The following is a 110,744-nucleotide window of genomic DNA, read 5'->3' as shown; positions in this document are numbered from 1 at the left end:
CGATCGTGCCCGCGGACGCCGTCCCCGCGACGACGCCTCCCGTCCCCGCGGCTCCGGGTCATCCCGCGACGTCCGTCGCAGCCCCGGTCCTCTCGTCGGTTCCCCCGGTCCTCTCGTCCGTGCCCCCGGTCCGCCGTCGCGGCGCCCGGGCGCTGCGCGGCGCGGTCAGCACCGTCGCCGTCGCCGCCATCGCGGGCATGGTCGCGGTCATGGCGCTCCCCGCCTACTCGTTCGATCCCGCCGACGACTCCCAGGCCGCCGTCGAGGCCGCCGCCCGCATCCGCGCACTCGGCACGCAGAAGCTCACCGTCTCGGCGTCCGCGACGCAGGAGCAGGTGATCCGCGACTCGTTCACGGCCCCCACGCAGCAGCAGCTCGACGAGGCCGCCGCCCAGGCGCGCGCCCTCGCCGAGGCGGCCGAGCGCGCCGCCCGCGAGGCGCAGCAGGCCCAGGAGGCAGAGGAGGCCGCTGCGAGCGGCACGAGCACGGCCCTTCCGGGCTCCAGCACCTCGGTCACCCCCCGCGAGGAGGGCGACGACTACCCGTGGCGCGATCAGCTCACGGACGACCAGGGCGGCGGACTCTCGCCGTTGCGCTACTACTACCGCGAGTGCGTCGACTTCGTCGCGTGGCGGCTCAACCGCGACCAGGGGTCCACGGGCGCTCCGTGGAAGTGGACCTGGGGCAACATGACCCCGGGCGGAGGCAGCGCCTACGCCTGGGCGGGCCAGTGGGCGTCGCACGGCTGGGTGACCAGCAGCACCCCGGTGCCCGGCAGCGTCGCCTGGTTCACGGGCAACCACGTCGCGTACGTGCAGTCGGTCAACTCCGACGGCACGGTCTCGCTCGAGGAGTACAACTGGGGCAACGACCACTCGTACCACACGCGCACGGTGCCGGCCTCGAGCGTCCCGCTCTTCCTCTACCCGCCGAGTTGAGCGTGAGCACCGGCCCCGCCGCGGGCGGCATCGGATTCGCCGTCGCGCAGTTCGCTCCGGTCGCCGACCGCGACGCGAACCTCGCCACCATCCGCCGTCTAGTCACGACGGCCGTGCAGCGCGGGGCGCGCGTCGTCGTGCTGCCCGAGTACAGCTCCTCCTTCTCGGACCCGCTCGGACCCGAGCTGCTCGCCGCGGGGGAGCCGCTCGACGGGCCGTTCGTGCTCGGGCTGGGCGCCCTGGCCCGGGAGCTCGACGTCTTCGTGGTCGCCGGCATGGTCGAGTCCGTCGCCGACGACCGCCGTGTCGCCAACACGCTCGTCGCCGTCGACCCCGAGGGACGGCTCGTCGCGCACTACCGCAAGCTCCACCTCTACGACGCCTTCGGGTCGACGGAGTCGGACTGGATCGCCGCCGGCGAGATCGGCGCTCCCGAGACCTTCGCGGTGGGCGACCTCGTCGTCGGGCTGCAGACCTGCTACGACCTCCGCTTCCCGGAGGTGACGCGGTGGCTCGTCGACGCCGGGGCGGATGTGGTCGCCGCGCCCGCCGAGTGGGTCAGGGGCCCGCTCAAGGAGGCGCACTGGCGCACGCTCGTCACCGCGCGCGCCCTCGAGAACACGATCTACCTCGTCGCGGCCGATCAGACCCCGCCGATCGGTGTCGGCAACAGCATGGTCGTCGACCCGATGGGCGTCGAGATCGCGACCCTCGGCGAGGCGGAGGACGTCGCGGTCGCCTGGCTCTCGCGCGAGCGGATCGACGCCGCCCGGGCGAAGAACCCGGCGCTCGCACTGCGCCGCTTCACCGTCCGTCCGCTCTGACCCCGCCCGCGCCGGCGCGAGCCGGACGGGTGCCGCGCCCGCCCGATGCCGCGCCCGTCGGCCGCCCCTCAGGCGCGCATGCCCGCGAGCCGGGAGGCCGCCTCCTCGAGCACCTCGAACCGCTTGCAGAAGGCGAAGCGCACGAGCGAGCGGTAGGGCGCCGCGTCCTCGGGCCTGCAGAACGCCGAGACCGGCACCGCGACGACGCCGGCGAGCTCCGGCAGCGACCGGCAGAACTGCACGCCGTCCGAGTACCCGAGAGGCGCGGCGTCGGCCACGACGAAGTACCCGCCCCGCGAGGGGGCGACCTCGAACCCGGCGGCGGCGAGCCCGGCCGACAGGATGTCGCGCTTGCGCTCGAGCGTCGACGCGATCCCCGTGAAGAACACGTCGTCCAAGCCCAGACCGCGGGCGACGGCGCCCTGGAACGGGGAGCCGCTGACGTAGGTGAGGAACTGCTTCACCGCGAGGACCGCGGTGATCAGCTCGCGCGGTCCCGTGATCCAGCCGATCTTCCAGCCCGTGGTGCTGAAGGTCTTGCCGGCGGAGGAGATCGTCAGCGTCCGCTCCCAGGCTCCTGGCAGCGTCGCGATCGGGACGTGCCGCCCGTCGAAGCGCAGGTGCTCGTAGACCTCGTCGGTGACGATCACCGCGTCGTGGCGCTCGGCCAGGCGGACGATCAGCTCGAGCGTCCCGTGCGGCAGGACCGCGCCGGTGGGGTTGTGCGGATCGTTGACGAGGATGATGCGCGTGCGGTCCGAGACCGCCGACGCGAGCTCGGCGGGATCGACCGAGAAGTCCGGACCGCGCAGCAGCACGGTCCGGTGCACGCCGCCGGCGAGCGCGATCAGCGCCCCGTAGGCGTCGTAGTGCGGAGTGAAGGTCACGACCTCGTCGCCCGGTTCGAGCAGGGCCAGGAGGGTCGCCGCCAGCGCCTCCGTCGCTCCGGTCGTCACGAGGACCTCGCCGTCGGGATCGGGCTCGAGCCCGTGGAACCGCTTCTGGTGCGCCGCGATCGCACCGCGGAGCACCGGGAAGCCCGGGCCCGGCGGGTACTGGTTCAGACCGCTCGCGATCGCCTCGCGCGCCGTCTCGAGCACCTCGCGGGGGCCGTCCTCGTCGGGGAAGCCCTGCCCGAGGTTGATCGCCCCCGTGCGCTGCGCGAGCGCGCTCATCTCGCTGAAGACGGTGGCGGCGACCTCGCCGCGGGGCCCGAGTAGTCCGGCGCCCGCGGCCGCGCGGGTCCAGGATCCGTGGATGCTCACGCCACCAGTCTGCACCGTGGCGCCATCGCCGTCTTCGAGTCCCGCTTCCAGCCCGGTCATAAGGAACCCCCAGGTTCGCTGGTCAAGCTATCCCCGCTTGGAAGGAGCACTACCCATGACCGAGAGTCACGAGGGTCCCCGTCAGCCCGAGGATCCCACCACGCCGACGGGCCCTCAGGCGTCCCCGGCCCCCGAGCAGGGCCGCGGGTCCGAGCACCCCACCGTCCCGCTGCCCGAGTCCTCGCCGCAGCGCGCTTCCTCGCCGCAGCCCCCGTACACGTCGAACTCCTCCGAGGAGAACCGGCCGCAGCCCGTGGCCCCCGGTCCCCGGTACGGCCAGTACGCGCCGCCCGCCGCGAACACGGTGCACAGCTCGGAGAACCCGCCGTCCTCGAGCGCCTTCGGCCCCGCGGGGGAGCAGCCCCCCGCCGCCCCCAAGCGCCGCGCCGGGGTCAGCGTCGTCGCCGCCCTCGCGATCGGCGCGGTCGTCGGCGGGGTCGCCGGAGCCGGCGTGTTCGGACTCTGGTCGGCCTCCAACGGCTCCGCGACGCGCGTGGTGTCGTCCGGCGGCTCGCAGACCATCACCGTCAACAACGCCGAGGACGCGACGACCGCGACGGCGGTGGCGGCGAAGGCCACTCCGAGCGTCGTCACGATCGCGGTGAGCGGCGGCTCGTCCGCCGGCACCGGCTCGGGCATCGTGCTGTCGGAGGACGGCTACGTCCTCACCAACACCCACGTCGTGACGCTCGACGGAGGCGTCGCGGACGCCGCCGTCACGGTCACCACGAGCGACGGCCGGATCTACGACGCCACCGTCGTCGGCACCGACCCCACGCTCGACCTGGCGGTGATCAAGCTGACCGACGCGACCGATCTCTCGCCGATCACCTTCGCCGACTCCTCCGAGATCAACGTCGGCGACACCGCCGTGGCCATCGGAGCGCCGCTGGGCCTCTCCGGAACCGTCACGGACGGCATCGTCAGCGCGCTCAACCGCAGCATCCAGGTCGCCTCCTCGGCGGCGCCCGACGACTCGGGCGACAGCTCCAGCGGCAGCACCGACAGCCCGTTCAACTTCGACATCCCCGGTCAGGCCCCGCAGACCCAGGCCACGAGCACGATCTCCCTCCCCGTCATCCAGACGGACGCGGCGATCAACCCCGGCAACTCGGGCGGTGCCCTGCTCGACAGCGACGGCGAGCTGATCGGCGTGAACGTGGCGATCGCCAGCGCGGGCTCCTCGAGCTCGGGTGATCAGAGCGGGAACATCGGAGTCGGCTTCGCCGTGCCGAGCGCGGTCGCGGAGCGCATCGCGAAGGAGATCATCGCGAACGGGTCGGCCACCCACGGCCTGCTCGGAGCGAGCGTCACCGACTCCACCGAGGACGTCCTCGGCGCCGCGATCCGCGAGGTGACCTCGGGCGGTGCCGCGCAGGCGGCCGGTCTGAAGGCGGGCGACATCGTCACCGCGATCGACGGCACCCCCATCACGAACGCCTCCGACCTGACCGCGCAGGTGCGCGCTCGGGCCGCGAACGCCGACGTGCAGATCACCTACGTCCGCAGCGGTCAGAGCTACGAGCTCGACGCGACGCTGGGGACGATGGCGACCAGCTGACGCTCCTCCCGCACTCCCCGAGCAGCCCCCCGAGGATCCGTCCTCGGGGGCTGCTAGTGTGGTGCGGACTTCCGCCCGGATCCTCGTGGACGACCGGCTCCTCCCGCACGAACTGGACACATGCAGCCCGAGAACCCGACGGACAAGGCGTCGACGGACGACCTCTCGGAGCTCCCCGGCGTCTCGTACGTGATGCCCGTCCTGAACGAGGTCACCCACGTGCGCGCCGCCGTCGACTCGCTGCTCGCGCAGGACTACCCGGGGCCGTTCGACGTGGTCCTCGCGGTCGCGCCGAGCATCGACGGGACCGAGGCGCTCGTCGAGCAGCTGAGCGCCGCCGACCCGCGGATCCGCGTGGTCGCGAACAGCGTCGGCTCCACTCCCGCGGGCCTGAACGCGGCGATCCGCGCGTCGACGCATCCCGTCGTCGTCCGGGTCGACGCCCACTCCGTTCTGCCGCGCGACTACGCGCGCATCGCGGTCGAGACCCTGCAGCGCTCGGGCGCCGACAACGTCGGAGGCGTGATGGCGGCCGAGGGGCTCACCCCGTTCCAGCGCGCCGTCGCGCGGGCCTACGGCTCCCGCATCGGCCTCGGCGGCACCCCGCACCACGTCGGCGGGCAGGAGGGACCGGCCGAGACGGTGTACCTCGGCGTCTTCCGGCGCGCGGCACTCGAGCGCGCGGGGCTCTTCGACGAGCGGTTCAAGCGCGGCCAGGACTGGGAGCTGAACCGGCGCCTGCGGGAGCTGGGCGGCACCGTCTGGTTCACGCCGCGCCTCACCGTGACCTACCGACCCCGCCCGTCGATGCGGGCGCTGCTGCGCCAGTTCCTCTCGACGGGGATGTGGCGCGGGGAGCTGACCCGGCTGTTCCCCGCCTCGCGGTCGCTGCGCTACTTCGCACCGCCCGTGCTCGTCGCCCTGCTCGCCCTGGGACTGCTGGCGGGGGCCGCCGGAGTCGTCCAGGCGCTGGTCGGCGCCGCGCCCTGGCTCCTGCTCGGCCTGGTCGTGCCGCTCGGCTACCTCGTGCTGGTCGCCGCCGCCACGGTCGCCGTCGCCCGGGTCGACGGTCCCCCCGCGATGCTGTGGTTCGCCGTCGTGATCCCGTCGATCCACGTGGCGTGGGGCACCGGATTCGTGCTCGGGTTCGCAGGTCTGACCAGCAACATCTCGGCCGCGCGCAACCAGCCGCGCACCGGCGGGGTCCCGACGGCCGGCGACGACGGCACCGACACTGCGAGGGGCGCATGACCGCGACCACGAGACCCCGATCCATCGCCGAGCTGAAGGCGGTCGCGCAGCCCCCCGAGGTGCGCGGGCGCCGCAACGCCGAGCACTGGACGGCGTCGCTCTACCTGCGGCGCTTCTCGCCGTACCTGACCTGGGTGCTGCTGCGCACCTCGATCTCGGCGAACGGCGTCACCGGGCTCATGATCCTGGTGGGCTGGAGCGCGGCCGCCGCGCTGCTGATCCCGGGCGTCGCGGGCGCGGCGCTCGCGCTCCTGCTCGGGCAGCTGCAGATGCTCGTCGACTGCTGCGACGGCGAGGTCGCCCGCTGGCGCCGCACGTCGTCCCCTGCGGGGTCTTCCTCGACAAGGTCGGCCACTACACGACGGAGTCGCTCATCCCGATCGCGCTCGGGCTCCGCGCCGCCGGGTTCCCGTTCGAGACGCCGGGCGACTTCCTCTGGACGACGATCGGCCTCGCCCTGGCGCTCGTGATCGTCCTCAACAAGGCGCTCAACGACATGGTGCACGTCGCCCGCGCGAACGCGGGACTGACCAAGCTCGCCGACACGAAGGGGGAGGCGGTGCCGTCCTCCTCCGGACTCGCGAGACTCCGCCGGGCGGCCCGGTTCGTGCCCTTCCACCGCCTCTACCACTCGGTCGAGCTGACCATGCTGGCGTTCGCCGCCTCCCTCGTCGGCCTCGTGGTCGGAGCGGGCACCGCCGACCGCGTGCTGGTCGCGGCGCTCCTGCCGCTGGCCGTGCTCGCCCTCGTCGGCCACTTCGTCGCGATCATGGCGTCCAAGCGTGTCCGCTCCTGATCGGACGGCGCCGCTGCCCACAGTCGGCGTCGTCGTCCTGACGCAGGGAACGCGCCCCGACGACCTGGCCGCCGGGCTCGCGAGCGTGCTCGCGCAGCAGGGCGTCGAGCTCGACGTGGTCTGCGTCGGCAACGGCTGGGAGCCCGCGGGCATGCCGGAGGGCGTCCGCCCGCTCGCACTGCCCGAGAACCTCGGGATCCCCGCGGGACGCAACGCCGGTGTTCCCGCGACTCGGGGCGAGCACCTCTTCTTCCTCGACGACGACGCGCGCGTTCCGTCGCCCACCTTCCTCCGGGACGCGATCGCCCTGCTCGACTCGCCCCGGCGCATCGGACTCGTGCAGCCGCGGGTCGACAGCACCGACGGCACCCCCGCGCCGCGCCGCTGGATCCCGCGGATCCTCAAGGGCGACCCCCGCCGCTCCGGCCCCGTCTTCTCGGTCTGGGAGGGCGCGGTCGTGCTGCGCCGCGACGTGTTCGAGCAGGCGGGCGGCTGGGCGGATCCGTTCTTCTACGCCCACGAGGGCATCGAGCTGGCCTGGCGGGTCTGGGACACGGGGCGCACCACATGGTACGCGGGCGAGCTCGTCGCGCAGCACCCGGTGATCCAGCAGACCCGGCACGCCGACTACTACCGGCTGAACGCGCGCAACCGCGTCTGGCTCGCGCGGCGCAATCTGCCGGCTCCGCTCGCGCTCGCCTACGTGGGCTCCTGGACCGCGATCCAGTGCCTGCGCTGGGCGCGCGACCTCCCGGCGCTCCGGGCCTGGTTCGCGGGATGGCGCGAGGGCTGGCTCGCGGACCCGGGCCCGCGCCGCGCGATGTCCTGGCGGACCGTGCTCCGCATGGGTTTCGCCGGGCGTCCGCCCATCGTCTAGCATCGGGGCAGCCGCTCCCGCCGGGGCGGCTGCCCCCGGAAGGACGACGGTGTTCGATTCGACGCAGCTGCTCGCCACGGTGCGCACGCACCTCGATGAGGGGGCCGTCGTCGGGGACGACGACGAGTTCCAGGCCCGCCTGGACGAGCACCTGCCCCGATTGGTGGAACTCCTCGCCGGGGTCTACGGCCACCGCGAGGACCTCGCCGAGCAGATCCTCGGCGTCGTCGCGCTCGCAGCGTCGTCGTGGGCGCAGCGACCCGAGGAGCTGCGGGCGCTCGACCGGTCGCGGGAGCAGCACCCGGACTGGTTCCTCTCGAACAGGGCCCTCGGCGGCGTCTGCTACGTCGACCGCTACGCCGGCGACCTCGAGGGGCTGCGCGCCGAGATCCCGTACTTCCGCGAGATCGGGCTCGACTACCTGCACCTGATGCCGATCTTCGACGCCCCGGAGGAGGAGTCCGACGGCGGCTACGCCGTCTCGAGCTACCGCCGCGTCCGGCCCGACCTGGGCGACATGGACCAGCTGCGCCTGCTCGCCGCCGAGCTCCGCGCCCAGGGGATCGCGCTCGTCGTCGACTTCGTCTTCAACCACACCTCGAACGAGCACGAGTGGGCGCGCCGCGCGCTCGCCGGTGAGGAGCGGTTCGAGGACTACTACTGGATCTTCCCCGACCGCGAGCAGCCCGACGCCTTCGAGCGGACGACCCGCGAGATCTTCCCCGAGGACCACCCGGGCTCCTTCGTGCCGCTCGAGGACGGCCGCTGGGTCTGGGCGACCTTCCACCGCTACCAGTGGGACCTCAACTACTCCAATCCCGAGGTCTTCCGCGCGATGGCCGGCGAGATGCTCTTCCTCGCCAACCAGGGGATCGACGCCCTGCGGATGGACGCGGTCGCGTTCATCTGGAAGGAGCTCGGCACGACCTCGGAGTCGCGGCCCGAGGCGCACCTGCTGCTGCGCGCCTTCAACGAGGTCTGCCGTCTCGCCGCTCCGTCGCTGCTGTTCAAGTCGGAGGCGATCGTGCACCCGGACGAGGTCGTCGAGTACATCGACGTCCAGGAGTGCCAGCTCTCGTACAACCCGCTGCAGATGGCACTGACGTGGGAGGCGCTCGCGACCCGCGACGTCCGTCTGCTTTCCCAGGCGCTCGAGCGCCGCCACGCCCTGCCCGACGGCACCGCCTGGGTGAACTACGTCCGCGGTCACGACGACATCGGCTGGACCTTCGCCGACGAGGACGCGGCCGAGCTCGGGATCGACGCCGCGGGCCACCGCCGCTTCCTCAACGACTTCTACACCGATCGCTTCGAGGGCACGTTCGCCCGCGGCGTCCCGTTCCAGGAGAACCCGCGCACCGGGGACCGCCGCGTGTCGGGCACCACCGCGTCCCTCGCCGGCATCGAGGCGGGCGACCCCTACGGGATCGAGCGGGTCCTGCTCGCGCACTCGATCGCGCTCAGCACAGGAGGGCTCCCGCTGCTCTACCTCGGCGACGAGGTCGGCCAGCTGAACGACTACTCCTACCGCGACGACCCCGCCACCGCGGGGGACTCCCGATGGGTCAACCGGCCCCGCCGCCCGGCGGAGCGCTACGCCGAGCGCGAGACGCCGGGCACCGTCGCCGGCGAGGTCTTCGGCGGCCTGCTGCACCTGATCGCCATCCGCAAGTCGGTCCCGCTGTTCGCGGGCACCGCGCTCACCGTCTTCGACGCGCAGAACAACCACGTGCTCGGCTACCAGCGGCCGGGCGACGGCGAGGCGCTGCTGGTGCTGGCGAACGTCTCGGACGAGGTGCAGGAGATCGCCCCGGAGCGGTTCGGCGGCGTGGATCCGTGGGCCCTGGATCTCGTGACCGAGGTCACCGTGGACCTCCGCGAGGGCTTCCGTCTCGCACCGCTGCAGTTCGTCTGGCTCCGGGTGACCCCCCTCTCCTGACGCCCCTCGCGGCGCCCCTGGACGGAGGGGCGGCTTGTAGCCTGGAGCGATGACGTCCCGCGATCTCCTCCTCCGACTCGTCAGGGACGCGCGGCTGGCGCGGAAGGTCGGAGCCGACCTCCTCGCCGCCCGCCGCGCCCGGCACACCGTCGCCCGGCTCCTCGCCGCGCGAGCCCCGCTGCCCGAGGGGCGCTTCGAGATCGGCGTGTACTTCGCCGACGGCGACATCAACCTCTACCAGGTGCGCCAGTGGTACCGCCCTCTGGTCGAGCTCGCGACGACGCGGCCCGTGGTGCTGCTGACGCGCAACGCGAGCGCCGCAGCGGTCCTGCTCCGCGAGAGCCCCGTCCCGGTGGCCTACGTCCGCTCGGTCGTGGACCTCGAGGAGACGATCGCGCGGCAGCCGCTGCGCATCGTGCTGTACGTCAACCAGAACTCCCGCAACTTCCAGATGATGCGCTACGGGCGCCGCTGGCACGTCTTCGTCAACCACGGCGAGAGCGACAAGATGTACATGACGACGAACCAGTTCAAGGCCTACGACTACAGCTTCATCGCCGGCGACGCCGCCCTCGCCCGGCTGCACCGCGTGCTCTGGGACTTCGACTTCGAGAAGCGGGCGATCCCGATCGGACGCCCCCAGGCCGACCACCTTGCCGGTCGCACGCCCTTCACGCCGGATGAGCGCCGCGTGGTGCTCTACGCGCCCACCTGGGAGGGCGATCGGGCGGCCGCCGGCTACGGCTCCGTCGCGAGCCACGGAGTGGCGCTCGTGCGCGCCCTGCTCGCCGACCCCCGCTACCGCCTCGTCTACCGCCCCCACCCCCGCAGCGGGGCGGTCGACCCCGCGTACGGAGCGGCGAACCGCGAGATCATCGCCCTCATCGCCGCGGCGAACGCCGCCGACGGCACCGCCGCCCACGTCCACGACACCGCGGCCGAGCTCGGCTGGCAGCTCACCGCCGACGTCGCGGTCCTCGACGTCTCGGCCATGGTCTACGACCGGCTCGCGACAGGCCTGCCCCTGATGGTGACGCGTCCCGTGAGCCCGGAGGCGGACGTGGACGAGTCCGGCTACCTCGGGGACGCCGAGTGGCTCCTCGCCGCCGACGCGTCCTCGATCACCACGCGCCTCGCAGGCGTCGAGCACGACGCGGCGGCCGTCGAGCGGCTGCAGCGCTGGGTGGCCCACTATTTCGGCGACACCCGCCCCGGAGCCGCGACCGCGCGGTTCCACGCCGCGATCGAGCACCTGCTCGAGGAGTGGGACCGCCACGCGGCGCTCCACCGCGACGATCCGGTCGTCGACGACCACGATCCGGAGGGCTGAGCGGGGGCCGGCGAGGTCCGCGTCAAGTCCCTCCGGGCGCGGAGGAGCGCCTCCTGGGCGCCGCTACGCTCGTCCCATGAGGACCAGACGCATGTTCGCCCGCGCCCGACGGCGCGCGGCCGCGCCGACACCGCCGCCGGTCGACTCCGACATCGTCGTGACGGCCGACCAGGAGCGCCCGGTCTTCACCATCCGCTCGTTCCGCATCGGGCTGTTCGGCGGGCTCGGCGTGCTCGTGGCCCTCGTGCTCGGCGGCCTGGTCGTCGAGCTGAGCACGGTGCTCACCTACGTCTTCGTGGCGCTGTTCTTCGCACTGGGCCTGGATCCCCTGGTGTCCTGGCTCGAGCGCAAGCGGATCCCGCGCGCCCTGGCGATCACGATCGTGTTCGCGGTCGTGGTGCTCGGCTTCGCCGGCTTGCTGCTCTACATCATCCCGATCCTGGTCGAGCAGCTCACCCTGTTCGTCACCGCCGCTCCGCGCATCGTCACCGACATCGCCTCGCAGCAGTGGGTGCTCGACCTCGAGGATCAGCTGCGCGGCGTGATCGAGGTCGATCAGCTGATCACGACGGTGCAGGGCTTCATCGGGAATCCGCAGAACCTGCTTTCGCTCGGCGGCGGGCTCCTGGCCGTCGGCACGGGCATCGCGAGCGGGGTGACCGGCGCGATCATCGTGCTGATCCTGACCCTGTACTTCCTCGCGTCGCTGCGCTCGATGAAGTCCGTCGCGTACCGCTTCGCCCCCGCCTCGCACCGCGCGAAGGCGCGCGAGGTCGGCGAGGAGATCACCGGAGCCGTCGGCCGCTACGTCGTCGGCCAGGTCACGCTGGCCGGCGTGAACGGCGTGCTGACCTTCATCCTCCTGGTCTCGATCGGGGGACCGGTGCCGGCGCTGCTGGCGTGCGTCGCGTTCCTCGGGTCCCTGATCCCACTCGTCGGCACCATCTCGGGCGCCGCGATCATCTCGCTCGCCTGCCTGCTCGCGTCCCCGCTGACCGCCCTCGTCGCGGCGATCTACTACCTCGTCTACATGCAGGTCGAGGCGTACCTGCTGAGCCCGCGCATCATGGCGCGCGCGGTCTCGGTGCCGGGTGCGGTCGTCGTGATCGCGGCGGTCGCGGGCGGCACGATCGCGGGAGTGCTCGGCGCACTCGTCGCGATCCCGGTCGCGGCGTCGATCATCATCGTCGTGCAGAAGGTCGTCTTCCCCCGCCAGGACGCGAAGTAGAGCGGTCGGTCCTCAGCGGTACGGCGGTGCCGCGGCGTCGAGGGCCGCGATGAAGCTCCGGACGGACGCGGGCGTCCCGGCCGTGGTGCCGGCGGCCGGTCGGAGCGCCAGGGTGCGGGTCGCCAGCGGCACCACTCCGGCCCAGACGCCGTCCTCGTGCTCGGCGTCGTCGGAGGACCCCGCCGCGCGGATCTTCACGCTCGCCTCGACCAGGGGCATCCGCAGCACGAGGGTCGCCGCGATCTCGCGAGCCGTCGTCGGCCGCACCTCCGCCGCGCGGCCGGGGAGGAGCCGGTCCACGAGCACGTCGAGCGCCCTGTTCTTCTCGTCCCCCTCCAGCGCCTCGGCCTCACCGAGGATCATCGCGGAGCGGTAGTTCATCGAGCTGTCGAAGGTCGAGCGCGCTACGACCAGTCCGTCGACCAGGGTCACGGACACCGTCAGCTGCGCGCCGCGCGCCGCCGCGCGCAGCAGCCCGCCGCCGCTGGACCCGTGCAGCAGGAGGGAGTCGCCGTCGCGGGCGAAGAGGATCGGCAGCACGATCGCCGCGCCGTCGCGCACCACGGCCACGTGGGCGATCAGCGCCTCGTCGAGCAGCGCATACAGCTCCGTGCGGTCGGTGCTCTGCCGCTCGCGGAGGCGGGTGACACGGGTGCGGTCGGTGACGGGGAGGGTGCTCATGCTCCGATCCTGGGCCGACCGCTGGATCTGTCAGAATGCCAGCGGGGCACGATCCGAGTGGTCCAGATCGGGGGAGTCCATGGCGTCCGGAGATCTCGAGATCCCGCTGCTGCTCGCTCCGTCCCCGCGCGGATCGGTCCGAGCGCACCTCGCGGAGGCGCTGCGCGCCGCGGTGCTCGACGGCCGCTACCGGGCGGGCGACCCCATCCCGTCGAGCCGCGTGCTCGCCGAGCGCCTCGGCGTCTCGCGCGGCTCGGTCGTGGCGGCCGTCGATCAACTCGTGGGCGAGGGCTATCTCGTGGCCGAGCCGCGGGCGTCCGTCACCGTGGCGGCCGACGGCGTCGTCGTGCCGCCGCGATCGCTGCGTCCCGCCGCCGACCCGCTCCCTCCGGAGCGCGCCGCGCAGGTCCTCGACCTCCGGCCGGGCCGACCCGACACCCGGGGGCTCGACACCCCGGAGTGGCGGGCGGCCTGGCGTCCCGCGCTCGCCGCGCCGCCCTCCGCGCTCCCCGCCGCCACCGGCGACCCGGGTCTGCGCGAGCAGATCGCCCTGCAGCTGCGGCGCTCCCGCGGAGTCGACATCGCCGCCGCCGACGTGGTCGTCACGAGCGGCACGGCCGACGCCGTCGCGCTGCTCGCCCGCGCCGCGGCCACCGCCCTCGGCCGACCGGTGCGCGTCGGGGTCGAGGATCCGGGCTACCCCGCCGTCCGCAGGCGCCTGCACGCGGAAGGGCACGAGATCGTCGGCATCCCCCTCGACTCCGACGGCATCGACCTGGTCGCGCTCGCGTCCGCCCGGCCCGACGTGGTGGTCGTCACTCCGTCGCACCAGTACCCGACCGGCGGGCGTCTGGCGCTCGCGGCGCGGCTCGAGCTCGTCCGCCTCGCAGCGACCGAAGGGCTCCTCGTCATCGAGGACGACTACGACAGCGAGTTCCGCTACGTCGGCGCGCCCCTGCCCGCCCTCGCGTCGCTGGATGCGAGCGGGGGAGTGGCGCACGTGGGCTCGTTCTCGAAGACCGTGTCGCCGTGGCTCCGCGTCGCCTTCCTCGCCCTGCCCGCCGTCTCGTGGCTGCGTCCGGCGCTCGCGGGCCTGGACTCGGAGCGCGACGCCTCGGTCTCGGGTCCGACGCAGGAGGCGCTCGCCGCCTTCATGGCGACGGGGGCGTTCCGCCGCCACCTCGCCCGCTCGAGGCGGCGCTACGCGCACCGCCGGGAGCTCGTGCGCGCCTTCTCCGCGCGGATCGACTGGGGCGAGGCGAGGGCCTGGACGGCGGCCTGCACGTGGTGCTCACCCTGCCGGTCCCGCTCGAGGCGGCCGACGTCGCCGCCGCGCTGGCCGCCGAGGGGCTCGAGGTGGCGACGCTCGACGCGTACGCGGTGTCGGGACGCGCGGGCGAGCCGGCGCTGGTGCTGGGCTACGGGCACCTGAGCGACCTCGAGCTCTCCTCCTCGCTCGAGACGATCGACCGCACCGTGCGGCGCCTCGCGCACGGCGCCGGTCGGCGTGGTATCCCTGAGGGATGACCTCCGACGCGCTCCACATCACCGACGACCCGGACGCCGATGCGCTCCTGACGCGCGACCCGCTCGCGCTGCTGATCGGCATGCTCCTGGATCAGCAGGTCGCGATGGAGACGGCGTTCGCCGGCCCCCTGAAGATCGAGCAGCGCCTCGAGGCGATCGGCTCGTCGTTCGACGCGGAGTCGATCGCGGCAATCGAGGAGGACGCGTTCTCGGAGCTCTGCCGCACTCCTCCCGCCGTGCACCGCTACCCCGCGAACATGGCCGGCCGCGTGCAGACCCTGTGCCGCGCGATCGTCGACGACTGGGGCGGCGACGCCTCCGCGATCTGGACCCGCGACGAGCCGGACGGCAGGACCGTGCTCGCGCGCCTGAAGGCGCTCCCCGGCTTCGGCGACCAGAAGGCGCGGATCTTCCTCGCCCTGCTGGGCAAGCAGCGCGGCTTCGAGGGAGCGGGTTGGCGCGAGGCCGCCGGCGCCTACGGCGAGGACGGCTCGTTCCGCTCCGTCGCCGACATCGTCTCCCCGGAGTCGCTGACGAAGGTCCGCGCGACGAAGCAGGCCGCGAAGGCCGCCGCGAAGACGGCGAAGGCGAGCGGCTAGAGCCGGTCCTCGATCGCCGCGATCAGCGCCGGGCGGTCCTCGCGCAGGATCGACGCGCCCGCGCCGGGCACGCTGCGCACCTCGACGCCGCGGTCGGCGAGCAGACCCGCGAGCGACGGGTGCCCGATCGGATCCTCCGGCAGCACGGCGAGGGTCGGCACGACGAACGCGTCCGGCGCGTCCGTCGCACCGCGCGCGGTGAGTCCGCCCGCCGACGCCGGGTCCCACATCCGGTGCGCCGAGACGTCGAGCTCGATCTGCTCGTCGGTCCAGATCGGATGGCGCCGCCGCAGGTCGTCGGCGTCACCCTTCTCGACCCGGCTCAGCGAGCGGGAGCCGCGCAGAGCGCCGACGAGCCCTCGGGAGTCCGAGAACGCGGGGTCCAGGATGATCAGCCGCTCCGGCCGGTACTCGTCCGCGAGGCGGGCCGCGACGACCGCTCCCAGTCCGTGGCCGAGGATCAGGTCGGGCGTCTGCAGGACCGAGGCGCGCACGTCCGCGGCCCAGCGCTCGGGCGAGTAGGCGAGGGACTTCGGCGAGCCGCCGTGACCGGCGAGATCCGGGGCGATCACCCGGTAGCCGTGCTCCTGCAGCGTCGGCACGAGGGCGTACCAGGTGCGGGAGTCGGAGGCGAGGCCGTGCAGGAGCAGGGCGACGCGCTCGCCCGCTCCGCCGTAGTCGCGCACGTGCAGCTCGAGGGGCTCCGGGGCCCCCGCGGTCAGGGCGCGCTTGCGCTCCGAGCGGGTCGGCTCGATCACGAGGGCGTTGCCGAACACCTGCGGTGCCGGACCGAAGGCGTCGCGGGCGTTCTGCACGACCTTGCGGCCGAGCATCGCGTTGCCGACGCCGCCGAGTGCCGCGCCGACGCCGAAGGGCATCGCGCGTCCCACCAGTCCGGCGCCCTGCTGGGCCAGGAAGTGCCGCGTGAAGGAGCGCTTCGCGCGATCGGCGAGCTCGCCGACGAGGAACGAGGGGAGGCCCTTGGTGACGACGGACCCCCAGTACTGGTTGAGTCCGGCGCCGCCGGTGACCTGCCCGGCGACCTGGCGCACGAGCTCGCTGCCGGAGGAGCCCATCATCAGCGTGAGCACGAGCGCGCGGGCGCGCTCCGGGTCCTCGAGGCGGATGCCGTGCACCTCGGTCACCGACTGCGCGAAGAGGGCGCTCGCCTCGAGGAACCCGACGGCGCCGGCGCCCGAGAGGGCGACGGACGCCGCGGTGCCGAGCCCGGGGACGACGGCGGTCGCTCCGATGGCCGCTCCGCCGGCGGCGACGCTCGAGAGGTACTGCCGCTCGAGCGAGGTGATGAGCTGCTCGGGGGACGCGTTCGGCCGACGTCGGCGCAGAGCGCGGATGTTGGCCAGCACGGCCGGCCGCTGCACGGCGAGCACCCGATCGAGGATCCTCGCGAGCTGGGCCGTGTCGACGGGCCCGGGGTCCGACTGCTCGATGTCCCGGCCCTGCGCCTTCGAGCCGCGGTCCTTCGGCGCCATGTGGTGCACTCCTGCGTCGTCCGGATGCCGCCCGCGCGGCACCGCCGTCAGTCGGCGGGCGTCGGCGGTTTCGGCGCGTAGTCCTCAGCGTAACGCGCGAGCACCTGATCGATCGGTGCATCCAGCACGAGCGAGCCCTTGTCCAGGTAGAGCCCCCTGGTGCAGAAGCGGCGCAGATCGCGCTCGTTGTGCGAGACGAAGAACAGCGTCCGACCGGCGGCCAGGAGCTCCTCGATGCGCGCGTAGCACTTCTCGCGGAACGCCTTGTCGCCGACGGCCAGCACCTCGTCGACGAGGATGATCGGCTCCTCCAGCCGCGATACGACGGAGAAGGCGATGCGCACCTTCATGCCGCTCGAGAGGTGCTTGTACGGGGTGTCGAGGAAGTCGCCGATTTCGGCGAAGGCGATGATCGCGTCGAAGCGCTCGTCGACCTCGCGCTTGGACATGCCGTGCAGGCCCGCGGTCAGGTAGACGTTCTCGCGGACGCTGAGGTCGGCGACGAATCCGCCGGTGATCTCGATCAGGGGGGCGACCCCGCCGCGGACCTCGACCGTGCCCTCGTCCGGCAGCACCACTCCGGCGACGAGCTTCAGGAGGGTCGACTTGCCCTGGCCGTTGCGGCCGACGACTCCGATGGCCTCGCCCCGGCGCACCTCGACGTCCAGCCCGCGCAGAGCCCAGAATTCTCCGGGACGCGAGCGGCGCGAGCGCCCGGCGAAGAGGTCCTTGAAGGAGCGGCGCCCGCGGCGGTTGCGGCGGAACCTGATGCCCAGACCGCGGCACGCGATGACGATCGGCTGCTCGGCGGGGGCGGAGGGGGACGCGCTCATCACAGCTCCTTCAGCACGGAGCGCTCGGAGCGCCGGAAGACGATCAGGCCCACGACCAGCAGGAGCACCGAGATCAGCGCCGAGGTGAGGATCAGCGGCAGGTCGAGCTCGCTCGCGAAGAAGGTGGAGCGGTAGAGCGCGAAGATGCCGCTCAGCGGGTTGAGCGCCGCCCACGGCTGCACCGCCTCCGGCAGGTTCGCGGTCGAGTAGATGATCGGCGACGCGTAGAAGAGGAAGCGCAGCACGAGCTTGATCACCCGCTCCAGATCGCGGAAGAAGACCACCAGCGGCGCGACGAGCAGTCCGACGCCGAGCGTCAGCACGCCCTGCAGCACGATCGCGACCGGGAAGAGCAGGACGGCGGGTGTGACCTCGGCGCCCGCGAGCACCGCGAACAGCACGAGGACCGGGATGCTGGCGACGAACTCGATGCCCTTGGACAGCACGATCCGCCCGACCCAGATGGTGCGGGGGATCGACGTCGAGCGCACGAGCTTCGCCTCCTTGAGGAAGGCGCGCGTGGCGTCGGAGGTCGCCTGGTTGAACCACATCCAGGGCAGCAGGCCCGCGAGGAGGAAGACGATGTACGGGTCCTCGCCGACGGAGCGGTCGAAGACCACCGTGAAGACGAAGTAGTAGATCCCGGACATCACGAGCGGGTCGAGGATCGACCAGAAGTAGCCGAGCGCGCTGGTGGCGTAGCGGACCGTCAGGTCGCGCCGCGTCAGCAGCCAGAGGGAGTGGCGGTACCGCCAGGCCTTCGAGCGGCGGTGGCGCTCGGCGACGGCCGCATCGCGGGAGAGGTCGTCCCCGGGCACGACGTCGATCCGGCTCACTGCGCGCGACTCCTCACCCGGCTCCGATCGAGCCGGACGAGGGTCGGGCGTCAGACGAAGAGGTTCGCGCGCTCGAGGTCCTCGGCGAAGTCCACCTCGACGGCGTAGAGGTCGGAGATGTCCATCGGCTCGACGAGCAGTCGGTCCTGCTCGATCGCCAACTCTATGCCACGCTCGAAGTAGTCCTGGGCGTCGACCCGGGCCAGCTGGCGGATGAGCGCCGGCTTGTCGGCGGCGGATACGTAGTTGATGCCCACCGCCTCGCCGAGTCCGCCGCGGACGGTTTTGGACAGCTCCCGGATGTAGCCCTCGGCGCTCGTCGTGTACTTGACCTCCTCGTCGGACACCTTGGCGGTGTTGACGGTGACGAAGGAGGCGTCCTTCGCGATGAGGGCCGCGGCGCGGTCGAGGATGCGGGGGTCGAAGACGACGTCGCCGTTCATCCAGAGGACCCCGCCCTGGCCCGAGGCCTGGAGGGCGCGGAGCAGGCTCTTGGAGGTGTTGGTCTGGTCGTACTGCTCGTTGTAGACGAACGACGCCGACGGGAACGCCTCGATGATGTGCTCGAGCTTGTAGCCGACCACGATGCTCACGGGCACGGAGGTGCCGAACGCGTGGTGGATGTTGTCGAACTGCTGCTGCATGATCGTGCGCCCGTCGCTGAGGGGCGTCAGGGGCTTCGGGAGCGAGCGGCCGAGTCGGCTGCCCATGCCGGCGGCGAGGATCACGACGGTGGCGGGCGTGCTGCTCGAGCCGCCCCGGGTCGTTCCGTTGTTCGTCATCGTCTGCTCGTCTCCTCGAATTAACCGCTGCGTATCGATCTGATTGCTCCTCGGGTCGAGAGATAGTGTACAGTCCCCGCTCTCGAGGGCCAGGGTGGTTGACCTCGGCCGTGTCGCGGGGTCCGGCGCGGGGCCCAGGGGGCGGGGCGGGCGGGTTGGTACCGTTGCCGGATGACGTCGACGAACGCCGAGGGGTCCGAGCGCACCCCGCTCCCCGCCGATCCGGAGGACGCCGTCGATCCCGCGGTCCCGGCCGGGCCCGCTGCGACCGGGGAGACTCCCGACGCGGCGGCCGACCCGCACCCCGTCGTCTACGAGCTGCACGCCGTCACCCGCACGTTCGGACGCACCGTCGCCGTCGACCGGCTCGACCTGGCGGTCCGCGCGGGCACCTTCTACGGCATCATCGGCCCCAACGGAGCGGGCAAGACCACGACACTCTCGATGATGACCGGCCTGCTCCGCCCGGACACCGGTCGCGTCCTCGTCCACGGCGTCGACGTCTGGAAGGACCCGGCCGCCGCCAAGAGGCTCATCGGCGTCCTGCCGGACCGCCTGCGCCTGTTCGACCGCCTGACCGGCGCGCAGTTCCTCTTCTACGCCGCGGCGCTGCGCGGGATCGACAGGGCGACCGCGAAGAAGCGGGCCCAGGAGCTCGCCGAGGCGCTCGGGCTCACCGACGCGCTCGAGCGCTTGATCTCGGACTACTCCGCCGGCATGGCGAAGAAGGTGGCGCTCGCCGGCGCGATGATCCACGCTCCGCGCGTCCTCGTGCTCGACGAGCCCTTCGAGTCGGTCGACCCCGTCTCCTCCGCGGCCGTGATCACCGTGCTCCGCCGCTTCGTCGCGGGGGGCGGCACGGTCGTGCTCTCGAGCCACGGCCTGGACTTCATCGAGCGCGTCTGCGACGACGTGGCCGTCATCGTGGGCGGCAGGGTCCTCGCCTCGGGAGCGGTCGAGGACGTCGCCGGCACCGCCACCCTCGAGGAGCGCTTCCTCGAGTTGGCGGGCGGCAAGCAGATCGCCGAGGGGCTGCAGTGGCTGCACGACTTCTCCGGCTGAGGCTCGACGTCCTCCTCGGGTCCTTCCGCTCCGGTCCCGCCCGCTCCGCGGGGGTCGTCCTCGGGGTCCTGGTCGCCGTCGCCGCGACGGCCGGGCTGCTCGCCGCGCTCGGCGCGCTGCGCGGCGCCCCCGGGCTCGCGGCCGACGCGACCGTGGGGGAGGCGCCCTGGTGACCGCCGGCTTCCTGGTGCTGCCCTTCCTCCTGGGGCCGCTGGATCCGATGGACCCGCGCGCCTTCCGGCTCTTCGGGATCCCCAGTGCGCGCCTCGCGGCGATGCTCGCTCTCGCGGGGCTGCTCTCGGTGCCGGTCCTCGCGCTTCTCGTGCTCGCCCTCGCGCTCGTCCCGCTCTTCGCCGACGCCGGCGTGCTCGCCGTCCTCGGACCGCTGCTCGGCGTCGCCACCGCGCTCCTGTGCGCGAGGATCGGCCTCGCCGCCTCCTCCGCCCTCGTCCCGTCGCGCACCGCCCGGGAGCTCCTCGCGATCCTCGGACTCGTGCTCCTGCTCACCGTGCCCGCGGTGATGATCGCCGTAACCGGCCTCGACTGGGGCGGAGCAGGCGCGCGCGCGCTCGGCTCCGTCGCCGCGACCCTCGGCGTCACGCCGTTCGGCGCGGCCTGGGCGATCGCTCCGGCGGCCGTGGCCGGCGATCCCGTCGGGCCGCTGCTGGTGGCGCTCGTGACGCTGGCCGCCCTCGCGGTCCTCTGGTGGCTGCTCGTGCGCCTGCTCGTCGACCGGCCCGAGCGCACGCACCGTCCGCCGCGCGGGCTCCGGCTCGGCTGGTTCGACGTGCTCGGCGGATCCCCGACCGGCGCGGTGGCCGCCCGCAGCATCACCTACTGGATCCGCGATCCGCGGTACCAGGCGTCGCTCGTGGCCGTCCCGCTGCTCCCCGTCGTCGTCCTCGTCCTGCTGGCTCTGGTCGAGGTGCCGTTCCCGCTCCTGTCGCTGCTGCCGGTGCCGCTCGTGGTGCTGTTCCTGGGCTGGTTCCTGCACAACGACACGGCCTACGACGGGTCCGCGTTCTGGCTCCACGTCGCCGCCGGAGTGAGCGGTCGGGCCGACCGCCTCGGCCGGGCGTTCCCGACGCTCCTGCTCGGACTGCCGATCGTGCTCCTGGGCTCGCTCGCCTCGAGCGCCACCTCGGGTCTCGATGGGGCCCTACCCGTCCTGCTCGCCGCTAACACCTGCCTCCTGCTGGTGCCCGCCGGGGTCGCCAGTGCGGTCTCGGCGCGGCTGGCGTACCCGGCTCCCCGGCCCGGCGACAGCCCGTTCGTGCAGCCGCAGGCGCCCGGTTCCAGTGGAGCCGGCCCGCAGGCGCTGGCCTTCGGGCTCGGGCTGCTGCTGGCGGCTCCCACCGTCGTGCTCGCGATCCGGGCGCTGTTCGTCGAGCCGGAGGCGGCGCAGGCCGCGATCCTGACGGGCTTCGGCAGCGCGGTGGTCGTCTTCGCGCTCGGGGTGCTGCTCGGAGGGTGGCTCTTCGATCGCCGTGCGGCCGAGCTCGTCTCGTTCACGAGCCGCTACTGACCTGCTCCGCTCCCGCTGACCTCTCGGTCGGCCGCGCGTAGGATCGGGGGCATGACGACCCGCCCCGAGAACAGCAGCACCGACCCTCTCGAGGGAGGCGGCGGAACCGCCACCCTCGACCGCGAGCTCGAGGAGCTCCTGAACCAGGAGACCATCGAACCGGGGGATCACGAGCGGTTCTCCCACTACGTGCAGAAGGACAAGATCCTCGAGAGCGCACTGACGGGCAAGCCCGTCAAAGCGCTCTGCGGCAAGAAGTGGCTCCCGGGGCGCGACCCGGAGAAGTTCCCCGTCTGCCCCTCCTGCAAGGAGATCTACGCCCGGATGAAGTGAGTGGGGCGGCCCGGCGACCGGGCCGCCCCCTCCCGCTCTCGCGTGTCATGCCGTCCTCGGAGGTCAGGCGTAGCGCGTCGGGATGACCGGGTCCCCCCGGCCCAGGCGCAGGGCGTCCTGCGGCAACTCCGCCACGGCCGACGCCCGGTGCTCGCGCGCCGCGGCCGTGCCCGCCGCGCCCAGGGCGTCGCCGAGGATCTCGCCGCCGTCCACGAGCGGGACGAGCAGTGCGCGCTCGCCCTCTCCGACGCCGCCCTCGGGGCCGGCGCCCACGTGCACGACCTCCTCCTGAGCCACTCCGTCGGCCGCGAGCAGCCGCCCGGCCGCCTTGCGACCGCCGATCGACGCCTTCGAGGCCGACTTCTTCGCGACGGCGACCCACTCGCCCGCGTCGTCCTCGTGCGCCACGAGCTTGTAGACCATGCCGGCGGTCGGGTGGCCGGAGCCGGTGGCGACCGAGGTGCCCACTCCGTAGGAGTCGACGGGGGAGGCGGCGAGGGCCGCGATGCCGTACTCGTCGAGGTCGTTGGTCACGGTGATCCTGGTGCCTGTCGCCCCGAGGGCGTCGAGCTGCGCCCGGACGGCGGCGACCTGCTGCGGGAGGTCGCCGGAGTCGATCCGCACGGCGCCCAGGCCCGTGCCGGCGACGCGCACGGCCAGGTCGACCGCGGCGGTGACGTCGTAGGTGTCCACGAGGAGCGTCGTGCCGGGGCCGAGCGCGGCGACCTGCGCGCGGAACGCGTCCTCCTCGGAGTCGTGAAGCAGCGTGAACGCGTGCGCCGACGTGCCCATCGTCGGCACGCCCCAGCTGCGTCCCGCCTCGAGGTTCGAGGTGGAGCCGAATCCCGCGATGTAGGCGGCCCGTGCCGCGGCGACGGCCGAGCGCTCGCCGGCCCGGCGGGAGCCCATCTCGGCGAGCGGGCGGTCGCCGGCGGCCGAGACCATGCGGGCCGCGGCGCTCGCGACGGCGCTGTCGTGGTTCAGCACCGACAGCACGAGGGTCTCGAGCAGCACGCCCTCGGCGAAGGGCGCCTCGACGATCAGCACGGGGGAGCCGGGCAGGTAGACCTCGCCCTCGCGGTAGCCCCACACGTCGCCGCTGAAGCGGTAGTCGGCGAGCCAGTCGAGGGTGCGCGAGTCGACCACGCGGTTCTCGCGGAGCCAGTCGAGCTCGGGCTCGCCGAAGCGGAAGCACGAGACGAGCTCGAGCAGGCGCCCGGTCCCGGCGAGGACGCCGTAGCGGCGTCCGGAGGGCAGGCTCCGGGCGAACACCTCGAACATGCAGCGCCGATCGGCGGTGCCGCTGCCCAGGGCGCCCTCCACCATCGTGAGCTCGTACCGGTCGGTGAGGAAGGCGGTCGCGTCCATCCCCGCAGTCTTCCACGCACGGCCCGGGGCTCGCGGAGGGCTCGCGGGTCGGCAGCCGGGGGCTCGCGTCCCGGGGGAGGGGCGCGGGTAGGCTGGTCGATCGTGACCGACGCACCCCTGGGAATCTTCGACTCGGGCGTCGGTGGACTCACGGTGGCCCGCTCGATCATCGACCAGCTGCAGAACGAGTCCATCGTCTACTTGGGCGACACCGCGCACTCGCCGTACGGGCCCAAGCCGCTCGCCGATGTCCGCGCGTACGCGCTCGACACGCTCGACACGCTCGTCGACCAGGGCGCGAAGCTGCTCGTCATCGCCTGCAACACGGCCTCGGCGGCGATGATGCGGGATGCGCGCGAGCGCTACACCATCGGCCGCGGCATCCCGGTCGTCGAGGTGATCCAGCCCGCTGTCCGCAGCGCCGTGCGCGACACGCGCAACCGCCGCGTCGGAGTGATCGGCACCGTCGGCACGATCCGCTCGCGGGCGTACGACGACGCCTTCGTCGCGGCTCCCGACCTCGAGCTCGTGACCGCCGCCTGCCCGCGCTTCGTCGAGTTCGTCGAGGCGGGAGTGACCTGGAGCGACGAGCTCCTCGCCGTCGCCGAGGAGTACCTGGCGCCGATGAAGGCCGCGGGCGTCGACACCCTCGTGCTCGGCTGCACCCACTATCCGCTGCTGCGCGGCGCGATCGCGTACGTGATGGGCCCGGACGTCCGCCTCGTCTCGAGCGCCGAGGAGACCGCGCTCGACGTGTACCGGACGCTCGTCGCCCACGGGCTGCAGCGCACGGAGGCCGCGCCGCCGACCTACCGCTGGGAGGAGACGGGCTCGAGCGACTTCGTCCGCCTCGCCCGCCGCTTCCTCGGCCCCGAGGTCTCCAGCGTCGACCTCGTCGAGACCGGCACCATCAATCTGCGCGAGCTGGATGCGGCCGCGCCCCATCGAGGAGACCCCAGTGACCGACACCGAGAAGACCGTCGTCCGCAAGGACGGCCGCGCGCCCGACGAGCTGCGCACCGTGACCATCGAGCGCGGCTGGAGCACGCAGGCCGAGGGGTCCGCGCTCGTCTCGTTCGGGAACACGAAGGTGCTCTGCACCGCGTCGTTCACCAACGGCGTCCCGCGCTGGCTCCAGGGCAAGGGCAAGGGCTGGGTGACGGCCGAGTACGCGATGCTGCCCCGCTCCACCAACTCCCGCATGGACCGCGAGTCGATCAAGGGCAAGGTCGGCGGGCGCACCCACGAGATCTCGCGCCTGATCGGCCGCAGCCTGCGCGCCGTCGTCGACATGAAGGCGCTGGGCGAGAACACGCTGGTCATCGACTGCGACGTGCTGCAGGCCGACGGAGGCACCCGCACCGCGGCGATCACCGGCGCCTACGTGGCCATGGTCGACGCGATCGAGTGGGCGCGCGGCAAGAAGTACATCGGGCAGAAGGCGGTGCCCCTCATCGACAGCCTCTCGGCCGTCTCGGTGGGCATCATCGACGGCGTGCCCATGCTCGACCTCGCCTACGTCGAGGACGTCCGCGCCGAGACCGACATGAACGTGGTCGTCACCGGCCGGGGCCTCTTCGTCGAGGTGCAGGGCACCGCCGAGGGCGCTCCGTTCGACCGCCGCGAGCTCGACGCCCTGCTGGACCTCGCCGTCTCCGGCGCGTCGGACCTCGCCCGGATCCAGGCGGAGGCGCTCGCCGCGGAGGCGGGCGCGTGAGCCTGGATCTCGTCCTCGCCACGCACAACGCGGGCAAGGTCGAGGAGTTCCGCGCCATGCTCGCCCAGGCGCTGCCGGGTGTCGGCGTGCGCTCCTACGACGGCCCCGAGCCGGTCGAGGACGGGGTCACCTTCGCCGAGAACGCGCTGATCAAGGCGCGCGCCGCAGCGGCGCACACCGGCCTCGTCTCGCTCGCGGACGACTCCGGGATCCGCGTCGACGTCCTGGGCGGATCGCCCGGGATCTTCTCGGCCCGGTGGTCCGGGAAGCCGCACGACGCGGTGGCGAACCTCGAGCTGCTGCTGGCCCAGATCGCCGACGTGCACGAGGAGCACCGCGGTGCGCACTTCGTCTGCACGATCGCGCTCGTGGTGCCCGAGTCGGTGCTGCCCGGCGGGCAGGAGATCGTCGTCGAGGGCCGCTGGCCCGGAGCGATCGCGACCGCACCCCGGGGCGCGAACGGCCACGGCTACGACCCGGTCTTCGTCCCGGAGGGCTCCGACCGCACCGCGGCCGAGCTCTCGCCCGAGGAGAAGAACGCGGCGAGCCACCGGGCCCGCGCCTTCACGGCCCTGCGCGCCGAGCTGACCGGGCTGGCGGCGCGCCTGCCCTGAGCCCGCCAGCGGTCAGTGCTCGCGGCGCTCGTCGTCGACGACGGACGGGTCGAGGACGAGCGCGCTCGCCTCGGCCGCGTCGGTCTCGGGGTCGGCCGCATGCTTCGCCCGGCGCTGCTGCTGGAAGAAGTGGAAGAGCGTCGGGATGATGGCGAGGGCGACCGCTCCGAGCAGGATCACGTCGATGTAGTGCGACACGAAGTCGGCCACCGGCGGGATGAAGGCGAGCAGCCAGCCCAGGAGGGTCACTCCGCTGCCCCAGACCAGCGCGCCGATGAGGTTGTAGAGGCTGTACTTCTTGTAGTTCATGTGGGCGACGCCCGCGGCGATCGGTGCGAAGGTGCGCACGATCGGGACGAAGCGCGCCAGGATCACGGCGAGGCCGCCGAAGCGCTCGAAGAAGGCGTTGGTGCGCCGCACGTTCTCGACGCTGAAGAACCCCGACTCCTTGCGCTCGAAGATGCGCGGACCCGCCTTGTGCCCGATCAGGTAGCCGACCTCGCCGCCGACGAAGGCCGAGAACCCGACCGCCAGGCAGATGAGCCAGATGGGGACGCCCAGTCCGCCGTTGGACGCGTTCTCGTGCGCGAGGAGCCCGGTGATGATGAGGAGCGTGTCGCCCGGGAAGAGGAAGCCGATCAGCAGGCCGGTCTCGGCGAAGACGATCAGGCAGACCACGACGACGCCCCAGGGTCCGAACGAGGTGAGGATCGTCTCCGGATCGAGCCAGGGGATGAGGGCGGCGTGGTTCAACGGGTCTCCAGTCGTCGGCGGTGCCGTTCGGCCGGTGGGCGGTGGGGCGAAGGCGTGACAGCGCTCAGCGTAGCGCTCGACCCCTCGCGCAGGCCGTGGATCCGCGACCCGCTCCCGGGGCTCCGCGACCGTGCGGCCGCCGCCGTGCGAGCCGTGCCGGGGAACGCGGTCAGCGGCCCGGTCGCGGCCGTCTGCGACAGGTGCGGAAGGAGGGACTCGAACCCTCACGCCTTGCGGCACAGGAACCTAAATCCTGCGTGTCTGCCATTCCACCACTCCCGCGGGTGCCGCTCCAGTGTAGGAGGGGAGCCTCAGCCGCTCGGCCGTCCGTGCGGGAGGTAGCGCGGGATCCACCGGGCGAGCGCGCCGGCGCCCACCAGGCCCAGCACTCCCACGGCTCCGGCGGCGAAGGGCAGGGACACCGCAGCGGTCAGCCCGGCGACGGCCAGTGGAGCGACGGCACCGCCGACGTCGCCCGTGAAGCGGAACGCGCCGAGGAAGGGCGCGGGATCGTCCTGCGGCGCGAGATCCGCTCCGATCGTCATGAGGATGCCCGAGCCGACTCCGTTCGCCACCGCGAGCAGGCACGCGACCGCCACGAACCACGGCACGGGATCGACCGCGAGCAGGGTGACGGCCAGCACCAGGTGGCCCGCGCCGAGTCCGATCATCGACGGGATCGCCGTGGCGCCCCGGCCGAAGCGGTCCATCAGCTGGCCGCCCAGGTAGAAGAGGGCGAAGTCGAGTCCGCCGGCGATGCCGATGACGATCGCGGTGTCCGTCCCGCCCATCCCGATGCTCACGGCCCAGAGCGGCAGGACCACGGTGCGGCTCGCCCGGAGCCCGCCGATGAGCGCGGCGCCGGTGCCCATCCGGGCGAGGACTCCGCGGTGCTCGCGGAGGGTCCGGGCGAGCCCCCGGCGCGGCTCGGGCGGCGCCGTCTCCTCGACGGCAGCCGCGGACCGGCGGAGGATCGTGGCCGGATCCGGCACCAGGAGCAGCACGGCGACCGCCAGCACGCAGCAGACGATGTGGATCCAGAAGACGGACTCGACGGTGCCGGTCAGGTGCACGACCCCCGCCGAGACGAACGGCCCGATGAGCCAGCCGGCGCGGAACGCTCCCGCGAGCGCCGACAGCGCGCGCGCCCGGTAGCCGACGGGGACGAACGACGTCATGAAGGCGTGCCGCGCCAGCGCGAACACCGCAGTCGCGACTCCGATCACGAAGACGCCCACCGTCAGCCCCACCCACGACGTCGACAGCAGGCAGATCACGAGCCCCAGGATCGACGCGGCCGACGCGGCGAGCATCGCGCCGCGCTCGCCGATGCGCGAGACCACCCATCCGCTGGGCACGTCGCCGGCGAGCTCGCCGATCATGATCATCCCCGAGACCAGGCCGGCGATCGCGAGCGTCGCGCCCAGATCGCCGGCGGCCACGGGCAGCAGCGGGATGATCGCGCCCTCGCCGATCGAGAAGAGGAGGGTGGGGAGGAACGTCGACAGCAGGAGCGGGCCCACGGGGAACGGGCGCTCGGCGGTGTCGGTCACCGTCCCCAGCCTACGCTCGCGCCCCGAGCGCTCAGGGCTCCGCGGGCGCGCCCCGGTAGTCTGGGTGCACCATGCTGGACAACGACTTCACCGAGCAGATCACTGCTCTCCGCTCCACCTTCGACGACATCCGCGCCGTGATCGACGTCGATCGCCTCCGCACCCGCATCGCGGAGCTGAACGAGCAGGCCGGCGCCCCCGACCTCTGGGACGACACCGTCAACGCGCAGAAGGTGACGAGCGCGCTCAGCCACCGCCAGTCGGAGCTCGCCCGCATCACCTCGATCGAGCGCCGCCTCGACGACCTCGAGGTGCTCGTCGAGATGGCGAACGAGGCCGAGGACGCCGACTCCGAGCAGGAGGCGATCGCCGAGCTCGCGTCGCTGCAGAAGGTGATGGGCGAGCTCGAGGTCCAGACCCTGCTCGACGGCGAGTACGACGACCGCCCCGCGGTCGTCACGATCCGCGCGGGTGCGGGCGGCGTCGACGCCTCCGACTTCGCCGAGATGCTCATGCGCATGTACCTGCGCTGGGCCGAGAAGCACAAGTACTCCGCGACCGTCATGGACGCGAGCTACGCCGAGGAGGCCGGCATCAAGTCGGCCACCTTCCAGATCGACGCCCCCTACGCGTTCGGCACGCTCTCGGTCGAGGCCGGCACGCACCGACTCGTCCGGATGAGCCCCTTCGGTGCGGCGGGCAAGCGCCAGACCTCCTTCGCGGCGGTCGAGGTCATCCCGCTGATGGAGGAGGCCGGGGCGATCGAGATCCCGGACAACGACATCCGCGTGGACGTCTTCCGCTCCTCCGGCCCCGGCGGCCAGTCGGTCAACACCACCGACTCCGCCGTCCGGCTGACCCACATCCCCACCGGCACGGTCGTCTCGATGCAGAACGAGAAGAGCCAGATCCAGAACCGCGCGGCCGCCATGCGCGTGCTGCAGTCCCGCCTGCTGCTGCTGCAGAAGGAGCAGGAGGCGGCGACCAAGAAGGAGCTCGCCGGGAACATCACGGCGAGCTGGGGCGACCAGATGCGCAGCTACGTGCTCGCTCCGTACCAGATGGTCAAGGACCTCCGGACGGACTACGAGGTCGGCACCCCGGCGCACGTCTTCGACGGCGATCTCGACGGCTTCATCGCCGCGGGGATCCGCTGGCGCAAGTCCGCCTGAGCCCCTCCGCAGCGCCCTCCCGGACTCCTCACCCGGCGCGCCGGGGGAGCACGGCAGCGGCGCCCGGGGCATCGTCGCTTACCCTCGTATCGACATGATTCGCTTCGACAACGTCTCCAAGCAGTATCGCGGCGGCACGAGACCCGCCCTGAACGCCATCGACCTCGAGATCCTGCGGGGCGAGTTCGTCTTCCTCGTCGGCGCCTCCGGGTCCGGCAAGTCGAGCTGCCTCCGGCTGATCCTGAAGGAGGAGCGGCCCTCGTCCGGGTCGATCCACGTCCTGGGCCAGAACCTCGGCAAGATCTCGAGCCGTAAGGTCCCGTACTTCCGCCGCAACATGGGCGTGGTGTTCCAGGACTTCCGGCTCCTGCCGAACAAGTCGGTCTTCGACAACGTCGCCTTCAGCCTGCAGGTCATCGGCAAGTCCAAGGGCTTCATCCAGGAGGCCGTCCCGGACACGCTCAAGATGGTCGGGCTCGCGGGCAAGGCCTCGCGACTGCCCCACGAGCTCTCCGGCGGCGAGCAGCAGCGCGTCGCGATCGCGCGCGCCGTCGTCAACAAGCCGGCTGTCCTCCTCGCCGACGAGCCCACGGGCAACCTCGACCCCACGACCAGTGCCGGCATCATGGCCCTCCTCGAGCGGATCAACGCCGGCGGCACGACCGTCATCATGGCGACCCACGAGGCCGGCATCGTCGACCAGATGAAGCGCCGCGTCATCGAGCTCTCGGCGGGCAGCATCGTGCGCGACGAGAGCAGCGGCGGCTACGGCCAGACCGAGAGCATCACGGTCGTGCACGACGGCGTCGTCGTGGTGGCCGCCGACGACCACCCGGTCTCGGAGCCGATCGTCGCCCCGGTGCTCATCGAGGGCGAGCTGGCTCCGGCCGAGGTGCCCGAGCAGGACCTGCGCCGCAGCGCACCGCCGCGCACGGAGCCCGTCACGGCCGCCACCCCGGCCGCGGCTCCCGAGACGGCCGCGGCCGAGACGGCCGCTCCGGAGCCCGCATCGCGGACCGGCGCGTTCCTGCGCCCGCGCTTCTCGCAGACCGCGTCCCAGCCCCGCATCCCGGACGGCCGCCGCTCCGCCGCAGCCGAGACGCACGTCACGGCAGCTCACCCCCGCACCGGTGAGACCCCGGTGCCCGCCCCCGCGCCCGTCGAGCCGGAGGCGCCCGCCGCCCCGCGCATCGTCGAGCTCCAGAGCCAGACCGGTCCGATCTACCTGCCCGCCGACACCGGCGCGCTGCCCGAGGAGTCCCTCGCGGCCCGCCTGGGCCTGCGCGCCCACGCGGGCGAGGGCGACGAGACCGGCGACGACCAGCAGAACGTAGGACCCGTCAAGTGAGATTCGCACTGATCTGGTCGGAGGTCTCGAGCGGCCTCCGACGCAACGTCTCCATGGTCGTCTCGGTGATCCTGGTCACCTTCATCTCCCTCACCTTCGTCGGCACGGCGATCCTGCTGCAGATGCAGATCGGCCAGATGAAGAACTTCTGGTACGACAAGGCCCAGGTCGCGGTGTACATGTGCACCGCCACGTCCGGCGGCTCGAACTGCAGCGGATCCGACGCGACGCAGGAGCAGATCGACTCGGTCGAGGCTCAGCTCACGGGCGCGACCCTCGACCCCTACATCGACCAGTTCTACTTCGAGGACCACGACCAGGCGTACGCGAACTTCCAGCAGCAGTTCGCGGGCAACCCGGTCGCCGAGTACGTCACTCCGGACCTGCTGAACCAGACCTTCTGGATCAACCTGCAGGACCCGACGCAGTCGGACGTGCTCGTCGAGAGCCTCTCGAGCGTCTCGGGCGTCGAGAGCGTCACCGACCAACGGCAGTACCTCGACCAGATCTTCTCGATCCTGAACGCGGCGAGCTACACGGCCATCGGCATCGCGGTGCTCATGCTGGTGGCGGCGGTGCTGCTGATCGCCACGACGATCCGGCTGTCGGCCTTCTCACGGCGGAGGGAGCTCGGGATCATGCGCCTGGTGGGCGCGTCCAACCGCTTCATCCAGACCCCGTTCATCCTCGAGGGGGTCTTCGCGGCCCTGCTCGGCTCGCTCCTCGCGGGCGTCGCGGTCGTGGCGATCGTGCAGTTCTTCGTGCAGGGGTTCCTCGCGTACCGGATCCCGCTGACGTCGTTCGTCGGCCTGGATGACGCGCTGATCGTCGTGCCGATCCTGGTCGTGGTCGGAGCGATCCTCGCGGCCATCGCCTCCAACGTCGCGATCGCGCGGTACCTGCGGGTCTGACCCGACGACGCGCGTATACTGATGGGCTGCTCCGAACGGGGCGGCCCATCATCGCTCTCGGACTCAAGGAGCCGCCGTGCCCAGGGAACAGGGACAGAAGGTCGTCGCGACCAATCGCAAGGCGCGCCACGACTACCTCATCGAGGACACCTACGAGGCCGGCCTCGTGCTCACGGGCACCGAGGTCAAGTCGCTGCGCGCCGGACGCGCCTCGCTCGTCGACGGCTACGCCTTCGTCGACGGCGGCGAGGCCTGGCTCGACGCCGTGCACATCAACGAGTGGGCGCAGGGCACCTGGACGAACCACCCGCCCCGCCGCAAGCGCAAGCTGCTGCTGCACAAGGCGCAGATCCTCAAGATCCACAACAAGGTGAAGGAGGGCGGGTACACGCTGATCCCGCTCTCGCTCTACTTCAGCGACGGCAAGGCGAAGGTCGAGCTCGCGGTCGCCAAGGGCAAGAAGGACTACGACAAGCGCCAGGTGCTCCGCGAGCGCCAGGACCGCCGCGAGGCGGACCGCGCCATGGCGACGCGCCGCCGCCTGGGCGACTAGGCCGCGCCTCCTCGGCGGAGGTCGGGGCGTTCAGCGCACGTGACGCAGCATCACGGACATCTGCCGCCACGGCAGGGCGAGGCGGTCGACCGCGCTGTACCGCAGGTCGAGTCCCAGCCGTGCGCCGACTCCGATGACCACCTCGGGGAGTCGGAGGGCGTCGGTCGCGAACGTCTCCTCCGCGGGTAGATCGCGCAGGGCCGTGTCCACGGAGGAGAAGGACCGCATCGCCCAGCCGTCCGGACCCTCGAGCCGCCGCCGCAGACGCCGCTGCACGGTCGATCGCCCGCCGAGGAGGGCGACGTGACGGAGGTCGACTCCGTCCTCGCGGAGCACACCGAAGATCTCCGCCCTGCGCTCCGGGTCGGCGAGGGTCATCGGGACGATCACGACGCCCGTGTGACGGCGCGTCAGATCGCGCAGGATCGCGGCTGTCGTCGGCGCCCACCACGGCGACTCCTGGAAGTCGCTCCTCAGCGCCGGAGGGTACATCCGCTGGATGCCGAAGCCCAGCGGCTCCGGATCGGCGATGACGCTGCCCGCGATCCGGCGTCGCAGCTCGTGGGCGGTCTGCGTCTTGCCCACCCCGAAGGTCCCGTTCAGCCAGATCAGCACGCTCCGAAGCGTAGGGCGGGAGGCGACCAGGTGTACTGGGTCAGCACGTTGGTGTCGCTCGTGCTGCGGGTGTGTGGTCGTGGCTCGAGTGGCTTTGTTCAGTGTTGTAGTGGTGGATCCAGGGTGCAACAGCGTTCGTGCGGGCTTGATTGCCGGCTTGATGAACGTCTGGCGGGCGTCGAGTCCGCGACAGTTGAGTGGAATGCCGTCGAGTTGCGGTAGGCGAAGGCGTTGTCCGAGAGGACGCGGCGGATGCGGGTGATGCCGTGCTCGGCGAAGTAGGCGGCCGCGCGGGTCAGGAATCGGGCTGCGGTGACGCCCTTCTCGTCGGGATGGATCTCGGCGTAGGCGAGGCGCGGGTGGTCGTCGACGGCCGCGTGAACGTAGTCGAATCCGATGCCTCGTCCGCGGACCTGCTCGCTGCGTCCGTGGGCGCGCCAGCCGCCGCCGTCGGAAATCCGGCCGAGTTTCTTCACGTCGATGTGGATCAGATCGCCGGGCTGCTCGTGCTCGTAGCGGTTCGCCGTGGCGCGAGCCGCTCGGATGATCGCGCCGGTGATCGGGTCCAGCCAGGCCAGCGGTGGCACGTGGTGGCGATTCAGGATCCGGGAGATCGTGCGCGCAGGAACACCGGTCTCGAGAACGAGTCTCGCGGGACCTGATCGCAGTCGCGTCCGAGCCTCCAACACGACCGCCTTTCGTTTCGGGCTGGTCTTCCCGGGCTCGACGAGTCGGACAAGAGCGGTGTCGACCAAGGCGTATCAGACTTCAACGTGACGTGTTCGCGGCACTGTTCGACGTCAAGCTGGGGCGTTCCTCGGATGTACGCACTGCGTTGCAAGGGCCCGAAAGGTGCAGAGGCCGCCGATCCGGAGAGCTGTCTCGTGAGGTGTGGACCGACGCCGAGCGTGCTGAGCCTCAGTCGAGAACGCGCCATGGGTGGTTTGAGACGCGATCCACTCCGTATCTTGTCGTAGAGCGAAGCGCCCCCTGGGAATCAGCCGAGTGTCGCCTTGTTCAACATGCACGCTTTCTCAGACGCGCATTATTTATTGCGGACGCACAATGGGAGTACGAGATGAAGGTTTATGGTCGTTCAACGTCGCTCCGATCGACAGCACTTGGCGTGGCAGGCCTAGTGGCTTTCGCCACGCTGGGAGCACCCGCGAGTGCTTTCGCAAGCACCACCGACCAGCCTGACGCATCGTCCACGGTGATTGCTGAATCACTAGCGAACGTCGGAAACACCAACCCCTCCCTACTTCACGATTCCGTAGCAACTGGCACTGGCACCACCAAGCTGGGCGGCGGCGAAGTATCTGTGCCGTCCGCCCTTTCCGATGGTGTTACGATGACCGATGTGGACGGCGATCTGGTCACGATCCAGCTACCCAATGCGTCCGCGGCAGGGGCACCGGCCATACTTCCAGACGGCACTGTGACGTATCCCGGGGAGTCGAGTGCGAATTCGATTGTGGTCGGTGACCTCGGTGTGCAGATGCTTACCACCATTGTCGATGCGGGAGCACCCATCGATTACTCCTACGAGGTTACGCTCGACGAAGGTCAAACGCTCGCGCTGGTGGATGACGGAGCCGCAATCCTCAACTCTGACGGCAGCACCGCAGTGGTTGTGGGCGACGCATGGGCCGTGGATGCCAACGGCGTCAACGTTCCCACGAGCTACGCCGTAGAGGGATCGACATTGACACAGAGTGTCGACCACGCCGCGGCAGAGAAAGTCGCGTATCCGGTCGTTGCCGACCCGCTGTGGTTTGCACCGGCAGTGATCAGGTGCTTTGTTGGCATCGGGCTGAATGGACCGCAGATTGCCAACATCATTGCATCGGGCTCACCGGGGTCCCTCGGCGGGGCTCTGGCGAAAGCCGCTCTCGCCTGCATCAAGGGAAAGTAAGAAGCTGACGTATGTTCAATCGTGAATCTCTCGAAGAGTTGCAAGCGAAGCTCGCCTCGGCGAACGCTGCCGTGGCAGCCCACCCGCTTGCGTCGGATCGGGTTACTCGTGCCCATGCCATCATCGAGTCCACCGACAGCGATGACAAAGAGTTGGTGAACAAGAAGCTGGCCGAGGAGGATCTTCCTGACTTGGCTGAGGTGGGTCTGCTCACCGTGCGCCATTCAGTCAGTTGGTGGAAAGTGAATCGGAAACGAAACAAGATCGTCGAGAAGATCGAAAAGCTTGAGGCTTGATTCCTCGGTAAGAGTTCCATCCTGAGTTGCGCGTTCGAGGTGGATGAAGCGATACCCCCGCACTGTGGCGGCTCTCAGGACTTGTCACACCATGAGGGAGGGCCAGCCGAAAAGCGGCAGGTCCTGAAACGCCCGGTTGAGTGACCTCGGCCGGGCGTTTTCATGACCGCCCTGCCGGCCGCACTGTGACCAACGCGCTCGCACGACGCTAACTACCGTTCTGCGCCAGCGCCGACAACCAGGTGAACGGCCAGATAGCGATAACAGAACGCCGCCGCATGACGCCGAAAGTCACAGCGCGGCGCATCCCGCTCGCCGAAGTGGTGGCGTGGCCGATCCCCTATCGGGACTGCCATGCATCGAGGTGAGGACTCGCACAGCGCACCACCGGAGTGACCTAGAGCACTCGGGCGGCCTTCGTGTCCTGGTTGCTGGTGAAGGGCTGCCGGTGGGCCCATTTGTTAGCGAAGGTGCGGGTGAAGCGTTCGACTTCCCCGTTGCGGACCGTCGGGCGCAAGCCGCTCGAAGGGGCCGCGGGTGCTGAAAGACTGGAGGGCGTGACCGCCTCCGAGAGCTCCCCCGACGCACCGCGCACCGCCGCCGAGGAGAGGACCCGCTGGCGGGCGTTCGCCGTGGCGGTGTCGGTCGCGGCCTTCACGATCCTGGACCTGTCGAAGGTCAACGTCGGCCTGCCCTCGATCGAGAAGTCGCTCTCGGCGGATGCGAGCCAGCTGCAGCTGATCGTCGCGGGGTACGCGCTCGCCTTCGGGCTGGCGCTCGTGCCGGCCGGACGCCTGGGCGACATCCGCTCGCGCCGGCTGCTCTTCCTGATCGGCCTGACCGTCTTCACGCTGACGAGCCTGCTCTGCGCCGTCGCGCCGTCGATCGAGCTGCTCGTCGTCGCCCGCTTCCTGCAGGGGATCGCGGCGGGCATCCAGATGCCGCAGGTGCTCGGTCTCGTGCAGCAGCTCTTCACCGGCGCCGAGCGGGCGAGGGCGTTCGGGGTGTTCGGTGCGGTGATCGGGCTGTCGACGGCGTTCGGTCCGACGCTGGGCGGCCTGCTCATCGCGATCGGGGGAGAGCAGGACGGCTGGCGCCTGCTGTTCTGGATGAACATCCCGCTGGGCGTGGCCGCGCTGGTCCTCGCCTGGCGGCTCCTGCCGCGGGTGCAGCGGAAGCCGGCGGGGGACACCTCGCTCGATCCCGTCGGGCTGCTGCTCCTGGGCGTGGCGATCTTCGCCTTCATGCTCCCGTTCCTGCTGACCACCGGGGCGTCCTCCGATTCGCCGTACCGCTGGTTCTGGCTGGTGCTCGCGGTGGCGGCCGCAGCCGTCTTCGTGCGCTGGGAGGCGCACTACTCGTCGCTCGGACGCACCCCGGTGATCGATTTCCGGATCTTCCGCACGAGCTCGTACCGCAACGGGATCCTCCTGGCGACCGCCTACTTCGCCGCGATCCCGGCCACGTTCCTCCTGACGACGCTGTTCCTGCAGCAGGGCCTCGGGCTCGCGCCGGTGTTCGCCGGCATGGTGAGCATCCCCTTCGCCCTCACCTCGGCACTGACCGCGTGGTACGGCGGCAAGCTGGTGCAGACGTACGGCCGCTCGCTCGTCGTGCTGGGCATCGTCCTGGTGATCGTCGGCTTCGCGCTGGTGCTTCTGGCGGCCGAGCTGATGCCCGCCGGAACCGCGGCGTACGGCATGGCCGCGGCCATGCTGGTCGCCGGAGCGGGCGGCGGTTTCGTCGTCTCGCCGAATCAGACGCTGACGCTGGCCGAGATATCGCCGGAGCAGGGCGGAGTGGCGGGCTCCGTGGGGCAGCTCGGCCAGCGCCTCGGCACCGCGGTCGGCACGGCCTGCGCCTCGGCCGTCTTCTTCGCGACGCTCGCCAGCGAGGCGGGCATGACGGTGGGGCTCGTGGCGTATCACGACGCCTTCCGCAACGGCGCCTTCGTGACTCTGGGGCTGATCGCCGTGGCGCTCCTGCTCGGTCTCCTCGATCTGCGCCGCCGCCGGGTGACGGCGCGCACGGAGTCCTGACGGACGTCGGCTGCGGGCCCCACGGGCTCGCCGGAGCGGCTAGAATGGTCATCTGCCACTGCGGTCCACCCGCTCGCGGCAGCCGCCGCTCCTCTCGGGGAGCAGCGGATCCACAACTCGACAGTGTGCGACGACGACCCACTCCTGTGCGGTGCCTCACGGCATCCGCGCCGAGTGCTCGCGGGGATGATCGGTTTCGACATCGCCTGCGAAACTGCGAGAAGCGGGTCGAGGATTCAGGGTTATCTCGTTAACGATCTCTGAAAAACACAGGTGCCGAACAGAAGCGCACCGACTTCGCTCTCGCTGCCTAAGCAGAGTCGATAGTCCGTCAGCCCGAGGGTGCGTCCTCGCCCCGGGTCCTGGCGTCATCTAGAGGACTTGCTGCGTCGTTACGCCTGAGGGCGACGCGGGACTCGAACTCGGGCTGGGCCCGTCGACCGATGCGTCAGTGGTAACGGTCGGGGCCGAGTAGAACGCTTTCACTGGCTACACCCGTAGAAGGCGCAGAATCACAGCGATGGACGGGGGTTCAATTCCCCCCATCTCCACCACCGGTCGTCGTCGCACACGTCGAGGCAGAGGCCCCGCTCCCGAGAGGGAGACGGGGCCTTCGTGCTGTCTGCGCCGCCCTCGTCCCCGCCTGGCCGCGCTCAGCCCGGTCGGACGTCGAGCTGCCGCACGCGCCCGTAGAGGGTGAGTGTCGCGACCCGGTCCGCCTCGTCGCGCGCCGGCCCGTTCAGAAGCGTCGGCGGCGCCCAGGAGCGGTACAGAGCGGTCGGAGTGAGCACCGCGGCGGCGGCACCCGGCGGGTAGTCGGACTGCGCTCGGACGGGCAGTTCGGCCACTGCATCCGGGAGGACCGCCACGACGGCGTCGGTCACCGGCCGCAGGCGCTCCGCGCGCTCGTCGTCGACGGTCAGGGTCACCGCGTTCATCGCGGCGAGAGCGGCGGCCAGGTGCTCGACGGTGTGGCGGTCGCTGCACTCCTCCGTGACGAGCAGCGAGACGATGCCCCGGGGCTTGAGCCAGCCCAGGGTCGCGGCCTCGGCGTCCCCGTGGACGGACAGCACCCGGTCGGAGGCGATCGTGTAGTCGCGCAGCAGGCCGGCCCAGACCGGGTGGCCGAGGGGCTCGAGAGCCTCGGCCGCGGCGACGAGTGCCGCTTCGTGCCGGATGCGGTCGAAGAGCGTGTCCGCCGGGGCGAACTCCCGCTCCGCGGTGCCGGGCCGCTCCGGCTGATCGGCGGCGTGCTCCTGGTGCATGGACGACTCCTCGTCGCTACGTCCGGCACCCCCCGGGCCGATCTCGGGTCCTCACACAGTGCGCCGCCGGGTGGCGGCTGTCAACGGGTCCCGGTCGGGGATTGACGGTCGTCGACCGCGGTGTCCGCCTCAGCGGGCTGCGCCGAAGAGGGTGCCCGTGCCGGGGCCGGTCGTGGGGTCGAAGACCGCGCAGGCGATGGCGCGGTCGCCGTGCCTCCAGCTCACCTCGGAGGGCACGATGCTGCGGTACTCGAGCGCGGACGCGCCGTACGAGATGCCGATCGTGTTCGGGAACTCGATGTCGCACGCCGCCTTCGCCTGCGCGAGGAGCGTGTTGCGGCTCGTGTACTCCTCGCCGGGCTGGTCGAAGACGTGGAAGACCTCGAGGTCGTGGACCTCGCCGCACGGGACGAGCTCGACATCGGCGATCCGGTCCCCGTCGGGGGAGAGGAGGCAGTCGCCCTTGCGGAGGGAGAACGGGTCGACGACACCCGCGCTCACGATCGCTCCGGCCTCGTCGCGGACGGCATCGGGCGCCTCGGAGCCGACGACCGAGGAGCAGGACGCCAGGGCGAGCGCCAGGGCCGCGACGGCGAGGGAGGGGAGGACCCGCCTCATCGCTCCGCCACGATCGCGAGGATCTCGTCGTGCAGCAGTCCGTTGGTGGCGAGCGAGCTGCCGTGCCAGGGGCCGGGCTCCCCGTCTGCGGAGGTGAAGCGGCCTCCCGCCTCCTCGACGATGGGGACGAGCGCGGCGAGATCGTACGGCTTGACGTCGAACTCGCCCGCGCCGTCGAGCAGGCCCTCGGCGACGAGCATGTAGCCCCACGCGTCGCCGTAGGCGCGGTCGCGCCAGACCCCGCGGGCGAGCTCCAGCAGCTGGTCGAGCCTCCCGGCGCCGTCCCACTGCTGGATGCTGTTGTAGCTGAACGTCGCCTCGGCGAGGTCGGCGATGCCCGACACCCGGATGCGCCGCGGCTGCTGCACGGCAGGGGCGGCCAGCACCCCGCGCAGCTCGTCGGGGAGCTCGATGCGCCCGACGGCGCCGGCGCTCTCGTCGGTCCACGCCCCGGAGCCCTTCGCCGCCCACCAGCGCTTGCCCAGGGCCGGCGCCGAGACGACTCCCACGACCGGGACGCCGTCGACGGCGAGCGAGATGAGCGTGGCCCAGATCGGGACTCCGCGCAGGAAGTGGGCGGTGCCGTCGATCGGATCGAGGATCCACTGCCGCGCCGCGTCGCCCGAGGTGCCGAACTCCTCCCCGAGGATCGAGTCCTCGGGACGCTCCTGGGCGAGGAGCGCGCGCAGCGCCTCCTCGACGGCGCGGTCGGCGTCGGTGACCGGGGTGCGGTCGGGCTTGGTCGTCACCTCGAGGTCCCGCGCGAGGAAGCGCTCGCTCGAGACGGCGTCGGCCGCGTCGGCGAGTCGGAGGGCGAGGCGGAGGTCGTCGTCGAGGCTCGGAGTCACGGCTCCACGATACTGAGCGGCTTCCTCGCGCGGCGGTGCCGAGGGGGTGCGCCGAGATCCGCCGCGTCTCGATTTGACGAGGAGGGGGGAGCCACTGCTAATGTGATTCCTCGGTTCGGAAAGCATTTTTTCTCCGGCCAGGCAGCATCGCCACGCACCTCTAGCTCAATCGGCAGAGCAACTGACTCTTAATCAGTGGGTTCTCGGTTCAAGTCCGAGGGGGTGCACGGACAGGCCCGATACTACGCGGAAACGCGGGTGTCGGGCCTTCGTCGTTTCGGGGCTGACGGCAGCGGTGACGGCAACGGGCGCATCCGGCGCGCTGGACATCGGATCGCGGCCCGAATTCTTGACGGTAGCCTCGGCGCTGTGAGGGACGAGGTCGAGACGATCGCCAGGGTCCGCGGACGTGTGTCCCCTGAGGCAATCGCCACTGTCGAGCTAGCCCGGCGTCTCGACGGCGACTTCGTCCCGTACGAGGTCGCGGACAGCGATCTGCAGTACGACCTGCACTACCGGTGCTCCGGCTCCGCCGCTTCGCGGTACCCGCGGCTATGGCGGCGGGTGAGCGTCCCGCTGCTCACCGAGAGCGGCCCCCGGCGCTGGCTGTCGCTCGACCGCGACTTCGCCGACGACGCCGAGGCCGTGATGGCGGTCGGCGGTGACGAGCTCGCAGCCGAGGTGCGCGTCGAGCGTGTGCGGTTCACGTCCAGGACGGGGCTGCGGGTCGGCCAGCTGATCGAGTTCGTGCGGCCGAGGCTCTCGCTCGTGGGCTAGGCCGCGGCGGGCAGCCAGTCGACGACGGTCCCGTCGGGCTCAACGCGAGCGAGGCCGCATCCAAGGCCTCGTGCGCCTGCGGGAATCCACGCCGAGAAGGAGCCGTCGGCGAGGCTCGTCGCGCGGAGCTCGCCGTCACGTCCCGGCCACGGCTCGATGCGGATCAGGTCGGCGGTGGACAGGTGGTCGGCGATCTCGAGGACGAGGGTGGCGGTCGCGCGGGCGACGGGGTTTTTCGGCATGAGGCCTCCTGGGTGAGCGATGCTGCGGCGGTGCAGCTGATTTATTGTTACCCAAGAAATACGAGGCCGCAACCCGTTAATGTGGCGGCATGAGCGAGCATGCAGCCAGAGGGCGCCCGAAGGCCGACGATCCGTTGAGCCGCGTGCGAGGCGTGCGGTTCACAGAGCGGGAGTACGAGCTCGTCTCAGAGGCGGCGACGAGAGCAGGGATGAAACCTGCGCAGTGGATCCGCGAAGCGGCCGTCGCAGCGTCGGGGGCGTCGGTGCCCGGGGGCCCTGAGAACGACGAAAGGGCCCGCCCCGGACGGTGAGTCCAGGACGGGCCCTAGGCGCGTCAGCAAACCGCGTGCGGTTTGTCAGGGGTGTCGATCGCCGTCAACCACGCCAGGAGGGCGCGGGCGGGCATCGCCGAGAGTCGCCGGCGGTGGCGGCACTGTCGATCTGAGCGGGCTCGTCGACGCTGGGTTGGCGATCGAGACGTGATGAGGTATAACGACACGCCGACGAGCGTTGTACACAGGGAACGCCGGAAGCTCCTCCACAGCGGTGGATAACTTGGGGCTAACCGCGTCCCTCCGCGGATCCGCGGGCGCTGGCCTGTGGACGGATCGGTGAGTAACCGGTGGATAACTACACGGATGTAACTACTAGCCCTAGTGGGCTCGCCGCAACACAGTCGGGTGCTCTACCGTTGTCCACAGGAGCCACGGACGAACGTCCGGACCTCCGGTCGTCCCAACGTCGACCGACACGGAAACGGCCCGCCGCGCGAGCGACGAGCCGGACCGTGTGACTAGCAATCACAGAGTACGAGCGAGCTTAGGACCTCGCTCGTACACGACCACTCCGTTGAGGAGTGGAGATCAGGAGTTCGTAATGTCCCCCATCACCGAACGAGTGCAAGGTTGGCACCGTGCGGCGCCAGTCGCAACTCGAAACGCTGACGGCGCCGAGATTCGTAGGATCCGCGGATCCGTAGAGGCGAAGTCGCGGCCGAGGATCCTTTCGCGAATCGCGTCGGGTTTCGTGCAGATCGTCGGCGTCCTCGGAATCGCAGGCGAGTGGTTCGATCGCCTCGGTGTCACGTTCACGCCGGCGTTCGATTTCACGCTGGCGAGCTAGCGCTCAGCGGCCCCCTCGTTGCATGGCGAGCGGGGCCGCTCCCGACCGGCTAGAACCCGAGCGGCCACGTCCCGTTGCTCACCGCGAGCTTCTCGTTCGAGTCGTAGTCGCCGACGACGCGATGTGCCTGCACATCCGCGACCTCGGCGGTCTGCGAGAGCAGGTAGTCGCCGGTCCAGGGGTTCTGAACGTAGACGGGGCCTGTCGGGCGGCCGGCCAGTCCACCGTCGGCGACGGCCGGAGAGGCGAAGCCGACGGCCGGCTCGACGAGGGGCCGCACGGTGGGCGAGGCAGCGTTCGTGAGTGCGCCGACGGCGTCTTCGACTCCGCCGAGCGAGCCGGTCAGCCCGCCGACGAAGGCGTCGCCGATCGCGCCTCCGGAGTGGAGGATCTTCGTCCAGCCGGAGCCGGAGAGCGGTCCGCGCTTCGCGGGGGAGTTGGGGAAGAATCCCGCCGCGAAGTCGATCACGCCGCCGACCGCGTCGCCAACGGCGCCGATCATGCTCGAGATACCGTCGATGAAGCCTTGGATCAGCGCCTTACCCGAGGACAGGAAGAGGCTCCCGAGGTCGCCGAGGGCGGACATTGCCCGGCCGGGAAGGCTGCCGATGACGGACAGGGCGTTTCCGATGCCGGCGGTGATCGACGACGTGATGTTGTTCCACGCCGAGGAGACGAAGGAGCCGATCGCGTTCCAGGCGTTCGTCCAGATCCCGGAGATCGCTGCGAGGACTGCGGCGATGATCGACATCACGATGTTGATCGCGCCCGTGACGAGCGAGACGATCACATTCCAGACGCCCGCGAGGATCGAGAGGATGCCGGCCCAGACCATCGACCAATTGCCGGTGATGATGCCGGTGACGACGTCAATGATGCCCTGGACGATCTGCATCGCCGCGGACACGACTTCGACGATGACGCCGAAGACGGTCTCGACGACCGGCATCAGCGCTTGGATCACGGGGATCAGGACGCCGAGGATCGTCTCGATGAGTGGACCGAGGGCGGCGACGAAGAGACCGATCGCGACGACGACGATCGGGATCACGGCGTTGACCAAGTCGAGGAGGGGCGCGATCAGACCGAGGAGCGGCGCGATCAGACCGACCACGGCTGCGAGGAGCGGGGCGATGGCGGTCACGACCTGAGCGAGGGCGTCGCCAACGAGGACGAGGATCGGGGTCAGGGCGGTGACGGCGGTCGTCAGGATCGTGCCGAGGGTGGTCGCGAGGAGGCCGATGATCGGGCCGAGCGCCTGGAAGATCGGCATGAGCGCGGCGCCGATCGTCGAGACGAGCCCCATGAGGGCGCCCTGGAGCGCGGGCGAGGCGGCGACGACGGCTGCGAAGAGGCCGATCACGAGCCCGACCGGGCCGAGGGCGGTCAGGAAGCCGCCGCCGAGCTTCGGGAGGATCCCGGCGAGGCCGCCGAGCGCACCGGTGATGGTCGGGACGATGCTCGCGAGCGGCGCGAAGTTCAGGGCCAGGCCGGCGACGAGGGCGCCGATGGGCGCGAGGTAGGGCGCCAGCGCAGCGAAGGTGCCGCCCATGCCGCCGACGACCGCGGCGATGCTGGCGCCGGACGAGGCGAGGAAGCCGGACACGGCGTCGAAGACCCGGCGGAGCGTGGCGCCGAAGGTGGTCACGGGCTCGGTCAGCGGGCCGAGGTCCATCGTGGGTGGGCGGCCGTTGAAGGCCTCCCAGAGAGTGCCGACGACGCCGACGGCGAGGTGGACTCCGGCGACGGTCTTGTCGATCGCGGGACCGAGGACGCTGAGGAGCACGCTCGCGCCGGCGGAGACCGCGGGGAGTAGCTCTGCTCCGATGCGGGCGCTCGCGTCGGACATCGTCGCCGCGAGGACCTGCTGCTTATGCGCGAGGGTGTCGGACTCGCGGCCGAAGTTGCCGTGCGCGTCGGCCGTCTGCTCCATGATGAGCGCGAGCGTCGCGGCCTGCTTCGCCTCGTCGGAGAGGGTGCCCCCGACGGCCGCGAAGCCGAGCTCGGCAGCCTTGGCCTGCACCTTCGCTTCGTTCAGCGAGACGCCGTAGGCCTCGATCGGATCGCGCTCGCCCTTGAGGGCGGACGAGAGCGCGGCGACCGCGTCCTTCGTCGTGCCGCCGAACATGCTCGAGAGGTCAGCGCCTAGGCCGATGAGCTCGTTGGTCTTCGGGGCGAGCTCGTCCATCGCCGTGCCGCCGCTGCGAAGCTGACTGCCGATCAGGGTTCCGAGCTCGTTGAACTCGTTGCCGGTGAGACCGACGGCCGTCGCTGCGTCCGACGCCCAGTCGTGCATCTGCCCGGCCGACTCCTTGAAGACCGCGTCGATGGCCCCGACGGACTGCTCGAGTTGCCCGGCCGCCTGGACCGCACCCGCCGCGAAATTGACGCCGAAGCCCACGCCGGCAGCCACGGCGCCCGCCGCGAGAAGCGGCAGCGCTGCGCCCTTCCAGGTGGCGCCGAACTTGGCACCGGCCGCCTGCCCGCCGCTGGCGAGTGGGCCGTCGATCTCACCGCCGAGGAGCTTGGCGAAGCCAGCAGCACTCGGGATCACGGACAATGTGGCGAATCCGATATTGGTCAAGGTGTTTCCTCTGGGGTGCGGCGATGGCACGACAAAGCCCCGCTGCCTGGAGTGGCAACGGGGCTGGCTGGGTGGGGGCGGTGGCGCTACTTGCGAGTGAAGGGGACGGAGACCCCGAGCTTGAGCATGAGCAGCGTGAGGGCGAGCGGGCCCGCCTTCGTGGCGACGTCGACGAAGCGGCTGAACGGCTCCTCGCCGAGGAGCTCGGTCAGGACGGCGGCTGGGCCGTTGCCGAGGAGCGCCTCGCGGAGTCGCTCCTGCCAGCCGGGCTCGGCGTCGAAGGTGAAGGTCTCGCCCTGGAAGTGAACGGTCTCGGTCATCGGTGGTGTGCAGCGAGTTGCTACGAATGAGGAGGGGGCCAGGAGCGGTCCGCGACTCAGAAGGGCGGCAGATCCTCGAGCACGGCGGGGCGGCCGTCGTGGTGGTCGTGAAGCTCGAAGTGGTCGCGGAAGTGGTCCTCGCCGGTCAGGCGCTCGCGGATCTCGGCGCGCTTGAGGCCGGGCACCGCGCCGAGGAGCGCCTGGTAGGCGGCACCGGTACGGCGACGGTCAGAGCCAGGCGAGCGAGCGGCGAAGCTGCATGCGCGGGCGAAGGCGGCGGCGGGCGTCCAGCTGTCGGAGGGAGCGTCTGGGCTCCAGCGCTCGTCGTCGTCGTTGACCCGGACGGTGAGGGTCAGCGACCGAGGGGCGCTGCGCTGACTGGAGGGCGGCCTCAAGTCTTGCCCTGCCACCGGCCGGCGGCGCCTTGTCGGCCTCGCTCGCTGGCGGTGAGCTTCCCGCTCGTCGGCGGCGGCACGAGGCGCGCCAGGATCCCGGCGGCCGCGGTGCGGGTGAGGCGGGACTCGACGCTCGAGGGATGGACGACGATCTGCCCCGTCGAGCCGGTAGCGACGCCGCCCGCCTCGCGCGCGACGATGGCGTGTGCCTCGCCCGCGGCCAGGAGCTCGCAGGCCGTCTCGAGAGCGGCGAACTCGGCGCCGGCGAGATCGGGCCGCTGCTCGAGCACGGCGTCGTAGGCGTCCCGGACGACGGCGGGCCAGTGCTCGGGGTAGGCGGTGAGGTCGGTCATGAAGGCTCCAGAAAAGGGGTGCGCGAGGTGCGGCGTTCTAAAAACAGGGGTCATGCCCGCATCGTGGCGAAGGCGCTATGCCGCTTCGGGGACGGGGGAGGGGGGCCGGGGGGGAGGGGGGTGGCCAGGGTCAGAGGCGAAAGAGCATGTCACCCCGCGGGGAATGAGCAAGCTGGGTCGCTATTGGTGCCGCTAACGTGGTCCCATGCCACAGCTACCCGAACATGTCCGCCGCTGGAAGCAATTGCCGACATGGTCGGGCTCACCGCTTGCGTTTCTGCGACTACTTCAGTTGATGGAAACCCCATTCGAACCCTTGGTGCAGCCGTTTGTTCAGAGCAGCACAGAGATCCAGCGGCGCCGAGTGGAGTCAGCGCGGGAAGACATCAAGTCCTACGCGGATGGGCGCTACGAGGACTTGCGTGCGCAGGTGCAGAAGAGAGTAGATGGCGCTGAGCAGGACCTTCAAGAAGCTGAAGACGATGCTCGTCAGGCGGGCCGCATCAACGTCACAATTAAAAGGGCTGTAGGGGACACTCGCTCAGTGACCGGCACTGCCGATGAACTCGGTAAGTGGCTTCAAGGTCAAAAGTTCACTGAAATTGTGGCTGCAGCGCCGAGCGGTCGGATCTCGGGCCACGCTGTTACGCTGACTGGCGATGACGACGGTCTGATGGTCAGCGTCGCTTCGGCGGATCGTCAGTGGGCGACGGCCACCTTCACCTCTCTACTAGAAGAGGCGCGCGGCGGAGAGGCTAAGCTGGGCTGGGTGCGAAGTAGAGGCTTTCTCGGCGTGCTTTACTACATAGCGCTGTCAGTGCTCTTCTACAACATTGCCGATATCGTCGCGAAGTTGACGACTGCCAGTGGGGAGTACGACGAGCCTATCGGTTACCTGGCGACCGCTGTAGTGCTTGTGTGGTCATTGACCGGCGCATTTTGGCTTGTCCGATTCACAAGGAAATGGCTTCCCGCTTTCGAGATAGTCGCAACGGGAAGTCGATCTAGGGTGAAGGCATTGATAGCCATCGTGGGATCCGCGGTCGGCTCCGTCGGTCTAGGCGTGTTGGGCAACCTGCTCACGAGCGCGCTGACGGGCGGCGGGAGTTGATTCTGGCGGCGTGGGCTTGAAGCGCGGCGAGCTCCCGCGCCTCGATGGAAGCGCGGAGAGCATCGCCGGCGAGGAGCGCGCCGTCCGGCCCGCGGTGCATGGGGCCTAGCGCCGTCGAATGACGTCGAGGGCGGTCTGGCGGGCCTGCTCGGACCGCTCGATCTCGGCCTGGGCGCCGGCCAGCTGCTCGCGATCGCGGGCCAGGGCCTGCTCGACCGTCAGGCCGGCGCGCTCGGCGGCGCGGGTGTAGACGGTTTGCTCCGTGGGGGAGAGGTCGGCGATGGAGTAGCGGGGCTGGGCGGCGGCGGTGACGCTGCGGACGATGTCGTCGATAGTGGACACGGTGCTCCTAGGAGGCGAGGAGGATCGGGCCTGAGCCCTTGACCTGAGCGGCGAGCTTGCGGACGAGCGCGTTCCCGTGAAGCTCGGGCTCCACTTCGGCGCCGGCGGCGGCCTCGGTCACGCGCTGGACGTCGAAGCCGTCAATACGCTGACGGAGTGCCTGGAGTGCCACTCGCTGCGCATCGCCGGTGTCGCCGAAGGCGTTCGCGCGCCAGGAGCGGCCGGGCTGTCCGGCCATGACCCAGGCGGCGTCGACACGGTCGACCGTGTCCTCGAGCTCCGTCAGCGCGGCATCCGCGCGGGAGTGGTACGCGAGGGCGCGACGAGCGGCCTCGACTCGGACGGCCTCGGTGCCGCGACCTCGCTCGACGGCGCGCTCGAAGGCGACGCGCGCGCGCTCCGCGACCTTCTTCGCTGCGTCAAGGGTGCGTGCCGCCTCGGCCGTCCGGCGGTCCGCGTCCTCGAGCTCGTGGGAGTGAGGTGCAGTCGCTCGGATCGCTCCGCTCTCGCGGATCCTTTCGCGGTGCGCGGCGGTCGCGTCGTCCACGGCGGGGAGCGTCACGAGGTAGGCGTCGTGGAGCTCGCGAGCGCCGTCGACGAGGTCGACGACCCAGTCGGCGAAGCGCTCCTGCGCGAGCGCGGGGGTCATGATGATCATCTGCATGGTGCCTTTCGTCGCCCGAGGGCAGAGTTAGTCGTCGCCGAGGAGGTCGCGGGCGTCGAACATGGGGACCCAGTCGCCGGACGGGGAGCCGTCCTGGCGGATGCTGGGGAGGTAGACAGTGCCGTTGATCACGACGGGACCGTCGTTCGCGCCGGTCACGCGGCGAGGGCCGCTCGAGCGCGGCGGGCGAGAGCGGCGGCGGACGCGGGGTCGGCGGCGGCAGCGTCGAGGTAGCCGAGGGCGGCAGCGCGGCGCTGGCGTTCGACGGTGCGGTGACGCTTGGAGCGGCACCGCTGGGAGCAGAGCTTCTGCCGGCCGCGGAGAGGGCCGGAGCATTCGGGGCAGAGCAATGGCTGCTCCCTTCCTGTTGCGGAACGGCGATCGGTAAAAAGGGGGCGGGGGAGCCCGTGTCCAGTCGGACTCCCCCTACACATGAGGAGAGGGCCACGCTGCTCGCGAACCTGAGAGCCGCCCCGCCGAGACCCGCGTCGTTCTGCGGATCTTGGCGAGGCGGGTGCGGTGGCGCTCGGCACACTGCCAGCTAGAAGGCTGTCACGAGGCCTTCCGGCGCGAGGCGAGGTCGATCACGGGAGCGCGAACCGACGTGGCCTGGAGCGTCAGCGCCGCTGCGCGCTCGCCGCGCTCCATGAGCGTTGAGATCGCCGCGCGGAAGTCGCCGCCGTGCTCCTCGAGCACTTCGTCAGCGAGTCGAGCGACGACACGGTCGAGAACGGCGGTGGCGATGTCCATTTCGGGGCCTCCTTCGAGGATGCGGTCGGCGCGAGCGATGGCGGGCGCGAGGGGTGGGATCTGGAAGACGTAGCCGGCGGAGGTGCGCCGGCGCTCGCCGAGGACGGCGTCGGCGACCTCGTAGAAGACGCGCACGCCGGGTAGGCGGGGGTTTGGCGGGAGGTGCTCCTCCGTGGCGACTTCCTCCCAGACCTCGCCGGGAAGCAGCCCGTCGCGCGTCTCGACGGCCTCGGCGATGGCTTCTCGGGCGGAGGCGTGGAGATCCGGAGCGGGCACCTTCGAACCGACCACAGGTTGCTCACCGGCACCTCCCCAGCCCGTGAGGTATTGGCGCATGAAATGTGCGCTCGACGTGCGCTCGTGGTGTCCCTGACGCTGGCGGTAGGCGCGGTCACGCTCGAGGGGTGTCGCCGCCGGTGGACGTGGGGCTGCGGGTGCCTTCGCCACTGGCTCGGCGTCCGCTTCGAGGTGCGCTCTGGCGATGGCCTGCCGGACGAGGTCGGCCGCGGCCGTGGCGTCGAGAGTGGCGAAGCGGCGGAGCCGGAGGTACATGTCGCGGGCGTCGCGCCGGTCGGGTAGCTCGGCGAGGCGGCGTACGAGCTCGGCGACGACGGGCTCGCCGAGGCTGAGGGGCTCGAGCGGCTGAGCGGGGTCGCGCCGGCCGACGAGGACTCCGCTGCGGTTGTAGACCTCGCGGACCTCGCGGATCGTCGGCAGGACTAGGGCGCGCGCCAGGCGCCGAGGCGACGGCAACGTCAGGACGACGGGTCCGTAGGACTCGGCGACGGTGCGGCGGAGGTTGGCGCCGTCACGGCGGAGGTTGCGCGGGGAGTCGGAGAGACGCGCGAGGGCGTCGAGGTAGGTGCCGGGCACGGAGGGCTCCTTGACGAGGGAGTGCAAGAACGGCCGACGAGTGACGGAGTTCTTGTAGCTCCACAACTCCCTCTTGAGAGAGAGAGAACCAGTAGGGGGGTATCTAGTAGTGACGTGGATCCGTCACGTCGGCGGTTCTTGCACTAGCGCACACCGGCGCTCCACTCGGCGAGGGCGAGCTCGAGCGCGGCCGACGCATCGTCGACCGCTGCCCGCGCCTGGCGGAGCGTCGTCTCGGCGCCGACCACCGCGGCGCGGACGCGGAGCCGGCCCGGGTCGGCCACCGTCGCCGGCACCGGATCCGAGTAGGTGCCGGTCGCGCGCCGGCCGTCGCTGTCGACGACCAGACGCGGCGAGCCGACCCACTGGACGTCTTGCGCGGCGCCGAGTTGCGAGGAGAGCGCGAGGACGTCCTCGGCGAACGCGCGGAGGAACGGGGGCAACGGGAGGGGAGAGGGCACTGGGCTCATTCGGTGTCGGCGCGGCGCACCGAACAGAGCTCCGGTGTCAGGAGAGGAGAGGGCCAGGAGGCGGCGTGCTGCTCACGACACGCCATATGCCCCCGCCAGCGCGTCGACCGCCACGCGCTGGCTCTCGGCGGTCGGGTGCCCGTACACATCGGCCGTAATCGCGATCGACGAGTGCCCGAGCACACGCGAAACCTCCGTCAGCGGGACCCCCGCGATGAGCATCAGCGTCGCGGCGGAGTGCCGGAGCGCGTGCAGGCCGACTGAGCCGTCGATCCCAGCCTTCGCGGCGGCCGTTCGGAAGGCGCGCGAGACGTTTCCGGGTTCTGCCGGCCCGCCGAGCTCTGCGGCGAACACGAGGCCGTGGTCCTGCCAGGCGTCACCGAAGGCGGCGCGGTCGCCCGCCTGTCGGACTCGCTGCGACCGGAGGGCGGCCCGAGCGGGAGCGGATAGCGGGATGCGGCGTCGGGACCGCGCGGTCTTCGGCTCGGTCCGAATCAGCTGTCCGCCGGCTCGGGTGAGCGTGCCGCGCACGAAGAGGACGTCCTCGAGGGCGTCGACGTCCTCCCAGCGGAGGGCCAGCGCCTCGCCCCGGCGCATCCCCGTGTAGGCGATGAGGCGGAAGAGATCGCCGTAGCGGCCGGAGTCGCCGGCGTCGAGTAGGACTATGGCCTCTCGGGGGGTCAGCGCGCGAGCCTCGTAGCGCTTCGCGGCTGGGCGCTTCACGAGCGCGGCGACGTTCACAGCGAGAAGCCCGTCTCGGACGGCGGTCTCGAGGACGGCTCGGAGGATCGAGTAGGTCTGGCGCATCGAGGACGCCGAGCGGCCACTGTCCTCCATGTGGGCGAGCCAGCGCTCGACGTCCCGCGCGGTGAGACGGGCGAGCGAGATCGGGGCCAGAGGCCCTCGGACGATCCAGGTACGGGCGACGGCGGCGTAGGTCTCGCGCGTGGACAGCTTTCGGTTCGACGCTCGGAGAGTGGAGCCGATCCAGTCTTCGGTGTACGTGCCGAGGAGTGACGGAGCGTCGCGCATCGGCTGCCCCGCGGCGAGGCGTGCTTGCTTCGCCGCGCGAGCCTCGAGGGCTCCGGCGCGCGTCTTGCCGTATGAGCTCGCTCGACGTGACTTGCCCGTCTCGGCGTCCGTGTAGCTGAACGAGGCCTCCCAGCGGCCGTCGGTGCGCCGGTAGACCGTCCCTTCGCCGTTCGCGCGCCTAGCCACTGTGGGCCAGCCCGGCGACGTAAGCGCGGAGGTCGGCGGAGCGGACGCGGCGGGCGGCCCCGATCTTGACGGAGGGGATCGTGCCGCTCGCGAGGAGCTCGTATAGCGTGGAGCGGCCGAGGCCGAGGATGCGGGCCGCGTCGGCGGGGCTGAGGAGGAGAGGGTCCACGGGAGTGCCTTCTTCTGTCTGTGGACGGCTGCGGACGCCGTCGAATCGAGGGGGACAGAAGTGGAGAGGGCCAGGGGCTCGGGCGCTGCCCGGTATTCGGACGGATGACTCTTGAACACGTCTCGGTGACGGCAACGCTGACGGCAACGGGGCCTTCGCGCGCGGTCGCGGATCGGTGCTCGGTTTGCATATCTCGCCGAAGCGGCGGACGATTATGGACAGGGGCGTACCCTCCCAATCAATCAGTGGGTTCTCGGTTCAAGTCCGAGGGGGTGCACCACCCGAGACGCCCGCCCCTCCGGCGGGCGTTTCGTCGTTCCGGGGCGCGGTCGCCCCACGCGCGAGCGGCCGCCGGCCCTCTCCGTGCTCGTGGGCCCGCACCCGATCGGGTCCGCTGTGCGCGGGCCCGCACCGTGCTGGGCATCCCCTGACGTCGTTCCGGCGCACACCGGCTCCCGGCTCGTCCGTGGCAGGCTGTCCGCTCGCGCGATCCCTCCCTCCAGACGAAAGGACCGACGTGCCCGAAGACGTCCTCCCCGAGATCGGCGGCATCGCCCTCGCCGTCGCCATCGCCGTGGTGATCGCCGTGGTCGTGACCGCCGTGGTCGCCCTCGTGATCCGCACCATCGGCAAGCGCAAGACCTGGGCGCGGCTGCTCATCCGCCGCGTCCGCATCCCGTTCCGCGTGCTCCTGCTCACGATCGCGGTCTGGGTGGCCCTCGCCGCCACCGTGTCGGGCGATCTCGCTCCCGACCTCGTCGACCGGATCTTCCAGATCGCGACGATCGGCGCATCGGCCTGGCTGGTCGGCGCCCTCATCGTGTTCCTCGAGGACCTGGGTGCCGAGCGCTACCGCACCGACACCGTCGACAACCGGCGCGCCCGGCGGCTGCGGACGCAAATGACGATCATCCGCCGCGTCGCGGTCGCGGCGGTCGTGGTCGTGGCCATCGGAGCGGCGCTCCTCACCTTCCCGCAGGCCCGCACGGCGGGAGCCAGCCTCCTCGCGTCGGCCGGAGTGCTCTCGATCGTGGCCGGCCTCGCCGCGCAATCGAGCCTGACGAACATCTTCGCGGGCGTGCAGCTCGCCTTCAGCGACGCGATCCGCCTGGACGACGTCGTGATCGTCGAGGGGGAGTGGGGCCGCATCGAGGAGATCACCCTCACCTACGTCGTCGTGCACCTCTGGGACGACCGCCGTCTCGTGCTGCCCACGAACCACTTCACCACGATGCCGTTCCAGAACTGGACCCGCACGGGGTCGGAGCTGCTCGGAGCGGTCGAGCTCGATCTCGACTGGCGCGTGCGGCCCGACGAGATGCGCGAGGAGCTGCACCGGATCCTCGAGGAGACCGAGCTCTGGGACCACCGCGTCAGCGTGCTGCAGGTGACCGACGCGGTCGGCGGCTTCGTGCGGATCCGCGTGCTCGTCACCGCGAAGGACGCGCCCACGCTCTTCGATCTCCGCTGCTACGTGCGGGAGCGGCTCGTGCAGTGGCTGCACGAGAACGATCCCGTGGCCCTGCCCCGTCAGCGCGTCGAGATGGAGCGGCAGGAGCCGGGAGCCAACGGCGCTGCCCGCCCGGTGCCGCGCCAGCACGCGACTCCGGACAACCTGTTCTCGGGAGACGCGGCGTCGAACGAGCGCGGCGCGCTGTTCACCGGTCTGATCGACCTGCGCGAGACGCGGACGCAGGACTGAGCGCTCCGGCCCCGTCCGCGGGATGCCACTCGGGTACGCGACACGCAGGTGTCGGACGTACCGGAGTGGCATCTCGCGGTGTGGGGCCGGTGCCTTCGCGCCTAGCGGCCGATCGACGACATGTCGGCGTAGCGGTCGCCCACGGGCGGCTCGATGGCCGAGAGCGCCGCGAGCTGCCCCGTGGTCAGCTCGAGCGCATCCGCCGCCGCGTTCTCCTCGATGCGCGAGACGCGCTTGGTGCCCGGGATCGGCGCGATGCCCTCGCCCTGCGCGAGCAGCCAGGCCAGGGCGACCTGCGCCGAGGTGGCGCCGACCTCGGCGGCGACCCGGTCGACCTCCTCCACGATGCGGATGTTCGCCTCGAGGTTCCCGTCGGCGAAACGGGGGTTCGAGCGGCGGAAGTCGTCGTCGCCCAGCTCGTCGACCGAGCGGATCGCCCCCGTCAGGAAGCCGCGCCCGAGCGGCGAGTAGGGCACGAAGCCGATGCCGAGCTCGCGCAGCAGGGGCAGGACCTCCGCCTCCGGGTCGCGCGTCCAGAGCGAGTACTCGGACTGCACGGCGGTGACCGGGTGCACGGCGTGGGCGCGGCGGATCGTCGCGGGCGCCGCCTCGGACAGACCGTAGGCGAGGATCTTGCCCTCCTGGATCAGCTCGGCGAACGCGCCGGCGGTGTCCTCGATCGGCACGCCCGGATCCATCCGGTGCTGGTAGTAGAGGTCGATGCGGTCGGTGCCGAGTCGCTGCAGCGAGCCCTCGACGGCGAGGCGGAGGTTCTCGGGCGAGCCGTCGAGACCGCGCTCGCCGGAGCCGCGGTGCTGGATCATGCCGAACTTGCTGGCGATCACGACCTCGTCGCGGCGGTCGGCGAGCGCGCGCCCGACGAGCTCCTCGTTGAGGAACGGGCCGTAGATCTCGGCGGTGTCGATGAACACGACGCCGAGGTCGACGGCGCGGTGCAGCGTCCGGACGGACTCCGCGTCGTCGCTCCCGGCACCCGAGTAGAAGGCGGACATGCCCATGGCGCCGAGGCCGAGGCGGGAGACGTCGAGGGCGGTTCCGGGGTTCCCGGAGCCGAGGATGGTGTGCTTCACGAGGTGGTCCTCTCCTGGTAGGCCGCGATCTTGTAGTCGATCGCGGCGAGACTCCTGCGGGTGCGCGCGAGCTGCTCCTCCACCTCGGCGCGGTGCGCCTGGAGGAGGGCGAGGCGCTCGGGCTCGCTCGCAGGACCGATCCTGAGCAGCCCCGCGTACTCGCGGATGCGCGCGATGGGCATCCCCGTCGCGCGGAGCTTGGTCAGGAAGTCGACCCACCCGACGTCCGAGGCGCTGTAGCGCCGGTGCCGCGACGAGGCGCGCTCGACGGGCTCGAGCATCAGCCCGACGCGCTCGTAGTAGCGCAGCGTGTGCACGGTGAGACCGGTCGCCGAGGCGACCTCGGAGATGGACAGGGCCGGGGCGGCGGGCGCCTCGGCGATGCGGGTGGTGGACATGGCGCCACCCTAGGACTTCGAGCGCGCTCGAGGTCAAGCGCGTGCCGCGCGGCCGCTCCCGATCAGCGCTGGGACTCGAGGAACGCGGTGAGCGCTGCCGCGAGCTGCGCGTCCGACTCTTCGTGCCCGATCGTCGCCGTGCCGTCGCCCGCCTGGGCGCCGTACCAGCCGAAGGCGGCGTGGTTCGCGCCCTCGATCTCGACCACGAGGGCGGAGTCGGGCAGCAGGTCGCGCGCGGCGGCGACCTTCTCGGGGGTGCTCAGCCCGTCCTCGGAGCCGCTGACGCTCAGGACCGCCGTGCCGGAGCCGGACAGGTCGTTCGCGCAGTAGCTGCCGAGCAGGACGAGACCCGCGACGTCGTCGCCCTCTGCCCACTGGCACGCCTTCACCCCGCCCAGCGAGTGCCCGCCGACGAACCACTCGTCGACGCCCTCCGCCTGATCGGTGAAGCTCTCGAGCGAGCGCAGGTCGAAGAAGGCCAGGTTCAGGATCGGCCGGGTGATGACGACGGTCGCGCCCTCCTCGACGAGCGGAGCGAGCGTCGCCTCGTAGGACGCGGCGTCGACCTTCGCGCCGGGGACGAAGACGAGGCCCTCGCCGGAGGAGTCGCCGGTCGGCGTCATCACGATCGCGGAGTCGGTGCGCTCGACGCTCACGCCGGTGTCCGCCCGGACGCGTTCGAGGGCCTCCTCGTCGGGCCCGCTCACGATCGAGGACCACACGAGGAATCCGAGCACGGCGACCGCCAGGAGAGCGCCGAGGACGAGGAGCACGAGGCGGAGCGGCCGGCGCCGTCGCGCGCTCATCGCGCGTCCGCGATCGCGTCGGCGGCCTGCACGAGGGCGAGGTGCGAGAGCGCCTGCGGGGTGTTGCCCGCGTGCCGGTGGTTCTCGACGTCGTACTCCTCCGCGAGCAGGCCCACGTCGTTGGCGAGCCCGACCAGCCGGTCCATCAGCGCGCGGGCGTCGTCCAGGCGGCCGGAGGACGCGTACTGGCGCACGAGCCAGAACGAGCAGGCGAGGAACGGGTGCTCCCCGCCGGGCAGGCCGTCGACCGAGGACTCGGTGCGGTAGCGGTGCAGCAGCCCGTCGTGCAGGAGCGTCCGCTCCATCTCGGCGACGGTGCCGGTCATCCGCGGGTCGTCGGCGTCGAGGTAGCCGACCATCGGCAGGACGAGCAGGGACGCGTCGACCTCGGTCGACCCGTAGGACTGCACGAAGTGGCCGCGCTCCGCGTCGTAGCCCTGGGCGTCGATCTCGGCGCGGACCTCGTCGCGCAGCGCCTCCCAGGTCTCGACCGGCCCGGGGAGGCCGTTCTCGCGCACGCCGCGGACCCCGCGGTCCAGGGCCGCCCAGATCATGACGCGCGAGTGGGTGAAGTGGCGCGGCTCGCCGCGGATCTCCCAGATGCCGTTGTCCGGCCGCCGCCAGTTCTGCTCGACGAACCCCAGCAGCGCGCGCTGCAGCGGCCACGAGAAGCGGGTCTCGTCCACTCCGGCCGTCCGCGCCTCGTGCAGGGCGACCATCACCTCGCCTATCACGTCGGCCTGGTACTGATCGACCGCCCCGTTGCCGATGCGGACGGGGGAGGCGCCGTCGTAGCCGGGCAGGCTGGGCATCGTGCGCTCGGACAGGTCGCGCTCGCCCGCGATGCCGTACATGATCTGGACGTCGGCCGGGTCGCCCGCGACGGCGCGGAGAAGCCACGCTCGCCACTTCTGCGCCTCCTGCTCGAAGCCGTGCGCGAGCAGCGCCTGCAGGGTCAGGGAGGCGTCGCGCAGCCAGACGTAGCGGTAGTCCCAGTTGCGGCTGCCGCCGAACTCCTCCGGGAGCGAGGTGGTCGCGGCGGCGACGATGCCGCCCGTCTCGTCGTCGGTCAGCGCCCGGAGGGTGAGCAGCGAGCGCACGACCGCGTCGCGGTACGGGCCGTCGTAGCGGATCGTCCCCGCCCACTCCGACCACCAGGCGAGCGTGCTCTCGAGGGCGCGATCGACGTCGAGGGCCTTCGGCCAGCGGTGGTGCGAGGGGAACCAGGCCATGGAGAGGTCGATGCTCGACCCCTCGGCGACGTCGAACTCGGCGGAGTGCACGTGGTCGGTGGCCGTGAGCCGCATGCCGCGCACGACGACCGCGTCCGGACCGGCGACGGCGACCAGCAGCGGTGCCTCGTCGGTCCCCTCCTGGCGCACCCACGGCACGACCCGGGCGTAGTCGAAGCGGAGCCGCAGCTCCTGCCGCATCCGGACGGTGCCCGAGACGCCCCGCACCCGGCGCACGAGCTCGGCCCGGTCGTCGCGCAGCGGCATCACGTCGGTGACCTCGACGACTCCGCTCGACGTGGTCCAGCGCGTCACCAGGGCGAGGGTGTCGCCCAGGTAGCGGCGCTCGACCCGGGCGCCGGCGTCGATCGGCCGCAGCGACCACCGGCCCTGGTCGTCGCCCCCGAGCAGGGCGCCGAAGACGGAGGGGGAGTCGAAGCGGGGGAGGCAGAGCCAGTCGATGCCGCCGTCGCGGGAGACGAGAGCGGCGGTGCGGCAGTCGGAGAGGACCGCGTAGTCCTCGATCGGGGAGACCATGCCTGGATCCTCTCAGCAGGAGCCGAGCACTCCCCGTCAAGGCGGAGCATCCGGTCCGAGCCGCGCCGTAGGGTGAGCCGCATGACGCACTCGGTCTCGACTCTGCTCATCCTCGGGGCGACGGGGGACCTGTCCTCCCGCCTCCTCCTCCCGGCCGTCGGCCAGCTGCTGACCCGGGAGCCCGATCGCCGCCTGCACCTCGTCGGGGCGGGCCGGGAGGACTGGACGCAGGAGCACTGGCACGAGGTGCTCTCCTCCTCCCTCGGCACCGTCGCCACGAGCGGCACCGGTGCCGACGAGATGGTCGCCGGCACGCGCTACGTGCAGATCGACGTGACCGATCCGGAGGCGCTCGCCGCGCTGCTCGCGAGCTGCGAGGGTCCCGTGGCGATCTACTTCGCCCTGCCGCCCGCCATCGCGGCGAAAGCCTGCGACGCCCTCGCGGTGCACGGCCTGCCCGAGGGGACCGTCCTCGCCCTCGAGAAGCCGTTCGGCGTCGACGAGGCCAGCGCTCGCGCCCTGAACGAGCGCCTCGCCGCCCTCGTCCCGGAGGAGCGCGTGCACCGCGTGGACCACTTCCTCGGGCGCGCGACCGTCATGAACCTCCTCGGACTGCGCTTCGCGAACCGGATCCTCGAGCCGCTGTGGTCGGCCGAGCACATCGAGAGCGTCGCGATCGTCTACGACGAGCAGCTCGGGCTGGAGGGACGGGCCGGCTACTACGACGGCGCCGGCGCCCTCATCGACATGATCCAGAGCCATCTGCTCCAGGTGCTCGCCGTCGTCGCCATGGAGGCGCCCTCGACGCTCGACGCCGCCGACCTGCGCGACGCGAAGGGCATCGTCCTTCGCGCCACGCGGATCCGCGAGGAGGACGGCTCGCGTCGCGCGCGCTACGGGGCGGGCTCGGTCGACGGCCGCGAGCTCCCGGCCTACGCCTCGGAGCCGGGCGTCGACCCGGAGCGCGGCACCGAGACGCTCGCCGAGCTGACCGTCGAGATCGACACCTGGCGCTGGGCGGGGGTCCCCTTCACGCTCCGCTCGGGGAAGGCGCTGGGGGAGCGGCGCCGCGAGGTGGTCATCCGCTTCAAGCCGGTGCCGCACCTGCCCAGCGGCTTCCACGGCACGGAGGAGCCCTCGGTGCTGCGGCTGTTCCTCGCACCGGACAAGATGGCGCTCGAGCTGAACATCAACGGTCCCGGAGACCCCTACACGCTGGAGCGCGCGTCGCTCGAGGCGACCTTCGGCGAGGGGGAGCTCCTGGCGTACGGCGAGGTGCTGTCGGGGATCCTCGACGACGACCCCTCGCTCTCGGTGCGCGGCGACGCGGCGGAGGAGTGCTGGCGCATCGTGCAGCCCGCGCTCGACGCGTGGCGCTCGGGCGCGGTGCCGCTGGACGAGTACCCCGCGGGCAGCGGCGGCCCGGAGGGCTGGAAGCAGGTCTGAGGCGCACGCGGTCCTCGCTGGTCGAGCAGCGCCGGAGGCGCGTATCGAGATCCGTCTCGCCCGGAGTGCGGTGATCTCGATACGCCCGCTGCGCGGGCTACTCGATCAGCAGACAGGGACCCGCTGCGCGGGCTGTGCGGTGCTTGCTGGTCGAGTAGCGCCGGAGGCGCGTATCGAGACCCGCCTCGCCCGGAGTGGGGTGATCTCGATACGCCCGCTGCGCGGGCTACTCGATCAGCAGACAGGGACCCGCTGCGCGGGCTGTGCGGTGCTTGCTGGTCAAGTGGCGCCGGAGGCGCGTATCGAGACCCGTCTCGCCCGGAGTGGGGTGATCTCGATACGCCCGCTGCGCGGGCTACTCGATCAGCAGACAGGGACCCGCTGCGCGGGCTGTGCGGTGCTTGCTGGTCGAGTAGCGCCGGAGGCGCGTATCGAGACCCGCCTCGCCCGGAGTGGGGTGATCTCGATACGCCCGCTGCGCGGGCTACTCGATCAGCAGACAGGGACCCGCTGCGCGGGCTGCTCGATGAGCGGAGAGGGCTGCTCGATCAGGGGAGGGGGGCTCGGGCCTAGCGGGTCGCGTCGACCGGGGCGGCGGCCGGGGCCTCGGGCTCGGCCCAGACGGCGATCGGCTGCGGGTCCCAGGTGAGGGCGGCGGGTTCGGTCGAGACCGGCGGGGTCGAGGCGCGCATCACCGGGATGGCCGAGGTGACGGGGTTCGCGCTCTCGGGAGCGCCGGCGCGCAGCTGCTCGGCCTGGATAGCGGCGGCGAGCTCGTGCGCGAGGGAGCGGGCGAGCATGCCGTGGAAGATCGGGTCACGGTCGTCGTGGCTGCGCCGGGTGACGACCCAGGCGCCCTCGGAGCCCACGAACGACGCGAGGCGCTCGTGGACCACGGCGAACAGCTCGTCCTGGGTGAGAGCGGGAGCCGCGACGACCTCGGGGGCCGGCTGGCGGCGCCTCAGACGAAACCTCATGACGAACCCCGATCCCGTGCGGCTGACGACGTGCTCCAGTCTCGCCGCGGAACGGCCGAGAGGCCCCCTGACACGCCGCGCCGGTCGGCGAACGGCGCGTCAGAGGGCCTCGGTGGGCGCGATCAGCGATCAGCGATCGCGCTTCTTGCCCTTCGCCTCCTTGGCGAGCTCCTTCGAGTCGTACGAGACGGAGCCGAAGGCGACGGCCACGGCGATCGCCCAGCTGACCCACTGCAGGGCGAGCCGCCAGTCGCGCGGTCCCTTGCGGGTCGTCTGAAGGATCGACCAGCCGCCGACCAGCGCGCTGATGACGCTCGAGTTGAGGATGAACTTGCGCATCGATTGCCTCCCGGTGTTCGAGACGACGCTACCGGTGTCGTCGGTGCGCCCGGAGCGGTTGACAGGGCGCACGGAGGGCGCCAGCTACGGTGGGCTGCCCGCGAGCGGGACCAGCAGAGGGAGCAGCAGGATGCGCACGGCACTCATCGGAGCACTCCTGCTCGCCCTCGGGGCGGTGGCGGTGCTCACGGGAGTCCTGCCGCCGGAGGCGCTCGGCGAGCTCGTCGAGCGCACGGGTCCGATCCTCGCCTTCGTCGTGGCGGTTACCGTCGTCGCCGAGCTGGCGTCCGAGGCGGGCGTGTTCACCGTGGTCGCCGAGCGGGCCGCGTCGTGGGGCCGCGGACGCACGGCGGTGCTCTGGCTCCTCGTCGTCGTCCTCGCGATCCTCTGCACCGTCTTCCTGTCGCTGGACACGACCGCGGTGCTGCTGACCCCGGTCGTCGTGCTGCTCGCGGCGCACGTGGGAGTGCCGCCCCTGCCCTTCGCGATGGCGACCGTGTGGCTGGCCAACTGCGCGTCGCTCCTGCTGCCCGTCTCGAACCTGACGAACCTGCTCGCCGAGCGGCGCCTCGGAGTCGACGGGCCGCTGGAGTTCGCAGCGCTGACCGCCGCACCCGCGCTCGTCGCGGCGGTGGTCCCGGTGATCGTGCTCGCCGTCCGGTACCGGCGCGAGCTCTCGGGCCGCTACCGGGCCGGGGAGCGGACGCCGGTGGAGGACCGGGTGCTGCTCACGGGGTCCGGTCTGGTGGTGCTCCTGCTGCTGCCCGCGCTGGTGTCGGGAGTCGAGGTGTGGATCCCCGCCTCCGTCGCCGCGATCGCGCTGGTCGTGCTGTTCGCGGTGCGGCGGCCCGCGGCGCTGCGGCCGTCGCTCCTCCCGTGGCAGCTCGTCGTCTTCGCCGCGGGCCTCTTCGTCGCGATGGAGGCGGCGCACCAGCTCGGGCTCGGGGCGGCGCTCGCCGTCGTCGCGGGGCAGGGCTCAGGAGTCGTCGACCTGCTGCGTCTCGCCGGCTCGGGCGCCGTCGCCGCGAACCTGGTCGACAACCTGCCCGCGTACCTCGCCCTGGAGCCGGTCGCCGCGGATCCGGCGCGTCTGGTCGCGCTGCTGATCGGCGTGAACGCCGGTCCGCTGATCACTCCGTGGGCCTCGCTCGCCACCCTCCTCTGGCACCAGCGCCTGACCGCGATGGGAGTGCGGATCTCCTGGGCGCAGTACGCGCTGCTCGGTCTCGTCGCCGTCGTGCCGACCGTCGGAGGAGCGACGCTCGCTCTCGCTCTGTCCCAGGGCTGAGCGACGGGAGGACACCTCCTGTCCGGCACCCGTTCGAGAGCGGCTGGTAGCCTCCTGGGGTCCACGACGACCCGATTCGACGAGGGGTACACCATCTCCGAGCACTCAGTCCCCGATCCTCAGGACGGTGCTCCGGCACCGCGCAACGCGTTCGTGGTGGTGTCCAACCGGCTCCCCGTCGACCGCGTGACGGCCGAGGACGGCACCGCGTCGTGGAAGACGTCCCCCGGCGGACTCGTCACGGCGCTCGAGCCGGTCATGCGCGCGAACGAGGGCGCCTGGGTCGGCTGGCCCGGCGTCGCCGACGAGGTCGTCGCCCCGTTCGAGAACGACGGCGTGCTGATCGTCCCCGTCGCGCTGAGCGCGCAGGAGCTCGAGGACTACTACGAGGGCTTCTCGAACGACACGCTCTGGCCGCTCTACCACGACGTCATCGCGCCGCCCACGTACCACCGCGACTGGTGGGACGCCTACGTGCGGGTCAACCGCCGCTTCGCCGAGGCCGCCGCCGCGGTGACCGAGCAGGACGGCGTGGTCTGGGTGCAGGACTACCAGCTGCAGCTCGTGCCCAAGATGCTCCGCGAGCTCCGCCCCGACGTCACCATCGGCTTCTTCAACCACATCCCGTTCCCGCCGTACGGCATCTTCGCCCAGCTGCCGTGGCGCAAGCAGATCGTCGAGGGCCTGCTGGGCGCCGACGTGATCGGCTTCCAGCGCCAGGGCGACGCGGGCAGCTTCCTCCGCGCGGTCCGCCGGCTGCTCGGCTACGACACCCGCAGCACCGTCGTCGAGGTGCCGGTCGAGGAGGAGGCGGTCGAGGGGACGCGGCGCGTCAACCGCTCGCGCCGCGGGGCGAGCGTCCGCCCCGTCGTCGCGCGCCACTTCCCGATCTCGATCGACTCCGCCTTCTTCGAGGCGATGGCCCGCACCCCGGAGATCCAGGCCCGCGCCCGCGAGATCCGCGACGAGCTGGGAGACCCGGCGGTCATCATGCTCGGCGTCGACCGACTCGACTACACCAAGGGCATCGGCCACCGCCTGAAGGCCTTCGGCGAGCTCCTGGCCGACGGTCGGCTGAGCACCGAGGACGCCGTGCTCGTGCAGGTCGCGAGCCCGAGCCGTGAGCGCGTCGACACCTACCGTCAGCTGCGCGACGACATCGAGCTGCAGGTCGGCCGCATCAACGGCGACTACGGCAAGATCGGGCACCCGGCGATCAGCTACCTGCACCACGGCTACCCCCGCGAGGAGATGGTGGCGCTCTACCTCGCCGCCGACGTGATGCTCGTCACGGCGCTGCGCGACGGGATGAACCTGGTCGCGAAGGAGTACGTGGCCTCGCGCTTCGACAACGACGGAGTGCTGGTGCTGAGCGAGTTCACCGGCGCCGCCGACGAGCTCAAGCAGGCCGTGCAGATCAATCCCCACGACATCTCGGGGCTGAAGGACGCGATGGAGGCCGCGGCCCGCATGCCGCGCTCCGAGAAGACGCGGCGGATGCGGGCGCTGCGGCGCCGCGTGCTCGAGAACGACGTCTCCCGCTGGTCCGAGAGCTTCCTCGCGGCGCTCGCCGAGCACGCGAAGGGCCAGCAGCTCGACGTGCACCCCGCGGCGCGCGGCCAGGAGGCGCCCGTCGGCCAGGAGGCCGAGCACCGCGAGGACTCCGAGCGCGGCAAGGAGGCGGAGGCGCGATGAGCACCGTGACCCCGTCGCCCGTCGACCCGCACCTGCCCGGAGTCCCCGACCGCCTCGTCCTCGCCCTGCGCGAGCTGGCGGCGACGGGACGGCTGCTGGTGGCCCTCGACTTCGACGGCACGCTCGCGCCCGAGGTCGACGACCCGGCCCGCGCCCGTGCCCTGCCCGAGGCCCGCGAGGCGGTCCTGCGCCTGCTGGCCCTGCCCGGCACCCGCGTCGCCCTCGTGTCCGGCCGCGCGCTCGAGAGCCTGGAGGAGGTGTCCCAGCTGCCCGACGAGGCGCTGCTGGTCGGCTCGCACGGCGTCGAGATCCGCCTCGACCCCGACGAGGACGCCGTGCGCCTGGACCCCGTCGAGCTCGCCAAGGTCGACCGCCTCGAGGGCGTGCTCAAGGGCATCGCCCGCGGGATCGACAACGTGTGGATCGAGGACAAGCCGGCCGGCTTCGCCCTGCACACCCGTCTCGCCACCGACAAGCACAGCCGGGTCGCCCACGTCGTCGCCCTGTCGGAGGCGCGCGCCGAGGTCGCGGGCGTGCACGTGCGCGAGGGCAAGAACGTGCTCGAGTTCTCGGTGCGGTCCACGACCAAGGGCGAGGCGGTCGAGCACCTCCGCCGCTACACCGGGGCGACCGCGGTGCTCTACGCCGGCGACGACGTGACCGACGAGGACGCCTTCGCCGTGATGCGCTCCGGTGACGTCGGGGTGAAGAGCGGACCGGGCACCACCTCGGCCGCGTACCGCGTCCGGGGCCCCGAGCAGGTCGCGCACGTGCTGTCGCTGCTGGCTGAGTTCCGCGGCGCACCGGCCTGACGCCCGGGTGATCGCGGGTCCGGTGAGCGCCGGAGCAGGGGTCTCGAGGCGGTAGCCTCGTCACATGCCGGAAATCGATTGGAAGCCTCGTTCGCGCACCGTCACGGACGGCATCGAGGCCACGACGTCGCGCGGGATGCTCCGCGCCGTCGGAATGGGCGACGACGACTGGGAGAAGCCCCAGATCGGGATCGCGTCCTCCTGGAACGAGATCACCCCCTGCAACCTCTCCCTCGAGCGCCTCGCGCGCTCCGCCAAGGAGGGCGTCCACTCGGGCGGCGGGTACCCGCTGCAGTTCGGCACCATCTCGGTGTCCGACGGCATCTCGATGGGCCACGAGGGCATGCACTTCTCGCTCGTCTCGCGCGAGGTCATCGCCGACTCCGTCGAGACCGTGATGATGGCCGAGCGCCTCGACGGCACCGTCATGCTCGCCGGCTGCGACAAGTCGCTGCCCGGCATGCTGATGGCCGCGGCGCGCCTGGACCTCGCCGCCGTCTTCGTCTACGCGGGCTCCATCGCCCCGGGCTGGGTCAAGCTCTCGGACGGCACCGAGAAGGACATCACGATCATCGACTCCTTCGAGGCGGTCGGCGGAGTGAAAGCCGGCATCATGTCCGAGGAGGACGCCAAGCGCATCGAGTGCGCCTTCGCCCCGGGCGAGGGCTCGTGCGGCGGCATGTACACCGCGAACACCATGGCCAGCGTCGCCGAGGCGCTCGGGATGAGCCTGCCCGGCTCCGCCTCGCCCGCTGCTGCCGATCGCCGCCGCGACTACTTCGCCCGGAAGTCGGGGGAGGCCGTGGTCGAGATGCTGCGCAACGGCACCACCGCCCGCGACATCCTGACGAAGGAGGCGTTCGAGAACGCGATCGCCGTCGCGATGGCCTTCGGCGGCTCGACCAACGTCATCCTGCACCTGCTCGCGATCGCCAACGAGGCCGAGGTCGACCTCACGATCGACGACTTCAACCGCATCGGCGACACGATCCCGCACATCGGCGACCTCAAGCCGTTCGGCAAGTACGTCATGAACGACGTCGACCGCCACGGCGGCGTGCCGGCCGTCATGAAGGCGCTGCTGGACGCCGGCCTCCTGCACGGCGACTGCCTGACGGTCACCGGGAAGACGGTCGCCGAGAACCTCGCCGCCATGGACATCGCTCCGCTGGACGGCGAGGTCATCCGCACGCTCGACAACCCGATCCACGCGACGGGCGGCCTCACGATCCTCAAGGGCTCCCTCGCCCCCGAGGGCGCGGTCGTCAAGACCGCCGGCTTCGACGCCTCCGTGTTCGAGGGCCCCGCGCGCGTGTTCGAGCGCGAGCGCGCCGCGATGGACGCGCTGACGAACGGCGAGATCGAGAAGGGCGACGTGGTGGTCATCCGCTACGAGGGCCCCAAGGGCGGCCCGGGGATGCGCGAGATGCTCGCGATCACCGCCGCCATCAAGGGCGCTGGGCTCGGAAAAGATGTACTACTCTTGACCGACGGACGATTCTCAGGCGGCACAACCGGCCTGTGCATCGGACACATCGCACCCGAATCGGTGGACGCAGGTCCCATCGCATTCGTCCGCGATGGGGACCCGATTCGGGTCGACATCGCCGCTCGCTCGATCGACCTACTTGTCGACGACTCCGAGCTCGCCGCCCGCCGAGAAGGCTGGGCCCCCCTTCCTCCGCGCTACACCCGCGGTGTCCTCGCCAAGTACGCCAAGCTCGTGCGCTCGGCGGCCGTGGGCGCCACCACCGGGTGACCCCGGCCCGCTCCGGCCGGCCGCGCACTCGCGCCTCCCGGGTTCCGGACCTCGCGGTCCGGAACCCGCCGCCGCACTCCCTCTCGAAGGAATCGACACCCGCATGACCCCGGACCCGTCCGCCGTGCATCCCGCACCGACGCCCCAGCCACCCCGTCCCGCCGCGTCCGCTGCGGCCCCGGCCCCCGAGGCCGAGACCCTCACCGGAGCGCAGGCGGTCGTCCGCTCGCTCGAGATGCTCGGCATCGAGGACGTCTTCGGTCTGCCCGGAGGAGCGATCCTCCCGGTCTACGACCCGCTGATGGACTCGTCGAAGATCCGCCACATCCTGGTCCGCCACGAGCAGGGCGCCGGCCACGCCGCCGAGGGCTACGCCTCGGCGACCGGCAAGCTCGGCGTCTGCATCGCGACGTCCGGCCCCGGAGCGACGAACCTCGTCACGGCGATCGCGGACGCCTACATGGACTCCGTCCCGATGCTCGCCATCACCGGCCAGGTCTTCTCGACGCTGATGGGCACCGACGCCTTCCAGGAGGCGGACATCGTCGGCATCACCATGCCGATCACGAAGCACTCGATCCTGGTCACGCGCCCCGAGGACATCCCGCAGGCGCTCGCCTCCGCCGCCCTCATCGCGACGACCGGGCGCCCCGGCCCCGTGCTCGTCGACATCACGAAGGACGCGCAGCAGAACGAGGCTCCGTTCCTCTGGCCGCCGAAGATCGACCTGCCCGGCTACCGGCCCGTCACCAAGGCGCACGGCAAGCAGATCCAGGCCGCGGCCCAGCTGCTCGCCGAGTCGAAGAAGCCGGTGCTCTACGTCGGCGGCGGCATCATCCGCGCCCGCGCCTCCGCCGAGCTCCTCGCGTTCGCCGAGGCGTCCGGCGCCCCGGTGGTCACCACGCTGATGGCCCGCGGAGCCTTCCCGGATTCGCACGAGCAACACCTCGGCATGCCAGGCATGCACGGCACCGTCCCCGCAGTGCTGGCGTTGCAGGAGGCCGACCTGATCCTCGCGCTCGGCTCGCGCTTCGACGACCGCGTGACCGGCAAGGCGGCGCTCTTCGCCCCGCACGCCAAGGTCGTGCACGTCGACATCGACCCCGCCGAGATCTCCAAGATCCGCACCGCCGACGTGCCGATCGTGGGCGACCTCAAGGACGTGCTGCCCGACCTCACCGACGCGTTCGCGAAGGCGATCGACGGCGGCGCGCCCGACACCTCCGAGTGGTGGTCCTACCTCAAGGGCCTCCAGGAGGAGTTCCCGCTCGGCTACACGGAGCCGACCGACGGCCAGCTCTCGCCGCAGTACGTCATCAAGCGGATCGGCGAGCTCACCGGTCCCGAGGGCGTCTTCGCCTCCGGAGTCGGCCAGCACCAGATGTGGGCCGCGCAGTTCATCAAGTACGAGCGCCCGAACTCGTGGCTGAACTCGGGCGGCGCCGGCACGATGGGCTACTCCGTCCCGGCCGCCATGGGCGCGAAGGTCGGCGAGCCCGACCGCGTCGTGTGGGCGATCGACGGCGACGGCTGCTTCCAGATGACCAATCAGGAACTCGCCACCTGCACGATCAACGACATCCCGATCAAGGTCGCGGTGATCAACAACTCCTCGCTCGGTATGGTGCGGCAGTGGCAGACCCTCTTCTACGAGGGCCGCTACTCCAACACCGACCTCAACACGGGTCACGACACCGTGCGCGTGCCCGACTTCGTGAAGCTGGCCGACGCGTACGGCGCTCTCGGCATCCGGGTCACGAAGCCGGAGGAGATCGACGACGCGATCCGCCTCGCCATCGCGACGAACGACCGCCCCGTGGTCATCGACTTCGTGGTCAGCCGCGACTCGATGGTGTGGCCGATGGTGCCCCAGGGCGTCTCGAACAGCTACGTCCAGTACGCCAGAGACCACAGCCCGATCTGGGACGACGAGGAGTAGACCGCATGACGCACCACGTTCTCTCCCTGCTCGTCGAGGACAAGCCGGGACTGCTCACCCGTGTCGCCGGGCTCTTCGCCCGCCGCGGATTCAACATCGAGTCGCTCGCCGTGGGCCCGACCGAGCTCGACGGCCTGTCGCGCATCACGGTCGCGGTCGACGTCGAGGACCTCCCGCTCGAGCAGGTCACGAAGCAGCTCAACAAGCTCGTCAACGTGATCAAGATCGTCGAGCTCGACCCCGACCAGTCGGTGCACCGCGAGCACCTGCTCGTGAAGGTGCGCGTCGACAATGTCACCCGCTCGCAGGTGCTGGAGGCCGTGAACCTCTTCCGCGCCCGCGTGGTGGACGTCGCGACCGACGCCCTCGTCATCGAGGTGACGGGCGACTCCGGCAAGACCAACGCCTTCCTCCGCGTCATCGAGCCCTACGGCATCAAGGAGATCGCGCAGTCGGGCCTGCTCGCCATCGGGCGCGGCTCGAAGTCGATCACCGAGCGCGTCTTCAAGAACTGACCGCGACCACTCCTCTACAGAAAAGGACACACCACGTGACCGAGCTCATCTACGACACCGACGCCGATCTCTCGATCATCCAGGCCAAGAAGGTCGCCATCGTCGGCTACGGCTCGCAGGGCCACGCCCACGCGCAGAACCTCCGCGACTCCGGCGTCCAGGTCGTCATCGCGCTCAAGGACGGGTCGAAGTCGACCGCCAAGGCCGAGGACGACGGCTTCGAGGTCAAGAGCGTCGCCGACGCCGCCGACTGGGCCGACCTGATCATGATCCTCGCGCCGGACCAGCACCAGCGCGCGATCTACAGCGAGCAGATCGCCGACAAGCTGACCGAGGGCAAGACGCTCGCCTTCGCGCACGGCTTCAACATCCGCTTCGGCTACATCGAGGCGCCCGCGGGCGTCGACGTGATCCTCATCGCGCCCAAGGCCCCCGGCCACACCGTGCGCCGCGAGTTCGTCGCCGGCCGCGGCATCCCGGACATCATCGCCGTCGAGAACGACGCGTCGGGCACCGCCTGGGAGACCGCGAAGTCCTACGCGAAGGCCATCGGAGGCACCCGCGCGGGCGTCATCAAGACGACCTTCACCGAGGAGACCGAGACCGACCTGTTCGGCGAGCAGGCCGTGCTCTGCGGCGGCACGTCGCAGCTCGTCCAGTACGGCTTCGAGACCCTCGTCGAGGCCGGCTACCAGCCCGAGATCGCCTACTTCGAGGTGCTCCACGAGCTCAAGCTGATCGTCGACCTGATGTGGGAGGGCGGCATCGCCAAGCAGCGCTGGTCCGTCTCGGACACCGCCGAGTACGGCGACTACGTCTCGGGCCCCCGCGTCATCGACCCCAGCGTCAAGCAGAACATGCAGGCGGTCCTCGGCGACATCCAGAGCGGCGCGTTCGCGAAGCGCTTCATCGCCGACCAGGACGCCGGAGCGCCCGAGTTCCAGGAGCTGCGCGCCAAGGGCGAGCAGCACCCGATCGAGGCGACCGGCCGCGAGCTGCGCAAGCTGTTCGCCTGGAAGCAGACCGACACCGACTACACCGACGGCAGCGTCGCGCGCTGACGCACTGACGCCTGACGGACCGAGGGAACCCCGGACCGTCGAAGGAACCCGCTCCAGCGGGCTCCCTCGACGGGTCGGGGTTCCCTCGCGTCCGGGAGGTAGCGTGGGCCGGATGGAGCGACGGACGCGGCGGCTGCGGCAGTGGGACGAGACGGCAGCGGCGGCACGGGACGGGATGTCGTGGGGAGTGTCGGCAGGGGTCGCGCTCTGCGGGCTGGCGGGGGCGGGGCTCGCGATGGCGCTCGCGCTGCTGTCCGGCGGGATCCTGGAGTCGTCGCCGCCGCTGCTGCGCACCCTCGCGGCGCTCCCGCTCGCGCTGATCGCGGCGACGACACTGGTCGCCACCGCGTCCGGTCTCCGCCACCGGTCGGAGCGAGCGGCGCAGCGGTTCACGCGCGCCGCGTGGCCGGTGCCGTCCGACTTCGACCGGAGCGACCTCGACGAGACCGCCGATCTGCCGTCCGACGTGCGCCTGCCCGAGGACGCCCTGACCCCGTCGGACCTCGCGAGGATCCTCGCGCCGTCGGCTGCGGAACGGGCCGATGCTCGGTCACGGAGCGCGTCGGCCGGCCTCTGGAGCCGCTCGATGCTCTTCGGCCTGCTCTCGCTCGCCGGCGTCCTCGCGGCGGGAGCGGGCGCTCTCCTGCTGATCCCGGTCGTGGTCCTCGGCGTGGAGGACGGGCGCGTGCTCGCAGCCGGGATTCTCGCTGCGGCGGGGGCCGCCGTGGGCGTCGGATCGTCGCAGGCGAGCGCTCTGCCGATCGCCATGAGGACGGACGCCGACGCGCAGCTGTCCCGGAGCCGTCGCCTGCTCACCGAACTGTGGCCGGGAGACCTCGAGGAGGGGCCGCTGTCGGTCCGCGGGGGAGTGGCGGCGATCGACCGGCGGGCGCTGTCCGGTCTGTCGCGGAAGGCGGCGCCCGCGAACCCCGTCGCGGGACGGATCGCGCCGATCGTCCTGCTGGCGGTGGCCCTGCTCCCGGTGCTCGTGCTGCCGCTGCTGAGCTAGCCGGCGGAGTCGCGGGCGAGGCGGCGCAGACCGCCCTTCGGCGGCACGCGCACCGGCTCCGGCCAGCGCGGCTGCAGGCCGTCGCCGAGAGTGACCCGGCGGATCTTGCGTCCGACGAGCGGGAGCAGCCAGTCGGCGGTCCAGCGGTGCTGGTCGCGCAGCCACTCCCGGGGGGTCAGCGGCTCGGGCGCCTCCCACGGACCCGCCGAGATCGTGTGCGGGACGCCGAGGATCTCGAGCACGCGAGCCGCCAGGTAGCGGTGGCCGCGCTTGGAGAGGTGCATCCGGTCGGGCGACCACATCATCGGCTCGCGGAACGCCTGCATGCGCCAGTAGTCGACGAGGATCGCGCCGCGCTCACGGGCGATGCGGCGGACGGCGCTGTTGTAGATCCGGTTGCGGCGGACGAACATCCGCGGCGCGGGCAGCCCCGGGATGTCGAACCCGGTGAACAGGACGAGCGAGGCTCCGGTGGTCGCCAGGGCGTCGACGAGGCTCTCGTACTCGCGGACCAGGACGCGCATGTCGGTGCCGAGGTCGAGGATGTCGTTCCCGCCCGCGTAGAGGGAGACGAGCGTCGGCCGCAGCGCGAGGGCGGGCTGCAGCTGCTCGTCGCGGATCTGCGCGAGGCGCTTCGAGCGGATGGCGAGGTTCGCGTACTCCCAGCCGGGCTCGGCCTTCGCGAGACGGTCGGCGACGCGGTCGGCCCATCCCCTGACTCCGTTGGGCAGCCGCGGGTGCGGGTCGCCCACGCCCTCGGTGAAGGAGTCGCCGATCGCGACGAAGCGCCGCTCGCCGGCCGCCGCAGTGCGTTCCCCCATCGGAGGAGGATCGCGCGGACGGGGGACCGGGCGGTGGCGCGGGGGTGTCCGCGAGGTGACGCCCGGGCGACGGCGGCTCCGAGCCTCCTGGAAGGCGGGCGCGGTTAGGGTGTCGGGGTGATCGATGCCAGGGACGACGACGCGCTCAGCTGGGCGGGCGAGGACGAGGACCCGACGCTCGCGGCCGGGGAGACCGCGACGCGACGACGTCCGCCGCGGGCGGTGCGGTCGGCGCCCGCCTCGCGTCCGGCCCACGACGGCGAGACCGCCGACGAGCTCCCGGAGGAGCTCCTCGAGGACGACGAGACCGAGGACGACGGGATCGAGGACGACGATCCCTCCGAAGCCGAGGCGGCCGCCGCCTCCTCGGTGCTGCTGGTGGCGACCGGCGTCACCGCCGGGCTCTACCTCCTGTACACGATCGGCTGGATGATCACCGCGACGCGGCAGAACGCGACGATCACGGCGACCTTCGCCGGGGATCCGCTCGGCGGCGCGCTCTACGGACTCGGGCTCTGGCTCGCGGTCGCCGCCCCCGTCACCTGGTTCGCCGTCGTCCTGCTCGGCACCCGCGACTCCCGGGTCCGCACCCGCGTGCTCTGGCTGCTCGCCGGGCTCGTTCTGCTGGCTCCGCTGCCGTTCCTGAAGGGGGCGTGAGGATGACCGACGACACCGCCGTGAAGGCGACCCTCGGCGGCCGCCGGACGGGGCGCGGGAAGGGCCTCGCCCTGACGATCCTGCTCGCCGTGGTCGTGGGCGCGCTCCTCGCCTGGGACGTGTGGGAGGCGATCGGCAACCTCGTCGGCATCCGCGCCTACGCGGCTGGCCTGGGCACGGATCTGAACGCCACCGGCTGGACGGTGCTGCTGCTCTCGCTCGCCCTCCCCGTCGTCTGCTTCGTCCTCGCCCTGATGCTGGGTCGGCGCCGGGGGGTCGCCGCCCGGGCGGGCCTCCTGCTCGCCGCGCTGTGCGTCTCGGCGGCGCTGTCGCTGGACCTGCAGCAGGTCTTCGGCTTCGCGAGCCTCGTCACCCTCGGCTGAGCCGGCGTCACACAGCGGGGCCGGGAGGCGGGCCTCCGCTACAGTGGCGGGGGCTCCACGACCCCGCGTCCGGCGCCTGCACCGTCCCCTCCCCGAAGGAAGCGCACTCGTGACAAAGCCGGTCGTCCTGATCGCCGAAGAACTCTCGCCCGCCACCGTCGACGCCCTCGGTCCCGACTTCGAGGTCAGGAACGTGGACGGCACCGACCGCCTCGCGCTCCTCGAGGCGCTCGGCACCGCCGACGCGATCCTCGTCCGCTCGGCGACGCAGGTCGACGCCGAGGCCATCGCCGCGGCGCCCTCGCTGAAGGTGATCGCGCGCGCGGGCGTGGGTCTGGACAACGTCGACATCACCGCCGCGACCGCCGCCGGCGTCATGGTCGTCAACGCGCCGACCTCCAACATCATCTCGGCGGCCGAGCTGACCGTGGGCCACATCCTGAGCCTCGCCCGCCACATCCCGGCGGCGCACAGCGCGCTCGCGCAGGGGCTGTGGAAGCGCTCGAAGTACACGGGCACGGAGCTCTACGAGAAGACCGTCGGCATCATCGGCCTCGGTCGCATCGGCGCGCTCATCACGGCGCGCCTGCAGGCCTTCGGCGTCGACGTCGTCGCCTACGACCCCTACGTGACGAGCGCCCGCGCGCAGCAGCTCGGCGTGACGCTCCTGTCGCTCGAGGAGCTCCTCGCGCAGAGCGACTTCATCACGATCCACATGCCCAAGACCCCCGAGACGACCGGCATGATCTCGGACGAGCAGCTCGCGCTGATGAAGCCCTCCGCGTACATCGTGAACGTGGCGCGGGGCGGCCTCATCGACGAGGACGCGCTGCACCGCGCGCTCGTCGCGAACACGATCGCCGGCGCCGGTCTCGACGTGTTCGTCAAGGAGCCGCCGGTCGGCTCGCCGCTGCTGGCGCTCGAGAACGTCGTCGTCACTCCGCACCTCGGAGCGTCGACCGACGAGGCGCAGGAGAAGGCGGGCGTCTCGGTCGCCAAGTCGGTGCGCCTCGCGCTCTCGGGCGAGCTCGTCCCGGACGCCGTCAACGTGGCCGGAGGCGTCATCGACGAGTACGTCCGCCCCGGCATCCCGCTGGTCGAGAAGCTCGGGCAGGTCTTCGCCGGGCTCGCGCACTCGCCCGTCACGTCGATCGACGTCGAGGTGCACGGCGAGCTCGCCGGCTACGACGTCAAGGTGCTCAAGCTCGCGGCGCTCAAGGGCGTGTTCACCAACGTCGTCTCCGAGACCGTCTCGTACGTGAACGCCCCGGTCCTCGCGGAGCAGCGCGGCATCGAGGTGCGCCTGATCACCGACGCCGTCTCGGACGAGTACCGCAACCTGATCACGCTGAGCGGCGCCCTGTCGGACGGCTCGCAGATCTCGGTCTCGGGCACGCTGACCGGCACCAAGCAGGTCGAGAAGCTCGTCGCGATCAACGGCTACGACGTCGAGGTGCCGATCGCGAAGCACCACGTCGTGATGAGCTACGTCGACCGCCCCGGCATCGTCGCGGTCTACGGCCGCGAGTTCGGCGAGGCCTCGGTCAACATCGCGGGTATGCAGGTCGCGCGCACGGAGGCGGGCGGCAAGGCCCTCTCGGTGATCACCATCGACTCGCCGGCACCGGCGGGCCTGCTCGAGAAGGTCCGCGTCGCGATCGACGCCGACATCATGCAGGAGATCGACATCACGGAGCAGTAGCCCCGCCGCTCACCGAGCACGATCCGAGCCCGTCCCGCGCACCGTCGCGGGGCGGGCTCCGTCGTTCCGGGGTCAGTGCTCGGCGCCGGGTGCGGCGAGGAGGCGGTCGATGATCGCGAGGACCTCGTCCACGTCGCCGCTCGGCTCCCTGCCCGTGGGCAGCAGGGCGGAGTTGTAGTAGAGCCCGTCGCTCATCAGCACGATCGCGCGGGCGACCAGGGGATCGCCGACTGCGTCGGCGACCACGGCGGTCCAGCTGTCGTGGAGGCGGGCGAGGCCGGCGCTCGCGCGCTCGTCGTTGCCCTGGGCGATGCGCGAGACGGCGAGGATGGTCCGGTCGAAGGGGGTGTCGACGGCGAAGGACGTGCGGATCAGGTACGGGACGACGCCCTCGTCCGACGCGCGGATGCGCTCGATGTCCTCGGCCAGGCGCTCGTCGAGGCGCTGGAGCAGGCCGTCGACGAGGGCGTCCTTCGAGGGGAAGTGGTAGAGCAGCCCGCCCTTCGAGACTCCGGCCGCGCGGGCGACGCCGTCGAGAGTGGCTGCGCGCTCGCCCTGCTCGTTCAGCAGCTCCTCGAACGCGTCGAGGACGCGGTCGCGGGCGGAGGAGGCGGGGGGCACGGCCTCCATCCTATGGTCGGCCTTGCGTTACTGTACCGGCTGGACGGTATACTCCTGGAGTCGCCGGCCGAGCCCTTCCGCGCCCGGCGCGACCCGACTCCGAGAGAGAGCACCACCGTGTCCGCCCGCACCGCCTCCGTGACCGTTCCCCCCACCTCCGCCGCGCCCGCCGCCGACCGCGTCGGTCGCCGCGCGTGGCTCGCCCTCGCGGTGCTGATGCTGCCGGTGCTGCTGGTCTCGGTGGACAACACCGTCCTCAACTTCGCGCTGCCGCTGATCGCCGAGGACCTCGGGCCGACGGGCACGGAGCTGCTGTGGATCGTCGACGCCTATCCGCTGGTGCTCGCGGGCCTCCTGGTCGCTATGGGGAGCCTGGGCGACCGGGTGGGCCGGCGGAGGCTGCTCGTGCTCGGCGCGATCGGATTCGCGGTCGTCTCGATCGCCGCGGCCTTCGCTCCGACGGCCGGGGCGCTCATCGCAGCCCGGGCGGCGCTGGGACTGTTCGGCGCGACGCTCATGCCCTCGACGCTGTCGCTCCTGCGCAGCCTCTTCCCGAACCGCGATCAGCGCCGGCTCGCCATCGCGATCTGGGCGACCGGCTTCGCGGTGGGCTCGGCGGTCGGGCCGCTCGTGGGCGGGTTCCTGCTCGAGAGCTTCCCGTGGGGCTCGGTGTTCCTGCTCGCGGTGCCCGTGCTGCTGCCGCTGGTCGTGCTCGCGCCGATCCTGGTGCCGGAGTCGCGCGACCCGCACCCGGGGCCGGTCGACGTGGTCAGCATCGTCCTCTCGCTCGCCACGATGGCGCCGATCGTCTACGCGGTGAAGTCGGCGGCCGAGCACGGGATCGATGCCGTGGCCGTGATCGCGCTGGTCGTCGGCGTGGTGAGCGGGGTGCTGTTCGTGCGCCGCCAGCAGCGGCGCGCGGTGCCGATGCTCGACCTCTCGCTCTTCCGCCGCGGCTCGTTCAGCGCGGCGATCGTCGTCAACCTCCTCAGCGTCGTCGCGCTCGTCGGCGGGCTCTTCTTCGTCTCGCAGCACCTGCAGCTGGTCGTCGGGCTCTCGCCGCTGCAGGCGGGGCTCGTGCTGGTGCCCGGACTCGCGGTCATGATCGTGGCGGGACTGGGCGTCGTGCCCGTCGCGCGCCGGATCTCTCCGCGCGTGGTCGTGCCCGCCGGGCTCGTGGTGTCGGCCGTCGGCTACGCGCTGCTGGCCCTCGGCAGCGCCGTCGAGGGAGGGGCCACGGCGCTGACGGTCGCGGTCTCGTTCGCGTTCCTCGGGCTGGGCATCGGCGCGGCCGAGACGGTCTCGAACGAGCTCGTCCTCGCGAACGCGCCGGCCGATAAGGCCGGTGCCGCCTCGGCGGTGTCCGAGACGGCCTACGAGCTGGGCGCCGTGCTCGGGACCGCGACGCTGGGAACGGTGCTGACCGCGGCGTACCGCAGCGGCGTGGTGCTGCCCGAGGGTCTCGACGCGGGGCAGGTGCAGCGCGCGGGGGAGACCCTGGGCGGTGCGGTGTCGGTCGCGGGCGAGCTGCCCGCCGACTCCGCGGCGAGCCTCCTGGCCTCGGCCGGTGCAGCGTTCGACGCCGGAGTGGGCTGGTCGGCGTGGATCGGAGTGGGCCTCGTGCTGCTCGCGGCCGTCGTCGCGGCCTGGCGCCTGCGCCGCAGCTGAGTGCCCGAGAGTACGCTGGGGTCGTCTCTGCCCTCCCCGCACGCCTGAGGATGCCCCATGCCCCGCACCGTGAAGCTCGCCGTCATCCCCGGAGACGGGATCGGACCGGAGGTGATCGCCGAGGCCGTGAAGGTCCTCGACGCGGTGACCGCCGACTCCGATCTGGTGATCGAGAAGACCCCGTTCTCGCTCGGGGCGGCCCGCTTCCTCGAGACCGGCGATGTGCTCACCGACGAGGACCTCGCGGCGATCGCGGCGCACGACGCGATCCTCCTGGGCGCCGTCGGCGGCGTGCCCGGCGACCCGCGGCTGAAGGACGCGAACATCGAGCGCGGACTGCTGCTGCGCCTGCGGTTCGCGCTCGACCACTACGTCAACCTGCGCCCGACCCGCGTGTACCCGGGCGTGCCCTCGCCGCTGTCCGCGCCGGGCGACGTCGACTTCGTGGTCGTCCGCGAGGGCACCGAGGGCCCCTACGTCGGCAACGGCGGGGCGATCCGCCAGGGCACCCCGCACGAGATCGCGAACGAGGTCTCGGTGAACACGGCCTACGGCGTCGAACGCGTCGTGCGCCACGCCTTCGAGCTGGCCCGGAAGCGCCGCTCGAAACTCACCTTCGTGCACAAGACCAACGTGCTCGTCTTCTCCGGATCGCTGTGGAAGCGGCTCGTGGACGAGGTGGGGGCCACCTACGAGGACGTGGCCGTCGACTACCTCCACGTGGACGCGGCGACGATCTTCCTCGTGACCGACCCTGCTAGGTTCGACGTCATCGTCACCGACAACCTCTTCGGCGACATCCTGACCGATCTGGCCGGCGCGATCAGCGGCGGCATCGGCCTCGCCGCCTCGGGCAACATCAACCCCGACGGCGCGTTCCCCAGCATGTTCGAGCCGGTCCACGGATCCGCGCCCGACATCGCCGGGAAGCAGCTCGCCGATCCGACCGCCGCGATCCTGTCGGTGGCACTGCTGCTGGACCACCTGGGCCGCACCGACGAGGCCGCTCGCGTGACGGCGGCGGTGACCGCCGACATCGAGTCCCGCGACGGCTCCGCCCGCCCTACCTCGGCGATCGGCGACGCGGTCGTCGCGCGCCTGCGCTGACCCGCGCCCCGGCGGCCCCTCCTCCCCGACGCCTTCGTAGAGAGAACCCCTGATGACCATCCCCCTCCCGCTCGCTCCGCAGGACCTCGCCTTCCAGGTGACCCCGAACCCCGAGCCGCGCTCGGCCGAGGAGCGCGACCGGATCCTGGCCGACCCCGGCTTCGGCGTCTTCTTCACCGACCACATGGTCGACATCTGCTGGTCGCGCGCCGGCGGCTGGCACCGGCCGCGCGTGCAGCCCTACGGGCCGATCGCGCTCGACCCCGCCGCGGCGGTCCTGCACTACGCGCAGGAGATCTTCGAGGGGATGAAGGCCTACCGCCACGCGGACGGCTCCATCTGGACGTTCCGCCCTGAGGCCAATGCCGCGCGACTGCAGCGCTCGGCCCGCCGCCTCGCCCTGCCCGAGCTGCCGACCGGGCACTTCCTCGAGTCTCTCCGCCGGCTGATCGCGGTCGACGGCGACTGGGTGCCCTCGGAGCCCGAGACGAGCCTGTACCTGCGGCCCTTCATGTTCGCGAAGGAGGCGTTCCTGGGGGTGCGCGCGGCCGAGAAGGTCGGCTACTACGTGATCGCGAGCCCCGCCGGCGCCTACTTCTCGGGCGGCGTCGCTCCGGTGTCGATCTGGCTGTCGACCTCCTACGCCCGCGCGGGCAAGGGCGGCACCGGCGCCGCCAAGACCGGCGGCAACTACGCCTCGTCGCTCCTCCCGCAGCAGGAGGCGTACGAGCACGGCTGCGCGCAGGTGCTGTTCCTCGACTCGCAGGAGTCGCAGTACATCGAGGAGCTCGGCGGCATGAACGTGGTGCTGGTCAAGAAGGACGGCACGCTCGTCACTCCGGAGTCGGACTCGATCCTCGAGGGCATCACGCGCGACAGCGTGCTGCAGCTCGCCGAGGACCGCGGCCACCGCGTCGAGCGGCGCCGCGTGAGCATCGACGAGTGGCGCGACGGAGTGGCGTCGGGCGATGTGGTGGAGGTGTTCGCGTGCGGGACCGCCGCGGTCATCACTCCGATCGCCGAGCTCAAGGGCGAGGGCTTCTCGGTCGGGCACGCGGACGCGCCCGCCGGCGAGCTCACGATGTCGCTGCGGGAGGAGCTGACCGGCATCCAGTACGGACGCCGCGAGGACCGGCACGGATGGATGACGAGGTTGGACGCATGAAGATCGCACGATTCGCCACGCAGCGCTCGGGGGACAACGGGGGAGCGATCCACTTCGGGATCGTCGACGAGGACGACCTCGTCGTGCTCGCCGGGGACCCGATGTTCGCCGGGTTCGACACGACGGGGGAGCGCATCCCGATCTCGGAGGCGAAGCTCCTCGCCCCGGTGATCCCGCGCTCGAAGGTCGTCGGCATCGGCAAGAACTACTCGGACCACGCGGCGGAGATGGGCGGGGAGGCCCCGGCCGAGCCGCTGATGTTCCTCAAGCCCAACACCTCGGTGATCGGACCGGACGAGGCGATCGTCCTGCCCGCGGACAGCCGGCAGGTGGACTACGAGGGCGAGCTCGCGATCGTGATCGGCGCCGTCGCGCGCAACGTGCGCGCGGAGGACTACGAGGACGTCGTCTTCGGCTACACGATCGCCAACGACGTCACGGCGCGCGATCTGCAGAAGAGCGACGGCCAGTGGACGCGGGCGAAGGGCTACGACACGTTCTGCCCGATCGGGCCGGTCATCGAGACCGAGTTCGTCTGGAACGAGGCGGCCCTGGAGACGCGCGTGAACGGGCGCCGCGTGCAGTCCGGGAATACCGGGGACATGATCCACGGGGTGCCCGAGATCGTGGCCTACGTGTCGCGGGTGTTCACCCTGCTGCCGGGGGACATCATCCTCACCGGTACTCCCGCCGGGATCGGGCCGATCGCGAACGGGGACACGGTGGCGATCGACATCGAGGGGATCGGGACGCTGTTCAACCCGGTGATCGTCCGCCACTGACAGCGCGACGGACGGGAAGGGCCTTCCACCTGCGGGTGGGAGGCCCTTCCGCGTGTCAGGGAGGGTCAGTCAGCGATCGTCGGGCCGGTGGTCTCGTCGGGCAGCTCGTCGTCGTCGGCGACGGAATCGCCTCCGCTGTCGAGGTCGGTGACCTGATCGGAGGTGCCGCGGTCGATCGCGGTGCCGCCCGGAGCGGCTCCCGCCATCGAGGCGTCCGTCGCGTCCTCGCCGGGGAGAGTGGTCTGCGCGCCGTCGGCGGCGGTCGGGTCGGCGCCCGCCGTCGCGCCGGCTCCGGTGGTCTGCTCGGGGAGGTCCTCGTTCGCCATGGCTGCTCCTCTCGTCGGTGGAGCTCCAGCCCAGCACGGGGCGGACGGCGCCGCAGGACGTTGACAAACGGGCCGCAGGAGCGTCCGGCGCGTCGCGGGTCGGCACGAGTGGGAGCGCTTCACCGAGCTCCCCCGAGCTGTCAAGCGGAGTCCGTCGAAGGGGTGTTCGACGTAGCGTCGAAGGCATGAACCCGTCTCGGAACGACCCCGTCGCACGCATCGCCCGAGAGGACTTCGGCTGGACGTCGCTCCTGCCGGGGCAGCGCGAGGCGATCGAATCGGCGGCGTCCGGACGCGACACCCTGCTGGTCCTGGCGACCGGCGGCGGCAAGTCGGCGGTGTACCAGATCGCGGGAGCCGAGCGCGGCGGAGTCGTCCTCGTGGTCTCTCCGCTGGTCGCCCTGCAGGCCGATCAGCTCGCGTCGATCGAGGCGGCACCCGCGGCGCCTCCCGCCGTCGCGGTGAACTCCTCCCTCGGCGCCGCGGCGGTCGCCCGGGCCTGGGAGCGCATCGACGAGGGCGGTCCGCTCTACGTGCTCCTCGCGCCGGAGCAGCTCGCGAAGGCCGAGAACGTGGCGCGGCTCGCGAAGGCCGGTGTCTCGCTCCTGGTCGTCGACGAAGCCCACTGCGTCTCGAGCTGGGGTCACGACTTCCGGCCCGACTACCTCCGTCTCGCCGACGTGCGCGGCGAGCTGGGCGACCCTCCGGTGCTCGCGATGACCGCGACGGCGTCCGGCCCCGTGCGGGCCGAGATCATCGAGCGCCTGCGCATGACGGACCCCGAGGTGCAGGTCCACGGCGTGGACCGGCCCGAGATCCGCTGGTGGTGCACCGCCACGAGAGCGAGAACGAGAAGCGCGCGGCCGTGGTCGACGAGGCGCGGAGCTGGACGGCTCCGGGGCTCGTCTACGTCGCCACGCGCAAGGAGACCGAGACGTACGCCGCGGAGATCGGCGCGGAGGGCCGCACGGTCGCGGCGTACCACGCGGGGCTCAAGGTGTCGGAGCGACGCGAGGTGCACGAGCGCTGGCGCGCGGGCGAGCTCGACGTCGTGGTCGCCACCTCCGCGTTCGGGATGGGGATCGACCGGGCCGACGTGCGCTTCGTGCTGCACGCGACGACCACGGAGTCGCTCGACGCCTACTACCAGGAGATCGGACGGGCCGGCCGCGACAGCGAGCCCGCGACCGGCGCGCTGCACTACCGCGCCGAGGACCTGGGGCTGCGCCGCTTCTTCGCGAAGCGCTCGGTCGACAAGGCAGCCCTGCGGGTGATCTGGGCCGCGGTCACCGCGGAGCCCGGCCGCACGATCGCGGAGCTGGCGGAGGAGCTCGGGAAGCCGGCGCGGACCCTCTCCCGACTCGTCAACGATCTCGCCGACGCCGATCTGATCGAGACCGGGAAGGGCGTCCGCCCCACCCGCGAGGCGAGCGCCGACGACGCCGTGCAGGCGGTGGCCGACGCCGTGGCCTCCCGCGAGCGGATCGCGGAGTCGCGACTGTCGATGATGCGCGCCTACGCCGAGACGCAGCAGTGCCGGCGCCGCGTGCTGCTGGACTACTTCGGCGTCGAGGGCCCGGAGTGGTGCGGCAACTGCGACGGCTGCGAGCGGCACGAGGCGCAGCAGGAGGCGGCCTCGACGGCGCCGGCCGACGCTCCGCTCTCGGTCGACGAGTCGGTCGAGCACCGCGAGTGGGGTACCGGCACGGTCATGAGCGTCGAGTCGGACCGGGCGACGATCTTCTTCGAGTCCGAGGGCTACAAGGTGCTGTCGTTCCAGGCCCTGGAGTCGGGAGTGCTGCGGGAGCGCGAGGACGCGACCGTCTAGGCGCTCGGGGAACGGGGAGAGGCCCCTCGCCCACCGCCGGACGGCGGGCGCGAGGGCCTCTCGCGTGCTGGGTCAGACGTTCGAGACGGCCGAGCTCACCGCGGTGGGCGCGTCGTAGTCGCCCTCCGGGATGGCGCGCAGGGCGTCGAGGACGTCGCTGGGAGCGTTCTCCTTCTCTGCGGTCTCGACGATCGTGTCCTTCGAGGCGGGGTAGTCGATTCCGGAGAGGTACTTCTGGATCTGGATCGGGTTGGGTGCATCCATCGTGCTGTCCTTTCGTCGCCGTGCAGGTGTTACAGGGTGTGCTCTTCGGCGAAGAGCCGGTCGAAGGCGTCGACGCGCCGGTCGGTGACCGTCGTGGGCGTCTCGAGGTGGACGGCGCCGCTGGGGATGAGCCCCGCGCCGCCGAACCGCTCCATGACGCGCCACTGCGCGGCGACGTCCTCGCCGCTGTGCTCCGGGGGCAGCTGCTCCCAGAAGTCGAAGCCGCCGCTGGCCACCAGGGCGTCGCGGCGGTAGAGGACGCAGGCGCCGAGCCACGCGACGCGGTAGGCGCGCCAGTCGCCCTCGGCCACGTCGAGGCGGGCGGCGAGGTGCGTCAGGTTCGCCGCGTTGTGCAGGGGCCAGCGGTCGAACTCGGGCGTGCCGCGGCGCACGCGCTCGGGCTGCACGCCGTCGTCCCACGGCTGGAAGGCCGCCTGCTCGTGCGGGCGCTCGTCCTCGAGGTACGACAGTCCCTGCACGGCGGAGCCGACGAAGCCGCAGCCGAGGCGCTCGAGGGCCTCGTGCAGGCGGAGCAGCGTGCCCGGCTCGAGCCACACGTCATCGTCCAGGAACAGGACGGCCGGGGCGCTCGAGAGGGAGAGCAGGTAGTGGCGCTGCTCGGCGAGACCGCGGCGCGGGACGTGACGGCTGACGAACGGCGCCCGGCCCTGCGCCTCGAGCACGCGGAGCATCGCGAGCACGGTCGGATCGTTCTCGGCGACCGCGTCGTCGGACTGATCGCTGATCATCACGCGGAACGGGGGATCGTCCTGCGCGGCGAGACCGGCGAGGGTCGCGGCCAGCTCGGCGCGGCGCCCGACGGTCGGCACGAGCACGTCGATCAGCGGGGCCTCGGGCAGGGTGGGCCGTCCCCAGTGGCCCGACCAGCGCCGGCTGATCACCGCGGTGCCGCCGATCGGATGCGCTGCACCATCTCGGTGGTGGAGTGCTCGGACACGTAGCCGACGGTGGTGACGGTGCCGCCGTAGGAGCGGACGACCACCGCCTCCTGGAGCATGTCGGGGTTGTAGTCGCCGCCCTTCACGTACACGTGCGGCTGCACGCGCTCGAGCAGCGGGATGGGGGTGTCGCCGCTGAAGAGCGTGACGTAGTCGACGCAGCCCAGCTCGGCGATCACTCCGGCGCGGTCGCCCTCGGGATTGATCGGCCGGCCCTCGCCCTTCAGCCGGCGGACGGAGTCGTCGTCGTTCACGGCGACCACCAGCACGTCGCCGAGCTCGCGCGCCTGGCGGAGATAGGCGGTGTGCCCGCGGTGCAGGACATCGAAGCAGCCGTTGGTGAAGACGATGCGGCGGCCGCGGCGCGACTCCTCCGCGAGGACCTCGACGAGGCGGTCCTCGCCGAGGACCACGGCGCCGGGGGCGGCGAGGGAGGCGAGGAGGTCGTCGGCGGAGCAGACGGAGGTGCCGGGGCGCTGGACGACGACGTCGGCCGCCGCCTGGGCGAGGTCGACGGCGGTGGCGAGGGAGCGGCCCGCCGCCAGGGCGAGCGTGGCGGTGGCGGCGAACGTGTCGCCGGCTCCGGACGCCTGCTTCTCCTCCGCGGGCTGCGCGAAGGTGCGGCTGACCGTGCCGTCCTCGTCGAGGGCGAGGCTACCCTCGCGATCGAGGGTGACCACGACGTGGCGGGCGCCGGAGCGCTCGTGGAGCTGGTCGGCGGCGTCGCGGACGGCGGACGCTCGTGCCGCGCCGCGGCCGAGGGTCGAGCCGAGGAGGGCCTCGGCCTCCTTGGCGTTGGGCGTGACGAGGTCGGGGCGGGCGAAGGCCCAGTCGGCGAGCTCGTGCGCGTCGATCACCAGCAGGTCCGGGCGGTGCCCGGCGAGCACGCGCTCGACGGCTGTACGGAGAATGCCGGAGCCGTAGTCGCAGACGAGCACGGCGTCGGCGCCCTCGGCCGCTCGCACGGCCAGCTCGGCGAGCTGCCCGATCTCGTCCTCCGACGGGCGGTGCGGCCCGGAGTCGACGCGCAGCATGACGCTGTCGCCGCCGACCACGCGGGTCTTGATCGTGGTGGCGGCGGTGGTGCGGAGGATCGACCCGGTGTCCAGGCCCGCGCGCTCGAGCGACGCGATGAGGCGGTCGCCCTCGGGATCGCGGCCCGCGACTCCGACCGTGCGGACCTCGGCGCCCAGCGCGGCCAGGTTCGCCGCGGTGTTGGCCGCGCCGCCCGCGACGTCGACCACGTCGTCGAGGCGGAGGACCGGGGCCGGGGCCTCGCGCGTCACTCGCTCGGCGTCGCCCAGCCACCAGGAGTCGAGAATGAGGTCGCCGACGACGGCGACGATCGGCGGGTGCTCGCGCACGTGCGCGACCAGCGCGCTCGCCCGCTGGAGCGCGGAGCCCTCGAGGCTCATCGCGCGCCGCCGGGGAGGACGGGGAGGCCGAAGTGGACGACCGTGGTGGTGGTCATCTCGTCCAGCAGCTCGGGGCCGTAGCCGAAGCCGGAGCCGCTGGTGCCGCGCGGCTGGGCGCTGCCGCCCGGGGCGCCTCCGAAGACGGCGTTGATCTTGACGGTGCCGACCGGCAGTGCCGCCGCGGCGCGGTGCGCGTGCTCCATGTCGGCGGTGAGCACGGTGGCGGCCAGGCCGTAGGGGCTCGCGGCGGCGCGGAGGAGCGCCTCGTCGAAGTCGTCGACGACGACGATCGGAGCGACCGGGCCGAAGGTCTCCTCGGTCATCACGAGCATCTCGTCGGTGCAGTCGGCGAGGACCGTGGCGGGGTAGAAGGTGCCGTCGCCGGGCGCGCCGCCGGTGAGGGCGCGGGCGCCGGACTCGAGCGCCTCGGTCACGTGCTCGTGCACGGCGTCGCGCATGCGGGCGTCGACCAGGCGGGGGAGGGGCCCGCGCTCCAGCGCTCGGCCTCGGTGACGAGCGCGGTGGTGAACGCCTCGGCGACGGCCCGGTGCACGTAGATCCGCTCGACGGACGTGCAGATCTGGCCGGCGTTGGCGAAGGCGCCGAGGGCGGCCTGCTCTGCAGCCCAGACCGGGTCGACGTCGGCGTCGACGACGAGCGCGTCGTTGCCGCCGTTCTCGAGGATTACGTGCGCGCCGGTGACGGCGGCGACGCGGGCCAGCGCACGGCCCGTGGCCGTGGATCCGACGTGGGCGAGGACGGCGACGCCCTCGGTGCGGGCCAGGGCGTCGCCGACCGCGCCGTCGCCCTCGACGAGCGTGAGGACGCCCTCGGGGAGGGCCTCGGCGAGGATCCGCGTGAAGAGCGCGCCCGTGCCGGGGCTGCGCTCGCTGGGCTTGTGCACGACGACGTCGCCCGAGACGATCGCGGCGCCGAGCATGCCGGCGGCGACGGCGACGGGGTCGTTCCACGGGGTGAGCGCGAGGACGACTCCGCGCGGGTGCGGGAGGGCGAGGTCGACGGTGAGGGCGCCGCCGCGGAGCGACTTGCCGCGGTGCAGGGGGCCGAGCTCGGCGTACTGGAGGAGCGTGTCGACTCCGGCGCGGACACCGCCCAGGGCGTCGCCGGCGGGCTTGCCGGTCTCGTCGGTGTTGAGGGCGGCGAGCTCCTCTTCGCGCGCGGCGACGCGGTGGGCGGCGGCGCGCAGGAGGGCGCCGCGCTCGGCGGGCGGGGTGGCGGCCCAGCCGGGGAACGCGGCGCGGGCGCGGGCGACGGCGGCGGTCGCGGTGTTGGTGGTGGGGGTGCTGCGGGGGGCGTCGTCCGCGGTGGCGGAGTCGGCGGGGGTCGCGGTGTCGATGGTCACGGTCACCTCTCGTTCCAAGGCTCGCCGGAGGCGGCGGGCGCGTCTGCCCACGTCCGGTACCCAGGGGGTGGGCAGCTAGACACGGCACGCGGGATTGCCGGACGGTGTTGCGCGGGAGGGGGGTGGTGCGGCGCGGTTGCGCAGAAGTCGCGGGAAGGGCTGGCGGTCACCGCAACTTCTGGAGGAGAGCGCTGAGGGAGGGAGGAGGGGAGGTTCGGGTGGGCCGGCGAGGGCGGTTCCGCAGAAGTTGCGGGAGGGGCTCGCGCTCACCGCAACTTCTGGAGGAGGGGAGGCGTCAGAAGGTGACGGCCGCGAGGCGGCTCGTGCCGGGGTCGCCGGTGCCGAGCACGACGAGGCTCCGGACGGGGGACGCGAGGGCGTCGTCCGGCACCGGGAACGACTGCTCCGACTCCGCGGTGAGCGGTCCGAGGACCGTGCCCAGGAGGTCGGGCGGGCGCGGGGCGTCGACGGCGAAGCTCCTCTCGCTGAGGAGGAGGAAGGGGTCGTACGCCGGAGCGACGGTGACGCCCGTCAGGGTGACCCAGACGGTGCCGTCCTCCCGGCGGTCGATCGAGACCTGCCCGGCGGCGTCGGCCGAGAGACCGGTGAGTGCTCCGGTCAGCGGGAGGCGCTCGCCGAGGGGCTCGACGGCCGATCGCGGGGTGCTCCCGGACGAGGCGGTCGGAGTGCTCGTCGGCGCGGCGGCGGCCGACGCGGTCGGCGCGGGCGCCGGCTCGGTGCAGGCCGTCAGCGCGAGCGCGAGGCCCGCCAGCAGGAGTACCGATCTCGGCACGCGGTTCATCGACATCGAGGGGCCCCACCCGCGATCGCACGACCGCTCGCAGCCGACGATACGCGAGGGCCGCGACCGGACGTGCTCAGGCGGCGCCGAGGCGCGTCACCGCGGCGGCGATCGCGCCGGTGGTCTCGCCGTCGGGCCAGCGCAGCACGACGCCCTCGCCGGCGACGAGTCGGCCGATCGGAGCGGTCTCGGCGTGCGGCGAGCGCATCCGCCCCTGCCCCGGCCGATCGGCGGTGAGCATCGCGAAGCCGGGGAAGCAGGAGAACCAGTCGGCGACCCCGGCCGCAGCGGGGCGGGGGACCGCGGCGACGTCGATCTCGGCACCGCCGCCGGACGCCTCGGCGAGCATGCCGACGGTGCCGACGAGGCCCGCCATGCTCACGTCCTTCGCGCCGTCGGGAGCGCAGGCGCCGACACTCGCCGCGAGGGAGCGGAGGACCTCGGGGAGCGCCCCGAGGTCGAGTCCCACTGGGCTCCCGCGTACCCGGGACGCCACGAGCCGCTCAGATCGGCCGTCAGGCTCAGCTCGTGGCCCAGCGGCGCGGAGCCTGGGACGGGACGCGCGGTGCGGCCGAGCCCGGTCACACTCAGCGCGGCGGGCACGCCGAGCTGGGTGTGGCCGCCGAGCAGCGGCACGCCCCAGGCCGCGGCGGCGTCGCGGAGGCCGCGCAGGATCCGGGCGGCGGAGTCGGTATCGCGGGCGCCGACCGCGTCGAGCAGGCCGACGGGGTCCGCGCCCATGGCGGTGAGGTCGTTGACGTTCACGAGCACGGAGCACCAGCCCGCCCACTCCGGATCCCGCTCGACCATCGAGGGGACGATCGCGTCGCAGACGGCGACGAGGTCCGAGCCGGGGACGGGGGCGCCGTCGTCCCCGCGGAAGCCGGGGCCGCCGAGCTGTCCGGCGAAGGCCTCGAGCAGCGGGCCGAGAGAGGCCTTGGCCGCGCGGGCCAGGCGGTCGAAGCGGTCGATCGGCCAGCGCATCCGCACGTGCGGCAGGCTCGCGACGTCGGCGGTGCCGAGGCGGTTCCAGCCGAGGCGGCGGAAGAGCACCTCGTTCTGCCGCTGCACGGTCGCCTCGAAGCGGATCACGCCCCGCGACTCCGCCTCCGCGCACGCGGCGCGCACGAGGGCCGCGCCCAGGCCGGCCGCACCGCGGGCGTCGCGCCGCACGACCAGGCGGCTGCCGGTCCACCAGCCGAGGTCCTGCTCGAGGGCGGGTGCCAGGCGCACTCCGCCGACGACCTCGCCGCCGAGCCGGGCGACGAGCACCACCGTGCGCGGGTCGTCGTCGAGGGCGTCGCCGTCGTCGGAGTCGAACAGCTGCTGCTCCTCGACGAACACCGCTCGGCGCAGGGCACGGTAGGCGAGAAGCCCGGCCGCGTCGGCGACGGTGATCGAGAGCGGCGCGGCCGGAGCGATCCTCCGCACGCCCTCGAGGATCGACAGCTCCATCAGGCGCCGGCGGTCTTCAGCACGCCGCACGCGCCGCAGGCGGCGCAGCCCGCCTTCTGGCCCGAGGAGAGCATGCCCGCCGCGATCAGCAGCGCGGCCACCTGCTCGCTGACCGTCTCGAGGAGCGAGCCGGCGGGCGGGAGGACGTGGTCCACCTCCGTCGCGAGCGTGCCCTTCAGAGGGCGGAACGGGACGACGAACGGGTACACGCCCATCTCGATCAGCTCGCCGGCGCTCGCGACGAGCTGGTCCGGATCCTCGCCGAGGCCGACGAGGAGGTAGGTCGAGACCTGGTTGCGGCCGAAGATCCGCACGGCCTCCGCCCACGCCTCCTTGTACTTCTCGGTCGAGACGCGGGCCTTGCCGGGGGTCCAGCGGCGGCGGATGTCGTCGTCCATCGACTCGATGTGGATGCCGATCGAGAGGGCGCCGGCGTCCTTGAGCTCCTGCAGCGCGGCGAGATCCTCGGGCGGCTCGCACTGCACCTGGATCGGGAGGCCCGGCACCGCCTCGAGCACGGCGCGGACGCAGCGGGCGAGGTGCCGGGCGCCGCGGTCGCGGCCCTTGGAGGTGCCGGTCGTCATCACCATCTGGCGGATGCCGTCGAGCCGGGCGGCCGCCTCGGCGACCTCGGCCAGCTGCGACGGCGTCTTCACCGCGATGGTGGAGTCGTTCGCCAGGGACGCCTCGATGGCGCAGAACCGGCAGCGCTCGGCCTCGTCGTAGCGCATGCAGGTCTGCACGACGGTGGTGGCCAGGATGTTGCGGCCGTGCAGCCGCGCGATCTTCTCGTAGGAGACTCCGTCGGCCGTCTCGAGGTCGTAGAACCGGGGGCGCTTCACGGGCTCGACGTCCAGGCCCAGATCGGCGCCGTCGAGCAGCAGCCGGCCGTTCGTGACGGAGTAGGGGCTGCGCGGATTCACGGGGATCGCGGCACCGAGGCCGCCGATCACGACGTGTCCGTCGTCGCTGGGCCCGGCTCCCGCCTCCCGGTGCACGGGGGCGTCGACGCGGATGCCCTGCAGAGCGATGTCGACGCGGGTACGCAGGGCGCTCGGGGCGGAGCCGCAGCCGCCGCCGAAGTCGGTGTCGGCATCCGGGACGGTGGCGGTGGCGGTGCGCAGGCGGGGCATCTGCAGGTCGGTCATGGGGCTCCTCGGTGCGATCGAGTCGAGCGGTGCGCGGCGCGGACGTCCGTCGCCGTGAGCACCCATCCAAGGCGCCGGGTGTTTCCGATCGATGACATCCGGAACGCGATCCTGTTACATCCGCGACGGCTGTCGTGTAACGCAGGCTTCTTCCGCTCGAAACCACACGGAAACAGGGGCGGCCTTGACTGATCGGTACCCGGAGGCGTCCTCGACGACCCGGCCCCGTCGCTCCGCTCGTCCCGATCCGCCCCGAGCGACACGGCATCACCCGCATCACAGCACGACCGCATCACCGGCTCTCCTGTCACTGCACCACTCCACCATCGCACCGCGCTGAGGCGCAGTCGTCCTTCCCTCGCACCTGCGCCTCTCGGCGCAGTCCCTCGACGAACCCCGGAGGTTCCCGTGTCCGACATCGAAGACCAGATCACCGCCAACATCGAGAAGTCCCGCTCCGAGATCGCGCACCCGTCGCTCCCGAACGGCAGCAACCTCTACGGCTCGACGAAGGTGTTCCCCGACTACCAGGCCGAGCCCGGCCAGTCGTACTTCACCCTCGTGCACGGCATCGCGCACGAGTCCTCCGTCAGCTTCGTCGCGATCCTGCAGGCGACCCGCGCGGCACGGAAGGGCTTCGAGTCGGCGGTCTACTTCTACGGCCCGGGCACCATCAACGCCATGGCGACCCGCGGCTTCCCGACGGTCGGCGACTCCGGCTTCCCCGGCGAGCAGAACATCAACAACGCGCTGAAGACCTTCATCGAGGAGGGCAACCGCGTCTTCGTCTGCCGCTTCGGCATGGCGCTGCACGGACTCCGCGAGGAGGACCTGATCGAGGGCACGATCCCGTGCCACCCGCTCGACGTGCAGGACGCCCTCATCCACTACGCCCGCAAGGGCGCCATCATCAACTCCACCTACAACCTCTAGGCGCTCGCCATGACGATCGTGGGATCCGTCGCGGCCAACTTCACCCGCGACCTCGACCAGAACTACGCGCTCATCCAGGCGCTCGTGGAGGAGGCGAGGGAGAAGCGGGTCGAGTTCCTCGCACTGCCCGAGGCCGCGATCGGCGGCTACCTCTCCTCGCTCGGCAACCACGGCGACACGATCCGCACCACCACGCGGTCGATGCCGCCGGCGATCTCGCTGGACGGGCCGGAGCTGCGCCGCGTGCGTGAGATCGCGGGCGACCTCCTCGTCGCGATCGGCTTCTGCGAGCTCGACGAGGACGGCGAGACCCGCTACAACGCGGCGGCGCTGCTGGACGGCGGGCAGATCTACGGCAGCTACCGCAAGGTGCACCAGCCGCTGGGCGAGCACCTGTCGTACTCGCCGGGGCCGGGCTATGCCGTGCACGACACCCCGGTCGGCCGGGTGGGACTGCAGATCTGCTACGACAAGGCCTTCCCGGAGGCGGCGCGCTCGATGGCGCTGGACGGCGCCGAGATCATCGCCTCGCTCTCGGCCTGGCCCGCCGCGCGCACCGCGACCGCCGAGAACCTGCAGGAGGACCGCTGGACCTACCGGTTCAACCAGTTCGACATCGCCCGGGCTCTCGACAACCAGGTGTTCTGGATGGCGTCGAACCAGTCGGGCACCTTCGGATCGCTGCGCTACGTCGGCAACGCGAAGATCGTCGATCCGGGCGGCAACATCCTCGCGACGACGCTGCTGGGCTCCGGGATGGCGGTGGCCGAGATCGACGTGCAGGGCACGTTCGAGGCGATGCGCGGAGGCATGTTCCACCTGCGTGACCGCCGCCCCGACGCGTACGACATCGACCGGGTCTGGAGCGGAGGGCTCGTCCATGCCTGAGATGACCTTCTCCGTCCGCTGGCCCGACGGTGTCGAGGAGCGCTGCTACTCGCCGAGCCTGGTGATGCACGACTTCCTCGCCGCGGGCGAGAGCTACCCGCTCCAGGAGTTCGTCGGCCGCTCGAGCGAGGCGCTGCGCATCGCGAGCGACCGCGTGCGAGCGAAGTTCGGCTTCGCCTGCACCTCCGCGATGCAGCAGGAGGCGGACATCGTCGCCGCGGCCGCCCGCTTCGACGGCGGGCACGTCCGCGTGCTGGCCATGGATCCGCCGGCGGTGCCGTCGTGACCGCGCTCGAGAACGGCCGGCACGTCGAGGTCGCGGTGATCGGAGCGGGCCAGGCCGGTCTCTCGATCAGCCGCCTCCTCACCGACGACGGAGTGGACCACCTCGTGATCGAGCGCGACACGATCGCGCACGACTGGCTCGACCGGCGCTGGCGGAACTTCACCCTGGTCACCCCGAACTGGCAGTGCCGGCTGCCCGGGTACCCGTACGACGGCGACGACCCCGACGGCTTCATGACGCGCGACGAGGTGCACGCGTGGGTCCGCCGCTACGCCGAGTCCTTCGACGCGCCGGTCGCCGAGGGCACCGAGGTGCTGCGGATGCGCGAGCAGGAGGGCGGCGGGTTCGAGGTCGTCACCTCGCGCGGGACGATCACCGCCGACCGCGTCGTCGTGGCGACGGGCGGCTACCACCGGCCCGTGCTGCCGGCCGTGGCGCAGCGCCTCCCCGACTCCGTCGTGCAGCTGCACTCGGCCGACTACCGCTCGGCCGCGGACCTCCCGGACGGCGGCGTGCTCGTCGTCGGATCGGGTCAGTCCGGCGCGCAGATCGCGGAGGACCTCTTCCTCGAGGGCCGCGAGGTGCACCTGGCGCTGGGCACGGCTCCGCGGGTCGCCCGCTTCTACCGCGGGCGCGACTGCGTCGCCTGGCTCTCGGACATGGGCGTCTACGACGTGCCCGTGCACGCGCAGGTCGGCGGGCTCTCGAAGCGGGAGTCGACGAACCACTACGTCACGGGGCGCGACGGCGGGCGCGACATCGATCTGCGCGCCTTCGCCCGCGACGGCATGCGGCTCTACGGCCGGCTGCAGAAGGTCGACGGCGGTGTGCTGCGCTTCGCCCCGACGGCGGAGGCGTCGCTGGACTACGCGGACTCGGTGGCGGAGTCGATCAAGAACGACATCGACGCGTACATCGAGCGCTCGGGAGTGCAGGCCCCTGCGGAGGCGCGGTACTCGCCCGTCTGGCGCCCGGAGCGCGAGATCGAGGAGGTCGATCTCGCCGCGGCCGGGATCACGAGCGTGATCTGGGCGGTCGGCTTCCGCTCCGACTACTCCTGGGTGCAGGTCGGGGCCTTCGACGGCTCGGGCCACCCGACGCACCGACGCGGAGCCACGGCCGTCCCCGGCCTGTACTTCCTCGGCCTGCCGTGGCTGCACACCTGGGGCTCCGGCCGGTTCGAGGCCGTCGCGCGGGATGCGGAGCACCTCGTCGGGCTGCTGCGTGCGGACGCTCCGTCGCCCCGGTTCGCGGGCGCCGCGGTACGGTGACGCCGACCGGCCGCGAGCGCGGGGCCGGGAGGCGGGAGTGGGGACCATGACGACGATCACGATGGCCGCGGTGGCGGCGCACTTCGGCCGCGATCTCGAGCGCACGCTCGTGAAGCTGCCCGGGATCATCGGCGGCGCCCGCGAGAGGGGGTCGACCTGCTCGTGCTGCCCGACGCGACGCTCGGCGGCTACCTGCTCGACCTGCACCACCCGGGACCGGACGACCTGCCGCAGGCCGTCGAGGTGGACGGGCCCGAGGTGGCCGCCGTCGCTCGGATGGCGGGCGACACGACGGTGTGCTTCGGCATCGCCGAGCGGGCGCTCGAGCGCGGCGAGGTGCGCCGCTACAACACGGCCGTCTGCGTGCAGGGCGGAGTCGTCGTCGGCACGCACCGCAAGGTCCATCTGCCGCTGGGGGAGTCGGAGGTCTACGCGGCCGGAGATCGTTTCGGCTCGTTCGACAGCCCGGTCGGGAGGATCGGCATGATGATCGACTTCGACAAGACGTTCCCGGAGTCGGCGCGCTCGCTGGCACTGGATGGCGCCGAGATCCTCTGCTGCCTGAGCGCCTGGCCCGCGAGCGTCACCGACCGCTCCGACCGCATCCGCAACGACCGCCAGGCGCACCTGTTCGACCTCTACGACTGCGCGCGGGCGGCCGAGAACCAGGTGTACCTCGTGTCCTCGAACCAGACCGGGGTGCTGGGCGGGCTGCGCTTCCTCGGCCAGGCCAAGGTCGTCGATCCGGCGGGGGAGATCGTCGCGAAGACCTGGGCCAAGGGCGGGCTCGCGAGCGCGTCCGACGATGTGTCGGCCGCGGTGGCGCGCGCCCGCCGCAGCATGGACCACCTCCGCGACCGCGCGGAGCACAGCTACCACCCGGCCGTGCGCCTCGCGCCGGGACTCGACTAGAGGGAGCCCGCCCGTGCGGATCGCGCTGCTGACCTACTCCACCCGGCCGCGCGGCGGAGTGGTGCACACCCTCGCCCTGGCCGAGGCGCTCGCCGGCCGGGGTCACGAGATGACGGTGTGGACGCTCGGGCGCGGCGGCGACGAGGCCTTCTTCCGACCCGTCGATCCGGCGGTGCGGGTGCGGGTCGTGCCGTTCGCGGCCCGCGACGACGAGAGCGTCGGCGACCGCATCGTCCGCTCCCTCGCCGCGATGGCCGCGGCGCTGGGCGGGCAGGCCGACGTGGTGCACGCGCAGGACTGCATCTCGGCGAACGCGGCGCTCGACGCGCACTTCGCGGGGCCGGGCGGACTGCTGCGCACCGTGCACCACCTCGACGAGTTCACGACTCCGGCGCTCGTCGCGTGCCACGAGCGCGCCCTGATCGGACCGTCGGCGCTGCTCTGCGTCTCGCAGGCGGTCGCCGACGACGTGGCTCTGGGGTGGGGGCGGCGGGCGGAGGTGATCCCGAACGGAGTGGACGCGGCGCGGTTCGCGGCGGCGTCCGGGAGCGACGCGGCGCTGGCGTGGCGCGCCCGGCTCGGCCCGTACATGCTCGCCCTCGGCGGCATCGAGCCGCGCAAGGGCAGCATCGACCTGCTCGAGGCGCACGCCGGCCTGGCTCCGGGCACGGCGCTCGTGTTCGGCGGGGGAGAGACGCTCTTCGACTACCGGCCCTACCGCGAGGAGTTCGAGCGGCGGGCCCGCGAGCTCGGGGTCGCACCCGTCGTGCTGGGCACGCTGGCGGAGGAGCACGTCGCGCCGCTCGTCGCCGGTGCGTCGGTGCTCGGCTTCGTCTCGACCAAGGAGGGCTTCGGCCTCGCGGCGATGGAGGCACTTGCCGCAGGGGTGCCGGTCGTCGCCCGCGATCTGCCGGTCCTGCGCGAGGTGTTCGGGGACGCGGTGGCTTACGGGGCGGACGTCGAGGGGATCCGGGCCGCACTCGCCGCGGCGCTCGACGGGTCGGCACCGCGCGACGGTCGGGCGCTGGCGTTCTCCCACGACTGGCGCGATGTCGCCGCTCGGCACGAGGACCTCTACCGCCGGCACCTGGACCTCTGATGCGCCGCTCCTTCTCGCGCTGCCTGACGGCGCTCGCCGACGCGGAGCCGGAGCGGATCGTGGTGATCGCGGACGACCGCACCCTCACCGCGGGCGAGCTCGAGGCCGAGAGCACACGGCTCGCCCGGTCCTACCTCGCGCGGGGAGTGGCGCACGACTCGCTCGTGGCCGTCTCGCTCCCGAACACGGCCGAGTTCGTCGTGGTCTGCGCGGCGGTCTGGAAGGCGGGCGCGACTCCGCTGCCCCTGTCGCGGGACCTCTCGCCGCGCGAGCGGGCGGAGATCGCCGAGCTCGCGCGCCCGGCGCTGACCGTCGGCTTCGCGCTCGACGGAGTGCCGTCGGTGCCGGCCGGGTACCGCGCGGACCCGGCGCTGCCCGATGCGCCGCTGCCGGACGCCGCCGCGTCCTCGTGGAAGGCGCCCGCCTCCTCCGGCAGCACCGGCCGCCCCAAGATCGTGCTCGCCACCGCACCCGCCGTCATGGACCCCACGCAGCCGGTCGCCGCGTTCCTGCCCCGGGAGGGGGTGCAGCTGGTCACGGGGCCGCTCAGCCACTCCGCGACGTTCACCTACGCCTTCCGCGGGCTGCTGACGGGTCAGCGGCTCGTGATCCTGCCGCGCTTCGACGAGCGCAGGGTGCTCGCCGCGATCCAGGAGCACCGGGTCACCTGGGCGCTGCTGGTGCCCACGACGATCCACCGGCTGCTGCGGTGGCCGGGGCACCGCGACGCCGACGTGTCCTCGCTCGAGACGGTGCTGCACCTGGGCTCGCCCTGCCCGCCGGCGGACAAGCGCGGGCTGATCGACTGGCTGGGCGACCGGACGGTGGTCGAGGTGTACGCGGGCAGCGAGTCGAACGGGTTGACGATGATCCGCGGTGACGAGTGGCTCGAGCGGCCCGGCAGCGTCGGCCGGCCGATCGGCGGAACGGAGGTGCGCATCCTCGATGCGCACGGTGCGCCGGTGCCGGTGGGGCGGCCGGGTGCGATCTGGATGCGGCGCGGCGCGGATCCGGCGTACCGCTACCTCGGCGGGGAGTCGCGGCGGAGCGACGACGGCTGGGACACGCTCGGCGACCTCGGATCGCTCGACGCCGACGGCTGGCTGACCGTGCTCGACCGTGCCGACGACCTGGTGCTCCGCGGCGGGGTGAGCATCCACCCGGCCGAGATCGAGCGGGTGCTGGAGGAGCACCCGGACGTGCGCGGCGCCGTCGCGTTCGGCGTGCCGGACGAGGACCTGGGGCAGGCGGTGGAGGCGGTGGTGGACATCGCCCAGGCGGACGTGGGGGCGGAGGAGCTGCTCGCGTTCGCGCGGGAGCGGCTGGGGCGCGCACGGACGCCGCGGGCCCTGCGGCTGCAGCGGGAGCCGGTGCGCAGCGACGCGGGGAAGGTGAACCGGCGGCGGCTGGCCGAGGGGTGAGCGCGCTCCTCCAGAAGTCGCGGTATCGGCGCGCGCTCACCGCAACTTCTGGAGGAGGAGCGGAAGCGAAGAAGGGGAGGAGCAGCCAGAAGAAGGAGAAGGGCGGGGCAGCCCGGACCGTCAGGCGCGCGGGCAGTGCAGCTGCGTGCGCTCGCCCGAGCGGTCGATCTCGTGCAGCGCCATCGGGCGGCCGCAGAGCGGGCAGACCGGGTCCGCGGGGGCGACGTAGGGCTCCTCCGGACGGCCGATGCCGACGTGGGCGGGCCCGGTGAAGGAGTAGATCGCGCGGTTGATCCGGTTGTAAAGCCCCGGCTTGCCGTCGAACGGGTTCATCGGGTTCGGCGTCCGCTCGCGACGGTCCTCGTTCTTCCTTCGTGCCATAACCATTAGTATACGAACTAATCGCGGCAGGAGCCAGGAGTCGCGGGCCAGGAGTCACGGGATTCTGCTGTCGAGCGGTCGGCATCCGGGTGGCAGACTGACCGGATGAGTGCAGCCGTGCCGGCGACGTCCGGCTTCGAGCGCGCGAGTCGTCGGGTCGACGACGCGATCTCCTTCTACACGGACGCCTACCGCGGTTCGCGGTTCCGGGCGGAGCCGCTGCCCGACTCCTTCTTCTTCCGCTACACGGCGCTGGGCGACGAGCGGGTGAGCATCCGGACCTCGGAGTTCCGCGGCTCGGTCCGCGGCGAGATCGCTCCGGAGGGCGAGTACGTCGTCTCGTGGCTGCACGCGGGCCGCGGAGTGATGGACGTCGGCCGGGACGAGACTCCGCTGCAGCGCGCCCGCCCCGCCGTGTTCCCCACCGGGCGCCCGTTCGAGTTCGACTTCGGCGAGTACGACCAGCGGCTCGTCCACGTGGACGCGGAGTTCCTCGAGGAGCTCGCCGCGGAGTCGACGGGGACCGACGTGGCCCCGCTCGTCTTCGACCACCACGCGGTGCCCCACCCCGCGGCGGTCGGCGAGTGGTGGAGCGCGGTGAACGACCTCTCGGGTCTGCTCGGCGGCACGGCCACCGTCCTGCAGCTGGCCGAGGCCGATCGGGGCGTGGCGCTGCGCCTCCTCGCCGCGTTCCCGCACCGGCCGGTGCGCATGCCGACCGAGATCCTCCGACCGCGGAACGCGCACCTCCTGCGTGCCGCCGAGTTCGTCCACGCCTTCGCCTCGTCGCCGATCTCGCTCGCCGACATCGCCACCGCGGCGGCGCTCACCCCGCGGGCGCTGCAGCTCGCGTTCCGACGGCACTTCGGGCTCACCCCGCTGGGCTACCTCCGCGACGTGCGGCTCGACCGCGCGCGCGACGAGCTGCTCCGAGCGGAGCCGTCCCGCACGACCATCTCCGCGGTGGCGGCGCGGTGGGGATTCCTGAACGCGGGGCGCTTCGCCGGTGCCTACGCGCAGCGGTTCGGCGAGTACCCGCTCGAGACGCTGCGACGGGGGCGCTGAGAGCTCGGCAACCCCGAGCCGGTGCTCAGGGTCCGCCGAGCCAGTGGTCGATGCGGTGGTGGTCCGGCGTGAACCCGTGGTCGACTCCCCAGAGCACGGCCTGCGTGCGGCTGGTCGCCCCGATCTTGCCGTAGACGCTGCGGATGTAGGACTTCACCGTGTTGGGGCTGAGGTAGGTGAGCGCGGCGACGTCGGCGTTGCTCTTGCCCTGGGTGATGAGCGCCAGGATCTCGGACTCGCGGTCGGTGATGCCCTCGTGCCGTCCCGGCCAGTCGAGTCCGGGCGCCGCTCCGGCCCGCTGCGGAGGATCGCTGACGACCACCTCACCGGCCGCGACCCGCTCGAGAGCGGTCACGAGATCGCGCGCGGGCAGGGTCTTCGAGAGGTAGCCGTGCACACCCTGCTCGAGCGCGTCGGCGACGAGCGTCGGAGCGAAGTTCCAGGTGTAGACGACGACGTGGCGGGCTCGCGGGTTGCGCACCAGGCCGGCGATCTCGTCGTGGTCCGACTCCGGCTGCGCGAACGAGTCGTACAGCACGATGTCGATGGAGTCGGACAGGGTCGCGTTCGCGTCGATCTCGGCGACGAGCACGCGGTGCCGGTAGTGGTCGAACATGTGGGCGAGGCCGGTGAGGACCACGTCGTAGTCGTCGACGAGCGCGACGGTGAGGGGCGCGGTCCGGGACATGGCTCGGACGCTACCGCACGGTGCTGAGCGGAGACCACACCCCCAGGGGTGTACCGGTAGAGCCCTGCGGGTGGGACTGTTGCCTCAGGCCCCGCGACTGCAGGGCTCCCACGCGGACCCGGTCCGCAGAACGGAAGGTGACCATCGTGATCGGTCTCATCATCAGCATCATCGTCGTCGGTCTCATCGCCGGAGCGCTGGCGCGACTGGTCGTCCCCGGACGCCAGAACATCAGCATCCTGATGACCATCGTGCTCGGCATCGTCGGCTCGTTCGTCGGCGGGTTCCTCGGGTTCCTGATCTTCGGTCAGGACGCGGGCGACGGCTTCCTCCAGCCGGCCGGCATCATCGGCTCGATCATCGGGGCGATCATCGTCCTGCTGGTCTACACCCGCTTCGCCGGACGCTCGGGCTCGCGCCGCTGAGCATCCGACGCCGTTCCTGATCGCGGAGGTTTCGGACCGGGCCGGACGGGGAAGGGGAGGAGTGCACCTTCCCCGGATCCGGCCCGCCGGTTCCGCAGCACCGAGAGGAACACCCCGTGGTCGCCATCGCCCCCCTCCGAGAGCGTTTCGACGGAGTCGAGAGGATCGCCGTGCTGCGCGGCGGCGGTCTCGGCGACCTGCTGTTCGCGCTGCCCGCCGTGGATGCGCTGGCCGCCGCCTACCCCGACGCCTCGATCACCCTGCTCGGCACCCCCGCGCACAAGGTCCTGCTCGAGGGCGGAGTGTCGCCCGTGGCGGACGTCGAGGTCCTCCCCGTCGCCCAGGGCGTCCGGGACGGCGAGGGCGAGGATCCGCGGGTCGTCGAGGACTTCACCGCCCGGATGCGCGCGCGCTCCTTCGACCTCGCCGTGCAGCTGCACGGCGGCGGTCGCTACTCCAACCCGTTCCTCTCGCGGCTCGGCGCCCGGCACACCGTCGGCTGCCGCACGCCCGACGCCGCCGAGCTGGAGCGCACGATCCCCTACGTCTACTACCAGCACGAGATGCTGCGCGCACTCGAGGTCGTCGGCCTCGCGGGCGCCGGGGCCGTGCGGCTCGAGCCCGAGCTCCACGTCGACGTCGAGCGGCGCGACCGGCTCGCCGCGACCCTGGGCGGAGACGGCCCGCTCGTGCTGATCCACCCGGGGGCGACGGATCCGCGCCGCCGCTGGCCCTCCGAGTCGTTCGCCGCGGTGGCCCGGGCCCTGCTCGAGGACGGAGCGCGCGTGCTCGTCGTCGGAGACGACTCCGATGTGCCCGCGGCCGACGCGATCGTCGCAGCCGCCCCCGGTGCCGAGTCGTGGGCCGGGCGCGTGGAGCTGCGCGACCTCGCTCCGCTGCTCTCGCTCGCCGATCTGGTGCTGGGCAACGACAGCGGGCCGCGCCACCTCGCGGCGGCGGTCGGCGCTCCCACCGTCGGCGTCTTCTGGGTGGGCAACGCCATCAACGCGGCACCGCTGGGTCGCCAGCGCCACCGCGTGCAGCTGAGCTGGACGACGGCCTGCCCCGTCTGCGGTCGCGACAGCACCCAGGTCGGCTGGACGGCTCCGCGCTGCGAGCACGACCCGTCCTTCGTCTCGGACGTGCGGATCGAGGCCGTGCTGGAGGACGTGCGCGAGGTCCTCGCCGCCACCCGGTGAGACGCGAGATGCCACTCCGGGACGCCCGCGACGGCGTGTCGCGGACCGGAGTGGCATCTCGCGGTGACCCCCTAGGGGATCAGAAGGCTCACGGCCAGGACGGCTCCTCCTCGTGCGTGATGACGAGCTCGCGCACCTCGCAGCCCTGCGGCTGACCGAGGACGAACATGACGGCGTTCGCCACGTTCTCGGGCTCGTTGAGCAGGGCGTCGGGGCCCGGCTTGTACTGCGCGTCGCGGTCGTCGAAGAAGCGCGTCTTCATGCCGGACGGGATGAGCGTCGTGACGCCGATCTCGCCCTTGGTCTCGGCGGCGAGGGCGCGGGTGAAGCCGAGGACGCCGAACTTCGACGCGCAGTACGCGGTCGCGTCCGAGACGGCCTTGATCGCGAGCGACGAGGCGACGGTGACGACGCGGCCGTGCGTCTCGGTGAGGAACGGCAGCGCCGCCCGGACCACCGCGGCGGTGCCGAGGAGGTTGACCGAGATGACGCGCTCCCACTCCTCCGGGTCGACGTCGACGAGGCGGCCGCACCGGTCGATGCCGGCGGCGGTGACGACGGCGTCGAGTCCGCCGTGCTCGCGGGCGATCTCGACGACGGCCTTCTCGGCCTCGCGGGTCTTCGCGACGTCCACCTGGTAGGCGGCGACGCCCTCCGTCACGGTCGAGACGTCGCGGTCGAGCACGATCGGGGTGCCGCCCGCGGCGGTGACGGCGGCCGCGACGGCGGCGCCGAGGCCCGAGGCGCCTCCGGTGATCAGGACGCGGCCGATGGGGGTGGGGGTGAGACTCATGATGTCCTTCTGGGTGACGGTGCGACGGGTCGCGGAGGGCTCGCCGTCGCGGGGCGGGAGTGGTGAGGTCAGCCGACGCGGGCGAGTGCCGCGGCGAGGTGGGTGGTCGATCGGCCCGGGTGGTACGGCACGGTGAGCACGCGCCCGCCCCACTCGGCGACGGTCGCGGTCTCGGGCAGGGACTCGGCGGAGTAGTCGCCGCCCTTCACCCAGACGTCGGGGCGGATGCGGCGCAGCGCCTCGTCGGGGGTGTCCTCGCCGAAGACGAGCACCGCGTCGACGCACTCGAGGTGCGAGCAGCAGGTCGACCCGGTCGTCCTCGGGGATGATCGGGCGCGACGCCCCCTTGAGGCGGCGGACCGAGTCGTCCGAGTTGAGGCAGACGATCAAGCAGTCGCCCAGCGCCCGTGCGGCCGAGAGCGTGCGGGCGTGGCCCGCGTGCAGCAGGTCGAAGCAGCCGCCGGTCGCGACGACCGTGCCGCCGGCGCCGCGGACGGCCTCGGCGACGCGCAGCGCGTCGACTCCGGCGCTGTGCAGCACGGCGGTGTCGGTCGGAGCGGCGAGCGAGGCGACGCCTCCCGCGAGGAGGTAGGCGCCCGCGTCCGCGACGGCGTCGCTCACGGCCTGGGAGGGCGTCGCTCCGCCCGCGAGGGCCACGGCGGCCGACGCGGCGAAGCGGTCGCCCGCTCCGCACGGATCGGTCGGCGGCACGGAGGCGGCCGGGACCACCACGGGCACACCGGCGCCGCGCGAGCGCACCAGAGCCCCGCTGCCGCCCATGGTCACCGCGACGGCGCCGCAGCCCCAGCGCTCGAGCAGGGTGGTGGCGGCCGTCTCGGCGAGGGTGACGCCGCGTCCGCTCGCGCCCGAGAACCCGGTCGCCTCGGCGAGGTTCGGAGTCGCGAGCGTCGTGCCCGCGACGGGAGCGGTGCCGCGCGGGTGCGGATCCCACACCAGGGGGACCGCGAGTGCGTCGAGAGCCGCGCGGAGCGACTTGTCCTCGGTCAGGCGGCGGCCGTAGTCGGCGACGACGACGGCGTCCGCGCCCTGGAGCGCCTCGAGCATGCCGTCGGTGACGGTGGGGACCGGCGGGCGCTCGCAGCCGCGGTCGAACCGCACGACGGCCTGGCCGGAAGCGGCCACGCGGGTCTTGACGGGCGTCGGCGCTCCGGACGGGCCCGCGACCAGGCGGATCCCGTCGAGGGCCCCGCGCAGCTCGGCCACGTCGGCGTCGGAGTCGTCGGCCAGGGCCGTCACGAGGGTGACGTCGTGCCCGTCGCGGGCGAGCATCCGCGCCACGAGTCCGGCACCGCCGGCGCGCACGCCGCGCGTCGAGACGTCGACGACGGGCACCGGCGCGTCGGGGCTCAGCCGCTCGGCCGGCCCCGAGAGGTCGACGTCGAGCATCACGTCGCCGACGACGGCGATCCGCAGGCGCGCGCTCACGCGGAGGCTCCCGTGCGGACGCGGATGCGGTGCTCGAAGGCCCGGCAGAGCGCGTGCACGAGCACGAGCTGCGCCTCCTGCACGTTCGCGCCGTGTCCCTCGAGCGCGATCGCCTCGTCGCACGCGTCGGTCAGCGGGTTGGGCCCGTCGCCGGTCAGCGCCCAGGTGCGGGCGCCCGCCGCGCGGGCGGCCTCGGCCGCGTGGAGCAGGTTGGCGCTGCGTCCGCTGGTCGAGAGCAGCACGACGACGTCGCCGCTGCGCGCGTGGGCCGTGACCTGGCGCGCGAAGACGTGGTCGAATCCGTAGTCGTTCCCGATCGCTGTCAGGCTCGAGGTCTCGGCGTGCAGCGAGATCGCCGAGAAGGGGATCCGGTCGCCGTCGAAGCGGCCGACCAGCTCGGCCGTCAGATGCTGGGCCTCGGCCGCCGAGCCGCCGTTGCCGGCCGCGAGCAGCCGCGCGCCCGAGTGCAGGCGGTCGGCGAGCTCGACGCCCCAGGCGACGATCTGGTCGGAGTGCCGCTCCAGCTGCGCGACGACGTCGAGCGAGCGGGCGATGTGGTCGTCGACGATCCGCCGGGCGGCGTCCGTCGGGGTGTCCAGCACGGTGTCGATGCTCATCGTCGGGGGGCCGCCTTCCGGGTCTTCGAGGAGTGGGAGGTGCGGGGGGCGCCGGTCAGGACGGCCTCCCCGTCGCCGAGTCCGGCGAGAGTGGTGCGGTAGGCGCGCTCGGTGTCCGCGGCGACGCGGTCCCAGGAGTAGCGCGACTCGACGCGCTCGCGGCCGGCGGCGCCGTACGCGCGGGCGCGCTCGGGGTCGGCGATCAGAGCGGCGAGGGCGGCGGCCAGGGCGGCCGGATCGCGCGGCGGCACGTGCACCCCGGTCACGTCCTCGACGACCGTGTCGATGAGCCCGCCGACGGAGGACGCCACGACCGGTCGGCCGCACGCCATCGCCTCCAGCGGCACGATGCCGAACGGCTCGTACCACGGCGCGCAGACGACGATGTCGGCCGAGCGGAGCATCGCCGGCATCTCGGTCTGCGACAGCTGCCCCACGAGGTGGACGCGGTCGGCGACTCCGAGGCCCTCCGCCACGCCGTGCAGGCGCTGGTACTCGGGATCGGCCGCGAGGGCGTCGCCCGAGCCGGAGCCGCCGACGATGACGAGCTCCGCGTCGTGGCCGTCCTGCACCAGACGCGCGAGCGCCTCGATCGCGTGGCCCATGCCCTTGCGGGGCACGAGCCGCCCGATGCTCATGAGCCGGATCGGGCGGGTCTTCTCGGCGACGGGGCCGTCGGGGGAGAAGCGCTCCAGGTCCACTCCGCACGGCACGACCGAGATGCTGCTCGTCGGCACGCCGAGCCCCTTGAGCTCGAAGGCCTCGTCGGAGCAGGTCGCCACGATGCCGTCCGCCTTCTGGCCAACCCTCGGCTCCAGCCAGGCGCGCTCCTCGGGGCTCGTGTCCTGCGCGCCCTGCTGGCGGCGCTTGACGACTCCGAGTGCGTGGAAGGTGTGGAAGACGGGCACGCGGCGGCCCGTCGCGCGCTCCACGCGCTCGGACGCGTCGAGCGCGGCGACCCCGGACATCCAGAAGTGGCTGTGCACGAGATCCGGGCGCGAGTCGAGCCAGTCGTTCGCGAGGTCGACGGCGAAGTCGCCCATGAAGGGGAGCAGCTCGTCCTTGGACACCTTGGCGGCCGGCCCGGCGTCGATGTGCACGACCTCGACCCCTGAGGTGAAGGGGACGCGCCGGGGGGAGGGAGGGGTCGTCGCGCCGGGTGTAGACGGTCACGCGGTGACCGCGGCGGGCGAGCGCGTCGGCGAGGGCGGCGACGTGCACGTTCTGGCCGCCCGCATCGACGCCGCCGAGCGTCGCCAGCGGGCTGGCGTGCTCGGAGACCATCGCGATCGCGAGCGGTCGGGTGGTGGTGGTGTGCGTCATCGGGTGCTCCTCCTCGGATCCCTGCGGCGGTGAGCGTCCGGCCGGTGCGGCGCGGACGATCGGAGAGGACCTCGTCCCAGTCCCGGTGGAACCGGGCGAGTCCGTAGCGCTCGAGGACGCTCTCGCGGGCGATCGCCCCGGCGGCGGCGGCCCGGCCCGGATCCTCGATCAGCTCGCGGGCGGCGGTGGCCAGTGCGTCGAGGTCGTTCGAGACGGCACCGGCGCCCGCCGGGACCGCGCGGCCCGCCTCGGTCGTCTCGAGCGCGACGACCGGCATGCCCAGGTGCATCGCCTCGAGGAGCGCCAGGCCGAGCGAGGTCCAGCGGAAGGGGTGCAGGTAGACGCGGCGGCGGGCGAGCTGCGCGTGCATCTCGCTCGTGCGCACGTCGCCGAGCACGTCGAGCCGGCCCTCCGGGAAACCGGGCAGCTCGGTCAGGCCCTCGGTCTTCATCCCGAAAACGTCCAGCGGGGCGACCTCGGCGAAGCGGGACAGCAGATCGGTGCCGGTGACGCGGTTGCGGCGCACCGGCTCGTTGACCACGACGCCGAAGTGCGCGAGCTCGCCCGTGTAGAGGGGCCCCGGGTCGTGGATCCCGTGCTCGATCACCGTGGTGGACGTCGAGCCCGTGTCCCACATCAGCGCGTTGAAGTGCGTGACGTGCACCAGGAGGAGGTCGTCGCGGTCGGCGAGCGGGTGCCGGCTGGTCGGAGCGTCCCCGCGCGGGGTGTTGTGCTCGACGTACACGGCGGGTACGTCGAGGCCGAGGCGCCGGCCGAGCAGCCGCTCGGCCTCGGCGAGCTCCTCGGGACGCTGCAGCACGACGACGTCGACGTCGGCGTCGCGCAGGTCCTCGGGTGCGATCTCGATCGCGTTCGGCCAGTCGCGTCCGCCGGTGCCCAGGCCCCAGCCGTCGCGGGCGTCCGTGGTGGGGAGCAGGTACTCGTGGTCGCCGCGGACGAACGCGTCCGCCCAGCCGCCGTGCACGTGCCAGAGGAGGATCCTCATGCCATCGCCTCCGTCGTGGTCGTGGTGGAGCGCCCGAGGGCGCGGAGTCGCAGGACGGCGGCGACCGCCTCCTCGGCGCTCACCCCCGCCAGACAGGGGTGGCCGGGCACCGGGCAGACCCGGGCGCGGGAGCCGGCGCATGCGGCGCCCTGATCGCCGAGGAGCTCCACGGGCACGCCGTAGGGCGCCCAGCGGATCGCGGGGACGACGGGCGAGAAGAGGCTGACGACCGGAGTGCCGACGGCGGCGGCGAGGTGCGCCGGGCCGGTGTTGCCGCTGACGACGACCTCGGCGCGGGCGAGCACCTCGGCGGCGCCGGCGAAGTCGGTCGCGCCGCCCAGATCGATGCCGCGGGTGCCGGCCACTTCGGCCGTGAGCGCGCGCTCGCCGGGTCCTCCCGTGACCGCGACGGCGACGCCCGCGTCGGCGAGGAGCTCGACGGCTCGCGCCGCGTTCGCCGCGGGCCAGGCGCGCGCGGGCACCGCCGCTCCGGGGTGCACGACGACGTAGGGGCCGACGCCCTCGAGCGCGGCGGGCAGGACGCCCTCGTGGCGCACGCGCAGCCGTCCGTCGTCGCCCTCGGGCAGCACGAAGCCGGCCGCCGCCGCGATGGCGAGCGCGCGCTCCGGCTCGGGCTGGTCCTCCTCGAGGGTCTCGCCCGGCACGAGCCGCACGTCGAGCAGGGCGCCGGCGAAGTCGACGGAGGCGCCGCTGATCCGCTCGACGCCCGCCAGGCGCAGCAGCAGCGCGAGCGGCAGCGGGGACTGGTGGAAGGAGGTGAGGATCACGGCCTCGTCGGGGGCGAACTCCTCGACGATCGCGTTCAGCTCCTCCACCAGCGCGCCGTCGACCGGTCGCGACGCGTCGCCGATCCACGGGCACCACCAGGTGCGGACGCTCGTCGGGCCGGGCAGCAGCGCCGCGGCGGGCGCCCCCTGGGGGCCTGCGAGCAGCAGCACCTCGGCGTCGGCGGCGATCGCGCGGACGGCGGGGCCGCAGAGGAGCACGTCGCCCGCGCTGTCCAGGCGGGCGACGAGGACGCGGCGGGTCATGCCGTGTCCCCCTCGTCGGGCTGCATGGCCAGGAGTAGCTCGACGGCCTCGAGGAGTGTGTCGGCACGCAGCGTCGCGGCCGCCACCTCCTCGGTCCGGGTGATCGGGGTCGGGACCAGCACGCCGCGCGCGCCGGCGTTCGCGGCGGCGCCCACATCGGCGCCGATGTCGCCGATGACGGCGAGGGAGTCGGCCGGCAGCCCGAGGGCCTCGGCGGCGCCGAGCACCATGCCGGGAGCGGGCTTGCGGCAGTCGCAGCCGTCCTCGGGGCCGTGCGGGCAGAGCATCCAGACGTCGAAGCCGCCGAAGAGCTCGTCGACCCGGCGGTTGACGGCCTCGGCCTGGCCGCGGTCGATGATGCCGCGGGCGATGCCGGACTGGTTGGTGACCACTCCGATCGCCAGGCCCGCCTCGCGCGCGCGCTCGACGGCGTCGAGGGCGGTGGGCATCGGCTCGACCCGCGCGGGGTCGCCGTTGTAGGGCACGTCGACGACCAGAGTGGCGTCGCGGTCGAAGAGGATCCCGCGCAGTCGCGGGGTCCGCTCGAGCTCGGCGGTGCCGCGCTGCTCGTTCGGGTGCATCGGGTCGGTCACACCGTTCTCGTACCCTGCTTCTCCTCCTCGTAAACGGTGCCGAGGAGAAGTGGTGCCGCTCGGGCGCGTCGGGATCGGGGCCCGCGCGTCTGAGCGTCCGGGGACGGGGTACGGGACGTCCGACAGGAAGGAGGCGCCGTGCGCGCTCTCACCGAACCGGACGGCACCCCGGAGGTCCTCGCGCTCCGCGCGCTCAAGCTCGGCGACATCCTCGTGGCGGTGCCGGCGCTCAAGGCGCTGCGCCGCGGCTTCCCCGAGCACCGCCTGATCCTCGCCACCACGCCCTGGCTCGAGCCGATCGTCGACCTGATCGACGGGCTGGACGCCCTGGTGCCCACTCTGCACGGTCTCGACGATCCACTGCCGATGGCCGCCGGCCGCGTCGAGCTCGGCGTCAACCTGCACGGCAACGGTCCGGAGTCGCGGCTGCGCCTCGCCGAGATCGAGCCGGAGCGGACGCTCGAGTTCCGCGTGCCGGCGCTGGATCCCGACGCGAGCCACGACGACCCGCGCCCGCTCTGGATCGACGGCGAGCTCGAGCGCGCCCGCTGGGCCCGCCTGGTGAACTCGATCGGCCTCGACGCCGACCCCGAGGACGTCGGCATCGCCGTCCCGGACGCCGCGCCCCGCGTCGACGGCGCGGCCGTCGTGCACATCGGCGCCTTCTACGGCTCCCGCGAGTGGCCCGAGGAGCGCTTCGCCGCGGTCGCCCGCTCGCTCGCCGGCCAGGGGCACCGCGTCGTCTACACCGGAGGAGCGAACGAGGCCGATCGCGCCCGCCGCGTCGCCGAGCTCGCCGGCACCGGGGAGGTGCTGGCCGGGGAGGTCGACCTGGTCGAGTTCGCCGCCGTGGTGGCGGCCGCCGAGACCCTGGTCACCGTCGACACCGGAGCCGCGCACCTGGCGTCGGCGTACGGCATCCCGTCGGTCGTGATCTTCGGACCGGCGCCGCCCGAGGCCTGGGGCCCGCCCGTGAGCGGCCCGCACATCGTGCTCACCGACGCGTCGCTCCGCAAGGGCGACGTCTTCTCCTCCGAGCCTGACCCGGCGCTGCTGGCCGTGCAGACCGAGGACGTCCTGGACGCCCTCGCCTCGCTGCCCTCGCGTGCCGAGGCCCACCTCAGGCGGACCGCAGGCGCGGCGCCTGCCGGACGGGCGTGACGGTGGCGACCCGGGCGCGGGGCGAGCGCGGCTGATGCTGGCGCGAGGGGGCGCCCAGCCGGTCGGCGAGCTGCGCGAGGATCCGCCGCTGCAGGCGCGAGACCTGCATCTGCGTCGTCCCGAGCGCGTCCGCGATCTGCTGCTGGGTCATCTCCTCGACGAAGCGCATCCGGAGCAGCTCCCGCTGCCCGTCCTCGAGCTCCGCGAGGGCGGACGCGAGGCCGTGGCGGCGGTCGATGGCCGCGAGGTTCTCGTCGTCGCCGCCGAGGGTCTCGCCGAGCCGCACCCCGCCGTCGCCCGTGCCGACGGTCTCGTCCAGCGAGAGCGGGTGGCTCGCCGAGCGGGCGTCGGCGACCTCCGCGGCATCGACTCCGAGGCGCAGAGCGATCTCGTGATCGGACGGGTGGCGCCCGAGCTCCTGGGACAGCTCGTCGGCGACGAGGCCGGAGCGGCGGTGCAGCTCCTGCACGCTGCGCGGCGGCCGCACCATCCAGCCGAGGTCGCGGAGGTGGCGCTTGAGCTCGCCGGTGATCGTGGGCACCGCGAAGGCGGCGAAGCTGTCGCCGCGCTCCGGAGCGAAGCGGCGGGCGGCCTTGACGAGCCCGACGTACGCGACCTGGCGGAGGTCCGCCCAGTCGCCGCCGGCGCCGCCGCCTCGGGAGACGCGCCGGGCCATCGCCTCGGCCAGGCCCAGGTGGTCCAGCACGATGCGCTCGCGGATGCGGTCCCCTTCAGCACCGTCGGCGTCGGCGGCCTCGCGGAAGAGCGAGAGCGTGCGAGCGTCCTTCTCCTCGCGGGCCGGATCCATCGCGGTGGCGCGAGACGTGGCGACGTCGAGATCGGTCGTGCTCATCCGAATCCCCTTTCCGGGCGTGCTGGTGCGAGGTCCGGGGCATGGCGGATGCGGTGCGCTCCTCATCGAGCGGCCCCGGAGAAGCGCTCTGCACAGAGCACCACTGCTCCTCGGAGAAGGCGAGTCCGTTGACGCGGAGCACTGCTTCGCGATAAAGGGCGTGGGAGCGCGGTCATCCGGCCGATCCGCGGACCATCCCGTCCGTGCTCGGGGCCGGCGGGCCTCGGAACCGGCGTCAGGACGGAGTGCGCACCTCCGGGACGCCCCTTGTCCAGCCCGACGGCACGGCGCCCGCCGCGGCTAGAATCGCGGGCGTATGTCTGAGCTCACCCCGCCCTCCGATCGCGCCGCAGCGGCGCACCCGTTCACGACCGCGACCGGGAGCGACGTGCGCGTCCGCTTCTGCCCGTCCCCGACCGGGACGCCGCACGTCGGCCTCATCCGCACCGCCCTGTTCAACTGGGCGTACGCGCGTCACACGGGGGGCACGTTCGTCTTCCGCATCGAGGACACCGACGCGGCCCGCGACAGCGAGGAGAGCTACGAGCAGATCGTCGACGCGCTGCGCTGGCTGAAGCTCGACTGGGACGAGGGCGTCGGAGTGGGCGGGCCGCACAGTCCGTACCGTCAGTCCGAGCGCACCGACGTCTACCTCGACGTGATCCAGCGCCTGCTCGCCTCGGGCCACCTCTACGAGAGCTACTCCACCGCCGAGGAGATCGACGCCCGCAACGAGGCCGCGGGCCGCGCCAAGCAGCACGGCTACGACAACTTCGACCGCGGTCTCACCGAGGAGCAGCGCGCCGCGTTCCGCGCCGAGGGCCGCAGCCCCGCGCTGCGTCTGCGGGTCCCCGACGCCGACCTCTCCTTCGACGACCTGGTCCGCGGCGAGATCACCTTCCCGGCCGGCTCCTTCAGCGACTTCGTCGTCGTGCGCCCCAACGGCCAGCCGCTCTACACGCTGGTGAACCCGGTCGACGACGCGATCATGCAGATCACGCACGTGCTCCGCGGCGAGGACATCCTGCCCTCCACCGCCCGCCAGATCGCGCTGTACCACGCGCTGATCGACATCGGAGTGACCACCTTCGTGCCGCGCTTCGGGCACCTCCCGTACGTGATGGGCGAGGGCAACAAGAAGCTCTCGAAGCGCGACCCGTCCTCGAATCTCTTCCACCACCGCGACCGCGGCTTCATCCCCGAGGGCCTGGTGAACTACCTGGCCCTGCTCGGCTGGTCGCTGACCCACGACCGCGACGTCTTCTCGATCGACGAGATGATCGCCGCGTTCGACGTCGCCGATGTGAACCCCAACCCCGCGCGCTTCGACCTCAAGAAGGCCGAGTCGATCAACGGCGACCACATCCGCCTGCTCGCGGTCGACGACTTCACCGAGCGCACCGTGCCGTACCTGATCGCCGCGGGCGTGCTCGAGGGCGAGCCGACTCCTGCGCAGCGCGCGGTGCTCGACGCCGCCGCGCCGCTGGTCCAGGAGCGCATCGGCCTGCTCGGCGAGGCACCCGGCATGCTGGGCTTCCTCTTCACCACGGCCGACGCGCTGACCTACGACGAGGACGCGCTCAAGGGCCTCCCGGCGAACGCGGGCGACGTGCTCGCCGCCTCGATCGAGGCGCTGTCCGCGGTGCCGGAGGGGGAGTGGCTGACCGCCTCGATCCAGGCCGCGCTCGCCTCGGCCCTGATCGAGGGCCTCGGGCTCAAGCCCCGCATCGCCTACGGACCGCTGCGCACCGCGATCTCGGGTCGCCGCGTCTCGCCCCCGCTGTTCGAGTCGATGGAGATCCTCGGCAGGGCGGAGTCGCTCGCGCGCCTCTCGCGCCTCGCCGACCGCACCTCCGCCTCCTCCGGACCGGTCTGAGCATGGCCGAGGCGGTGGGAGGTCAGTACGACGTCGTCGTGATCGGCGCGGGTCCGGCCGGTCTGTCGGCCGCGCTGAATCTGGCGCGCGCCCGCCGCAGCGTGCTGCTGCTCGACAGCAACCGTCCGCGGAACGCCGCGACGCTGCACTCGCACGGCTTCCTCACGCGCGACGGAGTCTCTCCGCTCGAGCTGCGTCGTCTGGGCCGCGAGGAGGTCGAGAGCTACGAGGCCGCCGAGGTGCACAACGCCCTGGTGACCTCGGTCGAGCGCTCCGGAGGCGAGTTCCTCGTCTCCGCGCGCGGCGTGCGCGGCGCAGCGGACCGCGCCGTCGTGGCCACGGCCGTGGTCGTCGCCGCGGGCCTCAGCGAGAAGCTGCCCCGCCTGCCCAGCCTCCGCGCCTACTACGGCACCGCGGTGCACAGCTGCATGGAGTGCGACGGCTACGAGAAGGCGGGGGAGCCGCTCGCCCTGATCGGCGAGACGTCCGATCTCGCCGAGCGCGCCATGCTGCTCTCGCAGTGGAGCACGGATCTGGTCGTCTTCACCAACGGCATCGGAGTCGTCAGCGACGCCGACGAGTCCCTGCTCGGCTCGATCGGCATCCGCGTCGAGCGCCGCCCGGTCGCCGACCTCGCGGGCGAGCGCGCGGAGATGACCGGCGTGCTGCTGGAGGACGGCGACGTGATCCCGCGCACCGGCGCCTTCGTCCGCCCGATCTGGGTCCCCGTCCTCCGAGTACCTCGAGGCCGCCGGCCCCGAGACCGATCGCGACGGGTTCCTCCTCGTCGATGCAGGCGGACGCACGTCGGTCCCCGGCCTCTACGCCGCCGGCGAGGTCACCGCCCCCGGCCCGCAGCAGCTGATCGTGGCCGCCGGCTCCGGAGCGCAGGTCGCCTCGGCCGTCAACCGCGACCTCGTGCGCGCCCGCCTGGGCGAGGCCGCCCCCGAGTCCGAGGCCCACGCGATCCACGAGGCCGGCGTCGATTTGAGCGGCGTGCGCCCGTAGGGTAGTGTTCTTCCTCGGCGCCGGAAGTTCTTCCGGTCGCCGCCTGGCCTCCTCCCTCACCTGTGGATGGCCATTGGGGTATGGTGTAATTGGCAACACGGCTGATTCTGGTTCAGTTGTTCTTGGTTCGAGTCCAGGTACCCCAGCAGTTCTCCGGCTCCGCTTCAGCGTGAGCGTCTCCGTCCGGCCCTTGTCGAAGGGCTTTCTCGGCGTGCGATCCGCGTCAACGCCGTTGTTCCGCGTTCGCCGCGCGGCCGCTGCCGCTCGATCCCGCAGTCCGCTCGACGCGAAGCGGGCTCGTCCGTGCGAGCAGGCCCCGGCACGCGCCCACTCGGCGCGGTCGGCCCCCTCCAGTGGACGCGGAACGGGCTCGACGGTTTGTCCGAGCCCCGATCCCGGGCGATTCGCTGCGGGGCGGATGCGCCGCTCCAAGCACGCGGAACCCGATCCGTCCAGACCGTTCGGCTTCTGCGCAGCGCGAATACGCTGGCGCCATGAGGGCTGAGCGCGCGCGGAGGCTCGGAGTCGCGCGGAGGCTTGGAGCCGTGGGCGTCGCCCTCGCCGCGCTGCTTCTGCTCGCCGGCTGTTCCGGCGACTCCTTCCGCGCCGACTTCGCGCGGACCTTCGGCAGCGACGAGGCGGTCGCCGATCTCGAGCTCTC

The 110,744-nt window shown here is 72.3% G+C and carries 110 protein-coding genes, 3 tRNA genes, 1 other RNA gene and 7 pseudogenes (2 of these 121 only partly in view); 66 read left to right on the top strand and 55 right to left on the bottom strand.

Going from position 1 to position 110,744, the window contains the following annotated elements; genetic code table 11:
* Positions 1-938, top strand: the 3' portion of a protein-coding gene (locus AC0CID_RS06830; RefSeq protein ID WP_465226221.1) for a CHAP domain-containing protein. Its footprint begins 217 nt before the window's first position; only the last 938 of its 1,155 coding nucleotides appear in the window; the start codon falls outside the window, past its left edge; its stop codon occupies positions 936-938.
* A gap of 2 nt (positions 939-940) precedes the next feature.
* Positions 941-1,762, top strand: coding sequence for a carbon-nitrogen hydrolase family protein (locus AC0CID_RS06825; protein ID WP_465226220.1), 822 nt, complete (start codon positions 941-943; stop codon positions 1,760-1,762).
* A 68-nt stretch (positions 1,763-1,830) separates the two neighbouring features.
* Here the strand turns inward: AC0CID_RS06825 and AC0CID_RS06820 are convergent, their stop codons facing one another.
* Entirely contained in the window at positions 1,831-3,027 is a 1,197-nt protein-coding gene (locus AC0CID_RS06820) for an aminotransferase class I/II-fold pyridoxal phosphate-dependent enzyme (protein ID WP_465226219.1), read from the bottom strand.
* Between the two features lie 115 nt (positions 3,028-3,142).
* On the opposite strand from AC0CID_RS06820, the gene AC0CID_RS06815 reads away from it, so the two are divergent.
* From AC0CID_RS06815 to AC0CID_RS06785, 7 genes and pseudogenes are all read left to right on the top strand, one after another.
* The gene (locus AC0CID_RS06815) at positions 3,143-4,648 is read left to right on the top strand and encodes a S1C family serine protease (RefSeq protein ID WP_465226218.1); all 1,506 of its coding nucleotides are present in this window, start codon (positions 3,143-3,145) and stop codon (positions 4,646-4,648) included.
* 120 nt (positions 4,649-4,768) lie between these two features.
* Positions 4,769-5,899 carry a glycosyltransferase family 2 protein gene (locus AC0CID_RS06810; protein WP_465226217.1) on the top strand — a complete coding sequence of 377 codons (1,131 nt, stop codon included), beginning with the start codon at positions 4,769-4,771 and terminating at the stop codon, positions 5,897-5,899.
* Positions 5,896-6,695: pseudogene (locus AC0CID_RS06805) on the top strand (CDP-alcohol phosphatidyltransferase family protein). The gene AC0CID_RS06810 and the pseudogene AC0CID_RS06805 overlap by 4 nt, the downstream one beginning before the upstream one ends.
* Complete coding sequence (locus AC0CID_RS06800) at positions 6,682-7,572, top strand: glycosyltransferase family 2 protein (protein ID WP_465226216.1); 891 nt, start codon at positions 6,682-6,684, stop codon at positions 7,570-7,572. Before AC0CID_RS06805 ends, AC0CID_RS06800 begins: the two are co-directional and overlap by 14 nt.
* Positions 7,573-7,651: 79 nt before the next feature.
* Entirely contained in the window at positions 7,652-9,511 is a 1,860-nt protein-coding gene (locus AC0CID_RS06795) for an alpha-amylase family protein (RefSeq protein ID WP_465228061.1), read from the top strand.
* 49 nt (positions 9,512-9,560) lie between these two features.
* Positions 9,561-10,841: a hypothetical protein gene (locus AC0CID_RS06790; RefSeq protein ID WP_465226215.1), complete on the top strand. Its 1,281-nt coding sequence runs from the start codon at positions 9,561-9,563 to the stop codon at positions 10,839-10,841.
* 76 nt (positions 10,842-10,917) lie between these two features.
* The gene (locus tag AC0CID_RS06785; RefSeq protein WP_465226214.1) at positions 10,918-12,069 is read left to right on the top strand and encodes an AI-2E family transporter; all 1,152 of its coding nucleotides are present in this window, start codon (positions 10,918-10,920) and stop codon (positions 12,067-12,069) included.
* Between the two features lie 12 nt (positions 12,070-12,081).
* On the opposite strand, the gene AC0CID_RS06780 is transcribed toward AC0CID_RS06785, so the two are convergent.
* Positions 12,082-12,750, bottom strand: a complete 669-nt coding sequence (locus AC0CID_RS06780; protein WP_465226213.1) for a pyridoxamine 5'-phosphate oxidase family protein — start codon at positions 12,748-12,750, stop codon at positions 12,082-12,084.
* Between the two features lie 79 nt (positions 12,751-12,829).
* Here AC0CID_RS06780 and pdxR point away from each other — a divergent pair, with 79 nt between their 5' ends.
* Both pdxR and AC0CID_RS06770 read left to right on the top strand, forming a co-directional pair.
* Positions 12,830-14,182 (top strand): MocR-like pyridoxine biosynthesis transcription factor PdxR, encoded by a 1,353-nt coding sequence (pdxR, locus tag AC0CID_RS06775; RefSeq protein ID WP_465226212.1) that lies wholly within the window; start codon positions 12,830-12,832, stop codon positions 14,180-14,182.
* Positions 14,183-14,273: 91 nt separating this feature from the next.
* Positions 14,274-14,876 (top strand): HhH-GPD-type base excision DNA repair protein, encoded by a 603-nt coding sequence (locus AC0CID_RS06770; RefSeq protein WP_465226211.1) that lies wholly within the window; start codon positions 14,274-14,276, stop codon positions 14,874-14,876.
* On the opposite strand, the gene AC0CID_RS06765 is transcribed toward AC0CID_RS06770, so the two are convergent.
* The 4 genes from AC0CID_RS06765 to AC0CID_RS06750 are packed head-to-tail and all read right to left on the bottom strand — an operon-like array spanning position 14,873 to position 18,820.
* Complete coding sequence (locus AC0CID_RS06765) at positions 14,873-16,369, bottom strand: alpha/beta fold hydrolase (RefSeq protein WP_465226210.1); 1,497 nt, start codon at positions 16,367-16,369, stop codon at positions 14,873-14,875. The two genes, AC0CID_RS06770 and AC0CID_RS06765, sit on opposite strands and share 4 nt — an antisense overlap.
* Positions 16,370-16,416: 47 nt before the next feature.
* Complete coding sequence (locus AC0CID_RS06760) at positions 16,417-17,202, bottom strand: ABC transporter ATP-binding protein (RefSeq protein ID WP_465226209.1); 786 nt, start codon at positions 17,200-17,202, stop codon at positions 16,417-16,419.
* A complete protein-coding gene (locus tag AC0CID_RS06755) occupies positions 17,202-18,029 on the bottom strand; it encodes an ABC transporter permease (RefSeq protein ID WP_251947997.1) in 828 nt (275 codons plus the stop codon). Before AC0CID_RS06755 ends, AC0CID_RS06760 begins: the two co-directional genes overlap by 1 nt.
* Positions 18,030-18,088: 59 nt before the next feature.
* Positions 18,089-18,820, bottom strand: a complete 732-nt coding sequence (locus AC0CID_RS06750; RefSeq protein WP_465226208.1) for a phosphocholine cytidylyltransferase family protein — start codon at positions 18,818-18,820, stop codon at positions 18,089-18,091.
* Between the two features lie 171 nt (positions 18,821-18,991).
* Between AC0CID_RS06750 and AC0CID_RS06745 the strand changes: the two genes are divergently transcribed.
* From AC0CID_RS06745 to AC0CID_RS06730, 4 genes are read left to right on the top strand one after another with little or no spacing between them, the layout of a single operon-like run.
* Positions 18,992-19,882, top strand: coding sequence for an ABC transporter ATP-binding protein (locus tag AC0CID_RS06745; RefSeq protein ID WP_465226207.1), 891 nt, complete (start codon positions 18,992-18,994; stop codon positions 19,880-19,882).
* Positions 19,858-20,055 (top strand): hypothetical protein, encoded by a 198-nt coding sequence (locus AC0CID_RS06740; RefSeq protein ID WP_465226206.1) that lies wholly within the window; start codon positions 19,858-19,860, stop codon positions 20,053-20,055. Before AC0CID_RS06745 ends, AC0CID_RS06740 begins: the two co-directional genes overlap by 25 nt.
* A complete protein-coding gene (locus AC0CID_RS06735) occupies positions 20,052-21,407 on the top strand; it encodes a hypothetical protein (RefSeq protein WP_465226205.1) in 1,356 nt (451 codons plus the stop codon). Before AC0CID_RS06740 ends, AC0CID_RS06735 begins: the two co-directional genes overlap by 4 nt.
* Positions 21,408-21,458: 51 nt before the next feature.
* Positions 21,459-21,740: a DUF3039 domain-containing protein gene (locus AC0CID_RS06730; protein ID WP_055793615.1), complete on the top strand. Its 282-nt coding sequence runs from the start codon at positions 21,459-21,461 to the stop codon at positions 21,738-21,740.
* A gap of 63 nt (positions 21,741-21,803) precedes the next feature.
* Here AC0CID_RS06730 and AC0CID_RS06725 read toward each other — a convergent pair whose 3' ends face one another.
* Entirely contained in the window at positions 21,804-23,108 is a 1,305-nt protein-coding gene (locus AC0CID_RS06725) for a nicotinate phosphoribosyltransferase (RefSeq protein ID WP_465226204.1), read from the bottom strand.
* Positions 23,109-23,210: 102 nt separating this feature from the next.
* On the opposite strand from AC0CID_RS06725, the pseudogene murI reads away from it, so the two are divergent.
* The 3 genes and pseudogenes from murI to rdgB all read left to right on the top strand — a co-directional run.
* A pseudogene (gene murI, locus AC0CID_RS06720) lies at positions 23,211-24,026 on the top strand (glutamate racemase); the annotation flags it as partial.
* 40 nt (positions 24,027-24,066) lie between these two features.
* On the top strand, positions 24,067-24,825 hold the full coding sequence (gene rph / locus AC0CID_RS06715; RefSeq protein WP_465226203.1) for a ribonuclease PH: 759 nt from the start codon (positions 24,067-24,069) through the stop codon (positions 24,823-24,825).
* On the top strand, positions 24,822-25,439 hold the full coding sequence (rdgB, locus tag AC0CID_RS06710; protein ID WP_207403845.1) for an RdgB/HAM1 family non-canonical purine NTP pyrophosphatase: 618 nt from the start codon (positions 24,822-24,824) through the stop codon (positions 25,437-25,439). Before rph ends, rdgB begins: the two co-directional genes overlap by 4 nt.
* 12 nt (positions 25,440-25,451) lie before the next feature.
* On the opposite strand, the gene AC0CID_RS06705 is transcribed toward rdgB, so the two are convergent.
* The 3 genes from AC0CID_RS06705 to AC0CID_RS06695 all read right to left on the bottom strand — a co-directional run bounded on the left by AC0CID_RS06705 (position 25,452) and on the right by AC0CID_RS06695 (position 27,745).
* The gene (locus AC0CID_RS06705; RefSeq protein ID WP_465226202.1) at positions 25,452-26,192 is read right to left on the bottom strand and encodes a DedA family protein; all 741 of its coding nucleotides are present in this window, start codon (positions 26,190-26,192) and stop codon (positions 25,452-25,454) included.
* A gap of 201 nt (positions 26,193-26,393) precedes the next feature.
* Positions 26,394-26,474, bottom strand: a tRNA-Leu gene (locus AC0CID_RS06700).
* Between the two features lie 29 nt (positions 26,475-26,503).
* Positions 26,504-27,745 (bottom strand): MFS transporter, encoded by a 1,242-nt coding sequence (locus AC0CID_RS06695; RefSeq protein ID WP_465226201.1) that lies wholly within the window; start codon positions 27,743-27,745, stop codon positions 26,504-26,506.
* 71 nt (positions 27,746-27,816) lie between these two features.
* Between AC0CID_RS06695 and prfB the strand changes: the two genes are divergently transcribed.
* The 4 genes from prfB (at position 27,817) to smpB (ending at position 31,729) form a co-directional block, all read left to right on the top strand.
* Complete coding sequence (gene prfB / locus AC0CID_RS06690) at positions 27,817-28,917, top strand: peptide chain release factor 2 (RefSeq protein ID WP_055793603.1); 1,101 nt, start codon at positions 27,817-27,819, stop codon at positions 28,915-28,917.
* A 94-nt stretch (positions 28,918-29,011) separates the two neighbouring features.
* Complete coding sequence (gene ftsE / locus AC0CID_RS06685; RefSeq protein ID WP_465226200.1) at positions 29,012-30,265, top strand: cell division ATP-binding protein FtsE; 1,254 nt, start codon at positions 29,012-29,014, stop codon at positions 30,263-30,265.
* Positions 30,262-31,176 carry a permease-like cell division protein FtsX gene (gene ftsX, locus AC0CID_RS06680; RefSeq protein ID WP_207408107.1) on the top strand — a complete coding sequence of 305 codons (915 nt, stop codon included), beginning with the start codon at positions 30,262-30,264 and terminating at the stop codon, positions 31,174-31,176. The genes ftsE and ftsX overlap by 4 nt, the downstream gene beginning before the upstream one ends.
* 76 nt (positions 31,177-31,252) lie before the next feature.
* Entirely contained in the window at positions 31,253-31,729 is a 477-nt protein-coding gene (gene smpB, locus AC0CID_RS06675; RefSeq protein ID WP_068252130.1) for an SsrA-binding protein SmpB, read from the top strand.
* A gap of 30 nt (positions 31,730-31,759) precedes the next feature.
* Here the strand turns inward: smpB and AC0CID_RS06670 are convergent, their stop codons facing one another.
* Both AC0CID_RS06670 and AC0CID_RS06665 read right to left on the bottom strand, forming a co-directional pair.
* Positions 31,760-32,344, bottom strand: a complete 585-nt coding sequence (locus tag AC0CID_RS06670; protein ID WP_465226199.1) for an AAA family ATPase — start codon at positions 32,342-32,344, stop codon at positions 31,760-31,762.
* Between the two features lie 40 nt (positions 32,345-32,384).
* Positions 32,385-33,066, bottom strand: a pseudogene (locus tag AC0CID_RS06665) (DDE-type integrase/transposase/recombinase); the annotation flags it as partial.
* Positions 33,067-33,482: 416 nt separating this feature from the next.
* On the opposite strand from AC0CID_RS06665, the gene AC0CID_RS06660 reads away from it, so the two are divergent.
* The 4 genes from AC0CID_RS06660 to ssrA all read left to right on the top strand — a co-directional run bounded on the left by AC0CID_RS06660 (position 33,483) and on the right by ssrA (position 37,148).
* A complete protein-coding gene (locus AC0CID_RS06660) occupies positions 33,483-34,259 on the top strand; it encodes a hypothetical protein (RefSeq protein WP_465226198.1) in 777 nt (258 codons plus the stop codon).
* An 11-nt stretch (positions 34,260-34,270) separates the two neighbouring features.
* Entirely contained in the window at positions 34,271-34,555 is a 285-nt protein-coding gene (locus AC0CID_RS06655) for a hypothetical protein (protein WP_465226197.1), read from the top strand.
* Between the two features lie 548 nt (positions 34,556-35,103).
* The gene (locus AC0CID_RS06650) at positions 35,104-36,594 is read left to right on the top strand and encodes an MFS transporter (protein ID WP_465228060.1); all 1,491 of its coding nucleotides are present in this window, start codon (positions 35,104-35,106) and stop codon (positions 36,592-36,594) included.
* 182 nt (positions 36,595-36,776) lie between these two features.
* Positions 36,777-37,148, top strand: a transfer-messenger RNA (tmRNA) gene (ssrA, locus tag AC0CID_RS06645).
* A 99-nt stretch (positions 37,149-37,247) separates the two neighbouring features.
* Here ssrA and AC0CID_RS06640 read toward each other — a convergent pair.
* The 3 genes from AC0CID_RS06640 to AC0CID_RS06630 form a co-directional block, all read right to left on the bottom strand.
* Positions 37,248-37,859 (bottom strand): hypothetical protein, encoded by a 612-nt coding sequence (locus AC0CID_RS06640; protein WP_465226196.1) that lies wholly within the window; start codon positions 37,857-37,859, stop codon positions 37,248-37,250.
* A 129-nt stretch (positions 37,860-37,988) separates the two neighbouring features.
* Complete coding sequence (locus tag AC0CID_RS06635; protein WP_465226195.1) at positions 37,989-38,477, bottom strand: septum formation family protein; 489 nt, start codon at positions 38,475-38,477, stop codon at positions 37,989-37,991.
* Positions 38,474-39,325: an inositol monophosphatase family protein gene (locus tag AC0CID_RS06630; protein ID WP_465226194.1), complete on the bottom strand. Its 852-nt coding sequence runs from the start codon at positions 39,323-39,325 to the stop codon at positions 38,474-38,476. Before AC0CID_RS06630 ends, AC0CID_RS06635 begins: the two co-directional genes overlap by 4 nt.
* 154 nt (positions 39,326-39,479) lie before the next feature.
* Here AC0CID_RS06630 and AC0CID_RS06625 point away from each other — a divergent pair.
* Positions 39,480-39,552: transfer RNA gene (locus AC0CID_RS06625), tRNA-Lys, on the top strand.
* 184 nt (positions 39,553-39,736) lie between these two features.
* Positions 39,737-40,102, top strand: coding sequence for a hypothetical protein (locus AC0CID_RS06620; RefSeq protein ID WP_465226193.1), 366 nt, complete (start codon positions 39,737-39,739; stop codon positions 40,100-40,102).
* Here AC0CID_RS06620 and AC0CID_RS06615 read toward each other — a convergent pair.
* Positions 40,099-40,344, bottom strand: a complete 246-nt coding sequence (locus AC0CID_RS06615) for a hypothetical protein (RefSeq protein ID WP_465226192.1) — start codon at positions 40,342-40,344, stop codon at positions 40,099-40,101. The genes AC0CID_RS06620 and AC0CID_RS06615 overlap by 4 nt on opposite strands.
* A gap of 89 nt (positions 40,345-40,433) precedes the next feature.
* Here AC0CID_RS06615 and AC0CID_RS06610 point away from each other — a divergent pair, with 89 nt between their 5' ends.
* The gene (locus AC0CID_RS06610) at positions 40,434-40,655 is read left to right on the top strand and encodes a plasmid mobilization protein (RefSeq protein ID WP_465226191.1); all 222 of its coding nucleotides are present in this window, start codon (positions 40,434-40,436) and stop codon (positions 40,653-40,655) included.
* Between the two features lie 565 nt (positions 40,656-41,220).
* On the top strand, positions 41,221-41,466 hold the full coding sequence (locus AC0CID_RS06605) for a hypothetical protein (RefSeq protein ID WP_465226190.1): 246 nt from the start codon (positions 41,221-41,223) through the stop codon (positions 41,464-41,466).
* A 49-nt stretch (positions 41,467-41,515) separates the two neighbouring features.
* On the opposite strand, the gene AC0CID_RS06600 is transcribed toward AC0CID_RS06605, so the two are convergent.
* The 4 genes from AC0CID_RS06600 to AC0CID_RS06585 form a co-directional block, all read right to left on the bottom strand.
* A complete protein-coding gene (locus tag AC0CID_RS06600) occupies positions 41,516-44,050 on the bottom strand; it encodes a phage tail protein (protein WP_465226189.1) in 2,535 nt (844 codons plus the stop codon).
* Positions 44,051-44,136: 86 nt separating this feature from the next.
* Complete coding sequence (locus tag AC0CID_RS06595) at positions 44,137-44,370, bottom strand: hypothetical protein (protein WP_465226188.1); 234 nt, start codon at positions 44,368-44,370, stop codon at positions 44,137-44,139.
* Between the two features lie 56 nt (positions 44,371-44,426).
* Positions 44,427-44,765, bottom strand: coding sequence for a hypothetical protein (locus AC0CID_RS06590; protein ID WP_465226187.1), 339 nt, complete (start codon positions 44,763-44,765; stop codon positions 44,427-44,429).
* Positions 44,762-45,118: a hypothetical protein gene (locus AC0CID_RS06585; protein WP_465226186.1), complete on the bottom strand. Its 357-nt coding sequence runs from the start codon at positions 45,116-45,118 to the stop codon at positions 44,762-44,764. The genes AC0CID_RS06590 and AC0CID_RS06585 overlap by 4 nt, the downstream gene beginning before the upstream one ends.
* 205 nt (positions 45,119-45,323) lie before the next feature.
* On the opposite strand from AC0CID_RS06585, the gene AC0CID_RS06580 reads away from it, so the two are divergent.
* On the top strand, positions 45,324-46,229 hold the full coding sequence (locus AC0CID_RS06580; protein ID WP_465226185.1) for a hypothetical protein: 906 nt from the start codon (positions 45,324-45,326) through the stop codon (positions 46,227-46,229).
* Between the two features lie 105 nt (positions 46,230-46,334).
* Here AC0CID_RS06580 and AC0CID_RS06575 read toward each other — a convergent pair whose 3' ends face one another.
* The 7 genes from AC0CID_RS06575 to AC0CID_RS06545 form a co-directional block, all read right to left on the bottom strand.
* Positions 46,335-46,571 carry a hypothetical protein gene (locus AC0CID_RS06575; protein WP_465226184.1) on the bottom strand — a complete coding sequence of 79 codons (237 nt, stop codon included), beginning with the start codon at positions 46,569-46,571 and terminating at the stop codon, positions 46,335-46,337.
* A 7-nt stretch (positions 46,572-46,578) separates the two neighbouring features.
* On the bottom strand, positions 46,579-47,235 hold the full coding sequence (locus AC0CID_RS06570) for a hypothetical protein (RefSeq protein ID WP_465226183.1): 657 nt from the start codon (positions 47,233-47,235) through the stop codon (positions 46,579-46,581).
* 27 nt (positions 47,236-47,262) lie between these two features.
* A complete protein-coding gene (locus tag AC0CID_RS06565) occupies positions 47,263-47,394 on the bottom strand; it encodes a hypothetical protein (RefSeq protein WP_465226182.1) in 132 nt (43 codons plus the stop codon).
* A gap of 393 nt (positions 47,395-47,787) precedes the next feature.
* Positions 47,788-48,858 carry a hypothetical protein gene (locus AC0CID_RS06560; RefSeq protein WP_465226181.1) on the bottom strand — a complete coding sequence of 357 codons (1,071 nt, stop codon included), beginning with the start codon at positions 48,856-48,858 and terminating at the stop codon, positions 47,788-47,790.
* Between the two features lie 143 nt (positions 48,859-49,001).
* Entirely contained in the window at positions 49,002-49,319 is a 318-nt protein-coding gene (locus AC0CID_RS06555; protein WP_465226180.1) for a DUF7169 domain-containing protein, read from the bottom strand.
* An 81-nt stretch (positions 49,320-49,400) separates the two neighbouring features.
* Positions 49,401-50,546: a tyrosine-type recombinase/integrase gene (locus AC0CID_RS06550; protein WP_465226179.1), complete on the bottom strand. Its 1,146-nt coding sequence runs from the start codon at positions 50,544-50,546 to the stop codon at positions 49,401-49,403.
* Complete coding sequence (locus tag AC0CID_RS06545; RefSeq protein ID WP_465226178.1) at positions 50,539-50,715, bottom strand: helix-turn-helix domain-containing protein; 177 nt, start codon at positions 50,713-50,715, stop codon at positions 50,539-50,541. Before AC0CID_RS06545 ends, AC0CID_RS06550 begins: the two co-directional genes overlap by 8 nt.
* 517 nt (positions 50,716-51,232) lie before the next feature.
* Here AC0CID_RS06545 and AC0CID_RS06540 point away from each other — a divergent pair.
* Entirely contained in the window at positions 51,233-52,417 is a 1,185-nt protein-coding gene (locus tag AC0CID_RS06540) for a mechanosensitive ion channel family protein (RefSeq protein WP_465226177.1), read from the top strand.
* A gap of 101 nt (positions 52,418-52,518) precedes the next feature.
* Here the strand turns inward: AC0CID_RS06540 and AC0CID_RS06535 are convergent, their stop codons facing one another.
* The 4 genes from AC0CID_RS06535 to AC0CID_RS06520 form a co-directional block, all read right to left on the bottom strand.
* Positions 52,519-53,508: an aldo/keto reductase gene (locus tag AC0CID_RS06535; protein WP_465226176.1), complete on the bottom strand. Its 990-nt coding sequence runs from the start codon at positions 53,506-53,508 to the stop codon at positions 52,519-52,521.
* Entirely contained in the window at positions 53,505-53,906 is a 402-nt protein-coding gene (locus AC0CID_RS06530) for a MerR family transcriptional regulator (RefSeq protein ID WP_207404658.1), read from the bottom strand. The genes AC0CID_RS06535 and AC0CID_RS06530 overlap by 4 nt, the downstream gene beginning before the upstream one ends.
* 62 nt (positions 53,907-53,968) lie before the next feature.
* Complete coding sequence (locus tag AC0CID_RS06525; RefSeq protein WP_465226175.1) at positions 53,969-54,712, bottom strand: alpha/beta hydrolase; 744 nt, start codon at positions 54,710-54,712, stop codon at positions 53,969-53,971.
* Complete coding sequence (locus tag AC0CID_RS06520; RefSeq protein WP_465226174.1) at positions 54,709-56,481, bottom strand: glycoside hydrolase family 15 protein; 1,773 nt, start codon at positions 56,479-56,481, stop codon at positions 54,709-54,711. The genes AC0CID_RS06525 and AC0CID_RS06520 overlap by 4 nt, the downstream gene beginning before the upstream one ends.
* Positions 56,482-56,562: 81 nt before the next feature.
* On the opposite strand from AC0CID_RS06520, the gene AC0CID_RS06515 reads away from it, so the two are divergent.
* Positions 56,563-57,927, top strand: coding sequence for a glucose-6-phosphate dehydrogenase (locus AC0CID_RS06515; protein WP_465226173.1), 1,365 nt, complete (start codon positions 56,563-56,565; stop codon positions 57,925-57,927).
* Between the two features lie 569 nt (positions 57,928-58,496).
* Here AC0CID_RS06515 and AC0CID_RS06510 read toward each other — a convergent pair.
* Both AC0CID_RS06510 and AC0CID_RS06505 read right to left on the bottom strand, forming a co-directional pair.
* Complete coding sequence (locus tag AC0CID_RS06510) at positions 58,497-58,904, bottom strand: hypothetical protein (protein WP_465226172.1); 408 nt, start codon at positions 58,902-58,904, stop codon at positions 58,497-58,499.
* A gap of 129 nt (positions 58,905-59,033) precedes the next feature.
* On the bottom strand, positions 59,034-59,243 hold the full coding sequence (locus tag AC0CID_RS06505; RefSeq protein ID WP_207404669.1) for a hypothetical protein: 210 nt from the start codon (positions 59,241-59,243) through the stop codon (positions 59,034-59,036).
* 130 nt (positions 59,244-59,373) lie between these two features.
* On the opposite strand from AC0CID_RS06505, the gene AC0CID_RS06500 reads away from it, so the two are divergent.
* The 8 genes from AC0CID_RS06500 to AC0CID_RS06465 all read left to right on the top strand — a co-directional run bounded on the left by AC0CID_RS06500 (position 59,374) and on the right by AC0CID_RS06465 (position 69,321).
* Positions 59,374-60,531, top strand: coding sequence for an SLC13 family permease (locus AC0CID_RS06500; RefSeq protein ID WP_465226171.1), 1,158 nt, complete (start codon positions 59,374-59,376; stop codon positions 60,529-60,531).
* A gap of 153 nt (positions 60,532-60,684) precedes the next feature.
* On the top strand, positions 60,685-62,226 hold the full coding sequence (locus tag AC0CID_RS06495) for an alpha,alpha-trehalose-phosphate synthase (UDP-forming) (RefSeq protein WP_465226170.1): 1,542 nt from the start codon (positions 60,685-60,687) through the stop codon (positions 62,224-62,226).
* Positions 62,223-63,038 carry a trehalose-phosphatase gene (gene otsB / locus AC0CID_RS06490; protein WP_207404674.1) on the top strand — a complete coding sequence of 272 codons (816 nt, stop codon included), beginning with the start codon at positions 62,223-62,225 and terminating at the stop codon, positions 63,036-63,038. The genes AC0CID_RS06495 and otsB overlap by 4 nt, the downstream gene beginning before the upstream one ends.
* Before the next feature lie 64 nt (positions 63,039-63,102).
* Entirely contained in the window at positions 63,103-64,797 is a 1,695-nt protein-coding gene (gene ilvD / locus AC0CID_RS06485) for a dihydroxy-acid dehydratase (protein ID WP_207404676.1), read from the top strand.
* Positions 64,798-64,900: 103 nt separating this feature from the next.
* Entirely contained in the window at positions 64,901-66,736 is a 1,836-nt protein-coding gene (locus AC0CID_RS06480; RefSeq protein WP_465226169.1) for an acetolactate synthase large subunit, read from the top strand.
* 5 nt (positions 66,737-66,741) lie between these two features.
* On the top strand, positions 66,742-67,251 hold the full coding sequence (gene ilvN / locus AC0CID_RS06475) for an acetolactate synthase small subunit (RefSeq protein ID WP_055793566.1): 510 nt from the start codon (positions 66,742-66,744) through the stop codon (positions 67,249-67,251).
* A gap of 35 nt (positions 67,252-67,286) precedes the next feature.
* Complete coding sequence (gene ilvC / locus AC0CID_RS06470; protein ID WP_465226168.1) at positions 67,287-68,312, top strand: ketol-acid reductoisomerase; 1,026 nt, start codon at positions 67,287-67,289, stop codon at positions 68,310-68,312.
* Positions 68,313-68,424: 112 nt separating this feature from the next.
* Complete coding sequence (locus AC0CID_RS06465) at positions 68,425-69,321, top strand: hypothetical protein (RefSeq protein ID WP_465226167.1); 897 nt, start codon at positions 68,425-68,427, stop codon at positions 69,319-69,321.
* Here AC0CID_RS06465 and AC0CID_RS06460 read toward each other — a convergent pair.
* Positions 69,318-70,142 carry an SGNH/GDSL hydrolase family protein gene (locus AC0CID_RS06460; RefSeq protein ID WP_465226166.1) on the bottom strand — a complete coding sequence of 275 codons (825 nt, stop codon included), beginning with the start codon at positions 70,140-70,142 and terminating at the stop codon, positions 69,318-69,320. The two genes, AC0CID_RS06465 and AC0CID_RS06460, sit on opposite strands and share 4 nt — an antisense overlap.
* A gap of 117 nt (positions 70,143-70,259) precedes the next feature.
* On the opposite strand from AC0CID_RS06460, the gene AC0CID_RS06455 reads away from it, so the two are divergent.
* The 3 genes from AC0CID_RS06455 (at position 70,260) to serA (ending at position 72,884) form a co-directional block, all read left to right on the top strand.
* A complete protein-coding gene (locus AC0CID_RS06455; RefSeq protein WP_465226165.1) occupies positions 70,260-70,799 on the top strand; it encodes a DNA polymerase III subunit gamma/tau in 540 nt (179 codons plus the stop codon).
* Positions 70,800-70,801: 2 nt separating this feature from the next.
* Positions 70,802-71,182: a hypothetical protein gene (locus AC0CID_RS06450; RefSeq protein WP_465226164.1), complete on the top strand. Its 381-nt coding sequence runs from the start codon at positions 70,802-70,804 to the stop codon at positions 71,180-71,182.
* Between the two features lie 109 nt (positions 71,183-71,291).
* Positions 71,292-72,884, top strand: a complete 1,593-nt coding sequence (gene serA / locus AC0CID_RS06445) for a phosphoglycerate dehydrogenase (protein ID WP_465226163.1) — start codon at positions 71,292-71,294, stop codon at positions 72,882-72,884.
* 72 nt (positions 72,885-72,956) lie between these two features.
* On the opposite strand, the gene AC0CID_RS06440 is transcribed toward serA, so the two are convergent.
* Positions 72,957-73,514: a TetR/AcrR family transcriptional regulator gene (locus tag AC0CID_RS06440; RefSeq protein WP_465226162.1), complete on the bottom strand. Its 558-nt coding sequence runs from the start codon at positions 73,512-73,514 to the stop codon at positions 72,957-72,959.
* 108 nt (positions 73,515-73,622) lie between these two features.
* On the opposite strand from AC0CID_RS06440, the gene AC0CID_RS06435 reads away from it, so the two are divergent.
* The 4 genes from AC0CID_RS06435 to AC0CID_RS06420 are packed head-to-tail and all read left to right on the top strand — an operon-like array spanning position 73,623 to position 78,227.
* On the top strand, positions 73,623-75,173 hold the full coding sequence (locus AC0CID_RS06435) for an MFS transporter (RefSeq protein WP_465226161.1): 1,551 nt from the start codon (positions 73,623-73,625) through the stop codon (positions 75,171-75,173).
* Positions 75,174-75,230: 57 nt separating this feature from the next.
* A complete protein-coding gene (locus AC0CID_RS06430) occupies positions 75,231-76,280 on the top strand; it encodes a 3-isopropylmalate dehydrogenase (RefSeq protein WP_465226160.1) in 1,050 nt (349 codons plus the stop codon).
* Positions 76,281-76,332: 52 nt separating this feature from the next.
* Positions 76,333-77,445 (top strand): branched-chain amino acid aminotransferase, encoded by a 1,113-nt coding sequence (locus AC0CID_RS06425; RefSeq protein ID WP_465226159.1) that lies wholly within the window; start codon positions 76,333-76,335, stop codon positions 77,443-77,445.
* Positions 77,442-78,227, top strand: coding sequence for a fumarylacetoacetate hydrolase family protein (locus AC0CID_RS06420; RefSeq protein WP_465226158.1), 786 nt, complete (start codon positions 77,442-77,444; stop codon positions 78,225-78,227). Before AC0CID_RS06425 ends, AC0CID_RS06420 begins: the two co-directional genes overlap by 4 nt.
* A 65-nt stretch (positions 78,228-78,292) precedes the next feature.
* Here AC0CID_RS06420 and AC0CID_RS06415 read toward each other — a convergent pair whose 3' ends face one another.
* On the bottom strand, positions 78,293-78,553 hold the full coding sequence (locus tag AC0CID_RS06415; RefSeq protein ID WP_465226157.1) for a hypothetical protein: 261 nt from the start codon (positions 78,551-78,553) through the stop codon (positions 78,293-78,295).
* Positions 78,554-78,738: 185 nt separating this feature from the next.
* Here AC0CID_RS06415 and AC0CID_RS06410 point away from each other — a divergent pair.
* Positions 78,739-79,227: pseudogene (locus tag AC0CID_RS06410) on the top strand (DEAD/DEAH box helicase); the annotation flags it as partial.
* 149 nt (positions 79,228-79,376) lie between these two features.
* The gene (locus tag AC0CID_RS06405; RefSeq protein WP_465226156.1) at positions 79,377-80,381 is read left to right on the top strand and encodes a DUF3553 domain-containing protein; all 1,005 of its coding nucleotides are present in this window, start codon (positions 79,377-79,379) and stop codon (positions 80,379-80,381) included.
* 72 nt (positions 80,382-80,453) lie between these two features.
* On the opposite strand, the gene AC0CID_RS06400 is transcribed toward AC0CID_RS06405, so the two are convergent.
* The 9 genes from AC0CID_RS06400 to AC0CID_RS06360 all read right to left on the bottom strand — a co-directional run bounded on the left by AC0CID_RS06400 (position 80,454) and on the right by AC0CID_RS06360 (position 87,787).
* Positions 80,454-80,645, bottom strand: coding sequence for a DUF2795 domain-containing protein (locus AC0CID_RS06400; RefSeq protein WP_055793540.1), 192 nt, complete (start codon positions 80,643-80,645; stop codon positions 80,454-80,456).
* Positions 80,646-80,674: 29 nt separating this feature from the next.
* Positions 80,675-81,547 (bottom strand): glycosyltransferase family A protein, encoded by an 873-nt coding sequence (locus AC0CID_RS06395; RefSeq protein WP_465226155.1) that lies wholly within the window; start codon positions 81,545-81,547, stop codon positions 80,675-80,677.
* Positions 81,544-83,019, bottom strand: coding sequence for a D-glycero-beta-D-manno-heptose 1-phosphate adenylyltransferase (gene rfaE2 / locus AC0CID_RS06390; RefSeq protein ID WP_465226154.1), 1,476 nt, complete (start codon positions 83,017-83,019; stop codon positions 81,544-81,546). Before rfaE2 ends, AC0CID_RS06395 begins: the two co-directional genes overlap by 4 nt.
* Positions 83,016-83,477 (bottom strand): aldehyde dehydrogenase family protein, encoded by a 462-nt coding sequence (locus AC0CID_RS06385; RefSeq protein WP_465226153.1) that lies wholly within the window; start codon positions 83,475-83,477, stop codon positions 83,016-83,018. The genes rfaE2 and AC0CID_RS06385 overlap by 4 nt, the downstream gene beginning before the upstream one ends.
* The gene (locus AC0CID_RS06380) at positions 83,450-84,382 is read right to left on the bottom strand and encodes an aldehyde dehydrogenase family protein (protein WP_465226152.1); all 933 of its coding nucleotides are present in this window, start codon (positions 84,380-84,382) and stop codon (positions 83,450-83,452) included. The genes AC0CID_RS06385 and AC0CID_RS06380 overlap by 28 nt, the downstream gene beginning before the upstream one ends.
* A gap of 295 nt (positions 84,383-84,677) precedes the next feature.
* Entirely contained in the window at positions 84,678-85,175 is a 498-nt protein-coding gene (locus tag AC0CID_RS06375; protein ID WP_465226151.1) for a hypothetical protein, read from the bottom strand.
* 85 nt (positions 85,176-85,260) lie between these two features.
* On the bottom strand, positions 85,261-85,560 hold the full coding sequence (locus AC0CID_RS06370; protein ID WP_465226150.1) for a hypothetical protein: 300 nt from the start codon (positions 85,558-85,560) through the stop codon (positions 85,261-85,263).
* A 2-nt stretch (positions 85,561-85,562) separates the two neighbouring features.
* Positions 85,563-86,669: an MSMEG_0567/Sll0786 family nitrogen starvation N-acetyltransferase gene (locus AC0CID_RS06365; protein ID WP_465226149.1), complete on the bottom strand. Its 1,107-nt coding sequence runs from the start codon at positions 86,667-86,669 to the stop codon at positions 85,563-85,565.
* Positions 86,639-87,787, bottom strand: a complete 1,149-nt coding sequence (locus tag AC0CID_RS06360) for an MSMEG_0568 family radical SAM protein (protein ID WP_465226148.1) — start codon at positions 87,785-87,787, stop codon at positions 86,639-86,641. Before AC0CID_RS06360 ends, AC0CID_RS06365 begins: the two co-directional genes overlap by 31 nt.
* 408 nt (positions 87,788-88,195) lie before the next feature.
* Here AC0CID_RS06360 and AC0CID_RS06355 point away from each other — a divergent pair, with 408 nt between their 5' ends.
* The 7 genes from AC0CID_RS06355 (at position 88,196) to AC0CID_RS06325 (ending at position 94,597) form a co-directional block, all read left to right on the top strand.
* A complete protein-coding gene (locus AC0CID_RS06355) occupies positions 88,196-88,720 on the top strand; it encodes an MSMEG_0572/Sll0783 family nitrogen starvation response protein (protein WP_056867650.1) in 525 nt (174 codons plus the stop codon).
* A gap of 9 nt (positions 88,721-88,729) precedes the next feature.
* Positions 88,730-89,608, top strand: coding sequence for a carbon-nitrogen hydrolase family protein (locus AC0CID_RS06350; protein WP_207404713.1), 879 nt, complete (start codon positions 88,730-88,732; stop codon positions 89,606-89,608).
* Complete coding sequence (locus AC0CID_RS06345; protein WP_465226147.1) at positions 89,601-89,894, top strand: MSMEG_0570 family nitrogen starvation response protein; 294 nt, start codon at positions 89,601-89,603, stop codon at positions 89,892-89,894. Before AC0CID_RS06350 ends, AC0CID_RS06345 begins: the two co-directional genes overlap by 8 nt.
* Complete coding sequence (locus AC0CID_RS06340) at positions 89,891-91,165, top strand: MSMEG_0569 family flavin-dependent oxidoreductase (protein ID WP_465226146.1); 1,275 nt, start codon at positions 89,891-89,893, stop codon at positions 91,163-91,165. The genes AC0CID_RS06345 and AC0CID_RS06340 overlap by 4 nt, the downstream gene beginning before the upstream one ends.
* A gap of 162 nt (positions 91,166-91,327) precedes the next feature.
* Positions 91,328-92,077 (top strand): carbon-nitrogen hydrolase family protein, encoded by a 750-nt coding sequence (locus AC0CID_RS06335; RefSeq protein WP_465226145.1) that lies wholly within the window; start codon positions 91,328-91,330, stop codon positions 92,075-92,077.
* Between the two features lie 13 nt (positions 92,078-92,090).
* Entirely contained in the window at positions 92,091-93,176 is a 1,086-nt protein-coding gene (locus tag AC0CID_RS06330) for an MSMEG_0565 family glycosyltransferase (RefSeq protein ID WP_465226144.1), read from the top strand.
* Entirely contained in the window at positions 93,176-94,597 is a 1,422-nt protein-coding gene (locus AC0CID_RS06325) for an AMP-binding protein (protein WP_465226143.1), read from the top strand. The genes AC0CID_RS06330 and AC0CID_RS06325 overlap by 1 nt, the downstream gene beginning before the upstream one ends.
* Before the next feature lie 120 nt (positions 94,598-94,717).
* Here the strand turns inward: AC0CID_RS06325 and AC0CID_RS06320 are convergent, their stop codons facing one another.
* Positions 94,718-94,978, bottom strand: coding sequence for a hypothetical protein (locus AC0CID_RS06320; protein ID WP_465226142.1), 261 nt, complete (start codon positions 94,976-94,978; stop codon positions 94,718-94,720).
* 105 nt (positions 94,979-95,083) lie between these two features.
* On the opposite strand from AC0CID_RS06320, the gene AC0CID_RS06315 reads away from it, so the two are divergent.
* Complete coding sequence (locus AC0CID_RS06315; protein ID WP_465226140.1) at positions 95,084-96,043, top strand: helix-turn-helix transcriptional regulator; 960 nt, start codon at positions 95,084-95,086, stop codon at positions 96,041-96,043.
* 25 nt (positions 96,044-96,068) lie between these two features.
* On the opposite strand, the gene AC0CID_RS06310 is transcribed toward AC0CID_RS06315, so the two are convergent.
* On the bottom strand, positions 96,069-96,731 hold the full coding sequence (locus tag AC0CID_RS06310) for a response regulator transcription factor (protein ID WP_251947217.1): 663 nt from the start codon (positions 96,729-96,731) through the stop codon (positions 96,069-96,071).
* Positions 96,732-96,877: 146 nt separating this feature from the next.
* Between AC0CID_RS06310 and AC0CID_RS06305 the strand changes: the two genes are divergently transcribed.
* Both AC0CID_RS06305 and AC0CID_RS06300 read left to right on the top strand, forming a co-directional pair.
* Positions 96,878-97,156 carry a GlsB/YeaQ/YmgE family stress response membrane protein gene (locus tag AC0CID_RS06305; protein WP_207404727.1) on the top strand — a complete coding sequence of 93 codons (279 nt, stop codon included), beginning with the start codon at positions 96,878-96,880 and terminating at the stop codon, positions 97,154-97,156.
* 116 nt (positions 97,157-97,272) lie between these two features.
* Positions 97,273-98,355 (top strand): glycosyltransferase family 9 protein, encoded by a 1,083-nt coding sequence (locus AC0CID_RS06300; protein WP_465226139.1) that lies wholly within the window; start codon positions 97,273-97,275, stop codon positions 98,353-98,355.
* Positions 98,356-98,443: 88 nt separating this feature from the next.
* On the opposite strand, the gene AC0CID_RS06295 is transcribed toward AC0CID_RS06300, so the two are convergent.
* From AC0CID_RS06295 to AC0CID_RS06280, 4 genes and pseudogenes are all read right to left on the bottom strand, one after another.
* Positions 98,444-99,148 carry an SDR family oxidoreductase gene (locus AC0CID_RS06295; protein ID WP_465226138.1) on the bottom strand — a complete coding sequence of 235 codons (705 nt, stop codon included), beginning with the start codon at positions 99,146-99,148 and terminating at the stop codon, positions 98,444-98,446.
* A gap of 68 nt (positions 99,149-99,216) precedes the next feature.
* A pseudogene (locus tag AC0CID_RS06290) lies at positions 99,217-100,582 on the bottom strand (PfkB family carbohydrate kinase).
* A gap of 8 nt (positions 100,583-100,590) precedes the next feature.
* Positions 100,591-101,211, bottom strand: a complete 621-nt coding sequence (locus AC0CID_RS06285) for a D-sedoheptulose-7-phosphate isomerase (RefSeq protein WP_465228059.1) — start codon at positions 101,209-101,211, stop codon at positions 100,591-100,593.
* A pseudogene (locus tag AC0CID_RS06280) lies at positions 101,208-102,471 on the bottom strand (glycosyltransferase). The gene AC0CID_RS06285 and the pseudogene AC0CID_RS06280 overlap by 4 nt, the downstream one beginning before the upstream one ends.
* Between AC0CID_RS06280 and AC0CID_RS06275 the strand changes: the two are divergent.
* Positions 102,388-102,567, top strand: a complete 180-nt coding sequence (locus tag AC0CID_RS06275) for a hypothetical protein (RefSeq protein ID WP_465228143.1) — start codon at positions 102,388-102,390, stop codon at positions 102,565-102,567. The pseudogene AC0CID_RS06280 and the gene AC0CID_RS06275 sit on opposite strands and share 84 nt — an antisense overlap.
* Positions 102,568-102,577: 10 nt before the next feature.
* On the opposite strand, the pseudogene AC0CID_RS06270 reads toward AC0CID_RS06275, so the two are convergent.
* The 3 genes and pseudogenes from AC0CID_RS06270 to AC0CID_RS06260 form a co-directional block, all read right to left on the bottom strand.
* Positions 102,578-103,540, bottom strand: a pseudogene (locus AC0CID_RS06270) (glycosyltransferase); the annotation flags it as partial.
* Positions 103,537-104,592 carry a glycosyltransferase family 9 protein gene (locus tag AC0CID_RS06265; protein WP_465226137.1) on the bottom strand — a complete coding sequence of 352 codons (1,056 nt, stop codon included), beginning with the start codon at positions 104,590-104,592 and terminating at the stop codon, positions 103,537-103,539. The gene AC0CID_RS06265 and the pseudogene AC0CID_RS06270, both read right to left, overlap by 4 nt.
* A complete protein-coding gene (locus tag AC0CID_RS06260; RefSeq protein ID WP_465226136.1) occupies positions 104,589-105,185 on the bottom strand; it encodes an HAD-IIIA family hydrolase in 597 nt (198 codons plus the stop codon). Before AC0CID_RS06260 ends, AC0CID_RS06265 begins: the two co-directional genes overlap by 4 nt.
* Positions 105,186-105,323: 138 nt before the next feature.
* On the opposite strand from AC0CID_RS06260, the gene AC0CID_RS06255 reads away from it, so the two are divergent.
* Entirely contained in the window at positions 105,324-106,346 is a 1,023-nt protein-coding gene (locus AC0CID_RS06255; RefSeq protein ID WP_465226135.1) for a glycosyltransferase family 9 protein, read from the top strand.
* Here AC0CID_RS06255 and AC0CID_RS06250 read toward each other — a convergent pair.
* Complete coding sequence (locus AC0CID_RS06250; protein WP_465226134.1) at positions 106,306-107,199, bottom strand: sigma-70 family RNA polymerase sigma factor; 894 nt, start codon at positions 107,197-107,199, stop codon at positions 106,306-106,308. The two genes, AC0CID_RS06255 and AC0CID_RS06250, sit on opposite strands and share 41 nt — an antisense overlap.
* Before the next feature lie 316 nt (positions 107,200-107,515).
* On the opposite strand from AC0CID_RS06250, the gene gltX reads away from it, so the two are divergent.
* The 4 genes from gltX to AC0CID_RS06230 all read left to right on the top strand — a co-directional run.
* Positions 107,516-109,075 (top strand): glutamate--tRNA ligase, encoded by a 1,560-nt coding sequence (gltX, locus tag AC0CID_RS06245; protein WP_465226133.1) that lies wholly within the window; start codon positions 107,516-107,518, stop codon positions 109,073-109,075.
* Positions 109,076-109,077: 2 nt separating this feature from the next.
* The gene (locus tag AC0CID_RS06240) at positions 109,078-110,088 is read left to right on the top strand and encodes an NAD(P)/FAD-dependent oxidoreductase (protein ID WP_465226132.1); all 1,011 of its coding nucleotides are present in this window, start codon (positions 109,078-109,080) and stop codon (positions 110,086-110,088) included.
* 69 nt (positions 110,089-110,157) lie between these two features.
* Positions 110,158-110,229: transfer RNA gene (locus AC0CID_RS06235), tRNA-Gln, on the top strand.
* Between the two features lie 348 nt (positions 110,230-110,577).
* A protein-coding gene (locus tag AC0CID_RS06230; RefSeq protein WP_465226131.1) for a hypothetical protein crosses the window boundary here: on the top strand, positions 110,578-110,744 show its start. 1,087 nt of this gene lie beyond the right edge of the window; only the first 167 of its 1,254 coding nucleotides appear in the window; the start codon lies at positions 110,578-110,580; the stop codon falls past the right edge of the window.

Source organism: Rathayibacter sp. AC451, assembly GCF_979253095.1.
Note: the sequence above shows the minus strand (reverse complement) of the source record. Positions and strands in the feature narration are given on the sequence as shown.

Excerpts from the sequence above, each read along its gene's own strand:
- AC0CID_RS06310 (WP_251947217.1), bottom strand. The coding sequence starts at position 96,731 with ATGTCCCGGACCGCGCCCCTCACCGTCGCGCTCGTCGACGACTACGAC.
- AC0CID_RS06790 (WP_465226215.1), top strand. The coding sequence starts at position 9,561 with ATGACGTCCCGCGATCTCCTCCTCCGACTCGTCAGGGACGCGCGGCTG.
- AC0CID_RS06585 (WP_465226186.1), bottom strand. The coding sequence starts at position 45,118 with ATGACCGACCTCACCGCCTACCCCGAGCACTGGCCCGCCGTCGTCCGG.
- prfB (WP_055793603.1), top strand. The coding sequence starts at position 27,817 with ATGCTGGACAACGACTTCACCGAGCAGATCACTGCTCTCCGCTCCACC.
- AC0CID_RS06510 (WP_465226172.1), bottom strand. The coding sequence starts at position 58,904 with ATGAGGTTTCGTCTGAGGCGCCGCCAGCCGGCCCCCGAGGTCGTCGCG.
- AC0CID_RS06315 (WP_465226140.1), top strand. The coding sequence starts at position 95,084 with ATGAGTGCAGCCGTGCCGGCGACGTCCGGCTTCGAGCGCGCGAGTCGT.
- AC0CID_RS06240 (WP_465226132.1), top strand. The coding sequence starts at position 109,078 with ATGGCCGAGGCGGTGGGAGGTCAGTACGACGTCGTCGTGATCGGCGCG.
- AC0CID_RS06460 (WP_465226166.1), bottom strand. The coding sequence starts at position 70,142 with ATGGGGGAACGCACTGCGGCGGCCGGCGAGCGGCGCTTCGTCGCGATC.
- AC0CID_RS06295 (WP_465226138.1), bottom strand. The coding sequence starts at position 99,148 with ATGAGTCTCACCCCCACCCCCATCGGCCGCGTCCTGATCACCGGAGGC.
- AC0CID_RS06750 (WP_465226208.1), bottom strand. The coding sequence starts at position 18,820 with ATGACGAACAACGGAACGACCCGGGGCGGCTCGAGCAGCACGCCCGCC.
- AC0CID_RS06745 (WP_465226207.1), top strand. The coding sequence starts at position 18,992 with ATGACGTCGACGAACGCCGAGGGGTCCGAGCGCACCCCGCTCCCCGCC.
- AC0CID_RS06465 (WP_465226167.1), top strand. The coding sequence starts at position 68,425 with ATGGAGCGACGGACGCGGCGGCTGCGGCAGTGGGACGAGACGGCAGCG.
- AC0CID_RS06480 (WP_465226169.1), top strand. The coding sequence starts at position 64,901 with ATGACCCCGGACCCGTCCGCCGTGCATCCCGCACCGACGCCCCAGCCA.
- AC0CID_RS06765 (WP_465226210.1), bottom strand. The coding sequence starts at position 16,369 with ATGGCGCCGAAGGACCGCGGCTCGAAGGCGCAGGGCCGGGACATCGAG.
- AC0CID_RS06350 (WP_207404713.1), top strand. The coding sequence starts at position 88,730 with ATGACGATCGTGGGATCCGTCGCGGCCAACTTCACCCGCGACCTCGAC.
- ftsE (WP_465226200.1), top strand. The coding sequence starts at position 29,012 with ATGATTCGCTTCGACAACGTCTCCAAGCAGTATCGCGGCGGCACGAGA.
- ilvN (WP_055793566.1), top strand. The coding sequence starts at position 66,742 with ATGACGCACCACGTTCTCTCCCTGCTCGTCGAGGACAAGCCGGGACTG.
- otsB (WP_207404674.1), top strand. The coding sequence starts at position 62,223 with ATGAGCACCGTGACCCCGTCGCCCGTCGACCCGCACCTGCCCGGAGTC.
- AC0CID_RS06520 (WP_465226174.1), bottom strand. The coding sequence starts at position 56,481 with ATGGTCTCCCCGATCGAGGACTACGCGGTCCTCTCCGACTGCCGCACC.
- AC0CID_RS06370 (WP_465226150.1), bottom strand. The coding sequence starts at position 85,560 with ATGGCGGGCCTCGTCGGCACCGTCGGCATGCTCGCCGAGGCGTCCGGC.
- AC0CID_RS06325 (WP_465226143.1), top strand. The coding sequence starts at position 93,176 with ATGCGCCGCTCCTTCTCGCGCTGCCTGACGGCGCTCGCCGACGCGGAG.
- AC0CID_RS06265 (WP_465226137.1), bottom strand. The coding sequence starts at position 104,592 with ATGACCCGCCGCGTCCTCGTCGCCCGCCTGGACAGCGCGGGCGACGTG.
- AC0CID_RS06525 (WP_465226175.1), bottom strand. The coding sequence starts at position 54,712 with ATGAGCGCGCGACGGCGCCGGCCGCTCCGCCTCGTGCTCCTCGTCCTC.
- gltX (WP_465226133.1), top strand. The coding sequence starts at position 107,516 with ATGTCTGAGCTCACCCCGCCCTCCGATCGCGCCGCAGCGGCGCACCCG.
- rfaE2 (WP_465226154.1), bottom strand. The coding sequence starts at position 83,019 with ATGAGCCTCGAGGGCTCCGCGCTCCAGCGGGCGAGCGCGCTGGTCGCG.
- AC0CID_RS06400 (WP_055793540.1), bottom strand. The coding sequence starts at position 80,645 with ATGGATGCACCCAACCCGATCCAGATCCAGAAGTACCTCTCCGGAATC.
- AC0CID_RS06605 (WP_465226190.1), top strand. The coding sequence starts at position 41,221 with ATGTCCCCCATCACCGAACGAGTGCAAGGTTGGCACCGTGCGGCGCCA.
- AC0CID_RS06420 (WP_465226158.1), top strand. The coding sequence starts at position 77,442 with ATGAAGATCGCACGATTCGCCACGCAGCGCTCGGGGGACAACGGGGGA.
- AC0CID_RS06595 (WP_465226188.1), bottom strand. The coding sequence starts at position 44,370 with ATGACCGAGACCGTTCACTTCCAGGGCGAGACCTTCACCTTCGACGCC.
- AC0CID_RS06440 (WP_465226162.1), bottom strand. The coding sequence starts at position 73,514 with ATGGAGGCCGTGCCCCCCGCCTCCTCCGCCCGCGACCGCGTCCTCGAC.
- AC0CID_RS06385 (WP_465226153.1), bottom strand. The coding sequence starts at position 83,477 with ATGCGCGACGCCGTGCACGAGCACGTGACCGAGGCGCTCGAGTCCGGC.
- AC0CID_RS06640 (WP_465226196.1), bottom strand. The coding sequence starts at position 37,859 with ATGCACCAGGAGCACGCCGCCGATCAGCCGGAGCGGCCCGGCACCGCG.
- AC0CID_RS06500 (WP_465226171.1), top strand. The coding sequence starts at position 59,374 with ATGCGCACGGCACTCATCGGAGCACTCCTGCTCGCCCTCGGGGCGGTG.
- AC0CID_RS06655 (WP_465226197.1), top strand. The coding sequence starts at position 34,271 with ATGTTCAATCGTGAATCTCTCGAAGAGTTGCAAGCGAAGCTCGCCTCG.
- AC0CID_RS06425 (WP_465226159.1), top strand. The coding sequence starts at position 76,333 with ATGACCATCCCCCTCCCGCTCGCTCCGCAGGACCTCGCCTTCCAGGTG.
- AC0CID_RS06810 (WP_465226217.1), top strand. The coding sequence starts at position 4,769 with ATGCAGCCCGAGAACCCGACGGACAAGGCGTCGACGGACGACCTCTCG.
- AC0CID_RS06530 (WP_207404658.1), bottom strand. The coding sequence starts at position 53,906 with ATGTCCACCACCCGCATCGCCGAGGCGCCCGCCGCCCCGGCCCTGTCC.
- AC0CID_RS06580 (WP_465226185.1), top strand. The coding sequence starts at position 45,324 with ATGCCACAGCTACCCGAACATGTCCGCCGCTGGAAGCAATTGCCGACA.
- pdxR (WP_465226212.1), top strand. The coding sequence starts at position 12,830 with ATGGCGTCCGGAGATCTCGAGATCCCGCTGCTGCTCGCTCCGTCCCCG.
- ilvD (WP_207404676.1), top strand. The coding sequence starts at position 63,103 with ATGCCGGAAATCGATTGGAAGCCTCGTTCGCGCACCGTCACGGACGGC.
- AC0CID_RS06780 (WP_465226213.1), bottom strand. The coding sequence starts at position 12,750 with ATGAGCACCCTCCCCGTCACCGACCGCACCCGTGTCACCCGCCTCCGC.
- AC0CID_RS06615 (WP_465226192.1), bottom strand. The coding sequence starts at position 40,344 with ATGCCGAAAAACCCCGTCGCCCGCGCGACCGCCACCCTCGTCCTCGAG.
- AC0CID_RS06415 (WP_465226157.1), bottom strand. The coding sequence starts at position 78,553 with ATGGCGAACGAGGACCTCCCCGAGCAGACCACCGGAGCCGGCGCGACG.
- AC0CID_RS06815 (WP_465226218.1), top strand. The coding sequence starts at position 3,143 with ATGACCGAGAGTCACGAGGGTCCCCGTCAGCCCGAGGATCCCACCACG.
- AC0CID_RS06320 (WP_465226142.1), bottom strand. The coding sequence starts at position 94,978 with ATGGCACGAAGGAAGAACGAGGACCGTCGCGAGCGGACGCCGAACCCG.
- AC0CID_RS06360 (WP_465226148.1), bottom strand. The coding sequence starts at position 87,787 with ATGACCGACCTGCAGATGCCCCGCCTGCGCACCGCCACCGCCACCGTC.
- AC0CID_RS06285 (WP_465228059.1), bottom strand. The coding sequence starts at position 101,211 with ATGAGCATCGACACCGTGCTGGACACCCCGACGGACGCCGCCCGGCGG.
- AC0CID_RS06345 (WP_465226147.1), top strand. The coding sequence starts at position 89,601 with ATGCCTGAGATGACCTTCTCCGTCCGCTGGCCCGACGGTGTCGAGGAG.
- AC0CID_RS06570 (WP_465226183.1), bottom strand. The coding sequence starts at position 47,235 with ATGCAGATGATCATCATGACCCCCGCGCTCGCGCAGGAGCGCTTCGCC.
- AC0CID_RS06730 (WP_055793615.1), top strand. The coding sequence starts at position 21,459 with ATGACGACCCGCCCCGAGAACAGCAGCACCGACCCTCTCGAGGGAGGC.
- AC0CID_RS06760 (WP_465226209.1), bottom strand. The coding sequence starts at position 17,202 with ATGAGCGCGTCCCCCTCCGCCCCCGCCGAGCAGCCGATCGTCATCGCG.
- AC0CID_RS06610 (WP_465226191.1), top strand. The coding sequence starts at position 40,434 with ATGAGCGAGCATGCAGCCAGAGGGCGCCCGAAGGCCGACGATCCGTTG.
- AC0CID_RS06450 (WP_465226164.1), top strand. The coding sequence starts at position 70,802 with ATGACCGACGACACCGCCGTGAAGGCGACCCTCGGCGGCCGCCGGACG.
- AC0CID_RS06505 (WP_207404669.1), bottom strand. The coding sequence starts at position 59,243 with ATGCGCAAGTTCATCCTCAACTCGAGCGTCATCAGCGCGCTGGTCGGC.
- AC0CID_RS06430 (WP_465226160.1), top strand. The coding sequence starts at position 75,231 with ATGCCCCGCACCGTGAAGCTCGCCGTCATCCCCGGAGACGGGATCGGA.
- AC0CID_RS06770 (WP_465226211.1), top strand. The coding sequence starts at position 14,274 with ATGACCTCCGACGCGCTCCACATCACCGACGACCCGGACGCCGATGCG.
- AC0CID_RS06250 (WP_465226134.1), bottom strand. The coding sequence starts at position 107,199 with ATGAGCACGACCGATCTCGACGTCGCCACGTCTCGCGCCACCGCGATG.
- AC0CID_RS06785 (WP_465226214.1), top strand. The coding sequence starts at position 10,918 with ATGAGGACCAGACGCATGTTCGCCCGCGCCCGACGGCGCGCGGCCGCG.
- AC0CID_RS06515 (WP_465226173.1), top strand. The coding sequence starts at position 56,563 with ATGACGCACTCGGTCTCGACTCTGCTCATCCTCGGGGCGACGGGGGAC.
- AC0CID_RS06725 (WP_465226204.1), bottom strand. The coding sequence starts at position 23,108 with ATGGACGCGACCGCCTTCCTCACCGACCGGTACGAGCTCACGATGGTG.
- AC0CID_RS06635 (WP_465226195.1), bottom strand. The coding sequence starts at position 38,477 with ATGAGGCGGGTCCTCCCCTCCCTCGCCGTCGCGGCCCTGGCGCTCGCC.